Source organism: Acetobacter sp. A11-2 (genome assembly GCF_040208445.1).
GTDB classification, from domain to species: Bacteria; Pseudomonadota; Alphaproteobacteria; order Acetobacterales; family Acetobacteraceae; genus Acetobacter; species Acetobacter oryzoeni.
Genome location: NZ_CP157843.1, coordinates 591,890 through 707,232, shown reverse-complemented (window position 1 = coordinate 707,232; position 115,343 = coordinate 591,890). Strand labels below are relative to the sequence as shown.

The following is a 115,343-nucleotide window of genomic DNA, read 5'->3' as shown; positions in this document are numbered from 1 at the left end:
TACCAGTGGTAATCTGGCCCGCAATAACAATCTCGCCCGCATCTGGCGTATCCAGCAAACCAGCCAGATGCAGCAAGGTTGATTTACCTGTGCCTGATGGCGCAACCAGACCCACAATTTCACCGGCATGCAGAGAGAAATTGATATCCTGCAAAACAGGCAGAACCCCCTCATCCCCACTGCGATAAGCCTTGCGAACGTGCTTCAGGCTTAAAACTGGCTGATTATTCATGCCGCAAAGCCTCCACAGGGTCTGTTTTGGCCGCACGCCAAGAAGGATAAAGCGTTGCCAGCAAGGAAAGCCCCAGCGCCATGACAATAACTTCGACCACCTGCCCCCACACCAGCTTTGCAGGCAGGTGCTCCAGATAGTAAACTTCCGGGTTGAACAGGTTTGTGCCGGTCAGTTTTTGCAGAAGCTGACGGATACGCTCGATATTCATGCAGAACACAACGCCGAGTGCCGTGCCTGCCACAGTGCCCGTTACGCCTACAAAAGCACCGCACATTAGAAAAATGCGCATAATGGCGCCGCGGCTGGCCCCTATGGTGCGCAGCACGGCAATATCGGCTGTTTTATCCTTCACCATCATAATGAGAGAGGAAATAACATTAAAAGCCGCCACAAGAATAATCAGCGTGAGGATAAGGAACATCACATTCTGCTCCACCTGCACGGCGCCAAACAGAGCATTGTTGGCGTTCGTCCAATCCAACACGCGCAGGCCCGGATCCCCCACCGCATTTTCAATGGCAAGGGTAACAGGGCGCACGTGCTCTGCATCCTTGGTCATGACCTGGATCTGCGTGGCCTTGCTGGGCATCTGAAAGTAAATTTGCGCCGCGTGCATGGGCAAAAACACAACGCTGGAGTTGTAGTCGTTCACCCCAGCATCAAAAATAGCCACCACCCGATACCGGCGCACACGTGGCACGGTGCCAAACGCCGTGGCTGCTCCATCTGGTGAAACAAGGGTAAGGCCAGAGCCAATACCTAAGCCTGCCCGTTCCGCCATTGTAACACCCACAACGATGGAATCATCCGGGCCAAAATCATCTAGTGAACCAGCAATAATGGAAGAACTGACGGCTTTAAGGTCTTTCAGCCCTTGCGGTGTCAGACCATGCACCATGCCGCCAGAATTATAGGCCCCGGCGCTGAGAAGCACCTGCCCTTCCACCAAAGGTGTGGCGCTGACCACGCCCGGAACAGACCGAACCTTACGCGTGACATCTTCATACTGGGAGATTGTGCGGCCCTGACCATAAATGGTCAGATCCCCATTCAACCCCAGAATGCGCCCCATAAGGTCGGCCTGAAAGCCGTTCATCACAGCCATAACGATAATGAGCGTTGCCACACCAAGGGCAATGCCAACTAGCGAGAAAATGGCAATAACTGATACAAACCGTTCCCCTCGCCGCGCACGGAGGTAACGGCCCGCCACCGCCCGCTCAAAGGGTCCGAACATGCTGATCAGCCTGCCAGAACCAGAGCCAGCGCGTCATCCACGCTCATTTCATGGCGCTCACCGGTGGCACGGCGCTTCAGTTCCACCTTACCTCCCTTGGCACCACGTGGGCCTACAACAATCTGCCACGGGTGGCCCATAAGGTCTGCATCTGCAAACTTTACGCCAGCACGTTCTGCACGATCATCATACAGGAAGGCTTCTTCATTCGTGTTGTAGATGCGCTCGCAAATGGCATCGCACAGTTCATCACCGTTTTTCAGGTTCAGAATAACTGCACGGAAGGGTGCAACAGCATCCGGCCAGATAATGCCGTTATCATCGTGACAAGCTTCAATAATTGCACCGGCAAGGCGGGAAACCCCAATACCGTAAGACCCCATTTCTGGGTAAAGCTGGTTTCCGTCCGGGCCGCTTACGCTGACCTCCATGGAGCGAGTGTATTTATCGCCAAAATAGAAGATGTGGCCAACTTCTACGCCACGGCCTTCACGCCGGCGTTCTTCTGGCACGGCTTGCCATCCGGCCTCATCGTGCATTTCATCCGTTGCGGCGTAAGGCGTTGTCACACGGTTGAAGAAGGCTTCCAGCGCTACGGGGCTGTTGGTATCAACCGGTTCATCCAGCCAATCCAGCTCTTCCAGCGCGGCATCGTAAAACACGCCGCTTTCCCCCGTGGGGGCCAGAATCAGGAACTCATGGCTCAGTTCACCACCAATCGGCCCAGTATCGGCCCGCATGGGCACAGCCCGCACACCCAAACGCTGGAAGGTACGCAGGTAAGCCAGCAGCATGCGCCGATAGGTTGCAACAGCAGAGTCGTAGTCCAGATCAAAGCTGTAGGCATCTTTCATCAGAAACTCACGGCCTCGCATCACCCCAAAGCGGGGGCGCATTTCATCACGGAATTTCCACTGGATATGATACAGAACCTGCGGCAGATCCTTGTAGGATTTTACGGTCTGACCAAACAGATCCGTAATCATTTCCTCGTTGGTCGGCCCGTACAGCAGTTCGCGCTTGTGCCGATCCTGAATACGCAGCATTTCCGGGCCATAGGCATCATACCGGCCAGAACGCTTCCACAAATCGGCTGATTGCAAGGTGGGCATCAGCACTTCCTGCGCGCCTACCCGATCCTGCTCTTCCCGCACGATCTGGCTGATATTGCGCAACACTTTCAGCCCCGCTGGCAGCCACGCATAAATGCCAGATGCCGTCTGGCGGATAAGCCCCGCCCGCAACATAAGCCGGTGCGAGACAATCTGGGCTTCTGCCGGATTTTCCTTGAGAGTGGGAAGCAAGCTGCGCGAAAGACGCATGGTGCATTCAGCCTTGTAAAAAAAGCGACTTTTCCTGAACGAAAGCCGCTTTGGTGTAACCAATCACTATCTGCTGTAAAACAGCGGCGGGATAAAGAAAAGCCTGACACTCCGGCATTTTCTCTTACCCCGCCTTCTGTCAGGTATCAGACACGCAGTACGTGAACATCCACCAATGGGCGCTTTTGCAGCTTACGCCCCAATGCGCGACGCAGGGCCGTTTTGGCGGCCTCACGGAAGGAAACATCATCCCCACGCAGTTCATCTGGAATAATGTCCAGCGCGTTGGCGAATTCTTCACGCACACGCACGCTTTCCAGATCATCCGGATCAAGCAGGCCCGGTGCGCTCACCTTGGGCTCACCAATCACAAAGCCTTCTTCATCCACTGCAAAACTGCCGATGACTATGCCGTTGAACAGCATTTTGCGGCGCGCAGCCAGCACCCCTCCGTTCATGGGCAGCAGACGGTTACCATCCAGTGCCAGACGGCCTGTTGGGGCTGTATCCACCACTTCCAGCTTGCCCGGAGAAAGACGCAGGATATCACCATCTTCCAGCAGAACGGGGGCAATACCCATTTCCTGCGCCAATGCGGCTTGTGCTGTCAGATGGCGCCATTCACCATGTACCGGCACAACATGCTGCGGCTTGAGCAATTCGTACATTTTCTGCACATCGCCACCCGTTGCGTGGCCAGACACATGCACAAAATGCTCGCGGTCCGTAATCACCCGCACGCCACGGCGTGAAAGATTATCCTGCACCGCCATAATTGCGCGCTCATTACCCGGAATCATACGGCTGGAATAAATAACCGTATCCCCCTCACCCAAAGCGATGTTGGGGTGGGTATCCATGGCAATGCGAGACAGAGCGGAACGAGGCTCACCCTGACTACCTGTAATGATCAGCAGAATCTGATCATCTGGCACATCGTTTACGTCCTGCTCTGTCAGGAACGGCAGAACGCCAGACAGATAACCGCAATCCCGCGCAGCGGTATCGAGATTGCGCAAGGAACGCCCAACCAGAACCACCGTACGCCCAGCAGCCTGTGCTGCCATAGCAATGGTTTCAACACGCGCCACGTTGGAGGCAAAGCATGTTACGGCAATGCGGCCCTTAAGGCTTGCCACCAGTTCCGTCATGCTGCGGCGCACTTCGGATTCTGAACGAGACGGCCCCGGCTTCATCACATTGGTGCTGTCACACACCAGCGCCAGAACGCCTTCACGGCCAATTTCGGCCAGCCTGTTCAGGTCTGTTGCAGGCCCCACCAACGGGTCTGGGTCAAACTTCCAGTCCCCTGTATGCACCACAATGCCGGAGGGCGTGCGCAGAACCATGGACTGCGCCTCTGGCACAGAATGCGTTACCGGCACAAACTCAATATCAAACGGCCCTACATCAAACCGCGCACCGGGCTGGATGACATGAATAGGCACATCCATAATGCGGGCCTCAGCCAACTTGCGGCGCAGAACAGCTGCGGCAAAAGGCGTAACATATACAGGGCACTGCAACATGGGCCAGACATGAGCCACAGCGCCAATATGGTCTTCATGTGCATGGGTAATTACCAAGCCGGCCAGCTTATCCCGGCGCTCTACAATAAAGCTTGGATCTGGCACCAGAATTTCGGCTTCTGGCGTATCGTTGCCACTAAACCCAATGCCACAATCTATCGCCAGCCACGTGTCTCCCAACCGGTAAAGGTTGAGATTCATGCCAATCTCACCCGTTCCGCCCAAAGGCAGAAAGGCCAGATCGCCGTTCTGTTCTGTCATTTCCGTGTTTTACCCTTCTGCAACATAATCTCGGTCCACTGTAAGTTTTGGCAGGGGGTTTCGCCCCGCCAGCAAACGCAACCCATTTAGGGTGAGCATTGAATCCACATGTTCAAAAACAGACGTACCTTCTGAGAAGAGTGGAGCCAGACCACCGGTTGCCAGCACCTTCATGGGGCCAACCTCCTTTCTGATCCTCTCGACAATCCCCTCAATCAAACCAACATAACCCCAAAACACGCCAGACCGCATTGCGGTTACCGTGTTGCGCCCAATGGCGGAATCTCCTACTGGCCGCCCTATTCCTATACGGGGCAACCGTGCTGCTGCCTGATGTAACGCTTCAACCGACAAATTGATGCCAGGAGCAATAACACCACCGCAGTAGCTTCCATCCTTATCCACAACATCAAACGTTGTGGCCGTTCCAAAATCTATAACCGTAAGTGGTCCACCATACATATGGTGTGCAGCCAGACCATTCAACAGCCGATCTACCCCAACCTCATCAGGGTTATCCACCTTGATGGCAAATCCCCAATCCAGCCGGGCAGATGCAAGAAGCGGTTCAACAGCAAACCACTGCCTGCATAAAGTGCGTAAATGATACAAGGCAGCGGGCACAACAGTGCCAATAACCGCACCATCAATATCATCTGCCACAATACCTTGGGTGCGCAACAGCGCATTCAGCCAGACAGCATATTCATCAGATGTACGCTGGGGCTGCATGGTAATGCGCCACACACCACGCCATCTTTCACCATCATGCACCGCAAACACGACATTGGTGTTACCTGCATCAATAACAAGCAGCACCCTTTATACCCCTTCTTCCAGCAGGATATCTCCTGTCGTGATCGTTTTCATACCGGTTTCCGTGTCCACTAATAGGCGGCCATCTTCGGCCAAACCCGCAAATTTCCCCTGTTCATAAGTAGTTCGACTGCTAACGACAAGAGGCGTCCCTACAGGATGCGCCCGATCAAGCCATGCCTGCCGTAATGCGCCAAAGCCGTTTTGCTGCCAAACGGCACACCAATCTGTCAGACTGGAAAGAATATATTGGGCAACATCCTTTACAGGCGGAACCTCACCATACTGGCCCAAGCAAGCGGCAAAGCGACCTGTTTGCTGTTGAGATGGCGCCTGCGTGAGATTGGCGCCAAAACCTATAACAAGGCGTGCGCCTTCCCGCTCTATCAGGATACCACCAGCCTTCTGACCATCCAACAAAAGATCATTCGGCCATTTTATCATGAGATGCCCTGCTACAGCAGGCACGGCGCGCAGCAAGCCATCATAAAACGCCAAAGAGGCGGCAAACGGCCACCCCCCCAGCATATCCTGCCCCGCCTGTTGCGCATCTAGCAGAACAGATAAAGCGAGACTTTGCCCGGCATCCACCCATTGGCGGCCACGGCTGCCTCGGCCTTGAGTTTGCCTAAAGGCTAAAACCGCAAGGCCGGAAGCTGCCCCCTGCCGTGCCTGTTCCAGACAGAAATCAGAGGTGGAGCCCAGTTCTGCAAAGCATTCAAGCCGCCACGGGCTAGGCTGATCTTTCATCCGCCCAGAGCAAGTGCTGCCTGATGCGCCCATGCCATGAGAGGGCCCATTCCAGCAACAAACAAGGCAGTTGCCAAACCCATGCTACCAGAAACAAACAGCAGGCTGGGTGCAGGACGATCCAGCTCTTCTGCTGGGCTATCAAAATACATCACCTTCACAATCCGCAGATAATAATACGCACCAACTATGCTGGAGAGTGCGCCAATTACCACCAGTACGTAAAGGCCAGACTGCCAAGCTGCGGCAAAAACCAGAAATTTACCAAAGAAACCAGCCAGAGGTGGGGCTCCCACCATGCTGAACATAAACAGTGCCAGAACAGCAGCCATTGCCGGATCTGTACGCCCAAGACCCGCCAGGTCGGAAATACTGACAACTTCCCGCCCCTTCCGCCGCATTGCCGTAATGCAGGCAAACACACCTGCGTTCATGACAAAATACGCGGCCAGATAAATAAGCGTGGCCTGCACGCCTGCAAGCGATGCCGCTGCCAGCCCCATCATGGCATATCCCATATGACCAATGGAGGAATATGCCATCAGGCGTTTGATGTTGCCTTGAGGAATAGCTGCAAAAGCCCCGTACACCATGGACAGAACGGAAACAGTTTCAATCAGGATTTGCCAACGCGGCGCAACCGTACCAAACGGCCCGGCCATAACGCGCAAGAACAGCGCAAAAGCTGCAAATTTTGGCGCCCCTGCCATATAAGCTGTTACCGGGGTGGGCGCACCCTGATAGACATCTGGCGTCCACATATGAAACGGCACAGCGGAGAGTTTGAAGCACAGGCCAGTAACAATAAAAACAATACCAACAATCAGCCCCATTGGCAGATTGCCGGAAGCCCGAATGGCCGCCACCAGCCCTGTATATTCCATGGTACCTGCGTAACCATACACAAGCGAAATACCATAGAGCAGCAGACCAGAAGCCAAAGACCCAAGCACGAAATACTTCAGCCCTGCCTCGGATGACAGCACGCTATCCCGCTCCATCGCACACAAAATGTAAATGGACAGAGATGAGAGTTCCAACCCTACGAACAATGTCATCAAATTGGCGGAGGATGCCATAATCATCGCACCCAATGTTGAAAACAGCATCAGCACCGGGGTTTCAAACGGCAGAGTGGTTTTATCCCGCGTGCGGTAACTGAACGTTAGCACCACAGCGGTTAATGCACCTGCCAGTATCAGCATCTTCATAAAGCGGGCAAAGCCATCATTTACAAAGGTGCCTGCATAGCCTTCCCTCGTGGGAGACAGCAGAACCAGAAACCCGCATACGGCAAATGCTGCAATGCTCAACATGGCGGAAGAAAAAAATCCTTCCCCTTTCCGCTGCAACACACCGGCCACCAGAATAACAATACCAGACAACGCCAGAACAATTTCTGGCACCGCTATTGTCCAGTTAAAGCTGGTCATACTCATTGCACCATACCCCGCAGGTGGGAGGAGAAAGAAAAGGAAAAAACCGTTTCGCGCATCATGTTTGCTTCTTCCTCAGCCACACAGCGCCACGGTTAACAGCACAACTAGACCGGCCAGCACCGTAAACGCGTAAATAGCGATAGACCCTGTTTGCAGCTTTACGGCTTGGGCAGCACTTGTACGTGCAGCCTGCACCATGTCATGCGGCACGGCTTCCACCACACCTTCTTCTCCATCTTTCCAGAGAACACGTGCGATTGCGGCATAGGGGCGCACAAAAATGGCATCATACAATTCATCAAAATACCATTTGTTCAACAGAAAGCGATAAAGCGGCCCAAAAGCCCGCGCAATATTGGTTGGCAAAGCGGGGTTCAGCACATAACACAGCACAGCTACTGCAATACCAGCCAAACCTGCCAAAGAGGGCAAAATGGCAATCAGGCCCGGCACGTGCTCCAGATTTTCCATAATCGTATTATCTGGAGCGTTGAAAATGGCCCCTTCCCAGAAACCGATCTGGTGCGTTCCAATGTAAAATGGCGCCAAAAGAATACCTGCCACAACGGCACCAAAAGCCAATAGCACTAAAGGTACGCCCATAACGGCTGGACTTTCATGCGCGGCATCCCGTGCATGGGCATCTGCTGCCTGGCCATGAAACACCAGAAAAATAAGCCGCCAGCTATAAAAAGCTGTAAGAAAAGCAGTGATTGTGCCCAAGCTCCATGCATACATGCTGGCAGAAGAACCGGTGGACCACAGCGCATTGAGAATGGCATCCTTGGACCAATAGCCAGCAAACGGAAACACACCGGCAAGCGCTAAGCTGCCTATCCACATCACCGTGTAGGTCAGTGGCAGCTTTTTCCATAAGCCGCCCATCTTAAACATGTTCTGTTCATCATGCATTGCATGGATAACGGAACCAGCACCCAGAAACAGAAGCGCTTTGAAAAAGGCATGTGTTGTCAGATGAAAAACTGAAGCCTGATACGCACCCACACCCACAGCGGCAAACATGTAACCAAGCTGGGAACAGGTAGAATACGCGATGGTGCGCTTGATATCTGGCTGCACCATACCCACCGTTGCTGCAAAAAAGCAGGTGGTTGCACCAATAAGAATAATAAACGTGCGTGTTGCAGGCGCAAACTCTAGCAATGGAGACATACGCGCCATAAGAAACACACCGGCCGTAACCATTGTGGCTGCATGGATAAGGGCAGATACAGGTGTTGGGCCTTCCATGGCATCTGGCAACCATGTGTGCAGGAACAACTGGGCCGATTTACCCATAGCCCCAACAAACAGCAGCAGGCAGATAACCTCCAGCATACGGAAGGAAACACCAAACAGCGTGTATGGGGCGTTTAGAACCTGCGGAACCTGTGCAAAAATGGCATCATACTGCACAGTGTGGAACAGCACATAAATCAGCCCGATGCCGACAAGGAAAAACAAATCCGCCACGCGGTTGACCACAAAGGCCTTGATAGCTGCCGCTGTTGCGGATGGACGATCATACCAGTAGCCAATCAACAAATAACTGGCGAGCCCGACCCCTTCCCATCCGAAAAAAAGCTGGATCAGATCATTGGAAGAAACCAGCATGAGCATGGCAAAGGTAAACAGGGAAAGATAAGAAAAAAACCTGTATGTGGGCATAGAGTCATGGCTCATGTAGCCAAGGCTGTAACAATGCACCAGCAGCGAGACCACAAGCACCATTGCAACCATAGTGACAGATAGCGCATCAAACCTTAGCGTCCACGTGGCATCAAACCCACCCGCATGAACCCATTGTGCAAGATGCACTGTGGCATGGCCAAAACCTGCAAGCCACCCACCCCACAAAGCCCCAATGGCACAAAGCGTCGCAATGCCCATACACAAAAGGGTAACGGCTTTGGCCAAGGTATCACCCATGAGGCGACCACCAAGCCCAGCTACGGTAGCCCCTACAAGAGGTGTAAGAACAGCGGCGGAAAAGAGGTTAAGATCGGGCTGCATAGCCAATCATCCCTTCATCATCGTCACGTCTTCGACCTGGATGGATCCACGATTACGGAAATACACCGTAACAATAGCCAGACCGATGGCCGCTTCTGCTGCGGCAATTGTAAGCACAAACAGAACCATGACCTGCCCGGACAGATCTCCATGTGCGGAAGAAAACGCAACAAGATTGAGATTGGCCGAAAGCAGAATGAGTTCCATGGACATCAGCAGGATGATGACGTTCTTGCGGTTTAGAAAAATACCAAACACACCCAAAACCAGCAGTGCCGCGCTAACAAAAAGATAAGGCCCAATACCTATGGGAGCGATTGCGGATGTCATGGCCTGTTCTCCTCTGTTTCCGCTACAGCCTGATTTCCGGAACCATAGGAACCGGGAACTGCTGTTTCGTAATAGGAGCCTTTGGGCCGCAGGAAACCACCGCTTTCAAACACGTTTTCGCCAAGTGGCAGTTGTACAAGCTCCAGCGTTTCTTCAACTGTGCGTGCGTGTTGCTTATCTATGTTCTGGCGGCGGCCTGTAGCGCGTTCACGCAACGTCAACACAATGGCGCCTATCATGGCAACCAGCAGCACCAGCCCACACGCCTGAAACAGAAAAACGTAGTGTGTGTAAATAACGGTTCCCAAAGCTTCCGTATTGGTAAGCTGAGGCACAGGATTAAGAGGTGCCACAATATTGGCAGGCGCCATTTTCCAGTTACTGAACGCCATAAGCAGTTCAGCAAACAACACGCCCCCAACACATACGCCTAAAGGTGCGTGTTTCTGAAAACCTTCGCGTAGGCTGCTGAAATCTATATCCAGCATCATCACAACAAACAGGAACAGAACAGCCACTGCCCCCACGTAAACAATAACAAGCAGCATGGCCAAAAACTCGGCCCCAGCTACCAAGAACAAACCCGCTGCATTAAAAAATGCAAGGATAAGAAAAAGCACGGAATGCACCGGATTACGTGCGCTAATGACCATTACAGCCGAAAACAGCAGCACCGTTGCAAAAACGTAGAAAACAAGCTGTGCCATCATTGGCCAACCTCCTGCCATGTCATGGCCTGCATCTGCTCAGCGATACGGGGCATCTAATTCCAGACGCCGCGCAAGCAGCGCTTCCCACCTGTCTCCATTCGCTAAAAGCTTGTCTTTGTCGTACATAAGCTCCTCGCGCGTTTCGGTGGCGAATTCGTAGTTCGGGCCTTCAACAATCGCATCTACCGGGCAGGCTTCTTCACACAGACCGCAGTAAATGCACTTTGTCATATCAATGTCGTAGCGTGTGGTGCGGCGAGACCCATCATCGCGCTCTTCCGCCTCAATGGTAATGGCCTCTGCCGGGCATGTCGCTTCACAAAGCTTGCAGGCAATACAGCGTTCTTCCCCATTTGGGTAACGGCGCAATGCATGCTCCCCCCTAAACCTGGGGGATAGCGGCCCTTTTTCGTAAGGGTAGTTTAATGTCACTTTTGGGCGAAACATCATGCGGAAAGTGGATGACATGCCCCCCACCAGCTCTTTCAGCAGGAAAGAGCGCAGCGTGTTACCTAAAGCACCCATCAGTTCACACCTCCCATATGGGGCAGCAGACCTGTTGCCATAAGAAAACCTGCCGTTCCGATCATCCATAGAAGGGAAAGTGGCAGGAATACTTTCCAGCCCAGCCGCATAAGCTGATCGTACCGATACCGCGGGAACGTGGCACGCACCCAGATAAAGACGAACAGACAAAAAAGGATTTTGAAAATCAGCCACAAAGGCCCCGGCACCCAAGTCAGCGGTGCAATACCCAATGGTGGCAGCCAGCCCCCCAGAAACAGAATACTGACCATGGAGGACATAAGGATCATGTTTGCGTATTCGCCCAAAAAGAACAGACCAAACGCCAAGGATGAATATTCAACAAAAAAACCCGCCACCAGCTCACTTTCCCCTTCGGGAAGATCGAACGGTGCGCGGTTTGTTTCTGCCAATGCCGATATAAAAAACACAATAAACATCGGGAACATTGGCAAGCAGAACCAGACATGGCGCTGCGCCAGAACAATATCGTTCAGGTTCAGGCTACCCACAGCCAGCAACACGGAAACAATCACCAAGCCAATGGAAACTTCGTAAGAAACCATCTGCGCGGCAGAGCGTAAGCCACCAAGAAAAGCGTATTTGGAATTAGACGCCCAGCCAGCAATAAGAATGCCGTAAACACCTAATGACGAAATAGCCAGAAGGTAGAGAATACCCACATTGATATTGGCAACTGCCAAACCGTTACCTGTAGGAATAACCGCCCATGCCACCATGGCTAACGAAAAGGTAAGAAACGGTGCAAACAGAAACAAAGCACGGTTTGCGCCTGCCGGAATGATTGTTTCCTTTACAATCATCTTGATGGCATCTGCAAAAGCCTGAAGCAGCCCAAACGGGCCATTCACATTCGGCCCACGGCGGCGCTGCATGGCGGCCATCACTTTGCGTTCCATCAGCGTAAGATACGCAACCGCAATCAGCAGCGGCACCAAAACGGCCAGTGTTTCCAGCAGCATCAGAATAATCTGGCCAGCAAGGGTGTGGTAGAAGAACTGTCCCATTGGCCTTACTCCACTGCTATTGCGCGAGGCACGCTATAAACTTTTGAACATTCTGCCATAGTAGGGCTGGCACGGCTGATAGCATTGGTCTGGTAATAATCTGGGATGACAGACCTGAAAGGTGCGGACATAAAGCTTTTGTCCTCATCCTTTTTCTGTTGTGAGGCAATTGCCTGAGGGGCTGCAAATTTTGTGATATGCCCCACATGCGCAAACACAGGGTTTACATCCGCCATACGCGCACGCAATTCCTCCACCGTATTATACGGCAACGTGTGCCCACACACTTCTGAAAAAGCCCTGATAATACGCCAATCTTCTCGCGCATCTCCCGGGGCAAATACAGCCCGGAAGGCACGTTGTACACGCCCGGCAGTATTTACGTATGTACCTGATTTTTCCGTATAAGCGGCCCCGGGCAGAATAATATCTGCCCTCTTGGCCGCTGCATCACCATGATGCCCTTGATACACAACAAAGGTTTCTGGCGAGATACGATCAATGGGAAGTTCATCTGCGCCCATCAACCACAAAACTTCTACACCACCCCGCAGCATGCTGGCAGTGGCGCATCCGTGCGGGCCGGGCACAAACCCAATATCCAGTGCCCCCACGCGGGATGCCGCTGTGTGCAGAACATTCAGCCCGTTCCATCCATCCGCAACAACACCTGTTTTTGCCGCCAAATTCTTACATGCTGCATAAATAGCTGGGGCATCCTGACGGGTTAAGGCCCCATGCCCAAGAATGATCATGGGGCGTGATGCTTTTTGCAAAACCTCTGCAAAAGCATTTTCCCCTTTTAACAGGGCATCCAACGCATCTGGTCCATCAGCCAGAATATCAACCTGATATGTTGGGTCAGAAACAAACTGGCCAATGCTGGCTATGGGAAAGCCGCCTCGCCCTGCATCAAGATACCGCTTACGAATACGGGCATTTAAAACAGGGGCCTCATGCCGTGGTTCTACCCCTACCAGCAACAAGGCATCTGCCTCATCTATGCCGGCAATATCGCTATTAAACAGGTAATTTGCGCGTGCACTCAAATCATACCATGCGCCATCTTGTCGGCAGTCCAAGTTTGATGAACCGAGGTTATTCAAAAAATCCTTAAGGGCACATAGGCTTTCTACATCACACAGATCACCCGCAATGGCACCGATCTTTTCACCTGGCACGCCTTCTAGCCTACACGCCAAGGAAACAAATGCCTCCTGCCATGTGGCCGGATGCAGCTTACCGTGCACACGCACCCAAGGCTGATCAAGCCGCCGACGCTTAAGCCCATCAACCGAAAAACGTCCTTTGTCAGAAAGCCATTCTTCGTTCACTTCATCATTCACACGCGGCACAATGCGCATGACTTCACCACCGCGTGCCTGAACCTGGATATTCGTGCCCAGCGCATCCATCACATCAATGCTGTCTGTTTTTTTGTATTCCCATGAACGCGCATGAAAAGCCGATGGCTTGGCTGTAAGGGCACCTACAGGGCAAACATCTATCAGATTTCCTGAAAGTTCTGATGTCAGCGCTTTTTGCACGTATGTGGTGATTTCAGCATTTTCACCGCGTGAGACCATACCCAACTCAGGCGTGCCAGCAACTTCCGTGCTAAACCGAACACAACGTGTACACTGGATGCAGCGCGTCATAACCGTTTTAACCAACGGTCCAAGATCTTTGTCTGTTACAGCGCGTTTTTCTTCATGATAGCGCGAAATACCAGATCCATACCCATAAGCCTGGTCTTGCAGATCACATTCCCCACCCTGATCGCAAATAGGACAATCCAACGGGTGGTTAATCAGCAGAAATTCCATAACAGCACGGCGTGCACGGCGCACAACCTCTGTATCCGTAAAAATCTGCATTCCTTCAGAAATAGGAAAACCACAGGATGCAACAGGCTTGGGTGCACGCGCCACTTCTACCAGGCACATACGGCAGTTACCGGCAACGGAAAGCCGTTCATGATAGCAAAAACGCGGTATTTCCTTTCCGGCAGCCTCACACGCCTGCAAAGCACTAAAACCTGCGGGCACATCTACCGGTGTACCGTCAACAATGACCTTCACCATTATTCTTACTCCGCCGCCACTGGCACACCGCCCGCAGGCACCTGCACCAAGCCCGTGCCGCTATGCGCAGCCTTGTACTGCCGGATACGCGCTTCCATTTCTGGTCGGAAATGCCGGATCAACCCCTGAATAGGCCATGCAGCGGCATCACCCAGCGCGCAAATGGTGTGACCTTCCACCTGCTTGGTCACCTGCTCCAGCAGATCAATTTCTTCTATTTCAGCTTTACCCTGCACCATGCGGTTCATCATACGCATCATCCACCCGGTGCCTTCTCGGCATGGCGTGCACTGGCCGCAGCTTTCATGTTTAAAGAACTTTGAAAAACGCGCGATAGCTTCAATAATATCTGTGGATTTATCCATTACGATCATGCAAGCCGTACCCAAGCCGGAACGTTCTGCACGCAAACTATCGTAATCCATCAGCACAGTTTCACAGATAGATTTAGGCAACACAGGAACAGAGCAACCACCGGGAATAACGGCCAGCAAGTTATCCCAGCCACCGCGCACACCGCCGCCGTGTTTTTCAATAATTTCTTTAAGCGGAACACCCAGTTCTTCTTCAAACACACAAGGTGTATTTACATGGCCGGAAATGGCCATAAGTTTTGTGCCTGCATTATTGGGTCGGCCCAAGCCAGAAAACCAGGCTGCACCACGGCGCATAATGGTGGATGTAACGGCTATACTTTCCACATTATTCACTGTAGTTGGGCAACCATATAACCCCGCTCCTGCCGGAAATGGGGGCTTCATACGGGGCTGGCCTTTTTTGCCTTCCAGGCTTTCCAGCAGAGCTGTTTCTTCCCCACAAATATATGCGCCAGCACCACGGTGAATGCGGAAATCAAAATCCCATCCGCTACCAGCTGCATTTTTTCCGAGGAGTCCTGCCTCGTAAGCCTCATCTATGGCAGCCTGAAGGCGCTCGGCTTCTCTGCAAAACTCGCCACGGATGTAAATATAAGACGCATGTGCTCCCATAGCGAAAGAGGCTATCATTGCGCTCTCTATCAGCTTATGTGGCTCATGCCGCATAACTTCCCGGTCCTTACATGTGCCGGGTTCGGATTCATCGCCATTGATAACGAGATAATGTGGGCGACCATCAGACTTTTTGGGCATGAATGACCACTTTAGCCCGGTGGGAAAACCCGCTCCGCCGCGCCCACGCAGGCCAGAGGCTTTCATTTCTGCTACTACTGCATCACGCCCTTTTGCAATAATGGCTGCTGTATTATCCCAGTCTCCCCGTTTGCGGGCTGCGGGCAAACGCCAATCATCCTGGCCGTAAAGATTGGTGAAGATACGGTCTTTGTCTTGAAGCATAGCCGTTTCTCCTATTTCTGATCCGGGGATGATGCAGACGTTTCCAGAAGGGTTTTTCTGCCCCCTTCCGGTGCTGAGCACATACGGTTGATAGTCGGCCCAGCTTCTGGCTTCCGGCCTGCACGCAAATCCGCAATTAATGCTTCTGTGCGAGGCCCATCCATATCTTCGTAGTAATCATCATCAACTTGCAGAATAGGTGCGTTGGCGCATGCGCCCAGACACTCCACTTCTGTTAGAGTGAACAGACCATCTGCGCTGGTTTCACCAAAATGATGAATACCCGTTGCCTTACGGCAAGCCTCTGTTACCGCATCCGAACCACGTAGCCAGCATGGTGTGGTTGTGCAGACCTGAAGATGATAGCGACCAATCGGCTTTGTGTTGAACATGGTGTAAAAAGAGGCAACCTCATACACACGTATTGGTGCCATCTCTAATCTGCGGGCAATGTCATCCATTGCTGCAAGAGGTATCCAGGCGCTACCGGTTACACGGCCCATCTGGCGCTGTGCAACATACAAAAGCGGCATAACCGCACTGGCTTTGCGCTCTTCTGGATATTTTTTAAGAACATTTACAATTTCTGCTTCAGATTCATCATCAAAAGCAAAGCTATCCGGCTGTTCTGCCGGGGCCCAGGTGGTATTCATCGGTCAACCTCCCCGAACACAAGATCAAGCGATCCGATAATGGCCACCATGTCTGCCAGCATACCGCGGCGAGACAGTTCATCGATGGCCTGAAGATGAGCAAATCCTGTTGGGCGAATTTTGCAGCGATAAGGCCGGTTGCTTCCATCAGCAACCAGATACACCCCAAACTCTCCTTTAGGACTTTCAACCGCTGTATAGGTTGCGCCGGAGGGTACATGATACCCTTCGCTAAACAACTTGAAGTGATGAATGAGCGCTTCCATAGAACGCTTCATTTCTGCGCGTGGAGGCGGACTGAACTTAGGGTCCTGCACCTTTACGTCCCCTGGGCGTATCTGGGCCAGACATTGCTCAATAATCTTGACGCTTTCACGCATTTCCGCAACGCGCACCAAATAACGATCATAACAATCACCCTGCCGCGCTACCGGCACATTGAATTCAACCTTGTGGTAATTGTCATAGGGTTGATTACGCCGCAGATCCCACGGCACACCCGAGGCACGCAAACACGGCCCACTAAAGCCCCAAGCCAATGCCTGCTCTGTTGTAAAAACGCCAATACCAACCGTACGCTGTTTCCAGATACGGTTTTCAGTCAGAAGGCCTTCGAGTTCATCAATCCATTTTGGAAACTCTTTGGCCCATGCGCCTATTTTATCTTCCAAACCTGCCGGAACATCCCGCGCCACACCGCCCGGGCGGAAATAATTGGCATGAAACCGCGCGCCAGATGCGGCCTCGTAAAACTCCAGAAGTTTTTCGCGCTCTTCATATCCCCACAAAGCGGGGGTAACGGCCCCACAATCTAACCCCATCGCTGTAAGGTTGAGAATATGGTTTAGAACACGCGTTATTTCTGCAAACATAACACGCAGCCACTTGGCGCGTTCTGGAATATCAATGCCCAGAAGTTTTTCCGTTGCCAGAGCAAATGCCTGCTCCTCACACATCGGAGAAACATAATCCAGCCGATCAAAATACGGCAGAGCTTTCTGATAGGTTTTGTATTCTATCAGTTTTTCTGTGCCACGATGCAAAAGTCCAATATGGGGCACGGCACGCGCCACCACCTCACCTTCCATTTCCAGCACCAAGCGCAACACACCATGTGCAGATGGATGCTGGGGGCCAAAATTCAGCGCGTGAGAATCAATTTCCACAACCTTGCGTGGTTCTTCTTCCGCCACCTTTTCTGGCACAAGGCTTTCAGGAACATCTTGCCGCAGCACAGTATCTGCAGTTTCGATAAAGGTGTTTTTCAATTCAGTCATCAGCCGGACCTCTTCATGCCCTGTCTGACTTCATGCGCTTTTTCGTCTCCCGGCAAAGTCAGCATGCCCTCCCATGGGGAAACGAAATCGAAATCTCGAAAATCCTGTGTCAAGGAAACAGGTTCTTTTACAACCTGCCTGCGCTCCACATCGTAACGAACCTGTTCATAGCCCGTTAACGGGAAGTCTTTGCGCAGCGGATGCCCTTCAAACCCATTATCTGTAAGGATACGCCGCATATCTGGCTGCCCAGAAAAGACCACTCCAAACAGATCGTAACATTCACGCTCCCACCATGTGGCACAGGGCCATAAATGGTGTACTGAAGGCACGGGGGTTACTTCATCTGTCTGCACAACGACGCGAATACGGTGGTTATGTGTGACAGACAGCAGATTATAAACAACCTCAAAGCGTTGTGATCGTTCTGGATAATCTACCCCACACAAATCCATCAGCTGCTCAAAGCGATATGATGGATGATCCCTCAGCAACTCGAAAAAACGCAATAAGTGATCGCGCTCTATGCGGACAACCAACTCACCTTTTTCTATTGCCGCATAGGAAACTGAAGGCACAGTTGCCATAAAGGTAAAGGCCATGGCAGACAGCCGCCCCTCAAGGCGCCCCTGCCGAGGATTTACAGGAAGTTCAGCCACGGAGAATGGTCCCTGTCCGACGTATTTTTTTCTGAAGCAGCATGATGCCGTAGATCAAAGCCTCTGCCGTAGGCGGGCAGCCGGGCACATACACATCTACAGGCACAATGCGATCACACCCACGCACCACAGAATAAGAATAGTGGTAATACCCACCGCCATTGGCACAGGAGCCCATGGAAATAACCCAACGTGGCTCGGCCATTTGCTCGTACAACCGGCGCAGCACGGGGGCCATTTTGTTGGTAAGCGTGCCAGCCACAATCATGACATCTGACTGGCGCGGAGAACCACGCGGGATAATACCCATGCGGTCCAGATCATACCGCGGCATATAGGCGTGGATCATTTCCACTGCACAGCAAGCCAGCCCAAAGGACATAGGCCACAAGCTACCTGTACGCCCCCAGTTCACCAACTTATCCAGATTGGCAACAACAAAGCCTTTTTCGGCCAGAACCCCTGTAATGCCCCGCACAACAGCATCTTGCTCTGGGCCAGGCGGAAGCGCTTCGCGGTTCCATAAGACCGCATCCTGCTGGTTGGTTGTCATGGCTGTATCTCCCTCACCTCAATCCCAATCCAGCGCGCCCTTGCGCCATTCGTACAAAAAGCCAATGCCCAGCACGGCCAGAAACCCAAGCATGGAAAGAAAGCCAAACAGCCCGATGCGCCCTAGGCTGATCGCCCAGGGAAACAGGAATGCAACTTCCAGATCGAAAATGATGAACAGGATGGCAACCAGATAGAAACGCACATCAAACCGACGGCGTGCATCATCAAATGCTTCAAAACCGCATTCATAAGCTGTCAGTTTTTCAGAATACGGTTTCTGGTGGCCGCTTAGCAGCGCCATACCCAGCATGGCGGCGGCAATAATAACCGACATGCCCCCAAACACGAGAACTGGCGCATAATCACCAAGAACAGACTGCATGGTGTGGTTCCTGCACATGTTTCAAGCCGCAGTGGCTTTTGTTTCATGCAGCAACCCTAGCCCCAACATCCTGCGCACGGATATGCACGAACGCGTTGGGTATGGGGCACTTTCTTGTGAAGGCCGAATTTTAAGGGAGAAATTGAAAGGCCAGAGAATGCTCTGGCAAAAACCACACACAGGCAGCAATGGAACTAAGTCCATTGTGCGTGTGGGTTACCATTTGGGGAAAATGGTGGGCAATGACGGGATCGAACCGCCGACCATCTCGGTGTAAACGAGACGCTCTACCGCTGAGCTAATTGCCCGCACCCTATGTGCCATAAACAGAAAAGGCCGACAACCCCTTCACATGCTTCAAACCGCAATGGCTTTTATTTCATGCAGCAACTCTAACCCCAACATCCTGCGCACGGATATGCACGAACGCGTTGGGTATGGGGCACCTTCTTGCACAGGCCGAATTTTAAGGGAGAAATTGAAAGGCCAGAGAATGCTCTGGCAAAAACCACACACAGGCAGCAATGGAACCAAGTCCATTGTGCGTGTGGGTTAGCATTTGGGAAAAATGGTGGGCAATGACGGGATCGAACCGCCGACCATCTCGGTGTAAACGAGACGCTCTACCGCTGAGCTAATTGCCCGCGCCGTATGTGCCATAAACAGAAAAGGCCGACAACCCCTTTTTTGAGATTGTCGGCCTTTTTCAGAAAAAAATTTTCTGACGGAATTAACCGCTGACGGCATCCTTCAGCGCCTTGCCCGGCTTGAAGCGGACAGAGGTGGAAGCAGGGATATCGATTTCTTCACCCGTACGTGGGTTGCGGCCTTTAGCTGCCTTGCGGGTTGCGGTCACGAATGTGCCAAAACCAACCAGACGCACTTCCTGCTTTGTGGACAGGGCCTTTTCGATCGCACCGAATACGGCATCGACCACTTCACCGGCTTTTGCCTTGGGCAGGTCAACAGCTTCAGCCACTGCTGAAACGAGTTCCTGCTTGTTGAGCGGCTTCTCCATCCTTACGCCTTTCTATTTCTTATATCTGTTCGGAACGGCGGGCGGCCTATTTCGTCCGCCTGTCCGCTACCTGAACGCACTATGAAGCCGTTTTCCGCCACGTCAACCAAGCAAACGCAACTTCGTAGGCTCTTATCCCTTCTATTCAGTGTGGCAACACCGGAAGAGCGGATTCTCCACCAGCTGCTGGCAGTGGATCTGGCACATCTTCCCACTCAATTGGCTGAGGCTGACGCACTAGCGCACGCGCCAGAACTTCATCCACATGAGAGACAGGAACGATTTCCAGTTTCTTCTTCACGTTGTCAGGGATTTCCGTAAGGTCCTTCTCATTTTCCTTGGGAATGAACACTGTACGAATGCCCGCACGCAGGGCCGCAAGCAGCTTTTCTTTTAAGCCACCAATAGCCAGCACACGCCCACGCAAGGTGATTTCACCCGTCATGGCCACATCCCGACGGATAGGAATACCTGTCAGCACGCTTACCAAGGATGTGACCATCGCCACACCGGCAGAAGGTCCATCTTTGGGAGTCGCACCTTCTGGCACGTGCACATGGAAGCTGCGCTTATCAAACAAGGTGGGCACAATGCCAAAGCTGGTAGCCCGACTCCGAACAAAGGAGAATGCAGCAGAGATGCTCTCCTTCATTACGTCGCCCAGCTTACCGGTTTCAACAATACCGCCCTTGCCCGGCACCATAACGCTTTCAATGGTCAGGATTTCCCCGCCCACCTCAGTCCAGGCTAGACCAGTGACAACACCAACCATGTCTTCTGCTTCGGTTTCCCCGTAGCTGAAGCGACGCACACCTGCGTATTTGTCCAGATTCTTGGGAGTAACAGAAACTTTCTTGGCCTTGCCGGTAACAATTTCCTTCACGGCCTTACGGGCAAGCCCTGCAAGTTCACGTTCCAGATTACGCACACCGGCCTCACGCGTGTAATAGCGAATCAGATCCCGCACAGCGTCATCTGTAATCGACCATTCACCCGGCTTGAGATTATGCGCCTGCGTCTGCTTGGAAATAAGGTGGCGTTTGGCAATTTCCACCTTTTCATCTTCCGTGTAACCGGACAGACGAATGATCTCCATACGATCCAACAGAGGCTGCGGCATGTTCAGGCTATTAGCCGTTGTTACGAACATGACATCAGATAGATCGTAATCCACTTCCAGATAATGATCTGCAAATGTGCTGTTCTGCTCCGGATCCAACACTTCTAGCAGTGCAGATGCCGGATCTCCGCGCCAATCAGACCCTAGCTTGTCAATTTCATCCAGCAGGAACAGCGGATTCGAGACTTTCGCCTTCTTCATCCCCTGAATGATCTTACCAGGCATGGAGCCAATATATGTGCGCCGATGACCACGGATTTCAGCTTCATCACGCACGCCACCGAGTGACATACGCACATAATGCCGCCCCGTTGCCTTGGCGATGGAACGTGCCAGAGACGTTTTACCAACACCCGGAGGACCTACCAGGCACAGAATCGGACCTTTGAGCTTCTGGGACCGGCTTTGGACAGCCAGATATTCCAGAATCCGTTCTTTAACTTTTTCCAGCCCGTAGTGATCTGTATCCAGAATTTTTTCTGCTTCTGTCAGATCATGTTTGACCTTGGTCCGCTTTTTCCACGGAATACTCAGCAGCCAATCCAGATAATTCCGCACCACTGTAGATTCGGCAGACATCATGCTCATGCCGCGCAGCTTTTTCAGCTCCGCTACAGCTTTTTCGTGTGCTTCCTTGGAGAGCTTGGTTTTGGCAATACGTTCTTCCAGCTCGGATGTTTCATCCTTACCGTCTTCGCCTTCACCCAGCTCCTTCTGAATCGCCTTGAGCTGTTCGTTCAGATAGTACTCGCGCTGCGTTTTTTCCATTTGGCGTTTAACGCGGTTGCGAATTTTCTTCTCGACCTGAAGAACATCAATTTCCGCCTCAATATGCGCAAAAACCTTTTCCAGCTGCGCCATCACTGTTGGCGCCTCCAGAATTTCCTGCTTTTCCGCAATCTTGAGGTTCAGGTGGCTGGTTACGGTATCCGCCAGCTTTGCCAGATCACTAATCTGGTTCAAAGATACCAGCACCTCAGACGCAATCTTCTTGTTGAGCTTCATATACTGCTCAAACTGAGACACGATAGAACGCCCAAGCGCCTCGGCTTCTGGCCCTTCAGCCGCCTGCTCTGGCATATCCTCGATATCGGCTTCGAAGTGGCCTTCAACCTCGTGCAAGGTTTTTACGCGTACGCGCTTTACCCCTTCCACTAACACCTTCACGGTGCCGTCCGGCAGTTTTAGAAGCTGCAGAATGGTTGAAAGCGTGCCAACCCGATAAATATCATCGGCGGACGGATCATCCTGCGCTGCATCTTTTTGGGCGACCAGCAGAATATGACGGTCATCTTTTGTGACCGTTTCCAACGCTTTTACAGATTTTTCGCGCCCAACAAACAGGGGCACAATCATGTGCGGGAACACCACAATATCGCGCAATGGCAATACAGCCACATGAAGCGGAGCTTTAGCTTCCTGAACTTCCGGCTCTGCCGCAGCTTCTGCAACTGGTGCGGTTTTAGGCGTGGCTTCTGCTACCACTTCCGGTTTGGTTTTTGTTGCAGTCCGGCGTCTGCGTTTCACTGGTTTTTCGTTATCAGCCATGATGATGACCTCCTGACAAGGACGATCCGGACACGGCACCCGCCTGCGGCATGCCTTGTTCCGTGCAAGAGCCAACGCGATGAAAGCTCCTTAGTCTATCCTTATGTCGTTATTCACAGCGTTTTACACAATGGGACAGTGACAAAAACAGCGCTGGAGCATGTGCCGCCAGCGCTGTTTTGTGAACATTTCCCAACTTAGGCAGATTGTTCTGCCGGGATATCTTTCTTTTTCCCGTAGACATAGACCGGACTGGCCTTGCCTTCCGCAACATCCCGGTTAACCACCACTTCCTCTACATTTTCAAGGCCCGGCAGATCGAACATGGTGGACATCAGGATACTTTCCAGAATGGAGCGTAGCCCGCGCGCACCTGTCTTTCGCACAATAGCGCGATCTGCAATGGCCTTAAGTGCATCATCCGTGAAGTCCAGCTGCACATTTTCCATCTGGAACAAACGCTGATACTGCTTGACCAACGCATTTTTAGGTTCTGTCAGGATCTTGATAAGTGCAGCTTCATCCAGATCACCCAGCGTTGCAATAACTGGCAGACGCCCGATGAATTCTGGAATCAGACCAAACTTCATCAAGTCTTCCGGTTCCACATCGTGCAGGATTTCGCCTGTCTTGCGTTCATCTGGAGCACGCACATCAGCACCAAAGCCAATGTTGGTTCCCTTACCGCGGGCAGAAATAATCTTGTCCAGCCCGGCAAAGGCACCACCACAGATAAACAGCATGTTGGTGGTATCTACCTGCAGGAACTCCTGCTGCGGATGCTTGCGCCCACCTTGCGGAGGAACAGAAGCCACAGTGCCTTCCATCAGTTTCAACAGCGCCTGCTGCACACCTTCACCACTAACATCACGCGTGATGGAAGGATTGTCTGACTTTTTGGAAATCTTGTCGATTTCATCAATATAGACAATGCCACGCTGTGCGCGTTCCACATTGTAGTCAGACGCCTGCAGCAGTTTGAGAATGATATTTTCAACATCTTCCCCCACATACCCTGCTTCTGTCAGGGTTGTGGCATCAGCCATTGTAAAAGGCACATCCAGAATACGCGCCAGTGTCTGGGCCAGCAGGGTTTTACCTGAACCAGTGGGGCCAATAAGCAGAATGTTGGATTTTGCAATCTCAACATCACCAGCTTTAGCAACCTGTGTCAGGCGCTTGTAATGGTTATGCACAGCCACAGACAAAACCTTTTTGGCTTCAGCCTGCCCAATGACATAATCATCCAGAACCTTGCAGATTTCCCGCGGTGTAGGCACACCCTCGCGCGATTTAACAAGGGAAGTCTTATTCTCTTCACGGATAATATCCATGCAGAGTTCAACACATTCGTCACAAATGAACACCGTGGGGCCGGCAATCAGCTTGCGAACCTCATGTTGTGACTTTCCACAGAACGAGCAGTAAAGCGTGTTCTTGGAATCACCGGACTTCGTATTCATCAGCCCACTCCCTCGATCATCCCAGGCCCCATCGCACCGAGAGCCGAGTCCCAGAACGTGTGTGCCTGCCTTACGGCAGGCGTCTTCCCTATTGTAACAGGAAGATTACTGTACGCCAGATTAAGGATGACTTTTATCCTTCTTGCCTGTTTCTGTCGCCTTATGGTGGCTGATCACCTCATCCACAATCCCGAAGGACTGAGCTTCCTGAGCGGACATGTAGGTATCACGCTCCAACTTCTGCTCAATTTCCTCCAACGTGCGACCTGTATGTTCACGGTAGATTTCATTCAGCTTCTGGCGAATGATCAGAATTTCGCGCGCCTGAATTTCGATATCACTTGCCTGCCCCTGCGCACCGCCAGAAGGCTGATGCACCATAACGCGAGCATTAGGCAGCGCGAAACGACGCCCCTTTTCTCCCCCAGCCAACAGCAAGGACCCCATAGAGGCTGCCTGCCCGATGCACACCGTGCTTACGGGGCTGCGGATGTACTGCATGGTATCATAAATTGCCAAACCGGCAGAAACCACACCACCCGGGCTGTTGATGTAAAAGGAGATTTCCTTGTTAGGATTCACGCTTTCCAGATACAGAAGCTGCGCGGAAATCAAGGATGCAACCTGATCGTAAACGGGACCAGTCAGGAAGATGATCCGCTCTTGAAGCAGGCGGGAATAGATATCAAACGCCCGCTCACCGCGAGAGGTCTGTTCGACCACCATCGGCACCAGCGCATTGCTGAAAATCTCAACGGGATCACGATCCCTCATACCACTCATTCCCGTATAAAAAACTGAATTAGCCTTTCCTGCCTCCCTGCGCGAACACAAGAAAGCTCAGGCACTCTGGTTCAAGATAGAGATAAAGTGGAAAGATGCCACCCCGGAAAAGAAAAACATGCCCAAAAAGAATGTCCCGCCAGTTCACACTGGCGGGACACGGCCTTTTTCTTATTACGGCGTGTCGTCAGTTAAGCAGGATGATGATTGAGGCGAACTGCACGGCTGCGAGGAAGGTCGATTTCAGTTTATCGTAGCGGGTTGCGATAGCGCGAAACTGCTTGAGTTTATTGAAGAACCTCTCAACAAGGTTCCGTTCGCGATAGAGAGAAAAATCGGTTTTCCGTCGTGTCGTTCTGTTGCGTTTTGGCGGGATGACCGGGGTAATCCCGCGCTGTATCAGCCGATCGATCAACCTGTCCGCGTCATACGCCTTGTCAGCAAGGAAAGCATCCGGTTCGATGTTTTCCAGAAGTGGTTCTGCCTGGGTGATATCGGCATCCTGTCCCGGTGTGATGCCGAGTTCCACTGGATTGCCCAGAGCGTCGCAGATGGCATGGATCTTTGTAGTTAGCCCGCCTCGTGATCGTCCGATGGCCTGATCCGTGCCCCTTTTTTGAGAGCTCCGGCACTATGCTGATGCGCTCGGACAATTGTGCTGTCGATCATCATGTATTCGTTGTCGTAATCAGCGGCCAGATAACGAAATATCCGTTCGATGACGCCGCTTTCACACCAGCGGCGCAGACGCCGGTGCACGTTTTTCCAGTCACCGAAACGGGCAGGAAGGTCGCGCCATGGAATACCCGCGCGATAGCGATACAGCACCGCCTCCACGAACAGACGGTTGTTCACCGCAGTGCCGCCGACATAGCCTTCTCGACCAGGAAGAAGATCCTTTATCCGCTCCCACTGGTCATCGCGTAAACTATAGCGCCGCATCTGTCTGTCTCCCCAAAAAATGGGAAAACAGTCAGCACACGCAGACACAAAGTACAACCCTCACGTGCCACTCTCAGGGCTTAACTGACGACACGCCGTAGATATTCGCTGGTGGAATATCTGAAAGTTCCTCTGGTGTGACCTCTTTATCGGTCACTTTGGCCAGTTCAATCAGGTAATCGACCACCTTGTTTTCAAAGATCGGCCCCCGGAGAGATTCCGCTGCCTGCGGATTCTTCTGGAAGAATTCGAACACCTGCTTTTCCTGCCCAGGGTAGCGCATGGCTTCAGCCCGCACTGCACGGCCCAGTTCATCCGGCGTTACCGTAATGTTGTTCTTACGACCAATTTCAGCCAGAAGCAGACCCAGCTTTACGCGACGTTCCGCAATTTTGCGGTAATCAGCGCGCAGGGTTTCTTCATCTTTGTTCTTGTCTTCGTCATCAAGCTGACCGGACTTACGGTCTTCTTCAACGCGCGCCCAGATCTGGTTGAACTCTGCATCCACCATGCCTTCTGGCGCAGTGAAATCAGTTTTCTTTGCCAGTTCATCCAGCAGCTCGCGCTTGATGCGCAGGCGGGAAAGCTGATCATATTCGCCTTCGATCTGCTTGCGAATCAGATCTTTCAGCTGATCAAGGCTTTCAAAGCCCATCTTCTTGGCCAGTTCATCATCAATCGGCGCATCAACTGGCTTCTTGATCTGCTTGGCTTTGATATCGAAGGTTGCTTCCTTGCCTGCCAGCTCGGTTGCACCGTAATCTTCGGGGAAAGTTACCGTAATAACTTTTTCTTCACCCGGCTTCATGCCTTCGATCTGCTCAGCAAATCCGGGAATAAAGCCTTCGCCGCCGATTTCAACGTTCACATCTTCAGCGGAACCGCCTTCGAAAGGCACACCGTCGCGCTTACCAACAAAGTCGATAGCAACCACATCACCCTTAGCAACGGGGCGAACTTCTTCCACCACTTCAAAGGTACGACCGCGCTTGGCGATATCTTCCAGCACCTTGTTGATGGCTTCATCGCTCACATTTGCCTTCAGGCGTGTCAGCGCAAGGTCAGACAGATCCGGCACAGCAATTTCTGGCAGGATTTCTGCTTCAACCGTGAATTCCAGATCTTTTCCATCATCGGTCTGACCGAAAACCAGATCTACCTTAGGCTGACCAGCAGGACGAATACCGCGTTCATCAAAAACGTTACGCAGAGCGTCAGATACCGTCTGTTCCAGAACTTCTGCCCACACGCTTTCGCCGTAACGCTGCTTGGCCAGAGAAACAGGCACCTTACCCGGACGGAAGCCCGGCAGGTTCAGGTTTGCTGCAACTTCCTTCAGCCGCGCATCACGCTTGCTGGCAATTTCCGCCGCTGGAACTGTTACGGTAAAACCACGCTTCAGCCCTTCGGAAAGGGTCTCGGTAACCTGCATCGGTCAGGCCTTCCTTTCGGTACAAAACTCAAACACCCGCTACGCAAAGGCCGTCGCGGACCAGGACGGGAGCATGATCGTAAAATAATTGGTACGGGTGGAGGGACTTGAACCCCCACGACTTGCGTCACCAGAACCTAAATCTGGCGTGTCTACCAATTCCACCACACCCGCGCATTAACGTGCTCACCGTCACGAGTTGGGTGGACTTAACTCAAACATTCGCCGACGGCAAGATGCCGATGTGCGAGTTCACCCTCTGTTTCTGCATATGAGCTGCTTTTTCTCGCGCTGCACCCAGATGAAGGTCCAAATCTTCGGCCACAGGCCACGGTCCTGCCTGTCGCCCAGCTTCCCCGTGCAGCCATACACCTGCACATGCAGCCTCCCACGCAGGCATACCAGCAGCCAGTAGGGCTGAAATAACACCAGAAAGTGTATCGCCAGAGCCAGCCGTGCCTAATGCAGGGGTTGCATGATTATTGATGGCAAGCCGCCCATCTGGCGCTGCAATCATGGTCGAAGCCCCTTTCAGAACAACCACAGCATTAATTTGCTGAGCCGCCTGCCGGACATGCTCTGGCGGGTTACTGCCAATCGGCCCGAATACGCGGGTAAACTCGCCAATATGCGGCGTTATGACCGCAACACCCTTAAGTTTTTCAGGAGCACCAGCAGAGGCACTTAAAGCCCCAGCATCTGCCAGAATATCTTTTCCTGCAGCCAACAATACTGGCAGTGTGGCCTGCACTTCTGCTTCCGTTAGGCCAGGCCCACAAACCCACACACGGCGACGTTTATCTTCCAATAATGCCGTCAACGGCGCGTCATCTATAATAAGGCCGGGCGCACCCAATTTATAAGCTGCGGCACCTGCCCCAGCAGCCACGCGCACCAAACCAGCACCAGCAGCACGTGCGCCCCCCGCACACAAACGCGTTGCGCCCGGCATGGATTCGCCAGCACAGATACTCATCACGCCGCGCGTATATTTATGACTTTCAGGGCCGGGAATCGGCAAATGCCACAAGCCGGGCTCATTCTGCCATGTTGTTGGTGGCACCTGATCAAGCGCAGCTTGCGGGATTCCGATATCCGCCAGAATCAACTGCCCCAGATATTCCCGGCCGGGATACAGCAAATGCCCTGGCTTGAACCGGCAGAATGTTACTGTCATGACAGCATGTGGAGCATATCCACGCACCAATCCCGTCGCGCCATCCACGCCAGATGGCATATCAACAGCAACGATACGCCGCGCGGCTTGCAAAACTTCAACAGGCAAACCAGCAACATCTCTGCTCAGCCCCGCGCCAAATACGGCATCCACCACCAAATCTGCCCTTGCAGATTCCTGCGCAGAAAACGGCACACGAACACCACGGAATCGGGCCGAGGCTTCTGCTGCCGGGCCACCGGGCTTGGGCGCCACCATTTCCGCCACGGCCACAGGCCAGCCTGCATCGTAAAGATGCCGTGCAACTACGTAGCCATCTCCTCCGTTATTACCGGGGCCACACAGCACCAGCACACGGGCTGGCTTTCCATACCGAAGAATAGCGCGGGCCACGGCGCGGCCAGCATTTTCCATCAATACGGAAACAGGCACTGTTTGCGCCGAAATATGGTCAATTTTCCCCATTTCGTCAGGAGAATAAACGCTCAGAAGTGAAGGATATATTGCTGCCATATCGAGCCTCCGCACACAGAGTAGACGATGATCTGTGCAAATATAGCCCCTTGCGCAGCGTCCGTCCCCTTGGCAATCAGGCAGCAGACAAGCGTTGGACGATTACCCCTTCCCCGCCCCGCGCCTTTTTCCTGCATTAACGCCAAGCGGAGTTCAGCATGCCCCATTCCATTCTCTGGAGCCTTGTTCTCACCCTCCACCTTGTTAGCATCATCCTGTGGATCGGTGGTGGCGCTTATGCCGTTATGATTTTGCGCCCCAGCCTGCGCCTGCTGGATGCAACGCAACGCAATTCCGTGCACCTGCAGACACTTGCCCGCTTTTTTAAGGTTTTAACGCACGTTATTCCCACGGCGCTGATTACCGGCTGGCTGCTGATTATTCATGAAGGTGGATTTGCCAATGCCCCGTGGACAACAAACCTCATGCAGCTGTTGGGCATTATCATGGCTGTGCTGTTTGTCATGATGTACACAGGCCCTTACCAGAAAGCCCGGCGCTCCATCCGCCCACAGCCTTCTGTGTTCGACTCCATTCGCTCCCGCGTGCTGCTTATTGTGGCTTTGGGTGTGCTGGCTGTGCTTTCTGCCTGCCTTGGCCATCCTTTTGCCTAAGAAATGCAACACATTCTGGCAAAAACTTGATTTCAGGCCAAAACAGCTTTATCGGAACTAACGCCTGACCGGGTAGATACGTGAATCGGTGCCTCAGTCATTTTGTTGAGGCACCCCGATACGGGCAGGCTCTTCAGCCAGTGCTGACAACAGACAGACCTACGGTTCCGAGAGCAGATTGACAGCTAAAACGCCCGCCTCCCCCCGCAAGACAACAACACGTAGCCGCAAAAAAACGGCTACCCCTGCCCCTGTGAGCGCCGCAGACGCTACGGAAGATACAGGCGCAGCAACTGAAGCTCCTGCTGAAAACGCGGTTGTAGCTGAAGCAAAGCCTGCCCCAAAAAAACGTGTTGTAAGACGCCGGAAGCCTAAAGCTGAAAAGGTGGAAAAAACCGAAGAACCAGCCGCAGCTCCGCAAGAAGCAAAAGCAACGCCAGAAGCTGAAACGCCTGCTCCCGTAGCTGCCACAGATTCTGCTGTTGACGTTGTTGAGCAAGCTCCTGAAGTTGCGCCTGAGCCACCTCCTGAAAAACAGGCTGCCCCAAAGGCTAAAGCCGAAGAAACAGCTGCACCAGAGCCTGCACCTGTTGAAAAAACAGCCGAAATTACGGTTGAAGCAACAGAAGATACCAAGTCCGTCACATTTGCTGACCTCGAACTGTCCGAGCCAATTTTGCGTGCCATTTCGGACATGGGTTACACGCACCCCACCCCTATTCAGGAACAAGCCATTCCGGCCATTCTGATGGCGCGGGATGTTATGGGCGTTGCACAAACGGGAACAGGTAAAACTGCTTCCTTTACACTGCCCATGCTGGAGATTTTGTCCGATTCGCGGGCGCGGGCACGTATGCCGCGTTCTCTTATTCTGGAACCCACGCGTGAACTGGCGTTGCAGGTTGCAGAAAACTTTGTGAATTACGGCAAATACCTCAAACTCAACCATGCTCTGCTGATTGGCGGGGAAAGCATGGCGGATCAGAAAGAAGTGCTGAACCGTGGCGTGGATGTGCTGATTGCCACCCCCGGCCGCCTGCTTGATCTGTTTGAACGCGGCGGTTTGCTGCTGAACCACACCAGTATTCTGGTGATTGATGAAGCCGACCGTATGCTGGATATGGGCTTCATTCCTGATATTGAAAAAATTGTCGGGCTGTTGCCACCTAACCGGCAGACATTGCTGTTTTCTGCCACTATGGCACCTACCATCCGTAAACTGGCAGATGCGTTCCTGCATTCTCCCAAGGAAATTACGGTTGCACGGCAGTCTTCTGTCGCCACAACCATTACAACTGGCATTGTGGTGGTGGATGAATACAGCAAGCGGGAAACGCTCCGCCAGTTGCTGAAAGATCCGGCGCTGCAGAATGCCATCGTATTCTGCAATCGTAAGCGCGATGTGGATATTCTTACCAAATCACTAGTGAAACATGGCTTTTCTTCCGCTGCGTTGCATGGTGATCTGCCGCAGTCCGTCCGCTTTTCCACACTGGAAAAGTTCAAGAATGATGAACTAAAAGTGCTTGTGTGCTCCGATGTGGCTGCACGCGGCATTGATATTGGTGGCCTTTCCCACGTCTTCAATTTCGATCTGCCCTTCCATGCGGAAGACTACGTGCACCGAATCGGACGTACTGGCCGCGCAGGGCGTGAAGGCCACGCCTACAGCATTGCAACGCCGTATGATAAGGCGCTGGCAGAAGCCATTGAGAATCTGACAGGCAAAGAAATTCCGCGCATGGCGCTGGATGGTGTGAAGCAGCTTGAATGGTCTGATGAAAAACGGCCACCAGCAGGGCGCAGCCGTAAACCCCGCACACCTCAGCGGGAACGCGAGAACCCAGCACCTGTGGCGCGTGAACAGCAGCCTGAAGCCAAGCCCCAGCAGCAGGCAGCACGCCCAGAACGTCAGCCCACACGCAACACGCGCTACCAGCGGGATGAAATTCCTCCCGCACCCGGTGGTGACGTGCAAGGCTTTGGCGATATGGTGCCAGCATTCATGCTGCTGCCTCGGCGGAGTTCTGTAAGACCTGCCTCACCGGGAACAGATGCTGCGGCTGAACATGCTGTAGATACACAGTCCTGAACACGTCTGTGACTAAAACCTACGATACGGACGTTCTTTATCTGGCAACGCAGGGTGATGGGGCCGTGCGTACGCCAGATGGGCGTATGGCCTACATTCCAGAAACCCTTGCTGGTGAGCGTGTTCGTCTGACAAAAAGTTCAGATGGAAAATGGCAGCTTGTTGAGGTGCTCCAGCCTGCACCAGAACGGCAAACACCACCCTGCTCCTTGTTTGAACGTTGCGGTGGTTGCACGCTCCAGCATGTAAAGCCTGCTGCTATTTTGCAGTGGAAAGCGGCTACTGTTCAGCACGCTTTGCAAAAGGCCGGTTTTACCAATCTGCCAGTATTTTCTGCCAAGCAGGTACAGCCTCATTCACGCCGCAGAGCAGATCTGGCTGTAAGACGCCAGCCTGATGGCATTATTATTGGGCTTCATGCACGCAACAGCCACGCGGTTACAGATCTTACGAGCTGCGTTGTATTACACCCCGATATTCTGGCTGCCCTGCCCGCTTTTCGAGCCACGCTCCGCAGCTTAAATGCCATTCGGCGCGAAGCCAATTTGCATATCAATTTGCTAGATTCTGGGCTGGATGTTCTGTTGCAAACGGATGGACCTCTCACTGCACCAGATCGTGTCCGTTTAGCGCAATTAGCTACAGAGCAGCATATTCCGCGCATCAGTTGGCAGTTGATCAAAGATACAGGGTTGCCGGAAGTTGCGGTACAATCGGGCTCTGTTGTTCAGACAATCGCTTCTCACCAGATTACGCCGCCCGCCGGAACTTTTTTCCAGGCAACGCGTGAGAGCGAAATATATATTCAAGATGCCGTTGTAAAAAGCCTGCCGACCAAGCTGAACCGTCGGGATATTATTACCGAGCTTTATACTGGCTGCGGTACCCTTACCTTCCCGCTGGCAGAACGTGCCCGCGTAAACGCTTACGAAGGTTATGCTCCTGCCCTAGACGCTCTAAAAAAGGCGACTGGCGGCACGCGTATCAGCGCATTCTGTCGAGATCTGAACCATCAGCCTCTTCTGGCTAAGGAAATAGCAGTCTCTGCTGTGGTTGTACTGGATCCCCCACATGCAGGGGCAAAGCTGCAAATGCGCCAGATTGCGCAAGGGTTACCAAACCACATTGTTTACGTAAGCTGTAACCCGGCAGCCTTGGCGCAGGATGCAAGCCTGCTGGCCAAAGCCGGATATACGGTGGAAAATGTAACTGTAATTGACCAGTTTTTATGGTCTGCAGAAATTGAAGCTGTTTGCAGCTTTAAACGTGAAAGCTCTCGCCGCAGCCGCAACGGCCTTTCTCGTTAGGGTTGGCAAACACAAACCCTGCTTCCAGATCACCCTCCTGATAATCCATTTCAGAACCAATCAGGTAAAGCGTGGCTTTGCGATCCACCAGCAGGGTTACGCCGTGGTCTTTCACCACTTCGTCCCCTTCACCCGGCGCATCCACAAACTGCATGTCATATGCTTTGCCAGAGCAGCCTTTGGTGCTGACAGAAATGCGTAGCAACTGGCCTGCATGTGCTGTGGCATACAAATGCTGCAACCGATCTGCCGCAGCCTGAGACACCCGCATAAGAGGAGGAAGCTCCCGCTTTACGGGAGCCGCAGCCGTTTTCTGAGACATTTTATACCCTCACCTGAGTTTGCGGTTCAGAACATGTTCAGCGCAAGACGGGCTTCATCACTCATACGCGACATATCCCACGGCGGATCCCACACCACTTCTACTTCGGCAGATTTCACGCCCGGCACTTTTTCTACTGCTTCCTTCACCTGCACAGGTAGTTCCTGCGCACTGGGGCAGTTGGGGGCTGTTAGTGTCATTTCAATACGCACGCGGCCATCATCATACAGATCAATCGCGTAAATCAGGCCGAGTTCGTAAATGTTTACCGGAATTTCCGGGTCATGCACTGTGGCAATCGCCTCAATAACCGCATCTTCCGAAACAGCACCGGCAGCCGGAGGCTTGGCAGATTGTTCTGCCCCTTCATCCGGTGTCCAGCTTTCTACTTTTCCGGCTTCATCTCCGGCAGGCGCATGGTCAGCATGCAGCACATCGGCAGAAGCCTCTGCTGTTTTAGCTTCCTTTTCTACCTCTGGCAGAACGGGAGCATGCACGTCTTCAGACGTCGGCATGAGAAAGCGCCTCCTTTAACGCAATCCAAGGCAGTTCGGCACATCGTATCCGTGCCTTGTGAGACCGCAGAGGCTGGAAAACCTCTAACGGCCCTAATGAAGTATCCGCCGTTGCTGCAGGAGAAGCTTCCCCCACCAGCATGGCAGAAAACCGACCAGATAAGCTGACAGCTTGCGCAACATCCAAACCAGAAACCTGCTGCGCCATTAAATCAGCCGCTGCTGCGCAAATGGCGCACCCTCGTGTGGTATGGCGCACACTTTGGATATGGGTTGCATCTAGCGCGATATCCACCCGTGTTTTATCCCCACACATGGGGTTTTTGCCTTCACCCTGTACGGAAGGTGCTTCCAGCTTGCCTGCGTATTGTGGAGCGCGTGCACGCTCTACAATCACACGGTCATACAGGGCATCAGAATCCGGCACGGTTTGTGTCACACAAAAAATTCCCGGATACGCACCAACGTATCGGCAAGTGCATCTATTTCTTCCTGCATGGTATAAATACCAAAGCTGGCGCGTGCTGTAGCGGTTAAACCCAAGCGGCGCATAAGCGGTTCTGCACAATGGTGGCCAGCACGCACGGCAATACCGTTGCGGTCTAGCAAAGTGGCAATATCGTGCGGGTGCACATCTGCCATGGTGAAGGAAATAACGCCGCCACGCTCTTTGGGGTGCCCAACTACATTCAGCCCCGGCACAGTTGCCAGACGCTCCAGCGCATAGGTCGTCAAAGCCTGTTCATGCGCCGCAATGGCATCAAAACCAAACTTTTCCACCCATTCAATGGCTGCACCCAAGCCAATAGCTTCTACAATTGCAGGAGTGCCAGCTTCAAACTTATGCGGAACATTGGCCCACGTGGATTTTTCAAACGTCACGGTGGAGATCATATCTCCCCCGCCCATGAACGGCGGCATATCTTCCAGCAGTGCACGTCGCGCCCACAAAACGCCAATGCCGGTTGGGCCATACAGCTTGTGCCCGGTAAAGGTGTAAAAATCCGCCCCCAGAGCCTGCACATCGGTGCGATGATGCACGACGGCCTGGCTCCCATCAAACAGCACCAGCGCTCCGGCTGCATGCGCCATATCGGCAATTTGGCGCGCAGGCGTAATGGTGCCCAGCACGTTGGACATATGGGTGATGGCAACAAGTGCCACTTTGCCATCAGACAAAAGCTGGCCGAACGCTTCCATATCCAGATCACCGGCATCGGTAATCGGGGCTATGCGCAGCTCAATACCCATACGGTCACGCAGCATCTGCCACGGCACCAGATTGGCGTGGTGTTCCATTTCGGAAATAACCACAGCCTGCCCCGGCGTAAGCAGAGAGCCAAAGGAGTATGCAACCAGATTGATGGCTTCTGTGCTGTTACGGGTGAAAACAATTTCTTCCCGCGATGATGCATTCAAAAAGCCCGCAACCTGATCTCGTACAGCTTCGTAGGCCTCGGTCGCACGTTCACTCAGCCAATACAGGCCGCGGTGAATGTTGGCATACTGATGGTGCATGGTGTGCACCATGGCATTGATGACCGCATCCGGTTTTTGGGCCGAAGCAGCACTATCCAGAAACACCAGCGGGCGATCGTGCACTTTTTCCGACAGAATAGGAAACTGCTTACGAATAGCAACCAGATCCAGCCCGGATGTGTCTGTAATAGAAGGATGAGACATTACGCGGCCTTCCTTTCAGCAGAAAAACGGATTGCCAGCATGGCGCGGCAGTATTCCTGCGCCGTTTCATCTTCAATCAGAGAAAGAGCTTCATCCAGAAACGCTGCAATCAAGATATGGCGGGCCTGTGCCTCTGGCACACCACGGCTGCGCATATAAAACAGTTGATCATCATCCAGCGCACCCACGGTTGCCCCGTGGCTGCAGCGCACGTCATCCGCGTAGATTTCAAGCTCAGGCTTTGCATCAATTTCTGCGTTTTCTGAAAGCAGCAATGCCTGATTCATCTGGTAGCCATCGGTTTTCTGGGCAACCTGCTCAACCAGCACCTTACCTTGGAAAATACCCCGCGCATGACCATCCAGCACATTCCGCACAGTCTGGCGAGAAATGCAGTCCGAAGCAGCATGGGTGATGACGCTGGTAATATCCCCTACCTGATGTTCAGCAAGGTTTTGCGCACCATTCACATGCAACTGAGCATGTGGCGCATTCAACCGTGCATGCACTTCATGCCGAGACAACAGGCTACCCAAGCCAAGGGCAAAGCTATTGTAAACGCCATGCCCTGCAACCTGCACATAGGTTGTTGCCAGCGCTATGGCCTGCGGGCCTTCGGTCTGCAAAGTGGTATGGTAGAGTTTGGCACGTTCCCCCACAGTTACTTCCGTAACCGGATTATGGAAATATGGCCCAACGCCAGCGCTGAGTGACAGCAAGGAAAGATGCGCCCCTTCTTCCAGCACCACGCTATGGCGTGGATGGAAAGAAATTGCAGTATCCCCGGCAACACCCAAGGAGATCAGGAGCACACGCCCTGCATCCGCACCTTTGGCAACGTGCAATATCGCCCCATCATCCACCAGAGCCGTGTTCAGCGCGACAAGAGGATCTCTGTCCGGGCTGGCCTGCACATCTGATGTCAGGCTCTTTTGGTTGAAAAAGGAAACATCCACACCTTCAGGCAGAAGGCTAAGATCTTTTACAAACCGGCCATTTACAAACACAATGCGCGGCAGAGCCTGCACGGCATCATGCTGGCTAAGCAGGTTATCCAGCAGGCTTTTTGCCTGCGCTGCATCATATTGCGCTGGTGGGGCCTGAAACTCCTGTGCCGACAACGGGCGCAGGCTGGTATATTTCCATGCCTCTACATGCCTGTCTGGCAGGCCGGTTCTGAGCAGTGCGCCAATGGCTGCTTGCCGCTCTGCCCCCTCAACATCGTTCAGGCGTTGCGCGAACGAAGACAGAGTGCCGCTCATATCTTTGCTGATCGCGTTCACGCCGCCTCCGCCAGAAACTTGGTGTAGCCTTCCTGATCAATTCTCTTGGCCAGTTCTGGCCCACCAGACAAAATGATCCGCCCTTTGGCCATAACGTGAATGCGATCTGGCACCAGATAATCCAGCAGCTTCTGGTGATGCGTAATAACCAGAGCAGAGAACTCTGGTGAGCGTAGACGGTTCACCCCCTCCGCCACAATACGCAGGGCATCCACGTCCAGCCCACTATCGGTTTCATCCAGAATGGCAAAGGAGGGCTGAAGAAGTGTCATCTGCAACACTTCATTGCGCTTCTTTTCACCACCAGAGAAACCGACATTGACGTTACGCTTGAGCATATCCGGCGCCATGGAGAGAGACTTGGCTGCCTCACGCGCCATTTTCAGGAACGCAACAGCATCCAGTTCTTCCAGCCCACGGGCGCGACGCACGGCATTTACCGCCGTACGCAGGAAGTTGGCGTTATTTACACCCGGCAATTCAATAGGAGACTGGAAGGCCAGAAACAGGCCAGCCGCGGCGCGTTCTTCCGGCTCCATAGCCAGCAGATCCTGCCCCTTGAAGGTGACAGAACCAGCCGTGACTTCATAATCCTCACGCCCGGCCAGAACATAGGAAAGGGTGGATTTGCCGCACCCGTTTGGCCCCATAATGGCATGCACTTCACCCGGTGGGATGGTGAGATCCACACCACGGAGGATCTGCTTTTCCTGCCCATCGGCATCAATCCGGGCGCACAGACCGGAAATTTCCAAAAACTGGCTCATGTTCTGTACTCCCTTAACCCACGCTGCCTTCAAGGCTGATCTGCAACAGTTTCTGTGCTTCCACAGCAAATTCCATGGGCAGTTCCTTAAGAACATCCCGGCAGAAACCGTTTACAATCAGCCCAACCGCGTCTTCTTCAGACAGGCCGCGCTGGCGACAATAAAAAAGCTGATCTTCTGAAATCTTGGATGTTGTGGCTTCGTGCTCAATACGCGCTGCCATGTTCCGGCTTTCAATATACGGCACAGTATGCGCGCCGCATTCATCACCAATCAGCAAACTATCGCACTGGGTGAAGTTACGTGCGCCAGAAGCCTTGGGCTGCACGCGCACCAGACCGCGATATGTGCTGTCTGACCGCCCTGCACTGATTGTTTTGGCAATGATAGTAGAACGGGTATTACGCCCGATATGGATCATCTTCGTGCCTGTATCTGCCTGCTGGCAGTTGTTGGTAACAGCCACGGAATAGAATTCACCCACAGATCCATCACCCTGCAGAATGCAGGATGGATACTTCCATGTAATGGCAGAACCTGTTTCCACCTGTGTCCAGGAAATTTTGGAGCGTGCCCCACGGCATGCGCCACGCTTGGTCACAAAGTTGTAGATACCGCCGCGCCCTTCGGAATCACCGGGGTACCAGTTCTGCACCGTGGAGTATTTGATGGAGGCATCTTCCATCGCCACCAGTTCTACCACTGCGGCATGAAGCTGGTTTTCATCCCGCATGGGGGCTGTGCAGCCTTCCAGATAGGAAACCGAAGCCCCGTCTTCCACCACAATCAGGGTACGTTCAAACTGCCCTGTGTTGCGCGCATTGATACGGAAATACGTGGAAAGCTCCATTGGGCAACGCACCCCTTTGGGCACGTAAACAAAGGAACCATCTGTAAACACGGCAGAGTTCAGTGCAGCATAAAAGTTATCTGCCACCGGCACCACGCTGCCGAGATATTTCCGCACCAGCTCAGGGTGTTCCTGCACAGCTTCAGAAATCGGGCAGAAGATCACGCCCGCTTCTTCCAGCGTTTTGCGGAAGGTGGTGACAACAGAAACACTGTCAAACACCGCATCTACAGCAACTGGCGGCCGCGCTGTTTCACCTTCGGGCAATTCCACACCAGCCAGCAGAGCCTGCTCATGTAGGGGAATACCCAGCTTTTCGTAGGTTCTCAGAAGTTCTGGATCAACCTCATCCAGAGATTTCGGGCCTTCTTTCTTGCGCGGAGCGGCATAGTAATGCGCATCCTGATAATCAATCGGCGGGTAAGAAACCTTGGCCCACGTAGGTTCCTTCATGGACTGCCATTTGCGGAACGCCGTCAGCCGCCATTCCAAAAGCCATTCAGGTTCGTTCTTACGCGCAGAAATCAGGCGTACGATGTCCTCATTCAACCCTTTCGGGGCGAGGTCCATCTGAATATCTGTTTCAAAGCCCCACTTGTAGGTGGACTGGCCGAGCTTTTCGACGGCTTCGCGGGTTTCAGTAACTGCCGGCATGGTTCAGATCCCCTCACGTGGCATAGCAGCGCTGGGCTGCACATTGGATCGTGGCATGTTTGAAAAACACGATGCCTTGCTGCGCATGCTTTCCAAGGAAATACCCTCCAACGTGATTCGTATGGCCTGATTGATGGTATCCCAGCTGCCACACAGACCACACGACACGCCGGTATCACACTCTCCGCCATCTACACAGGCTGTGAGCGCAATCTTGCCATCTACGGCTGTAATAACACTGGCTACAGAAATATCTACCAACGGTCTGGCAAGGCGGTATCCGCCCTTTGCCCCACGCTGGGAAAGCACAAACCCATGCGCAGAGAGCACCTTGAGCACCTTGGCCACCGTTGGCTCTGGCACCCCTGTAATGGCTGCAAGTGTTGGAGACGTAACAACGCCTGCCTGTTCACCCAGTTTCACCAAGATGACGATTGCATAATCCGCCAGGCGGGAAAGTTTCAGCATTATCTGCCCTTGACCCAATTAAAGACCTGAGCGGTCCTGTTTCGGATACATGGCGACACACTGCTCTTGCGTCAACCCAAAACAAGCAGACAAAAGCATCCATCGCAAACGTGATCGGCCGCCCTACTGTGCGTTCAGCCCAAACAGAAGCCGCAATACGGCAAACAGCAATGCCCCCACCCCAAAGCCAACAAGGGTGCCATTAAACCGGATAAACTGCAGGTCCTTACCAACCCGAAGCTCCAGTTTTTCAGCTATTTCCACAGCATTCCAGCTTGAAACCACGCGCGCAATAAACTCTGCCATACGTTCCCGCATGAAGGGGAGCATCTTTAGAACCGTGCGGTTTACGCTATCCATAATCCGCTGTCGCATGTTCTGATCATAGCGCATCTGGGCAGCCATGCGTTCAAGTGCATCCTGCACCACAGATGCAATGCGCCCTTCCGGGTCTTCCACATCGGCTTCCACCATACGGCGGAAACGCTGCCAGATATCTCCCCACCAGCCCACAACACTTTCATGGGAGAGCACGCCCATGATGGTTTGAGAAAACTCTTTGCCCTTTTCCGGGTCTGTTTCTATGCGGTCAATCTGGCCACGCACCCAACTGGTAAAGCCTTCACGGATGCTGGAGTTCTGTGGGTCGATTCGCTCAAGCTCCTTGGCTGCTGCCAACAGAACCTTGGTAGCAATGGAACCACCTATGGCCCACCCGAGTAAACGCCCACCCTGCTCACGCACGCGCTCTTCAATCATCTGGCGCAATGCGCCTTCCTTGGATTGTAACGCATCTTTGATCTGCTCAAGCAGGAAGGAGAGCACTTCCTGATGCTTATCATCATCCACAAGGCTACGCAGGGCCCGTGCGATAATAGGCGCCAGATTACTGCCCCCCAATAGCTTGGGCATAACACGGGCAACGGCATTACTGGCGCGGCCATCTTCCAGCCTGTCCAGCATCTGCGGCAAGGAGCGTGTGATTGATTTTACCAAGGCATCCCGCGTGCCGGGGTCATCCAGCATATCCGCCAGAAAAGCTGGCAGATCCACCTGCCCCAATACACGCTCAACTTCCTTTTGGGTAAACACCTGCCCAGCAACAAACCGCCCCAGCGCCCGGCCAAGCCTATCCTTTTGCGCGGGCAGAATAGCAGTATGCGGGATAGGAAGCCCCATAGGCCTACGAAACAGCGCAACCACGGCAAACCAGTCTGCCAAGCCGCCTACAACACCGGCACGCGCTCCAGCCCGCAGCATTTCCAGCCAGAATCCATCCCTCACCCAGCCAGCAGCGGGCGCTGCGTAACCCAGCACCGTTACCCCAGCCATAAGGCCAACCAGCCCTGTAGCTGCATTCTTGTATCGCCGCAGTGTCTGGCGGGCAGCGAAATCCGCGTCCTGATGAGGATGAGATGTCATAACTCACTCAATAGCACTGTGCGCAAACACCCCCAAGAGTGCGTGAGCTGGTTGCATACAAAACATAGACGTGAAAAGTTGTTCATCACTCTTTTCAAGCTATTTCGTTGTTATTTCGATTCATTCCGGCTTTATAACTGTTCTATTACAGGAACCTTCAGGACGCCCTTATGACTATGGATAACACATCTTCTCTTTCCCGTTTGGACAGTATCCTTGCGTCCGCTACTGCACACCCAGATGCCGGCACTGCAGCTGAAGGCACAAATCCTGTAATGGGCATTGCGCTCCGGCTTGGAGAAGCTTTGGACCGCAAGGAAATCTCGCAAACAGATATTGTGAGCCTGGTGCAAAAGCTGCGTGATGAAGCCTTTTTGGCGCGCGCTCGTAAGCTGCATCGCTACGTAGGTGGCGCGACCCTTGAAGCCACTAAAGAGAAGCTCCGTAATGTCGCGCGTGCGATAGCCGAAGCATGCCCTACCGGTTCTTTTGCAGAGTATCAGGCACGCATCTCCGCTATTCAATTTGCTGCGGTTTTTACTGCGCACCCCACGTTTGCCCTGAGCAATCCTGTGTATGCGGCTTTGGCAGAAAGTGCTTCTCAAGCCATTCCCCCGCAGGAAGCACCATTTTTTGAAACGCACAGACGCGCAGCCCCACCCACACTGGAAGAAGAGTTTACACTGGCCGCGCAAGCCATCACCCGTGCGCGGGATGCCATGGATATGCTGGCCACGGCCCTGCTGGAAGAAGCCGCCACACGCTGGCCGCAAGAATGGACAAGCCTGAAGCCCTGTCCGGTTATTGCAACCAGTTGGGTGGGCTATGATACCGATGGCCGCACAGATATTGGCTGGTGGGATACCCTACGCCTGCGGCTGCGCATGAAGCTGTTCCAACTGATGCGGTTGGAAAGCCAGATCATGCATGAGGGCTTACTGGCGCCAGAGCTAACAGAAAAACTGCAACGGGCCATTGCCTGCGTAAAGGAACAGATCAGCGCCGTTCCTGCTGGCCCCAGTGATGCCCAAGCTGTGGCGCATTTTGCAAAACTTCTGGTTTCTCAGCGCAACACCGCGCTCACACATGCTGCGGAATTGGATGGCCTGCTTGAAACCGCTATCAAGAGCGCGCCGCCTTCTGCACGCATTCCACTGGCTGTTGCCCGGGCAGGCTTTCTGGCGCATGGGTTGGGATTGGCCCATACGCATGTGCGGCTCAATGCCTCCCAGATACACAACTTCGTTCGCCAAAAGCTGAACCTGCTGGATGACCCCAACAATCCGGCCCATCGCCGGGCATTGCTGAACCAGATTAACGAAGCGCTGGAAGCTGTAACGCCTGTTCCTGTGGACTTTGGCGCGCTGCTGAGCGATCCCTCCAGTGCCGGACGACTGATGATGACCATTGCACAAATGGTCAAATTTATCGATTCCGATACGCCTGTCCGCTTCCTGATTGCAGAAACAGAAACCGGTTACACGTTGCTCTCGGCCCTATGGGTGGCTTCCTGCTTTGGCGTGGCAGATAAAATTGAAATCTCGCCACTGTTTGAAACAGAAGATGCGCTCATGAACGGTGAGCACATTGTAGAAGAAGCCCTGCGCTCTCCTGCATGGCGTGCGTATATCCGCCGTATTGGCCGCATCTGCTTCCAGTTCGGATATTCCGATTCTGGCCGATATGTTGGCCAGTTGGCCGCAACGTACCTGATAGAGCGCCTGCGCCTGCGTATTCATGATCTGCTGGTGCGGTGGGACATGCAGGATATCACCGTGGTGTTTTTTGATACGCATGGTGAAAGCATCGGCCGCGGTGCGCATCCCTTCCGTATGGCAGATCGGCTGGATTACCTTTCTCCATCGCATGTGCGTGCACGGTTTAAAACCACAGGCATTGCCTGCCGTGAGGAAACGGCTTTTCAAGGTGGTGATGGTTATCTGCTGTTTGGCACGCCAGAACTGGCAGGCGCTACGCTGGCCACCATTGCAGAAAACCTGTTTCTGCCCTTACAGCAGGAAGAAGACCCGATTTATGATCAGCCCGATTTTTCGGCCGATTTCTTCTCCAGCATTAGTGAGGGCATGAAAAAACTGGTGGAAGACCCCGGTTATGCCGCGCTGTTGGGAGCTTTCGGCCCATCGCTTATTGATAGAACCGGTTCTCGCCCCCCTGCACGCCAAAGTGCAGAAAGTGCAACCCACAAGCGTATTACTCACCCAAGCCAGTTACGCGCCATCCCCAACAACGCCATTCTTCAGCAGTTAGGATGGTGCGCCAACACCTTGCAGGGCTTAGGGGCTGCCGTACGCCGCCACCCAGAAACCTTTGAAACATTCCGCACATCCAGCCCGCGCTTTCATCGTGCTCTGGATTTTGCCCAGCATGGCCTTACCTGCTCGGATGATAAGGTTTTGAAAAGTGTTGTCTGTTTGCTGGACCCCTGCTTCTGGCTCGACCGCGCCACAGAGGAAAAAACACCCGCACGCCGAAAGGCTTTTCTCTCCCTGATGCAGGATCTGGAAAAGCTTGATCTGTCTGCCGAGTTGCTGACCATGTTCCGCCGTATTCAGGCCGACCATCTTGCGTTGAGAGAAGCGTGGGAACATGCACCCCGCACGGAACCACAGATCCGCCTTCTACATGCCATTCGTATCATGCTTATTGAGCAGATATGGCTGCTGGCATGCCGCGTGCCCTTCTTTATGCCGCGTGGTGGCTTTAACCATGACGTCATGATGCAACACATACTGTGCCTGGATATTCCGGCAGTGTTGGAAGAACTTGAGCATATCTTCCCCACCAGCACAGGCCCAACCAACCTTGATTTTCATGAACCACGTGGCCCGCGCGAAGAAGGTATTTACGAGCGCGAACACAGAGACATCTTTGTGCCAATGCAACAGATGTTCGAGCTTATTCGTGAAATCAGCGTCGCCATCATGCACAACATTGGTGCATTTGGCTAAGGCACTTTTGCAAAAAAGGGGCTGCCTTACCGGCAGCCCCATATAGTTTACCGTCCGCCCAAAAAGCTTTCTACCGCCAACGTAAATAGTTGCGGATTCTGCAAAAAGGCAAAGTGGCTGGTATTGGGCAACACCAAAAGCCCAGCCCCTTCTACCGTAGCGGCCATATGCTCGGCCTGCACACGCCCCACAACACCATCATGATCTGCGGCAGCCACCCATAGTGGTGCTGTCACTCTCATAAGATCTGCATCTGTCCAGTTGGGTTGCCTGCTGCGCATGGCCTGCACTGCGGCTTCCATATCTCCAAACCGATGGGGCATAGAAGAAATCTGCCTGTATTCCTGCCGCGTTCTTTCCATAAAGGATTTGTAAGCAGGAATATCCTCTGCGCGAGAGAGGAGACCATCTGGAGTGCTCCACGGTGCAAAAGCAAATATCCGGCTGACGCTGCTGGGGTGCCGCATACCAACATCTAGCGCCTGCACGGCACCATCTCCCCACCCAACCAAGGCCACGCGCCGCAGGTGCAGAAACGCCATAACCGTTAGCACATCATCTGCCAGCAAATCATACCCCAAGGGCAAGGCACCCATTGTGCTGCGCCCATGCCCTCGCATATCCATAACAATCACACGGCATCTGGCACGCAACAGTGCACGGGCAAGGTCTCCCATATAATTGGAGTTTGCCAAACCATCATGCAGCAGCATGACCGGCACACCCTCCCCCGCCGATGCATAATATAATTGCGCCTTACCCTGCGCTGGCACCATGCCCGTATCAACAGGCAGGCCTCCACTTTCGGCCTCAAGCGCCAACGGTGTGGGTGGCAATGCACGCCAATCATACACCCCGTTGATAGGCGGCATTTTATCTACGGAAGAAGACGCAAAAGCTAATGAAGGCGCCTGAGCAAAAGCTTTATGCGCAGCAAAGCCAGATGCCAGCCCCCCTAACGTAAGCTGCATAAGCGCACGCCTGTTTACCCGTGTTTTCTGCGCGATCTCATCGGGGGCACATTCAAACAGCTTTGGCATCTTGTTCGTCTTTCCGTTTCTTTTCTGCGCCATCACAAACACTCAAAGCATCACAGGTTCATGCCATAGCATGCCGCTTTGTATGAAGCGCACGCAACGTAATCTGGTTTTACACAATAAAAAAGCCGCCCCCTTTGCAGGGAGCGGCCTTTATATTCCGAAACCGAAAAACGGCTGAAATTACTTGGACTGAGCCATGATTTCTTCAGCAACGTTGCGCGGCACCGGATCGTAGTGATGGAACTGCATGGTGAAGGAAGCACGGCCCTTCGTCATGGAACGCAGATGAGAAATGTAACCGAACATTTCTTTCAGCGGCACGTAAGCGCGCACCATAACGGTGGAACCGGAGGTTTCCTGGCTCTGGATCATGCCACGACGACGGTTCAGGTCACCCACCACGTCACCAACGTGATCGTTCGGGGTGGTGATTTCTACGTCCATGATCGGTTCCAGAATAACCGGACCAGCTTTTTTCATACCTTCACGGAAGCAAGCCTTTGCCGCGATTTCGAACGCCAGAGCGGACGAGTCAACGTCATGGTACTTACCGTCAAGCAGCGTGAACTTGAAGTCCACAGTCGGGAAGCCTGCCAGCACACCTGTGGAAGACTGAACGCGAATACCCTTTTCAACTGCCGGGATGTATTCTCTAGGAACAGCACCACCAACAACCTTGTTTTCGAACAGGATACCTTCGTTACGTTCAACCGGCTGGAACTCAACCTTCACTTCAGCGAACTGACCGGAACCACCAGACTGCTTTTTATGGGTGTAGGTTTCCGTATGCGGCTGCGTGATGGTTTCACGGTATGCCACCTGCGGTGCACCTACGTTTGCATCCACACCATATTCACGACGCAGACGGTCGATAATGATGTCCAGATGCAGCTCGCCCATGCCGGAGAGAATGGTCTGGCCAGTTTCCTGATCGGTCTTGAGCTGCAGGGAGGGATCTTCACCAGCCAGCTTCTGCAGGGCCAGTGTCATCTTTTCCACTGCGTCCTTGGTTTTCGGTTCGACGGAGATGTCGATAACCGGAACCGGGAAGGACATACGTTCCAGAACAACCGGATCAGCCGGGTCTGCCAGCGTATCACCTGTCTGGGAGTCTTTCAGGCCCACAAACGCAGCAATGTCACCAGCGTGCACTTCTGTCAGTTCTTCACGCTTATCAGCATGCATCTGATAGATACGGCCGATACGTTCCTTGTGGCCCTTGGTGGTGTTCAGAACCGTATCACCGGTTTTGAGCACGCCACGATAAACGCGCACAAAGGTCAGCGTGCCGTACTTATCGTTAATGATCTTAAAGGCCAGACCAGCGAACTTACCATTCGGATCAACCGGAATGATGGGCTGGTTCTTTTCGTCTTCTTCACCTTCCGGCGGAGCGCAACGAATACCTTCAACGTCATTCGGGGCCGGCAGGTAGTCGATGATGGCATCCAGCAGAGGCTGCACGCCTTTGTTCTTAAACGCAGTGCCGCACAGAACCGGACGGAATTCACCAGAAATAGCGCCCTTCTTGATGCAGCGCTTCAGGGTTTCGATAGAAACTTCACCCTTTTCGAAGTATTCTTCCATGGCTGCGTCATCAACAGCCAAAGCCGTATCCAGCAGGTTCTGGCGTGCTTCTGCAGCCTTTTCCTTCAGATCAGCCGGAATTTCTTCATCGTGGAACTTCGCGCCAAGTTCACCGCCTTCCCAGACGATGGCCTTCATTTCCACCAGGTCAACAACACCAACAAACTTGTCTTCTGCGCCAATTGGCAGCTGCAGCGGGATAGCAACGATATCCAGCTTTTCTTTCAGCGTATCAAATGCGCGGTAGAAGTCTGCGCCGGTACGGTCCAGCTTGTTGATGAAGATGATCCGAGGCACCTTGTAGCGGTCTGCAAGACGCCAGTTGGTTTCGGACTGCGGCTGCACACCAGCCACACCTTCAATGATGAACACGGCACCATCAAGCACGCGGAGGGAGCGGTTCACTTCGATGTTGAAGTCGATATGTCCGGGCGTATCAATAATGTTGATACGGTGGCTTTCCCATTCACAGGTTACGGCGGCGGACGTAATGGTAATACCACGTTCACGTTCCTGAGCCATGTAGTCAGTCGTGGTGTTACCTTCGTGCACTTCACCAATCTTATGGGAAACGCCGGTGTAGTACAGAATGCGTTCGGTCGTGGTCGTCTTACCAGCGTCAATATGCGCGGTAATACCGATATTACGAATCTTGGACAGATCGGATGTGGCGGACACGAAAACCTCCAGAAAACAGGTCAGGCGCGAATGGGAATCCCTTCGCGCCTGTGGCCGCCGCGCACCGTATTGGCACCTGTGATGTTAACATCTTCAGGAAACCCGGCTGCCGGAAACCGGCCGATAGACGACGATGTCTGACACCTTGCCAGACATCTACACCGCAGAAACCGGCCCTACTCTGTTAAGTGAGCAGACCCGGCTCCACTGAATAAGGTAAACCCCTGAATCAGGCGCCTGCGGCTGCCTGCTTTTTGGCCTGAGCGCGCAGAACGCGGCGCTTGATGACCTGTGCTTCTTCAGGAAGCTTGCGGTTAGGCGTGCTCAGCAGGAATGCATCCAGACCGCCATTGTGTTCAATGGTACGCAGGCCGCGGGTGCTTACGCGCATACGCACGGCAGAACCCAGAATTTCGGAAACCAAGGAAGCATCCTGCAGGTTAGGCAGGAAGCGACGACGGGATTTGTTGTTAGCGTGGCTGACGTTGTTTCCGGTCAGCACACCTTTGCCGGTAATCTGGCAACGACGGGACATTGTCTCATCCTTGTCTTATACAAAATAGGAACAGAGGGCCGAGACAAGCGCCCGGCGACCACATTCAGGATTGGCGCGGCTTATGGCTTAGCCACGGCTTTCAGTCAAGGGTTCTGCTCAGGCTTTCTCGTTTTCCTGCCCGGTCTGTGCCCGAACAGACGCATGTACTTCGCCTGATCGAACGCTCTGAGCAGCTGAGTCGAGAATGCGCAAAACGGTATCTTTATCCATAATCTGGGCAAGAATACCCACAGAATTACCCAGAAGCGCGGATGCTACTGCCAGTGGAGGATATTTTTCATTCCGCAAATGCTCAATGGCATGCTGAATGACCATATCGCACCGCGCCAGATCTTCAGGCACTTCCATGTTCGGGCCTGCTTCGGGAGTCTGCCCTGCTGTTTCGGTCATCTCTTTTGATCCTTCATTTTTCTGCGACCCGCATCATCTGCGGGCGCGCGATTCGTCAGACACAGCCAAGCCTTACCAGCAGGCCTACACCTTTTATCACGTCTCCTGCCCGCTTTCTCCCCCCTGAGCCGCCCACATGGATGCATACACCGCATTCTGGGCCAGCAGGGCTGCATGCGTGCCGCGCTCAACAATGTGCCCCTTGGCCATAACCAAAATTTCGTCTGCATCCACAATGGTGGACAAACGATGGGCGATAACAAGCGTTGTGCGGCGTGCTGAAACCGTTTTAAGCGCTGCCTGTATTTCTTTTTCAGTATGTGTGTCTAACGCACTCGTGGCCTCGTCAAGCACAAGAACGCGTGGGTCTTTCAAAATCGTGCGGGCAATGGCCACACGCTGCTTTTCTCCACCAGAAAGTTTTAGCCCGCGCTCACCCACCTGCGTTTCATAGCCTTCGGGCAAGGACATGATAAAATCATGTATCTGTGCCAACTGGGCTGCGTGCTGCACCTCTGCTGGCGTAGCCCCTAAGCGCCCATAGGCAATGTTGTAGCCAATGCTCTCGTTAAACAGCACGGTATCCTGCGGCACCACACCAATGGCCGCGCGCAAGTCTGCCTGCCGGTAATCGCGCACATCATGCCCATCCACCAGCACAGCCCCCGACCAGACATCATAAAATCTAAAGAGTAGCCGGCTGATAGTGGACTTCCCTGCCCCTGTGGTGCCTACAATGGCAACCTTACGGCCTGGCTCTACCTCAAAGCTGATACCGTGCAGAATTTCACGCTCGGCCCGGTATCCAAAATGCACATCTCTGAATGCCACCCGCGCTGGCGCAGAAACCTGCAAGCGTGTGGCAATGGGCAGCGGATGTGCAGGATCTGCCACTTCCACTTCCTCTTCCGTCAACCCCAGCATGTGCTCAAGATCAACCAAGGCGGTACGAATGGCGGAATATACGGAACCCAGAAAATTGAGCGGTCCATAAAGTTGCAGCAGGTACGTGTTGACCATAACGAACTCGCCAACCGTAATTCGTCCCGCCTCAATATCATGCCCACCTAACAACATGATGGCTGTAAGAGACAGGGCGATAATAGCCGCCTGCCCGAAGTTGAGAAAACCTAGGGAATACTGCGTTTTTTTGGCAGCCTGTTCGTAACGCGCCTGTGCGCTGTCATACCTTTGGGCTTCGTGCTTCTCGTTCCCAAAATATTTTACGGTTTCGTAGTTTAGCAGACTGTCTAAGGCTTTGCCTGTGGCCTCGCTGTTGGTTTCATTCATCTCGCGCCGGATTCCCAACCGCCAAGATGTAAATCTCACGGTAAACAGAATGTAGGCCGTAATCATCAGCGCCATCAGCGCCACATACTGCCAATTAAAAACACGCCAGATCACCACCATCACCAATGCTGCCTGCAAGATGGTGGGAGAAATGGACATAATCATCCGCAGCAGTGTTTCCACTGCCTCTGTGCCACGTTCAATGGCCCGTGTGACCCCTCCGGTGCGGCGATCAAGGTGGAACCGCAAGGAAAGTGCATGCATATGCTCAAAACTGCGGTAAGCCGCCTGCCTTGCCACCCGAAACCGGACTGGTGCGAACAAGGCATCACGCAAATTGGTAAGAGCTGCAGAAGCAAGGCGTACCAATCCGTAACAAAGAATCAAAGCCGCAGGCGCCATAGCCAGCGAATGAGGGTGCGTAAACCGATCCACCACACGGCTATAAACAAGCGGAATACCCAATGTGGCCAGTTCGCCCCCAAGCATGACCACAAGAACCAGCACAACGCGCCAACGCAGGGCACGATTTTCCTGTGGCCACAAATATGGCAGCAAACGCGAAAGGGTTATGGAAACCGGCTTTTTGAGCGGCCCGGCAGCCGCGCGACGTGGTGGCATAACCCGCATGTGCCATGCTGGGCGCATTTTGCAACCCCGCCACACCTTGCCACCGCCTTTGCCACACCCGATAACAACTTCAGACACGCTAGGCACAGTTCAACAGGATCTTGTTTCCATGTCTTCTGACATCACGCCTTTTCTTCGGCATCTCAGGCAGTGCAACACTGCTATCATTCCTGGCAAACGTGCCCCTTTTTCTCTGGCGGGTACGGCTGCCGGGTGGATTACGCCAGAACTGTTTGACAGGCTGGAAAAAGAAGGTCTGGGCAACCGTGCAACCGGCTTTAACCTGCCAGACCCAAGCAAACTGGAAGCGTTGGGCGAAGCCTTGGCACAGGAAGGTTTTTACCGCTCCCACCACGAACTATTTGATGTGCGAACAGATGTAGGTGAACCTGCCATTGCCCGCATTGACCGCGGCGCCTTGCCTCTTTTTGGGTTGGTTGCCACAGGCGTGCACATGAACGGGCTGGTACGCAAAGCAGATGGCCTTTACCTATGGACAGGCCGTCGTGCCGCAAACAAGCGGCTGGACCCATCCAAGCTGGACCATCTGGTTGCAGGTGGCGTACCCGCTGGCCACACACCGCGTGAAGCCCTGATCAAGGAAGCAGCAGAAGAAGCCAGCATCCCGCATGATCTTGTGGCTCAGGCGCAGGAAACAGGGCATCTGGTTTATGCCATGGAGCGGCCTGAAGGGCTCAGGCGGGATATTTTAGTCTGCTATGATCTCTATCTACCTGAAGCCTTCAAACCAGAAGCAGCGGACGGCGAGGTAGAATCTTTCGCGCTGCTGCCTTTGACTAAAGTGTTTCAGATTGTGCGTGATACGGATGAATTTAAGTTCAACGTTAATCTGGTGTTGATTGACCTGTTCCTGCGCCACGGTCTGATAGACGCCAACACACCCGAAGGCCAGCAGCTACGGGCGGGGCTTAACCACGGCCTTTCCGCGGCTAGCCCCGGGCACCATCCTGTTTCAGCCTGATATTTCAGGCTGAATAGCGCGCATCTGCACAAGCGCTGGCCTCGGCTTCTGCTTCCTTTAGCCCGGCCAGCAAGCGCTCGCGGATTTCCTCCAAACGTTTTTTATCTGTGATTTTCAGACCAAACAGGTCCTTCACATAAAAAACGTCCACGGCTCGCACGCCGTAGGTGGTGATGTGGGCAGAGGCAATTTGCAGGTTTTCACGGCTCATGGCGGCCGTTACATCATGCAGCAGGCCGGGACGATCGCGCCCGTTGATTTCGATAACGGTGTAGGTGTTGGAAATTCCGTTATCTATCACCACGCGCGGCGGCACATGAATGGCGCGCATACGCATGGGCATGTGCCCAAAGCCGGCTCGGGCAATTTCTTCACTAATATCAATATGGCCGCTTAACCCCTGTTCGATCAGAGATGCCAGACGGGCAAGCTTGTGCGTTTCTTCATACGCTTGGCCGGAGGTATCCTGAATCCAAAATGTATCCAACGCCATACCGTGTGTCATGGTATGGATGCGTGCATCCACAATGGAAGCCTCAGCCAACGCCAAGGCCCCTGCTATTTTGGAAAACAGGCCCGGCACGTCCACCGTGTAAATGGTAACTTCCGTAACCCCACGCGCAGGCAGAGGCAGCACTTCTACTGTAAGCGGTGCATCCTTGGCATCTGCCGCACGGATAAGCCGTGCGTGGCGGCGATGTGTCTCATAATCGAAGGAAAGCCAGTAACCGGCGTATCCCAGCCCCAAAAAGCGTTCGATATCTTTTTGCGGAACGCCTTCTTCTGCCAGAATATCGGCTGTAATTTCCTTGGCATGGCGCACACGCACATCTCGTTCCGTCGTGGCTAGGCCACCGGCCAGAACTTCTGCCACACGCACATACAACTCACGCAGCAGCGTGGCTTTCCATGCGTTCCACACGCGGGAACTTACGGCACGCATATCAACAATGGTTAGCAGAAGCAGCAGACGCAGCCGTTCTGGAGACTGCACAATATCTGCCACATCCAGAATAGTTTTGGGGTCATCAATATCGCGCTGGAACGCCGTATGGCTCAGCAACAGATGATGCAGCACCAACCAAGAAACTGTTTCTGTTTCTTCACCGGACATCCCGAGGCGCGGGCAGAGTTCAGCGGCAATTTCCGCCCCGATTTCGGAGTGATCTCCACCCCGCCCTTTGGCAACATCGTGCAGCAGAACGGACATATACAACGCCCGTTTAGAATGCAGCCCCTTTACCAATTCGTACGCAATGGGGATTTCATCCGCCATGCGGCCAGAGGCCACTTCATCCAAAATACGCACGGCTTCTATGGTGTGCTCATCCACAGTAAACACGTGGTACGTATCAAACTGCATCTGCCCGACAATGCGCGCCCAATCTGGAATCAGGCGGCCAAAAATGCCGGTTTCGTTCAGAATATGCAGCCAGTGTGCATGCCCTGCGGGTGGATATTCCCCATAAGCCGCGGAATAAGGCAGACCACTTTCTTCCACCACAGACGGTACAGAAGCCGTTGCTGGGCGACGACGTGGCTTTTGCTCCACCGTAGATTCATCACCACACAGCAGATCAAGAAAAATGCGTGAAGCTTCCGGGTTGTCCCGCAGGCTGGTGGCTCTACGCTCCCACCGGATAAGCTGATGCCGCGCCAATGGATGCAGCGGACGGCGACGCACACGCGCCCAATCCAGAATCTGCATCATTTTAATGGGTTCTTGATCGAAACTTACGCCACGATCAGGCAAAATCTGCCCGTCCAGCAGGGTAAACCCGGCTTGCCGCATAGCCTCGTCTGGCTTGGCTGCGTTAGCCACCGGCCCCTGAGCTTGCCGCAGCACTGCGGGTTCCAGAACATGGGTTAAACGCATAACTTCCCGAGCTGTCAGGAAGTAGTGGCGCATAAAGCGCTCCACCCCATTTTGCCGCCCATGCCGGGTATACCCCATGCGTGCGCCAATAACGGGCTGCATATCAAAAGTCAGCCGTTCTTCCGCCCGCCCTGCCACGTAGTGCAGATGCAAACGTACCGTCCACAAAAAGTCCCAAGAGCGGCGGGCACGTGCGGCTTCCTGCTCCGTTAGCAGGCCCATCCAGATAAATTCTGGAGCCAGCAGATCTTTAACGTGACGGGTGCCAAAAGTGTTGCGGCACATCCAGTACAGGGGTTGCAGATCACGCAGTCCCCCGCGCCCTTCCTTTATGTTGGGCTCTACCAGATATGAGCTATCACCAAAGCGCCGATGACGCTCCAGACGTTCACGGCGCTTGTCATGAATAAAACCAGCGGCACCTGCATCCACACAAGCCAGAATGTAGCGGGCCTCAAACGTGGCAAAAAGGGCTGAATCCCCGGCCAGCAAACGTGCATCCAGCAGCGCGGTACGCACTGTGGTGTCTTTTTTAGCTTCCTCAATACACTCATTGATGGTGCGGGTGGCATGCCCCACCTTCACACCCAGATCCCACAGAAAATACAGCACGTATTCAATAAGCGGATGTGCGCGCTCTGCACTTTCTTCTGCTACCAGAAATAGCAGATCAATATCGCTAAAAGGTGCCAGCAGCCCACGCCCGTAACCACCCGTGGCGGCAATAGCGAAGCTGGGCAATACGCCGCTTTCTACAGTGCCCGCCCCAATGGTGGCGCGTACGGCCAGATCAACAATGGCGCGCACCATCACGTCTGTAAAAACAGCTATCTTTTTGGCTGCCCCTGCGCCTTTAAGCTCATGCCGCTCAAACCGGTTGCGTATATCTGCCTGATACCGCCCCAGATGACGGCGGAAAATGGCAACAGCATCATCCCGCTCAGGAATAGCCGCATCTTCCGGTGTTGCGTCTCTTAATTCCCGCGTCAGACACGCAGAAAGCATTTCTGGCGTTAGGGTAGCCAGCATGGTCATGTCGGACTGCTGCGCGGCGGCAGGCTCTACGGAAGGGGTGGGCATGAGAGGCGAGTTCTGCTCCTGAATGGGGTCTGGCGTCATAGTATCTAGCCTGCTGCCTGTGCGTGGTCTTCCTGCGCGGCTTCCTTGCGCAATTCATACAGAAGATCCAGCGCGGCACGGGGTGTCAGGCTATCCGGGTCAATGTCCATCAAACGCTTACTTAACGTATTTTGGGGCTCAGGGGGTAATGTCTTCTGCGTGTCAAACAGCGGAAGCGGTTCGGGTATTGTATTTTCAGCACGTTCCAGCTCCCGCAGCAGGCGCTCTGCCCGGTCCACCACCGCGTGTGGTACACCGGCCAACCGCGCAACGTGTACACCCCAGCTTTTTTTGGCTGATCCTGCAAGCACTTCATGCAAAAACACAATTTGTCCCCGCCATTCCCGCACCGCCATAGTATGCAGGGAAAGCCGCGGGAGTGTATCCACCAAGCGCGAAAGTTCATGAAAATGCGTTGCAAAGATTGCACGGCAGCGCACGCTTGAATGCAAAGCCTCCAACACAGCCCATGCAATTGCCAAACCATCCAACGTGGCCGTGCCACGCCCGATCTCATCCACCACAACCAAAGAACGCGGGCCAGCCTGGTTAAGAATGGCGGCTGTTTCCGTCATTTCCACCATAAAGGTGGAACGCCCGCGCGCCAGATCATCCGAAGCACCCACGCGGGAAAAAAGCTGATCCACCACCCCGATTCGTACCCGATCAGCCGGAACGGGAAAACCGCCTTGCGCCAGAATAACCGCCAGTGCTGTCTGGCGCAGATAGGTGGATTTACCGGCCATATTTGGCCCGGTTAGCAGCATAACGCGCTGCTGTGGCGCCAGATCACACGTGTTGGGCGTAAAACGCGTGCCGGCTGGCAGGGCGGCTTCCACCACTGGGTGGCGGCATCCTTCCAGCGCAAAAGCAAAATCCTCAGTCACCTCTGGCCGGCACCACGTTCCATTCCCCGCCAGATCTGCACAGGATTGCAAAACATCCAGCACGGCCAAAGCCTGCGCCAAAATCGGCATGCTGCGTTCTGCCAAAACCTGCTCAACCAGCGCGCCGAACAATTCTTTTTCACGCTGGGATGCTTTTTCTGCGGCCTCGGTTATGCGGGCATCCAGCGTTGAGAGTTCTTCTGTAGCAAAACGCGCATTGCTGGCTGTGCCTTGCCGCAAGATAAGCTCTGGCTTGTCCTTAAGCTTGGCGCTGGCTGCCACGGGCACTTCCATCACATAGCCAAGCTGGGCGTGATGGCGAATTTTAAGGCTGTTCAGCCCATAATGTGCCGCATATTTGGCCTGTAAGCCCGCTATCAGGCGGCGTGAATCATCTCGCAATCCACGGTATTCATCCAGCTTGGCATCATAGCCTTGCGCAATAACACCGCCATCATCCAACCGAGCCGGAAGGTTTTCCGCCAGCGCACGTGCCAGTTCGGCCTCCAGCGCCTGCCCTCCGCCCAACCGTGTAACCGCCTGATGTAACGCCGTAGGCAATACGGCATCAGCAGCCGTGAGAATACGCGCAGCTTCCCGCGCCACCATAAGGCCATCGCGCATGGCGGCCAGATCTCGCGGTTGCCCACGCCCAAGGGATAAACGGCCGAGTGCGCGTGCAATATCTGGTGCTTTTTTAAGCGTCCCGCGCAACGCCTCACGTCGCACCGCATCTTCCTTCAGCCACCACCAGCCTTCCTGCCGGGTGGCTATCTGGCCTGCATGTGTAAGCGGGGCAGCCAGCCATTCTGCCAACATACGTGCCCCGGCTGCACTGACCGTGCGGTTTACGGCAGAAAATAGTGTGTGCTCATCCCCTCCGTCCCGCGCACGTAAAATATCCAAACTGGCGCGTGTGGCCGGATCTATGCCTAGAATGCCACTTTCATTTTGCGGAACAGGATGTGCCAGACGCGGCAACTTGCCTGCCTGACTGCGCTGAACGTATTCCACCGCCATGGCAGCGGCCACGCTTTCTTCATCCGTAAAGGTGCCAAAGGCTTCTATGCTGGCCACATCAAAAGCACTGGCCAGACGCTGGCGTGCCGTATCTGCGCCCGATGCCACGGTTTCTGGCGCACGGCGGGCCTCGTAATCCGCCAGATTAAGAATGGCAGGCGCAAGAATTTCCGCAGGGTCCAGACGGCCTAAAAGCGCAGGAAGCCCTTTGCCTGTCAGGCTTTCAGTTTCAAACAACCCGGTTGAAACATCAATCCACGCAGCACCAATAACTGTATCGGCAAAGGATGCCTCTGCTTTTTTGCCTTTTCCCTTTGTTTGCGGCGCGGTGAGTGCCAATGCGAGCAAAAGGTTAGAACGCCCAGGCTCCAACAGTTCATCTTCTGTAAGCGTGCCGGGGGTAATGACTCTTACAACGCCACGCGCCAAAGGCCCCTTGCTTGCTGGCCTGCCTTTACGGGGTGTTTCTGTCTGTTCTGCCACTGCCACCCGGAAGCCGCGCCGGATCAAACGCGCAAGATAGGCCGGAGCTGCCGCGACAGGCACCCCACACATGGGAATCGGTTCCCCCGCATGTGTGCCACGTGCTGTTAGGGCAATATCCAGCGCAGCCGCTGCGGCCGTGGCATCATCAAAAAACAGTTCGTAAAAATCACCCATGCGAAAAAACAGCAGGGCTTCAGGATTTTCGGCCTTAAGGGTGAACCACTGCGCCATTGCTGGCGTAGCACCTTTGGAGGAAATGCGTGTCATGCCGCTATCATAAAGTGCTCTCACACAGCGGCAACAGCCTTTAGGGCACCATATCCGTGCGTTTTTCAGTCATCTTCTGCAAAATCTGCACAACGGTTGCGATGCAGGGCTGCCACGGGGCATCACCCTCGCCCGCCTGTGGCTGACGAATAACCCTAACGGAAGGATACCACAGGCTGCGCACCTCTCCATCTGACTGAGTAATGGTAGAACCCGCAGCCCAGCGCCAGTCGCCACCAAAACGGTCAAGCAGCAACACGGGCAAACCTAGCAGGCCACCCAGATGCGCTATCATGGTGTCTACAGTTATCACCGCATCCAGCCCCGCCATAACACGGGCTGTTTCCAGCACATCACCTTGCGGTAATTGTGCCATTGGGAATGGAGGCGGCTGCCCTTCCTCATTTTTTTGAAGCGACTGAAATTCAACATGATCCAACTGCCCCAACGCTGCGAGGACCTGCAGGTTCATCGAGCGCCTGCGGTCAAACTGATACGTTGAATTACCCGCCCAACACAGCCCGATACGCAAAGCAGCTTTCTTGCTGGGGGCTAGTTTATGAATGCCTGCAATATCGGGCCGCCATGCAAACGGCACTTCCATACCAAGCACATCAGGCAGGCTCATCAGGCCGCAAGCTGCTACGGCTTTTGGCGCATGCTGGCTTGTGCAAACCGTGACATGCGGCTGGCGAGCTAAATCCATCTGCTGCACAAAGCAACGTATGCTTTGCGGCACATACAGCAAAACCGGAACACGCTGAGCCGCCGGAGCAACGTAGCGCAGAAACTGTAACACATCGCCCACCCCCTGCTCTGCATAAAGCAGCACAGGCTTTTCCTGCGGAGTGCCATCCCACCGAGGCAACCCGGCTGCACAAGCCGGAGGGGCAATAAGGTTCTGGCGTGCTTCAAACAGCTTCCAACCTTCAGCAAAGCGGCCTTGGGCCAGATACAGCACGCCGCGGTTCATACGTGCTCGGGCGGCATCCGTGCTGTTACCCGCCTGTTTTTCCACCTTGCAAAACAAGGCCTCCGCCTGCTTGTTTTCACCCAGATCAGCAAGAACCGTGGCGTAATTGAGCATCAGGCGCGTATCATTCTGCTGCAATGTGCATGCGGCTTGCAGTTCCTGCGCGGCTTCTTGCAAGCGGCCCAGCGCCATCTGCACCAGCCCCAGATTACTGCGTGTTTCTGCTGCTTTGGGGGCCAGTTGCGCAGATTTCACTAAAACATCCCGGGCCTTCTCATAACTGCGTGCTGCAAACAACGCCGCCCCATGATTGGCCAGAGCAGGTGCGGATGTTGGAAGTTCAGCGGCTACAGTTCCAAAATAAGGTTCGGCCTCTGCCGCTTTGCCAGCGCCATGCAGGATCATGCCATGCAGATTTTGTGCAAACAGGTTTTGTGTATCCAACCGCACGGCCTTGCTGGAAACCTCTATTGCTTTTTCCAACTGCCCATGGCGTGACAAAAAAGCAGCCAGAGCCAGATGCCGCTCCTGCTCCAATGGCCGTAACTTTATAGCTGTGCGCAAAGCACGTTCAGCCTCTGCAATGCGCTGCTGTGCTTCCAGAACAGAGGCCATGGCATCATGCGCACGCGGATCTTTGGGAGATGCAAGCACAGCTACATGAATGGCTGCCCGTGCCGCCTCCGCCTGCCCTTCTGCCAGCAAGGCCAAACCCAGTGTAATATGAAAATGCGGTTCTGCCTGTAACTGCACAGCCTTAGCCGCAAAAGCCACCGCGGCACGGTTATCCCCGCCCGCACGCGCTACACAGGCCATGCCATGCAGTGCGCCAGCGTGGTGCGGGTTCTGCCGCAAACAGTTTTGCAGAAGACGTAATGCCTGCTCCGCATTGCCCTGCGCCAACAATACCAGTGCAGATTCTACCTGCGTATCCATCTGCATGGGTATAACTGGCTCCTTTTTGTCATCTGATATGCCTCACAAAGTGCATTCCGTGCGCGGCGTGTATGCTTTACCATATGCATCATGAATAAAGCCTATCTTTCCCTTGAACGCCACTTTGCCCGCCTTTCCTCCCTCAATGATGCCATTGGCATACTCTGCTGGGATAAGGAGGTGATCATGCCCTCCGGCGCAGCAGAACGTCGGGCAGAAAATCTAGCCATGCTGGAAGGCATGCGCCACGAAATTCTAACAGCCCCAGTTATTGCAGAACTGCTGGAACAGGCAGAACCGGGCGATGATGTCTGGCGCCGCGCCAATCTGGAAGAAATGCGCCGCCTACATGCCCACGCTACGGCGCTACCCGGAGAACTGGTAGAAGCCAGCACGCAGGCCACGGCCCGATGCGAAATGGTATGGCGCACCGCACGCGAGAATGGTGATTTTGCAGCCATTCTGCCCACACTCTCCGAAGTGCTGCGCCTTACGCGTGAAATTGCGGTTGCCACAGGGGAAAAACTGGGCCTTTCCCCCTACGATGCGCTGCTGGACACGTTTGACCCCGGCACCCGCCAAACAGACATAGACCCGGTTTTTACACAGCTTGCCGCCGGCCTGCCTGAACTGATTGGCACCGTGCTGGAAAAACAGAACAGCCTGCCTGCCGCCACCCCTCTGCCCGGACCATTTTCCGTGCCGCGGCAGGAAGCGCTGGGTCGCCAGCTTATGCAGCAGCTTGGGTTTGACGTCACTCGCGGGCGGTTGGATGTGAGTACGCACCCGTTCTGCGGTGGAGCAACGCATGATGTACGGCTGACCACCCGTTATGATGAAAATGATTTCATTCCCGCCATGATGGGCGTGCTGCATGAAACAGGCCACGCCTTGTATGATATGGGCCTACCAGAAACGTGGCTCTCTCAACCTGTTGGGCAGGCTGGCGGCATGACGCTGCATGAAAGCCAATCCCTGCTAATGGAAATGCAGGTGTGCCGCTCCAATGCTTTTGCAGGTTGGCTGGCCCCCAAACTTCAGGCAGCTTTTGATGTGCCCGCAGGCACGACTGGCTGGGATGCACACAATATTCATCGGCTGCTCACCCACGTACAGCCCGGTTTTATCCGAGTAGATGCGGATGAAGTAACATACCCCGCCCACATTCTGGTGCGTTATGAGCTGGAAAAAGCGCTGATTTCCGGGGATTTACCTCTAACTGATCTGCCCGCCGCATTTAATGAGCGCATTCACGCGCTTCTGGGCCTGCATGTGCCAGATGATGGCCGGGGCTGCTTGCAGGATATTCATTGGCCGGAGGGGCTATTCGGTTATTTCCCCTGCTACACCCTAGGTGCCTTAACAGCCGCACAACTGCGAGAAGCCGCCTGCAAGCAGGTGCCACACATTATGCCTGCCATTGCAAAAGGTGATTTTACGCCGCTATTGGGCTGGCTGCGTGAAAACGTGCATGGCCGTGCACGCAGTGCCTCCATGCCGCAGATTGTGCAGGACGCTACAGGACGCAAGCTGGATGCCTCGGCCTATATGGCCCATATCCACCGCCGTTATGTGGAACGTGCGGAAGACGCATAATCGCAAAAGCCCCTCTTGCCTCACACCTGAATGTGGCAGAGGGGCAGCCGCCCCGCACAGAACGCGTTTGCACAAACACCGTGCAGGCCCGAAACTGCTGCATTCATTTTTCACCTGTTTGCAAGATTTCTGACCGGACGCCCCTGATGAAGCATTCTTTCCTGCGTTCTGTTCTGCCGCGCCGCACGGTTTGCCGTGCCATGCTGGCGGCTGCACTGTTTTCTCCATTTATGGGCCACCCTGCATGGGCTGTGCATATGCCCAAAGTGCCGGAACTTCCTGCTTCTGCACTGGTGCCTTTCATGCAGTCCAACCAGCAGATATGGGATGCTGTCTTGCCTCTGCCCGATGGCCGAATGCTGCTGGAAGCCCCGGCATGGGTTGGCAATACAGGCCCGCAGCTATGGGTTCGGCAGACCGATGGCAGCCTTGCTCCATACCCAAATGCAGACTGGAACAACCGCGAGGCCACAAACGATACCCATTTTGTAGCCCTTGCAGGCATGACGCGCACAGCAGATGGCAGCATCTGGGTGCTGGATAGCGGCGTGCCAAACCGTGAAAAACCACCTGTTGCAGCCCCACGCCTGATCCAGATTGACCCAACCACCAACACAGTAACCCATACTGTGCCAATAGAAGCCAATCTGCTGCATCAGGGCAGTATTCTTTCTGGCATTGCCGTGCATGGCTCTACAGCTTATGTGCCAGATTCTGGCGTGGCAGGGCTATTACTTATCGATATTCCATCTGTATCAGGGCGGCGTTTTCTGGACCACCACCCAGCCCTTACCGCCACCAAACCGATCCAGACCCCTACAGGCCCGCTGCTGAATGCAAATGGCCAAGCCATTGCCGTAGATACCAGCATGATTGCGGTAAGCCCGGATGGCACATGGATTGTTATGCAGCCGCCCGCAGGTTTTCTGTATCGTGTGTCCACCTCCTTGTTCACGGACCCGGACGTAACGCCCGCAGCGTTTGAAGAAGGTGTGACACAGTGGTATAAAACCCCCGCATTGGGCGGTTTGACCATTGATAATGATGGCACGCTTTATTGGTCTGACATCACCACAGGCAGTATCCTCAGCTACACCGTTGGGCGCATTCCGCGTCGGCTGGTTACGGATGAACGCCTGAAATGGCCCACCACACCCGGTTTGGATGGACATGGGCATTTGTATGTAGCGGCCAGTCAGCTTGATCACAGCGTGGGCTTTGGGGCGGCAACGCCTTCTATTTCATGGCCTATCACGGTGTATCAGCTTACGTTGCCCACAACGCCTCCACCCCAATAAAGGCTATAGGCTTTCCCCCTAAAAAGGACACTTCGCGGCGTTCGCCATTCAGGATATAAGTTTCTCCATGCGCTATATTTCCACTCGCGGGAATGCTCCCGTCCTTTCCTTTGCCGATGTTCTGCTTACCGGTCTTGCCGAGGATGGCGGCCTGTATCTGCCCGAAACATGGCCCGAATTCTCGCTATCTGACTGGGAAAGCCTGCGTGGCCTGCCCTATCCAGAACTGGCGGCCCGTGTTCTGGCCCCGTTTGCAGCACCGGATATTGATCTGGAAACACTGCGCAGCCTGTGCGCCAAGGCTTATGCCAACTTTGACCACCCAGCCATTGTGCCACTGACACAGGTGGAAGATGGCCTGTTTGTGCAAGAACTGTTCCACGGCCCCACGCTGGCGTTCAAGGACATGGCCATGCAGGTGCTGGGCCAGCTTTTTGAACATGTGTTGACCCAGCGGAATGACCACGTGACCATTGTTGGTGCGACCTCTGGCGATACAGGTTCTGCCGCCATTGAAGCCTGCCGTGGGCGGGACCGTCTGTCTGTTATCATCCTGCACCCCAAAGGCCGCACATCCGAAGTGCAGCGCCGCCAGATGACAACCGTGCTGGATTCCAACGTGACCAATCTGGCCGTTGAAGGCACGTTTGATGATTGTCAGGATCTGGTAAAGGCTCTGTTTGCTGATCTGCCTTTCCGCCGGGAAATGCATCTTTCTGCCGTCAATTCCATCAACTGGGCGCGTATTGCGGCTCAGATTCCTTACTATGTTTATGCGGCCCTGAACTTTGGCGCCCCAGAGCGTGAAGTTTCCTTTGCTGTGCCAACGGGTAACTTTGGCAACATTCTTGCTGCTTGGGCTGCACGCAAAATGGGGCTGCCTATCAAACATCTGTGCGTTGGCTCCAACCGGAACGATATTCTCACCCGGTTCCTGAATGCCAATGACATGACAATCAAAGGTGTGGTGCCCAGCCTTTCACCTTCCATGGACATTCAGGTTTCTTCCAACTTTGAACGCCTGCTGTTTGAACTTCTGGGGCGTGATTCCGCTGCCTGCGCACGTATCATGACGGGCTTCCGCGCCACCGGGCATATGGATGTACCTGAAGGAGTATGGGAAAATGCCCGCACCGTCTTCTCCGGCCTTGCGCTGGATGATGAACAGACGGAAGCAGAAATTCGTAACCTGCACCAGAAATCCAATTATCTGGCAGACCCCCACAGCGCCATTGGCATTGCTGCGGGCCGCAAGTTCCGGCAGCCGGGCGTGCCCATGATTGCAGAAGCCACAGCACATCCGGCCAAGTTCCCGGATGCCATGGTGGCGGCTACGGGTATTCATCCAGCATTGCCTGTGCATCTGGAAGATCTGTTTGAGCGGGAAGAACGTTATCGCACCGTTCCGGCAACCGAAGGCGCAATTAAAGATGCCGTGCGCGCTGCGGTACTGGCAAACGCTCCCTAACACCCCACATCTTACTTTCCCGTGTCAGGCCGCCTTGCCCGGCGGCCTTTCTTTTTCAGGACAAGAATGACAGACCCCATCAACATTACCCGCCTGCCCTCCGGCCTGACTGTTGTGACAGAACGCATGGAACGGGTGGAAACTGTTTCTTTCGGGGCCTATGTGGCCACAGGCACACGCCACGAAACGGCAGAAGAAAACGGTGTTTCTCACTTTCTGGAACACATGGCCTTTAAAGGCACAACCAGCCGCTCCGCCCTGCGCATTGCCGAGGAAATCGAAAATGTTGGCGGGCATATCAATGCCTACACCGCGCGGGAGCAGACTGTTTATTACGTCAAGCTTCTGAAGGAAAACTTAGGGCTGGGCGTTGATATCATCGGTGATATCCTCACCAACTCTACGTTTGATCCGGCCGAAATGGAGCGCGAACGCGGGGTTATTCTGCAAGAAATCGGACAGGCGAATGATACGCCTGACGATGTGGTTTTTGATCATTTTCAGGAAACAGCTTTTCCTAACCAACCCATGGGCCGCCCCACATTGGGCACGGAAAACCTGATCCGGGAAATGAGCCGTGAAACCCTGATGCGTTACATGAAAGCGCATTACACCACAGACAACATGATTGTGGCTGCCGCAGGCAACTTGCACCATGAAGACGTGGTGCAGCGCGTGCAGCAGCATTTTGCCAATCTGTCTTCATCTTCTGCGCCGGCCACTCTCTCTGCCCGTTATGGTGGCGGTGAATTCCGGCAAATGAAGGAACTGGATCAGGCGCATGTGGTGCTGGGCTTCCCCTCCTTTGGGTATGGAGACCCGGACTACTTCCCCGCTCTTCTGCTTTCCACCGTGTTGGGTGGTGGCATGTCTTCCCGCCTGTTTCAGGAAATTCGGGAAAAGCGCGGGCTTGTCTATTCTGTCTATTCCTTCAACGCACCGTTTACCGATGGCGGCATCTTTGGCATTTACGCTGGCACAGGCGCCAAGGAATGTGCGGAACTGGTGCCCGTAACGCTGGAAGAGCTGAACAAGATTCAGCGCTATGTGACGGAAGAAGAGCTGGTGCGCGCACGGGCACAGCTTAAAGCCTCGCTTCTGATGTCCCTGGAAAGCACTGGCAGCCGGTGCGAACAGATTGCCCGACAGTTGCAGATTTTCGGCCGGATTATTCCCACAGCCGAAACCGTCAGCAAAATTGAAGCCGTAAAAGCTGGGGACATTTGCCGTGCGGCATCGCGCATCTTTACAGGCGCACCCACGCTTGCAGCCCTCGGCCCGATTGAGCACATTCCTTCCTTGCAGATCATTACGGAGAAACTGGCAGCATGACAGAACAAACCCTAGACCGTATTTCTGATCTGGTTGCCCGTGCATGCAAGGCTGGGGCAGATGCAGCAGATGCTGTGTTTGTCCGCAGCGTGGCGGCTGGCGCCGGTGTCCGCAATGGTGTGACAGAAGAACTGGAACGATCTGAAACCACGGATCTGGGGCTTCGTGTTTTTGCTGGCAAAAAAAGTGCCATTCTTTCTACCACCTCGCCGGAGCCTTCGCGCTTTGATGCGCTGATAGAACAGGCCATGGCCATGGCCCGTGTGCTGCCAGAAGATCAATATGCCGGGCTAAACCCACTGGCCCAGCAAGGCGGCTTTACCCAGAATGATCTGGAACTGGCAGATTCGGCAGAGCCTACAACCGAAGAACTTCTGGCTCGCGCACGCGCTGGAGAAGAAGCCGCGCTGGCCATAAAAGGCGTTACCAACAGCGCTGGCAGCAGTGCCTCTTGCGGGCGCACAGAAGTGTTTTTGGTGACATCCGCTGGTTTTGCCGGAAGTTATACCCGCACACACCATTCCAACTCTGTTTGCGTGCTGGCAGGTTCTGGCGATGGCATGCAGCGTGATTACGATTACCACGGCACAGTCTGGCTGCGTGATCTGAAAGATGCGGCAGAGCTTGGCAAAAGTGCTGGGGAAAAAGCCATTGCACGCCTTAACCCCATTAAACCCCGCACTGGCCGTTACCCTGTGGTGTTTCACCCTCGGGTAGCTGGTAGCTTTCTGGGCCACTTTGCCGGGGCCATTACGGGCACAGCCATTGCACGTGGCACATCCTTTCTGAAGGATAAACTCGGTCAGTCCATCTTTGCCAAAGATATTACCATTACGGATGATCCCACCCGTAAAAAAGGCCTGCGCTCCCGCCCGTTTGATGGTGAAGGCATGCAGGTTGCGCCGTTGCATCTGGTGGAAAATGGCGCTTTGCAGAGCTGGATTCTGGATAGCCGAAGTGCTCGCCAGCTTGGGCTGCAAAGCAATGCTCACGCTGCACGCGGAACATCTGGGCCGCCCGGCCCTTCTGCCACCAATCTGTTTTTTGAGCCCGGCACACTCTCTCCCACAGAGCTGATGGCAGATATCAAGGAAGGCCTCTACATTACCGAGATGATGGGATCCTCCATCAATGGCCTGACCGGTGATTACAGCCGTGGTGCTTCCGGGTTTATGATTCGCGATGGCAAGATTGTGGAATCCGCTGCCGAGTTCACCTTGGCGGGCAACCTTCTGGATATTTTTGCGTCCATTACGTTAGCTAATGATCTGGACTTCCGTTTTGGCACGGACGCCCCCACATTACGTACAGATGCCCTTAGCATTGCCGGGGCATAACCTCTTAGCCGGAGACTATTCTTTCTGTGAAACCCCGCATTCTTGCACCTGTTCTCACCGCCTTCCTGAGCATCGGCCTTATTGCGGGGCCTTTGGCCCTGCATGCTGATGCCCGACCCGGCCAAGGTGGCTCTATGGGCAGCCGTGGCAGCAGAACATGGAGCGCGCCTCCGCCCACACGTACGGCACCTTACAGTGCGGCCCCGATGGAGCGCTCCATTACGCCGCGCACGGCGCCTTCCCCTAACTATGGGCCGCAAACAGCACCGTTTGCACGCCCGGCAGCCCCCTTTGCACAATCCGGCGTTCGGCATCCATTCCTGACCGGGTTTGCTGGTGGGTTTTTGGGGGCTGGCTTGTTCGGTCTGCTGAGCGGGCACGGCCTTTTTGGTGGCATGCATAGCTTTTTCAGCCTGATCGGGTTGATGATCCAAGTGGCCTTTGTTGTCATGATCATCATGTGGCTGGTGCGTCGCTTTACTGGCAATAAAAGCTCTAGTGGCAGCGGTTTTTCCCTGGGTGCTGGCGGTGTGGCCGATTCACCGGGAGTAACACCGGGGGCTATGCCTTCTGCCGGTGGAAATGCCTCCTTGCAGATTAACACTGCAGATTATCAGGCATTCCAGCAAACGCTGATGGATATTCAGACAGCGTGGAACCAGCAGAATATTGCGGCCATGCAGCAAATGGCCACGCCTGAAATGGTGTCCTACTTTAACGAGCAGCTTTCTGCCCTTGCCAGCCAAGGGGCACGCAACGTTGTTTCGGATGTGCATTTCATTCAGGGCGATCTGGCCGAGGCATGGCGTGAAAACGGCATGGACTTTGCCACCGTTGCCATGCGGTACAGCCTGATTGACCTCACCACCAATGCCATGGGGCAGGTTATTCAGGGGAGTTCTACCGAACCGGTGAACATTACCGAGTTGTGGACCTTTACCCGGCCCTCTCGCGGGGGGCGCTGGCTTCTTTCGGCCATACAGCAAACCCGTCAGTAAGCACTGACATTTTATAGCCCCGCCCTTTAACCTCAAAGGGCGGGGCTTTTTATTGCCTGACTGACATTAACGGGAGATAGGCTGTTATGCTGCTGCTTGAAATTGTAACTGCATGCAGTGTTACGTTAGCAATCTGCTTTGGGGTGTTTTTTCTATTCTGGCAGAAACGTAAACTGGCAGAGCTGGAATCTGATCTCACCCGTTTGCGCACACAAGGCATAGATATCAGCAAAGAGACGCTTCTAAACGCACAAAGCCCTGCACAGAAGCAAGGCTAAGCGTTTACCTCACCACGCAGCTACATAGGCTGTGGTGAGCAAGTATTATCTGGCTCTAACAGCTAAAGCCTACGGGTGAACCAAAGTTAGCCCGAACATGATGGTTGCCAGCACCATCATAAACCCCAGCATGGTGCGCACACGTTCTTTTTGCCGTTTGTGCTTTTCTGTCTGCTCAAGCAGACCATCCTGCTGTGCATTCATGCCACTTACACCCATGCCTGAAGGAAGTGGTCTGCCAGCAGACCACAGAAAAGGAAGAACAGATAAGCCAGAGAAAAACGGAAGGAAATACGGGCCGCTTTATCCCCTTTCAGGCTTACGCCCTGCGCATCCTGCGGTTCTAGCAAAACACGCACAGCACATGCTACAAACCCCAAGCCAAGCACCAAAGCTGTGGTCGTATAAAGCCAACCGCACAGGTGCATGAAAGATGGCACCAGAGAAACAGCCAGCAGCACCAGCGTGTAAATAAAGATCTGCCAACGTGTGTGCCGCGCGCCACGCACAACCGGCAGCATGGGAATACCCGCACGCCCGTAATCCTTACAGGCATACAAAGAAAGCGACCAAAAGTGCGGTGGCGTCCAGAAAAAGACAATCCCAAACATCACTACTGGCAGAACGGCCATATGGCCCGTTACCGCTGCCCAGCCGATCATGGGTGGGAAAGCCCCTGCTGCACCACCAATCACAATATTCTGCGGCGTGGAGCGCTTAAGCCACATTGTGTAGATAACGGCGTAAAAGAAAATGGAAAATGCCAGAATGCCAGCAGCCAGTGTGTTGGTTGCCATCCACATTAAACATACAGAAAGGCAGGAAAGCCCTACCCCGTAAGCCAATGCTTCATTTTCTGGAATACGCCCACCCGGAATAGGGCGGGTAATGGTACGCTGCATGACGGCATCAATATCGCGGTCATACCACATATTGATAGCACCAGCTGCACCCGAGGCCATGCAGATGCAAAAGATGATCACCAATGCCACAAAGAAATTCATGTGGCCCGGTGCGACAATCATGCCTGCTGCACCTGTAAAAACAACCAGCGAGATTACGCGTGGCTTTAACAGCTGAATCCAATCCCGCGCACGGGTGCCAACCTGATCGGCCTTAAACCGTGGGCGCCGTTCTGCTGCCGCCTCTAGGGAAGCTGTTGCCACGCTATCACTCATGCCCGGTATCCCTTGGAATCCTGAACAGAAATTGCGGCCCAATGTGCAGTTGTCTGCTGGTTACGCTTAAAGCTCATCACTGCAGCACCAACAAAGCACAGAGCTGCCAAGCCAAAAAATGCACCACTGAGCATTTGTGCGCCCGGTACAAACACCAATGCCGTAGCAACAGCAGTGCAGGCAAAATGCAGATACGCCATAAGTTGCGGATACCAATATCCACATTCCTCACCGCGCCACAGATAGAAACCACCGCACACAACATACAGCGCGCCAAGCTGAAGTGCAGAATGCAGGCCGCTCCCCTGCACGAGTTGCACAAGCCAGCCACCGGAAACCACGCTCATAAAACCCAAGCCCCAGAGCAACGGCACACGCAGCGAGGCACGGGCATTCCATGCACCAGCCAACCACAGCACTGCCAGACAGGTGGCCGCAAAGGAGCACAGAGCCAGCATGGCGCTGCCAACCTGCATAGCGCCTGCACTTTCAGTGCCCTGCATAAAAACGCTTTTGGTCCACGCCACAACGCCAGAAGCCGCGGCAGCAGCCATAATGAATGCAACGGGTTTTTCAGAGAACTTGCCAACGCGGGCGCTCATTTCAAACACCACACCAAAACCGGCAAGCAGCACCACTAGCCCTACGGGGCCAGCAAAGCTTTCTACATTTACTGCTGCGGCATCACGCCAGTGTTTTACAATCTGCCCGGCCATAACCGGCACGGTAAGCAGCATAACAGCGGCTGCCAGCATTTCCCCCCATACAAAAGGAGAAAACGGCTTACGCTCTTCCATATCGGCACGGCTATCAAACACGGTTACCAGCAGGGCCATGCTTGTCATCAATGTGCCAACACACCACAGCAAGGTGGCTGTTTTAAGCTCGGCCCCTGTAACCGTTAGTGCAGCCCCAGCAAACACACACAGAAAGCCGGCATCGTTCATCCGAGGGAGCAACACGCCGGACCGCTGCACTGCACGCGGAAGCCACAAGGAGCCAAAACCACCCAATAACGCCGGAACAACAACATATAAAAGCATAAGAACAGGATGAGCCTGCACAACCGCATGCCATCCGGCCGTAGCAGGCATAATGCCCATTTCAGAAAGTGTAGAAGCACCTCCGCCAGCTAATGCTGCCAGAGCGGCCAGCACCACGTAAGCGGCACCTGTACCATTCCCTTTTCTGGTAACACGCATGCCATTTCCAGATGTCTCATTCTGTTGGCTCTGGTTATGGGCGACCATCATGCTCCAATTTCCAATTTCTTACTGGCATCATGCAACCCTACGCCCTTGGCGCGTGGCACGGCATAAAACTGTTCCATCATATTCATGTTACATACGCGCAAATGCCATTTTCTGCCACGCAGAAGAAACGCCCCTGCCTTGGCAGGAGCGCACAGGTTATGCAGGCAGATTTTCCAGCGTGACCAAAGTAAACAGCCCTAATGGCGGAACAGGCTGAATATAGGCGCGGCGTATATCCTCATCTGGCAGCAATGATTGCATTGCAAAATCAGGATGCCACCCTAGAGAATGAGATGCCCGGCCTAGCGCATGTTCTACAGCGCCGCGCACACCACCTGGTGCCAAAAAGTGGTTTACAAACAGAATATAACCGCCGGGGCGCACAACGCGTTTAAGTTCACGCAACAACTGCCGTGGATGCGGCACCACAGAAGCCACGAACATGGCCACGGCGATATCGAAGGAAGCATCTTCAAACTTCGTATCTTCGGCATCCATTTCAAGCAGGCCGTTAACGTTTGTCAACTTACCGCGCTGCACACGCTCACGCGCCTTGGCCAGCATATCGGCTGAAAGATCAATGCCGGTAATCTGCTTTTCTGGCCGGTAATGGGGCAGTGCCAAGCCGGTGCCCACCCCCACTTCCAGCACATCCGTGCCGGGAAGACCGTTTACGGCTTCTACAGCACGCAAACGCCCAAACCGGGAGATGCCGCCAAAAACAACATCATATACATTTGCCCACCGGCGATAGGCTGTTTTGACAGCCTCCGCATCCAGTGCCGAGCGGGAAGGAGGAGGCGCGGGATTATCCCCCCCGCCGGAAGGATAATTTTGGAGAACGTCACTCATGTCCTCTCTCTGCCTGCTGGTGGACATTTCTTCAAGAGCCACAAAAGGTCTTCCTCTTCTGCACAAGGCACTCGTCACAAAAGCGCCCTTGTGTAAGGGCATATACTCCTTTTACGCTGCAACTGTGCAATAGATAGTGTTAATATAGAGCTATGTTTCAAATTCTTCTCGCCATCATCGCTATTGCCATATGGGCAAGCATCTTCATCTACTACTTCCGAGACCCAATATATCAGTGGCTGGACAACAAGTTTGGGAAGGACACGCCACTGGCTGATCTGGAAGCAGCCGACAAAAAGGATGACACCCATAAGCAAAACAAGGGCTAGAAATCACGCGGCATTCAGCTTGCGCTCTATGCAGTTCCAGATTGCGCCAGCGCCATTGATACCATCAAAGCGTTCCAGCTCCTGAAGGCCAGTGGGAGATGTTACGTTAATTTCTGTCAAATACTGGCCAATCACATCTATACCCACAAAAATCAGGCCGTGTTCTTTTAGAAATGGGCCAATAGCCGTGCAAATTTCGCGGTCACGATCACTCAGCCCAATCTGTTTGGCCACGCCGCCCACATGCATGTTTGACCGGTGATCTTCCCCCGATGGCACGCGGTTGATGGCGCCTATGGGTTCTCCATCCACCAGAATAATACGTTTATCTCCGGCCGTTACGGCAGGTTCGTAGCGCTGAATCATCAATGGCTCGCGCGAGCGCGCAAAATGCATTTCAAGCAAAGCATTCAGATTCTGGTCATCTGCACGGATACGGAAAACCCCGCTCCCGCCATTCCCGAAAAGTGGCTTCACGATAATATCGTGCCACTTGGCCCGGAAGGCCCGAATCTGTTCGACATCCCACGTCACCAAGGTGGGGGGCATTAAATCTGGAAAATGAGTGACCAACAGTTTTTCCGGGCTATCACGCACCCAACGCGGGTCATTCACTACCAACGCTTTGCCCGGACCAACACCATGCACGTGGTCCAGCATGTGTGTGGCTGTAATATATGCCATGTCAAAAGGCGGGTCCTGACGCATCAGCACCACATCCATATCCCCCAATGACTGGCGTGTTGGCACACCAAACGTGGCGTGGTTTCCTTCTTCCCGCCGGACTGTTACAGGGCGCATCAAAGCTGTTACCCGGGTTTTGGAAGACTGCTCCGGTTCCACCGCCCCTTCGCCCAATGCCAGCGAATTCACCTCATAGACATACAAGGTATGCCCACGTTTCTGAGCTTCCAGCATAAGCGCAAAGGTTGAATCCCCATGGATATTAACGTGCTCCAGAGGGTCCATCTGAACCGCAACCTGTAAGGATGATGCCATTGAGGTATGTTTCCTGTTATTCTTGGCTATCTAAACTGTAGCCAGCGTATCCTGCCTTGCCTGCCTGCTGCAAACAACACCAAGCAGGAAGCCACGCACCTAACGCCTATTGGCAGGCAATATTGCCGTATCTTCCCGCACCGCATCGCTCCCCAAGCAGCGCAATCTTACGCGATAAACTGCATAACTATCGGCCACAGCACCACGGCGGCTGCGTGAAATATCTGGATATTGCGCGAGAACATCAAAAAGCGCGGCATCAGGCTGATCATGCCGCCTGCGGCTACGCAGCAAATAGCCCTCCACCCCGCATGTAGAATGCGGAAACGCAAAAAACTGCCATCTCGGTTCAACCACTAGCACTTCGCGATTCTGCGCATAAAAAGACAATTCACCCGCAAGCCCATATTCATCTGCGATCAGCAGAGCATCAGGTGAAATCTGGTTTTCTACGGTCTGCACAAATTCAGGCCAGCCGCCCATTTGCCGTAACGTCATGTCAAAATGAGGCGAAAGATGTGCGGGGGCCCACAAAGCCTGCCCGACCACCACAACAAACATGGCAACGCCAAGCGCGCAGGCGGCCTTCCACCACCGATACGGTACGCACACTACAGACAAGGCAAGAGCGGGATACAGCACAACAGGCCAGTTTGCCTGCACGCGCGCGCCTATGGCGTGCTGCACAAAAACAACCACGGGCAGCAAGATCATACACAGCAAGAGCTGGGCGAACTGATCCCGCAGCCTAAGCAAATATTTTACGGCCACCACGAACAGTACAAAGATAAGCGGAGATGCCAAACCAACCTGGCCGCCCAGCAATTCCCCCATAAAGGTGAATATACGGGCGGGCTGCCAATCCCCTGCCCGGCCGCCCTGCTTGAGAAAGCTGACCCAGTGATGTGTGGCATTCCACTCTACCACAGGGGCCATACATATCACCGCCACCATAGCACCCAGCCAAGGCCATGGCGTGCGCAGCCATTGCCTTCCCGCATGCGTTGCCAGCAACCACATGCCCAAACCGGCTACAGGTAAAAGCGCCGTATATTTGCTATCAAACCCCAGTCCGGCAGAAAGCCCCACCAGCAACCAGAATGCGGGATGCTTACCAGAAAGCAGGTTGCTCACGCTCCACAGCAGCAAGGCCATAAAAAACACCAGCGGTGTATCTGGCGTCATGATGAGCGTGCCCAGCCCCACGGCCAATGTGCTGTTCAGCACAATACCGGGCTTAACAGCCGTTACGAACCTGCTGGAACTTTCCGCCAATACTTTCTGAGATTGAAGCCATTGCTGTGCAGCCTGCACCAACAGAATCGTGCCAATCGCGGCAGAAACAGGCCCCATAAAACGCAGGCCTTCTGCGGTATCACCCGCAAAAAACATGCCAATGCGCATCCACAGCGCCACCATGGGCGGATGATCAAGATACCCCGCAGCCGGAGCCAAAGCCCAGAGACGGTAATAAGCTTCATCGGGAGAAAGTGGGATCCATGCGGCCAGAATCAGCCGGAGCAATGTAAGCAGCCCCAGCGCTATCAGGCACATCCATGCACCACGCGTGTGGCTTGCTGTTTTTACGATCACGAGCGCCAGACAACGGTTGAAGACATGGCGTAATTCCACACCACAGCAAGAATGGCACCCGCCAGACTGGCCTCATTAAGCATATGATTCTGACCGTAAATCATGCGGGCAATGCCCACATCCGCCAACGCGCCAACCGAACACACCAACATAAAGAGAACAAGCCCACGCATACACGCCCAGCCACGCAAGCGCCTGTCACGATACGTAAAATTGTTATCCAGAAAGAAATTCAGAATCATGGCGGCAACAGTGCCAATGGCCTGCGCCACGGAAAAATGTGCCCCTACCAAGCGGGCGCACTGCATAACCACCAAATTTGTGCCAACGCCTGCCAGCCCGACCATACAAAAGGCGACAAACCGCAAAGGTACCCAGCCTTTGGCAAACTTATCCAAAAGAAGTGCGGCAAACTGGAGCATAACCAACGCATCCAGCTTGCTTTCCCCCGCCACACGTGGGCGAAACCCGCAAGGCACCTCCTGCACACGCAGGAGTTTGGGGGCAGAAAGCAGTAAATCGAGTAAGATTTTAAAACCTGTGCCAGACAAACGCGGGGCAATTGCGGCGAATGTTTCTTGCCTTAATGCAAAAAAGCCGCTCATCGGATCTGTCAGCTTTACCGGCAAGACCCGTTGTGCAAGCCAGATACCGCCATCAGACAACGCATGCCGCCACGCATTGGCCAAACCAGCATTATTGCCACCCTCAACATGCCGACTCCCAACAACAACATCACATGTGTTGTTCAGAACAGCATCTATCAGCTCGCCAAGGCGTGATTCGTCATGCTGGAGATCTCCATCCATCACCGCCACAACCTGCGCGGATGAAGAGAGCGCACCCTCTATAACAGCAGATGAAAGCCCCCGGCGCCCTATGCGGCAAATGCCGCGCACGCGTGCATCATTCCGGGCCAGATCGCGCACACGCTGGCTGGTATGATCGGGCGAGTTATCATCTACAAAAATAACTTCCCACCGCCTGCCCGCTAGCGCCCGCTCCAAAGCTTTAACAAGAGGCACCACATTTGCCGATTCGTTGTAGCATGGCACAACCACGCTAATATCCGGCCCCTTTACAACGGCTTCAGTTGAAACCGTTTGATGGTCTGTCACGGGGCCTGCCCTTCCTCCTCAACCTGTACTGGCACACCCCAACGCTCCAGACTTGTCCGAATGGTTTGCAAGGTTTGCACACGTATTACGTGCTGTGCTTCTGTCAATTGTTTGGTCAGCAGGTTTTCATGCGCGGCATCACGCGCAATCAAACGGACAAGAAAGTCTCCCCCACCGCGGATCATGTGGCATTCGCGCACTTCTGGCCATTGGGCCAGCTGCTGCTCAAAACTGCACAGAATGGCCTCTTTCTGGCTTTCCAGACCAATCAACGCAAAAAAGGTAATGGGCCACCCCAAAGCTGCAGCATTGGGTTCTGCATGATAGCCACGGATAATGCGTTCTTCTTCCAAACGCCGGACACGACGCAGGCATGGAGGTGCGGAAATACCGACACGGCGGGCCAGCTCCACATTGGTCATGCGGCCATCATTCTGAAGCTCTGCCACAATGCGAAGATCAACTGCGTCCAGATCTGTCACGTTTCCTGATCCATCCTGCACAAGAGGCATGCACCCCAATTCAACTCGCGCGAGTATATGCCATGCAGCACATCCGGCGGCAAACACCTAAAGATACACGCCCTTGCCCAAAACCCATGTGGCAGCCATATGCTTCCAACAGTTACATGCAGGCTGTCCCCATTACAGCGGCCTGTATGCTGGATTTCCATATGCGGGAGCGCTGCCAATATGGCTGAAACCATTACAACTGATCTGCTCGTTATTGGCGCAGGGCCGGCCGGGTATACTGCTGCCATCTATGCAGCACGTGCCAACCTTTCTCCTGTTCTGGTTGCCGGGCTGCAACCGGGTGGCCAGCTCACCATTACAACAGAAGTTGAAAACTACCCCGGTTTTGCCACAGCCATACAAGGCCCTTGGCTAATGGAACAAATGGCTGAGCAGGCGCAGAATGTTGGCACACGTATTGAATACGACATTATTACATCTGTTGATTTCAAAGCGGGTTCACCATTCCTTCTGACAGGTGATTCGGGCACCATTTACAAAGCGCGCGCAGTTGTTGTTGCCACAGGTGCTCAGGCTCGCTGGCTGGGCCTGCCAAGTGAAAAGCACCTTCAGGGCGCTGGTGTTTCTGCTTGCGCCACATGTGATGGTTTTTTCTACCGCGGGAAAAATGTGGTGGTTGTAGGCGGTGGCAATACTGCTGTTGAAGAAGCCCTGTACCTTACCCACCATGCTGCGCACGTCACCTTGGTACACCGGCGCGATAGCTTGCGGGCAGAAAAGATTCTGCAAGACAGGCTTTTTGCCAACCCCAAGGTTTCCGTTATCTGGAACAGTGTTGTGGAAGATATTCTAGCCGATGGCACGCCAGAAACAGTGTGCGGCGTACGGCTGAAGAACTCGCAAGATGGCAGCGAACAGACAATCCCGACAGATGGTGTGTTCATTGCAATCGGCCATGCCCCCAACACCGCCATCTTCCGCGATCAACTTACACTGGATGCTGAAGGGTATATTGAAACCGCACCCGGCACCACGCGTACTTCTGTGCCCGGAGTCTTTGCCGCGGGGGATGTACAGGACAAAACATATCGCCAAGCCGTAACAGCCGCAGGAACTGGCTGCATGGCAGCGCTGGATGCGGAACGTTATCTTGCAGGCTTAAGCTGATAACTTAACAGAAAACGGCTTCATCCCTTGACCAAGGGGGCCAATTCCTGCACGTAATACACCGCATAAAACACGGCTGTGTTTTTGTAACTTCATTCAATTTGCAGGAGGCATGCGTGGACTGGGACAAACTCCGGGTTTTCCATGCAGTGGCAGAAGCCGGTTCCTTTACCCACGCGGGGGATGTGCTCAACCTTAGCCAATCTGCCGTATCACGGCAGATTTCCGCGCTGGAAGACGTCCTTCAGGTTCCTCTCTTTCATCGGCACGCCCGCGGCCTGATCCTGACGGAACAGGGTGAAACACTTCATAAAACCGTGCGCGAAGTTTTTTCCAAACTGGAAATGACGCAAACACTGCTGACCGAAAGTAAGGAAAAGGCAGCCGGGCGGCTGCGCGTAACCACAACCACCGGCTTTGGTAACTGTTGGCTTATGCCGCGGCTTCATCGCTTTATGGCAGATAACCCCGAAATAGATATCTGCCTGATTTTGGAAGATAATGATCTTGATTTAGGCATGCGGGAGGCTGACGTGGCGGTGCGTATGCATGCACCCATACAGCCAGACCTGATCCAGCGCCATCTGGCCGATTTTAGCCTGCCAATTTTTGCTGCCCCTCTCTATATCGAGAAATACGGCATGCCGAAATCTCTGGAGGAAATCAAAGAACACCAGCTGGTGCTGTTTGGTGAACACCATCCTCCGGTTGCACATGTTAACTGGCTGACTCAGGCCTGCCGCACCGATGGCAGCACACAGACTGCTCGGCTAGAAGTTAACAGCATGGCTGCCATGGCCTCTGCTATTGCCGCTGGTTTGGGCATTGGGTCTATCCCAACTTACGCCGCAAAAGAATTTCCTGATCTGGTTCAGATCCTGCCGGAAATTACCACTCCAACTGTAGATGCTTATTTTGTTTATCCGGAAGAGCTGCGTAGTTCCAAACGCGTTGCTGTTTTCCGTGATTTTCTTATGAGTGAATTAGGTATTCGGTAAATATCATCGCCTTACCAAATATCATACACTAAAAAAGCCTGCCCTTATTCTCAGGGGTAGGCTTTTTTATTTTCATATTCTATCGCCTTCACTCACCAAAGCACTCGAACTACTTTTATGCTTAATTTTCTCTGATAGATATATGCAATATTTATCCTATTTATCCGTTATTATAATATTTTACTTGGATATTATGTAAAAACCAAACATTCCAGAAAATCATAGCAGCACATATTTATTGGAACCGGAGATGATATTTCTGCGTTTACATAAAACGAGCGCACACCGCCAAGCAGAACAATAAACCCGAACGGACGATTACAGACCCACCAAATATTACCGTTTGTTTATTATTTGAAACACGCCAAATTTCAGGCATTGCTTTGAATAATGTTCTTTTATGGCCAATTATGCGCCGAAATTGTGAGTTCACCATTCACAAACTACAGTTAAAGGAGTATGGAGTGCAGATATTCACACCAAATTCCTATTGGATTTATCATGAGTGAGAACCAGGACTACTCTCCCCTTCTTGATCTGGTATCAGAGATCGTTTCTGCACACGTCTCCAACAACCAGACAGACCCCGCACTTATCCCGGGCATGATCCGTGATATTTATCAGGCACTGAAAACAGCTGAACATCCGCAGAATGAACCGGAAAAACTGCAGCCAGCAGTTCCGGTAAAGCGCTCGGTATTTCCAGATTACATCATCTGTCTGGAAGATGGGAAAAAGCTGAAAATGCTGAAGCGCCACCTGCAGAGCGCTTATGGCATGACACCTGAACAGTACCGTGAACGTTGGGGCCTGCCAGCAGACTACCCGATGGTTGCGCCTAACTATGCAGAACGTCGTTCCACCCTTGCGCGTGAAATTGGCCTCGGTCGTAAAATTCATGCCGCTGGGGATGAAGAAGAACAGAATGGCCGTGGCCGCCGCAGCAAGAAGTCTCCTGCAGCATAAAATCTGCAAAAACTGATTGCCAAAAAGGTCTGGCGGTATTTCTCTGGTTCATACCGTCAGACTTTTCTATCTTGACGTCTTCTTCATCATTACGGAATGTTCTGAGTATCATTATTGTACACACAACAGCCGGGTGGGAGAACTTAAGATGACCAGATCCGAGCTGATTACAGCCCTGATGCAGAAAAATCCGCATCTTCAGCTGAAAGAAGCAACACGACTTGTAAATATTGTATTTGGCACCATTACCAGCAGCCTTGCAGAAGGTAGCCGTGTAGAATTACGCGGGTTTGGTGCATTTTCTGTAAAAGAGCGAGACCCACGCATTGGCCGCAACCCCAAAACAGGGGTGCAAGTGCAGGTTGGCAAGAAGCTCGTTCCCTTCTTTAAAACAGGTAAAGAGCTACATCAGCGCCTGAACAAGCCTGCTGCCAGCAATAAGCGCTCACGGTCATCAGTCTGACTGCTGCGTTATAAAACTATGTGCCAAGCGTAAGTCTTCTATAAAGCGTGCGTATTCACGTGCTTTGGCTTCTTCATTCGGCAGGCGCAGCAGATAAGATGGGTGCACTGTTACCAGTCCCGAACACTGCTCATCTAACTGGAATACGCGCGAACGCTCACGCGAGATGGTAACAGGCCGCTTGAGAAGACTCTGTGCTGCCGTAACACCTAACATAACAATCAGCTTGGGATGTACCAGCCTACGCTCTGCATCCAACCAGATTCGGCAGGCATCGACAGACTCCTGATCTGGCTTTTGATGAAGGCGCCTGTTGTTTCTCCATGTGAAGCGGAAGTGCTTTACTGCGTTTGTCACATAAACGTGATCTCGCAAAATGCCAGCCTCTTCCAACGCCCTATCAAACACCTGCCCAGCAGGCCCCACAAATGGGCGGCCTGCCAGATCTTCCTGATCTCCTGGCTGTTCACCAACAAACATCAGAGGCGTATTTTCTGCACCCTCGCCAAAAACCGTGCGGTTAGCTGGTTGCCATAAGGAGCAGGCTCTACAATCCATAGCCTCTGCTGACAGAGACGCGAGAGAAGGTGCCTGTGCAACATCTTCTAGCGTCGGCATCAGCACAGTATTGGGGTAACCCTGCCAGATACCCTGCCCGTCTTTCTGCCACATCTCAGCAGATACGTGCGCGGCCTCTGCTTCACCCTGCGCGAAATGGAGTTGGGTTCCATCCCACCACATACGCCGATAAGGTGTAATCACCTCCCACGGTTGGGCATTGCGCTCTACACAGAAGAAGTGTCCGTTTGCTTCCACAATATAATTCTGCGGCGTGTAGTGTAGGCTTTTACCTTGGCGTTGCGCACTGAATGCCGAGAAAGCCAGACGAAATTGCTCCGTTTCTTGCTTAACATTTTGCACAAGCTCTCGAAGCCGCTGAATATCTGGATCTTCCCGCAGATCCTCCATATCCAGCAAGCCATGCGCAAAACGATAAACAACACGATATAAAAGCGCGAAACGTTCAGGGTAATGCGCCTGCAATGCCTCCAGAACGGCTGTTACCAACTTGCGTGGAAGGTTAAGAGGAGCATCATTATCTGCGGACTCTGGGGCTTCCAGCTTCCAAGGCGCTTCCCCTTTGCCCGCAACACGCCAGCTTATACTTTCAGGAAGCACCTGCTTTTGCACATAATGGCGCGCAGCAGCCCGCCATGTTGCCAGATCAACCTGATGTGCCAGAACAATCTCAACCATCCCCGGCTCCTCTTATTCCTTACATCCGTCAGGCGCGTTTACGGTTTAAACGCCTGCGCAGGCCTGCCAGCACATCTGCCAAGTCCATAACCCCCAGCACATGCAACATACCCGCATAAAATATGCCCCCAAGCCCGACCATAACTGTCAGCCACATCAGGCGCATGAGGAAATATGCTGGTAGCGGCAACAAGGTTTCCAACCCCACTAGAAGTACCGCCATAACAGCAGCACCCAGCCCCACCCGGCCAATACCGCCCAATGTTTCCGGCGCAAGAAGCAGGGCATTTTTTTGCCGCAGTAAAAATGCCAACACAGCCACATTGATAAAAGCAGCCAAACTGCTTGCCAAAGGTGGCCCCATGTGAACGAGCGGCTTCATGAACAATAGATTGAGCACAAAATTAAGCAGTAGAACGCCAATACCAATGTAAACCGGTGTGCGCGTATCGCCTCGTGCAAAAAATGCCGGAGAGAGCACCTTCACCATTACAAAAGCGGGCAAGCCAATAGCGTAAGCCCGCAAGGATTGTGCCGAAAGCAGCGCATCATGCTCTGTGAAAGATCCGTGGCCGAACAGTACAATCATGATAGGCCCAGCCAGCACTAACAAACCGGCCACAGCTGGAAGTGTCAGCAACAACACATATTCAATGGACCGATTTTGTGCAGCATGGGCTGCATCTGTTTCTCCTGCCGCTAAATGGCGTGTCAGGATAGGCAACAGCGTGGTACCGGCAGCGGCTCCCAAAACCCCTAACGGCAACTGGTTAATCCGATCTGCAAAATACATGAGGGAAACACTGCCTGCGGGCAGCAGCGTGCCAATAATGGTATCAATGGTAAGGTTAATCTGCCCAACGCCGCTGCCTATCAGCCCCGGCACCATACGGCGCAGCAACAGGCGTATACGGGGCGTAAGAGCCGGCCACAAAGGCGTAAGACCAAAATGCGCCCGCTCACACGCCCAGAACAACAAACCTAGCTGTGCAACACCAGATGCCGTTACCCCCCATGCCGCAGCGTAAGCAACATTTGGCAAAAAGGGCGAAGCCAGCAGAATGGCTGCAATCCCCACCACATTGAAAGCCAAGTATGCCGCCGAGGCCACACCAAACCGATGCAAGCCGTTAAGAACGCCAGCCAATAAAGCCGCAGCACAAATCAGCACCAGATAAGGAAAAGTAATACGACTTAAACTGACAGCTAGGGCGTATCTATCTCCACTTTGCAAAAAACCGGGGGCGATAACCTTAAGAACCTGCGGCATAAAAATTTCGCCCAGCACGCATAAAAACAGCAGCCAGACCAGCATGACACCTAATGCTCTGCGCGCGAAAAGCTGCGCTTCTTCCTTACCTTCCCGCGTCAGCACAGAAGAAAACAAAGGTACAAATGCTGCGTTAAATGCGCCTTCACCAAACAGACGCCGGAACATATTGGGCAGACGAAACGCAACCTGATAGGCATCCTGCAATGCCCCCGCCCCCATAAAGGCAGCCAGAAGCTGATCACGAACAAGACCAAGAATACGGCTGAGCATTGTCCAGCCGCCAACGGTAAGGAAATTTTTAAGCATGACAGGATCAGTTCTTACTACGCCGCAGGAAACTGCGCGACACTAACGAAAGTGTCAGAAAAAGATACGGGAATATGATCCTTATGCGGCATATCGGGTTATGGCATAGGCACGACCGCCATAGCGCGATATGGTCTGATAACTAAACTTATGCTCACCACAGCATACAAGGTATGCTGAAGATAGAATGTTATTGCGGAACCCCTCGGAGAACACACCGGAATATGCCCGATTCATTGCCATCACAATTTCTTCCGGATTCACCTCGGTGCTCTCTTATCAAACCAAGCCAGCGCTCTCGCCGGGGGCAGGAAATGGCGCGTACGGTTCTGGCGCTGTTTATTGTAGGGGTAGCCGTTTACACAATTCAGGGTTTTCTGCCTGCATTGGCGTGGGGGAGCGTTTTTGCCATTGCCACATGGCCGCTTTATACGCGCGCCTGCAATAAATGGCCCCATGCGGCATCTGGCACGCTTTTGCCCCTGTTATTTACAGCGGCCATGGCATTGCTATTTGTTATACCGCTTACGCTCGTCACGCTGGAAGCTGTGGGCGAAGCCCAGAGCGCGCTGGAATGGGTATCTCACGCACGTGAGTATGGCGTGCCTGTGCCCGATGCCATTCATCGCCTGCCTTTCGGCAGCGCCGCCATAAGCAAATGGTGGCAGGCCCATCTTTCAGACCCGCGTGATCTTTCTGGCATGCTGGGTAATCTGGATAGCAAAGGCGTGGCTGTTACGCGTGCCGTGGGTTCGCAAGTTGCGCATCGTGCTACATTGTTCTGCTTTTCCATCCTCACCCTGTTTTTTCTTTATAAGGATGGGCTTTCCGTTATTCGCCAGTGCCGTGTGGTTTCATGCCGGGCTTTTGGCAAACGCGGAGAAAGCATTGGACGGCAGATTGTTGCGTCCATTCACGGCTCTGTTCAGGGGCTGGTGCTGGTAGGTATTGGAGAAGGCCTGCTGCTTGGCATTATTTACGTATTTGCCCATGCACCGCATCCCGCTTTATTGGGCGTGATTACTGCCGTAGCTGCCATGATCCCTTTTTGCGCCATGATAGCTGTTGGCTTGGTTTCCCTGCTTATTCTGGTGCAGGGTAGCTCTGTTGCCGCCATTACAACCTTTTGTGTTGGCGCTGTGATTATTTTTACAGCTGACCATTTTATCCGCCCTGCCCTTATTGGCGGCAGCACCAAGCTACCTTTCCTTTGGGTGCTTTTGGGTATTCTGGGTGGCGCAGAAACCTGGGGCTTGATTGGCCTGTTTATTGGGCCAGCCGTTATGGCCGCGCTTAATCTGCTGTGGTGCCGGTGGGCATACGGAAACAACCCAAAAGCCGGTTAGGCTTTTGGGTTGTTCTGCAACACTGATTTTTCAGAGAAAATATCGGGCAGGCGGGATTCGAACCCACGACCCCCAGTCCCCCAGACTGATGCGCTACCAGACTGCGCTACTGCCCGTTAAGTGTGGAGTGGTGTTTAGCAGGAGGTTTTCTGCAACACAACCCACCCCAAGCACAATTTTTTAAGAAACCAGCTTTTTACGGAACTCTTCTAGCTCCACCAGCACATCTGCCAGATCCTGACGTAGCTGACGGTTCTGTTCCACCAGTTCCGTCATATGCGGATGCGGCTCAACAGATGCAAATGTCACCACCGCGTCTTCCATTTCTGGTGACAAACCTGTGGCATCCTCAGCAACTGCTGTTGGCTCTGGCTCTGGCTCTGGCTCTGGCTCTGGCTCTGGCTCTGGCTCTGGCTCTGGCTCTGGCTCTGGCTCTGGCTCTGGCTCTGGCTCTGGCTCTGGCTCTGGCTCTGGCTCTGGCTCTGGCTCTGGCTCTGGCTCTGGCTCTGGCTCTGGCTCTGGCTCTGGCTCTGGCTCTGGCTCTGGCTCTGGCTGGATTGTGGATGCGTTATCATCCACAGCAACCACTTTTTCAGAAGAATCTTCTACATTTTCAGAGTCTTCTGGAACAACTTCAGATGTTTCAACTGCTTCTACGGCAGTTTCTGACTGTTTTTCAGCCTCATCTTGGTAGAGTGTTTCAGGCGCAGACGTTTCGGCAGCAGGTACGCCACCGTTTTGCAAAACTCGCTGCACACCTTTGATGGTGTAACCCTGCGTATAAAGCAAATCTGCAATATGCCGTAAAAGCTCTATATCGGCAGGCCGGTAATACCGGCGGCCACCGCCACGTTTTAACGGCCGAACCTGATGAAACTGGGTTTCCCATAACCGAAGCGTATGCTGCGGCACATGAAGCTCATCTGCCACTTCGCTGATGGTGCGAAACGCAAAAGGCCCTTTTTCTGAAGGCGCTGAATTCGTGCTTACATTTTCCGGTGTGGGGGAAGAAGATTCTGCCCCTGTTTCAGAAAAAGTATGCGCCTCATCAGTCATGATCATGCTCCGCTTCTGCATCTAGCGTTTCGTGGTTTACTTCAGCGCGCAGAAGCTGACTCGGACGAAAGACCAAGACCGAACGCGGCAAAATCGGAACTTCCTCACCCGTTTTCGGGTTTCGGCCACTCCGTTGGCCTTTTTTCCTCACGGAAAAAGTGCCAAATCCGCTGATTTTAACACTTTCGCCGCGTTCAAGAGCGTCCATCACCGTCTCCAGAACATCTTCCAGAAGAACGGAGGATTCTTTACGAGACAGGCCAACCTGCTGATAGATCTGCTCTATCAAGGATGCACGTGTGACAGTTTCCATAAAAATTAAAGTAACACGCTTACACGCCGCGTCAATTCATTCACGCAGTTGTGCTTACAATATGTTCTGAAATTATAGCCTTACCAAAGCAGAACCCCATGTCAGGCCACCACCCAAGGCTTCCATCAAAACCAGGTCACCTTTCTGGATGCGCCCATCACGCACAGCCTCATCCAATGCCAAAGGCACAGATGCGGCTGATGTATTGGCATGCCGATCAACCGTAACCACTACCCGTTCAGCAGGCAGATTCAGCTTTTTGGCAACACCTTCAATAATGCGGATATTGGCCTGATGCGGCACTAGCCAATCTACATCTGCGTAAGAAAGACCTTCAGCTTCCAGCGCTTCATCTACAGAGGATGAAAGCTTGCCAACGGCATGGCGGAACACATCACGCCCGCTCATTTTCAGATGCCCGCTTTTATCTGGCCGCCCTACAGCGCCATCCACATACAGCAGATCTCCTGCTGTACCATCGGAATGCAAATGCGTGGAAAGAATGCCGCGGTCACCCGGCTCATCCGAAGCAGAGAGCACAACGGCCCCGGCACCATCCCCAAACAGCACGCAGGTTGTGCGGTCTTCCCAATCCATAATGCGGGAATACACTTCAGACCCAATAACCAGCGCATTCCGAATCTGGCCGGAGCGGATAAACGCATCTGCTGTGGAAAGTGCAAAAATAAAGCCTGAGCACGCAGCAGCAATATCAAAGCCAAAGCCCCGCTTCATGCCCAATGCGGCCTGAACACGTACTGCTGTTGCTGGAAAAGCTTGATCTGGCGTGGCTGTTGCCACAAAAACCGCATCAATATCTTCAGCCGTCAGCCCTGCATAATCCAGAGCACGCCGTGCGGCCTCTGCCCCCATACTGGCTGCCGTATCATTCGGCCCAACAAGATGGCGGCGGGTAATACCTGTGCGGGTTCTGATCCATTCATCTGATGTTTCAAGACGTTCTGCCAGCTCTGCATTGCTGACAACCCGATCTGGCAGGAAACCGCCAAACCCTACCAGAAGCGAACGTTTCGCCATAAACCGTTCTTTCATTATCAGCCAACAGCATGCGGTAGCGACCCAACATGCCGCTACTGATCAGACAGTCTTGCACCAATCAGGAAACGGGAACCGCTGACTCGCGCTCCTCCGCATTTTGCTGGGGAGAGAGAAGTGCACTCATATGGGAGAGACGATCACGAATACTGTCATTAAATCCGTGCGTCACCATATCCATTGCCACATCAACTGCTGCAGCAAATCCTTCTGCATCCGTGCCGCCGTGAGACTTAACAACCACACCGTTCAGGCCCACAAAAACGGCCCCATTGTACCGGCGTGGATCAAGCCACTCCTTCATGCGTTCCAAGCCCGGACGCACAAGCAGATATCCAATTTTGGAAACAATACCACGCTTAAATACGCGCCGCAGGAGAGTGGTTGCCATTTTAAGCACCCCTTCCCCGGTTTTAAGCGCGACATTTCCGGTAAAGCCATCAGTCACAACCACATCGGTTGTGCCTGCGGTAATATCATGCCCTTCCACAAATCCGTGGAACTGCGAAGCCAATGGGCTTTCTCGCAGGGCTTCTGCTGCAACGCGCAGCTTTTCATCACCCTTCAGTTCTTCCGAACCGATATTGAGCAACCCGATAGAGGGCGCAGGCAGCCCCAACACAGCCTTGGCAAAAGCTTCACCCATTACGGCAAACTCTACAAGGTTGCGCCAGTCACACGCCACATTCGCACCCAGATCCAGCATGACCACATCACCCTTGATGGTAGGGCTGATGGCCGCCATGGCCGGACGGGAAATACCCGGAAGGGTTTTAACAACAATCTTGGCCAAAGCCAGCATGGCGCCGCTGTTGCCAGCAGAAACCACACCACGGGCGCGGCCACTTGCCACGGCATCCATGGCAAGGCGCATGGACGATTGCCGCATCCGCAAAGCAGATGTTGGCTTCATATCCATTGGGATAGACTGATCCGTATGCCAGATGGTGCATATGGATGCAGCCTTGGGGTACTTTGCCAGCAAAGGCCGCAACTGGGCTTCATCCCCCAGCAGCAGCACCTTGATGCCTCGGTGCCGTTCAGCGGCGGCGGCGAGCCCGGCCACAACAACTTCCGGAGCCCCATCACCTCCCATTCCATCCACGGCAAGGCTGAACACCTCGTCCTGTTCAGAAAGGGAATTATCTGGAATCTCGGTCTTGTTCATGCCTGCTTCTCTGCCATACCGCAGATGCCTTGCTCCCACAGAACGCGCATCACGCTGTAATGCGCGTTTTACCGCAAACCCACGCTATTAAGCGCGGACAGCAACCTTAAGTGCCTTACCGGAAGCAACCACTTCACGACCATCGTAATGGCCACAATGGCTGCACACATGGTGCGGGCGCTTCAGTTCGCCACAGTTAGAGCATTCAGCAAAAGCTTCCACGTTCAGAGCTTCATGGCTGCGACGCATGCCACGACGTGAAGGCGAGGTTTTCTTCTTGGGTACAGCCATGAGCCCGAGCCCCCTCTTGAAAAACGGTTTAAAAACGCCTGGCAGCGTGTTTTTTCACCCCACCAGACAACAACACAGGTTTATCACCAGACTGAGCCGGGGCCTCTAGCAGACGACAAGCTTTTTCGCAAGCAATCCAGAAAGAAAACCCGTACCGCGCCCAGATCAGGCCTTGCCCGGTTTGAGCCGAGACAGGGCCGCAAAGGGGTTCTGCTTTTCATCCTGCTCCCCTTCTTCCAGAAGCTTCTCTGCCTCTTCCTCGCTCAGGACAAGGCCTTCTGGCAGATCAATTTCTGGCGCATGTGGGTATGGGTCCAGATCAAGGGCAAACTGCTCTACAGCGGCTTCACCCAGATCTATATCCTGACCTTCATACGGAATTTCATCAATTGCATCCAGATCAGGCTCATCCGGTTCTACAAACCGTTCAGAAGGCACAAACCGAACACTGAATGCTCCTGCCAGAACATCCTCAAAGTTTTCAAGGCTAACAACGCAGGTCTGCATATAATGAACAGCCAGCGCCCCTTCTGCCTCCACCACACTGTGCCTGTCTGCCTTTAGCAGATACCGACAGCGGAAAAGCGTAATTTTTGGCAAACCAAGGCGGCGGGCAATTGCTGCGCATTCCTGTTCTGTTGCTTCCACCGTCACTGCTGTTTCCTGCCCCCCGATTCGGCGCAATGCCATTGGGCGGGAAAATTCTGGTTTTTCAGACATAGCAGCCTCCTGAGCTGGCAGAGGAAGATCGTTTACAGAGGCGCATACACTTACGGGCACCCACCCTTCTGCAACGCTTTTTCTAATTGGGGCTTTTTGAAGGAAAGCTAAAGGGGGTAAAGTGCAAAAACAGATGGAAAAAACCATTCTGTAATTGACGCTTCGTATCAGTTTGAGGCATCCGACTGTTACATGGCCGCGATGCGCGGATGCCTTAAATGTTATGCTTAGGGAAGCCCCAACCGAATGAAGCAGCCACGCCAGCATAAAATATCACGCCTGCGTAACACCTGTGGCGCACTGGCAGCAGTGATAGCGCTTTCTGGCTGTGCCGTGTTTGGGCCAACGCCAACGCCTCGTGGCTCTTTGGTGGAAGCGGATGATTACAACCAGCTTATCCCCGGTGCCAGCACACGGGCCGATGCGTTGGATCTGTTAGGCTCCCCCACCACCAAGGGGGCGTTTGATGACAATACATGGATCTACATTTCCATGAGCACATATCTGATTCCCATGGATTTTCCGGGAATCGGCAAGCAGCAGGTTGTGGTGCTGAAGTTTGATGATGCCGGGAACCTGCAAAGCCTGCGCACACTGAACAAAAAAGATTCCCGCTCTGTGGCTATGATCAACAGCATCACCCCCACACCGGGCACAAAAATCAACATCCTCCAGCAAATTCTGGGGAATGTGGGCCGCTACAACCCCATGCAGAACATGATGGGCGCTGGTTCGGCTGGTGCTGGCGGCATGGGCATGAACAATCAGGGGCCAGGCCACTTTGGTTCGGGCAACTCTCTGTAATCGCCCATGGGTCTAGCGCGGTAGGAATAGCCTGACGCGCAAACCACCCATTGGGGAATCCAGCAATTCCATCTCGCCACCATGTGCGCGCACGATGTCGCGCGAGATTGTGAGCCCCAGCCCGGTTCCACCCCCACGCCCGCTCTCAAAGGCCCGTAGAACGCTGTCTCGGCGTTCTGGGGGGATGCCCGGCCCATCATCATCTACCATCATCACAACGCCATCTGATCGGCCCTGAGCGCTTAAATTAATATGCTTTGCATAACGGCGCGCATTATCCACCAAATTGATTAATGCGCGCCGCATGGCATCTGGGCGCATATGCACCCGCAACCCCAGCGCCACACGCACCGAGAAAACATGCGCACCAGCGCGCCGGGCTGCAGCAGCCACATCTTCCAAAAAGGGTTCTATTTCGGTGTCCGCAACATTTTCAGTCCCTTCCCCGCGTGCAAAGGCCAAATAACTGGCAATCATGTGCTCCATTTCCGCCACGTCACCAATCATGTCCTCTACATCGGGCTGAATGTCTTCCGCTCGCACCATGCCGGTACGGGGCATCATATCCAGAGAAAGCCGTAGGCGGGTAAGTGGCGTGCGCAAATCATGTGATACGCCAGCCAGAACGCCCGTGCGTTGCGAGACAAAACGGTAAATCCGGTCTTGCATGCGGTTAAAGGCCACAGCTGCCTTGCGCACTTCCTGCGCCCCTGCCGGACGAATAGGGCCAATATCACGCCCAAGCCCAAACTGCTCTGCCGCGTGGGCCAGCCGCCGAATAGCCCGCACCTGATTACGCATGAACAGGCTGGCAATCACAAACAGGAGCAAAGAACTGCCAACCGCCCATGCCACAAACAGCCATATCTGCCCCATATCCAGCCGTTTACGCGGGGCTTCCACATCCAGCACACCATCTGGCAACTGGATGGAGATTTTAACTGTGTGGGGATCTTCTCGCCAATTTACGAAAAACGGGTAGCTGATAGAGGCACGTAGCGCACGAGCCAGATCTTCATCCATAGGCCCCAACACGTGGGTGGAACCAAATCGCCTAAGCCGTGCATTGGAATGCCACGATTCTACCAACTGCAAATGCTGTTGGGCCTGCTCTACAAACCACTGCCTGTCTGCCGGTTTTTTTAAACGCTCCAAGGCATTTAATGAGAGCACAATTTCTGATGTGACCGAATCTGAAAGACGGCGCGAGGCAACCTGTAGAAAATTGCCGTAAAACACTTCCAGCGCGATGCCCTGCGTGATCAGCAAGGGGATCAATACAATCAGCAAAGACCGCGCCAGAAGCGAACGTGGAAGCACGCGCCGCATGGATTTTTCCACCCTGCGTGACTTCCAGAATGAGGATGGAAAAAGCTTTAGCCCGCTGCGCCGCATGATTTATGTCTTACAGCCCCGGTTTGAGCACATATCCACGCCCACGGATGGTATGCAGGTATCGTGGCTCCTTGGGGTCAGGCTCAATACGTCGCCTCAGGCGCGTTACCTGCACATCTACGGCGCGCTCTCCAATTTCCGCCATATCCAGCGCCTTGGCAATTTCCTCGCGCGAGAACACATCATTGGGCCTACGTGCCAATACGGAAAGCAGAGCGGCCTCACCTCCCGTAAGATGAATGGTGCCATTGGGCCCGCTTAAAATAAGCCGAACGGGATCAAACTCTTTATCCCCCAACCGCACGATACGCAGATTATCCGTTGCCGGAGCAGGTTGATGCCGCCGTAAATGGGCTTTCAGGCGCAACAGCAATTCACGTGGCTCAAAAGGCTTACCGAGATAATCATCAGCACCGGCTTCCAGCCCTGTAATGCGGTCTGCCGGTTCTCCGCGTGCTGTAAGCAGCAGAATGGGGAGTTCCTGCCCTTCATCACGCAGGGCGCGTGTCAGTTCCAAGCCGTTTTCACCCGGCATGGTCACATCCAGCACCATGGCATCTGGCTGAATGCCTTCCAGTGTCTGCCGTGCCTCTGCTGCGCTAGCCGCTACACTTACCCGAAAGCCGTGCTCAAACAGGTAGCGCTGCAACAGCCGCCGTAACCGCGGGTCATCATCCACCACAATAACATGCGGGGCGACATCTTCTTCCACACTCTCGCGCTCATGCTCCATGCCGCCCTCCTTTTTTACCGGCTGCATCTTCATTCAATACAGACCGACTCTGTTCGGATAACATTCCACGCATCACACGCCGAAACCCTTCCACGGCTGCGCCTCCTGCCTCTCGATACGCAGCTACAAGGCGATGGCGCACAACAGCAAACAATCTGGCTTCTGCCGCTTTGCCTTCTGGGCTTAAAAAAAGCAGACGTTGCCGCCTGTCCTGACGCCCGGGTTGGCTTTCCAGATACTGTCTTGCTTCCAGTTCATGCATGGTGCGGCCAAGGCTTTGTTTTGTCACCCTCAACACGGCCTGAAGGCGACTAACCGGAATACCGGGGCTAAACGCCAGCACCTGCAACACCCGATAATGCGCGTGGCCCAACCCATCTGCTTCCAAAACAGGCTCAATAGCCTGCGCCATATCGCGCGATGCCAGAAACATAAGGGTTTGCGCCAGCCGCAACTGTTCTTCCCGCAGAAAGAGCAGATCTGCTCCTGCTGTTTCATGAGGTAAGGACATAGGTGTTTAGGCCTCCCGCAAAAGGCTCTTAGGCCCGCGCCATAAAGGGAAAACCACCCATACGGGCTTTAATGCGCCCAATGCGCAGAACATCTGCCAGACGCCTATCAACAAAAGCTGCCAAAGCGGCTTCATTATCACCGCGCGCCAGCCAGTACAGCAGCACAGAGGCATAGACACCGCCCAAGCTGAGGCGTTTGGTTACGTAAGTTAGCCCCGAGGAGTCATCCTGTGCAGCCTGCCAGATGGCATTGATAGTGCGCATCATGCTCCGGCGCAGTGCTTTTGCCTCACACGGGGCCAGCAGAACGGAGAGGCCTTTACGTGTAGCTGAACGAACGGCCTCATCCACCGGAAGCCGATACAGTAGCGCCTGGCGCACACGCTGGCTTAAGCGAGGTGCCTCTTCCGTATCCCACATGGCTTCCAGCATATCTCTGTCACATAGGTCGAACCATGCTTCCACAAGCTCGGCACTGCCACCGGGAAACAGCAGATCCGCATCTGGACCTGCCACTTGCAGCAGCACATCCATGCCCCATCCACGCTCTCCGGCTACGGCAGCCATCTTGCGCAGGATCTCATCCCGCGCTGGATCACGCTCCAAAGGCGCAGGCATAATGCCAGCAGCCAAAGTTGCCACTGCCAATGAGATAGCCTGACTTATCTTACCTGCACCCGTGCTCATGCCCTACGCCCCATACCGTGTGATTTCTTTTGCAAACCCAAATTTGCTCATATCCGTCATCCGCATGGGATAGAGGATTCCATCCAGATGATCCATTTCATGCTGCATGACATGCGCCCGAAACCCTGTGGCCATGCCTTCCACCTTTTGTCCGTGCTGATCAAACCCGGCATACCATATCCGCTTGTAGCGCGGCACTTCCCCCCGCAGGTCGGGCAAGGAAAGGCAACCTTCAGCCCGTAGTATTTTTTCATCATCAACCGGTTTTAAAACCGGGTTGATCAAAGCCTGCACAGGCAAAGGTGGATCATCCTCCCCTTCACTGCGCGCGAGTGGCACGCTGTAAATAAAAAGCCTTTGGGAAACAAACACCTGCGGGGCAGCCAACCCTACCCCACCGCTTTCTTCCAGAGTTTCACGCATATCCGCTATCAGGCGCGCAATATCTGGCGCTGTGGGGTCTGGCACCTCCTGCGCGGGCTGCCTTAAAACCGGGTGCCCCATGCGGGCTATTGCAAGAACTGCCATTTTTCACCCCATTTCTGTGGAGGTTGCACAATAAAAGCACACAGAAGTGCATTTTAAACACGAAAGAACAAATTGTATCTTGTCTAAAGGCCGTGTTATAGAGGCCGCCAACAAAGGAATCGGCGCCCCGCAAGGCTGCGACGGTTCCGGTTCCGTGATAATCTACAAAAAGCCGGGTTGCCCGGATTTTTCTGAAACAGGGGTTAGAGACCAAGTGCACGTTCTCGTCCGTGACAACAATGTCGATCAGGCTCTTAAAGCGCTCAAGAAGAAAATGCAGCGTGAAGGCATCTTCCGTGAAATGAAGCTGCGTCGGCACTACGAAAAGCCGTCTGAGCGCAAGGCCCGTGAAGCGGCAGAAGCCGTGCGCCGTGCTCGTAAGATGGAACGCAAGCGTCTGGAACGCGAAGGCTTCTAAGCCTTTCCATCCTTCTATCCAAAAAAGGCCGGCATCCTATGGATGTTCCGGCCTTTTTTGTGTCTGCTATGTTTCCATAGCTTGCCGCCCATAAAAAAAAGCCGCCCCACCTAAAAGTGGGACGGCCTTTTAACTTGCTGCTTATTAAGAGCGTTACTTCTGGAGCTTATCCAGCTCCCGCACAATGGCTTCACCCATCACGGATGTGCCAACGCGCGCCATGCCTTCGCTCATGATATCTGCCGTGCGCAAACCGCTTTCCAGCACGTTGGAAACCGCCTGCTCAATCATGTTGGCTTCTTCCTGCTTGTTCAGAGAGTAACGGAGCAACATGGCAAAAGACAGAATCTGCGCAATGGGGTTTGCAATGCCCTGCCCGGCAATATCCGGCGCACTGCCATGAATGGGCTCATACAGCGCAGGGAATTTGCCATTTTCGCGCACAGCACCCAGCGTTGCAGAAGGCAGCATACCCAAGCTGCCTGTCAGCATAGATGCAAGATCAGACAGCAGATCACCAAACAGGTTGCCGGTCACAATCACATCAAACTGGCGCGGGTTACGCACCATCTGCATGGCGCAGTTATCGGCCAGCATGTGAGAGAGTTCTACATCCGGGAATTCTTTGGCATGCACATCTGTCACCACTTCCTTCCACAGAAGGCCACTTTCCATGACATTGCATTTTTCAACAGAACACACACGATTAGACCGCTTGCGTGCCAGATCAAACGCCACACGCGCTACACGCTCAATTTCAGACGTAGTGTAAACTTCTGTGTTGATGCCCCGCTTGCTGCCATCTGGCAGGGTTTCAATGCCACGTGGGTTACCAAAATAGATACCCCCCACCGTTTCACGCACGATCATGATATCCAGCCCACGCCCCACATCCGGCTTAAGCGTGCTGGCATCTACCAGTGCATCAAACACTTTGGCCGGGCGCAGGTTGGCAAACAGCCCCAGTTCCTGCCGCAGCTTGAGAATGGCCACTTCCGGGCGCTTTTCAAACCCGACATGCGCCCACTTTGGATCACCAACCGAGCCAAACAGCACTGCATCCGCAGCCCATGCCTTCTCGATCACTTCATCACGGATAGGCTCGCCGTATTCTGCCAGAGAAGCACCACCAACCACATCTTCCGTAATATCGAAGGACAGGCCACGACGGCTTTCCAGCCAGTCAATAACACGCCGGACTTCCCGCATGATTTCGGGGCCAATACCGTCACCCGGCAGAACAAGAAGTTTTATGGCTGTGTTCTGTGCAGTCATCATGCAGCTCCAGAATAATCAATCAATATGAATGGAAGGCATCCAGGGTTTTTCCCGGTTTTCCCGGTTTTCATACCCTTCGATATTTGTTTCGTGCTGAAGCGTCTGGCCAATATCATCCAGCCCTTCCAGCAGCAGATGCTTGCGGAACGGGTCGATTTCAAAAGGCACTTCCTGCCCATCTGGCCGCACAATAACCTGCCGGGGCAGATCAACCGTAAGGCGGGCATTGCTGCCCATGCTGGCATCTGCCATCAGCTGATCGCAAATTTCACGCGGCAGGCGGATCGGCAAAATGCCGTTTTTGAAGCAGTTATTGAAGAAGATATCTGCAAAGGAAGGTGCAATCACGCACCGAATACCAAAATCCAGCAGTGCCCAAGGCGCATGCTCACGCGAAGAACCGCAACCCAGATTGTCATAGGTAATCAGGATTTCAGCTTTACGCCACGGTTCCTTGTTCAGCACAAAATCCGGGTTTTCTTTACCATCTGGCAGATAACGCATGGCATCAAAGGCATTTTTACCCAACCCGGTGCGCTGCGTGGTTTTCAAAAACCGAGCCGGAATAATTTTGTCTGTATCAATGTTGGCTTCTGGCAGAGCTGCCGCAATGGCCGACAGAGTTGTAAACTTTTCCATTATGCCAGCTCCCTTACATCAGTCAGGCACCCCGTCACAGCAGCAGCCGCGGCCATGGCAGGAGACAGCAGATGTGTGCGACCGCCCGGCCCCTGACGTCCTTCAAAATTACGGTTGGATGTAGAAGCGCAACGCTGGCCCGGTGTTAGCCGATCTGGGTTCATACCAAGGCACATAGAGCACCCGGCCTCACGCCATTCAAAACCTGCATCCAGAAAAATCTGGTCCAGCCCTTCTTCTTCTGCCTGCCGCTTTACATTGCCCGAACCCGGCACAATCATGGCGCGCACGCCTTCAGCCACCTTGCGGCCAGCGGCTATCTGCGCTGCGGCACGCAAATCTTCAATACGGCTGTTGGTGCAAGAGCCAATGAAAACCACATCAACTGGTGTGCCAGCAATTTTCTGCCCGGCTTCCAGCCCCATGTAGTCCAGCATACGCTGCATCTGGGTGCGCTTGGCTTCATCAGCTTCATCAGCAGGGTTAGGTACGGTGGCCGTAATGGGCAGCACTGTTTCCGGGCTTGTGCCCCATGTCAGGCTGGGGCTGATATCTTCTGCCCGCAGCGTCACTTCCTTATCGAAATGCGCACCTTCATCAGAAGCCAGCGTTTTCCAATAGGCAACAGCCTTGTCAAACTCTTCACCCTTGGGGGCAAACGGACGGCCACGCACATATTCAAACGTGGTTTCATCTGGCGCAACCATACCTGCGCGCGCACCGGCTTCAATGGCCATGTTGCACAGCGTCATACGCCCTGCCATGTCCAGCCCACGAATGGCGGAACCTGCAAATTCGATTACATGCCCTGTGCCACCAGCCGTGCCGATATGCCCGATAATAGCCAGCATGATATCTTTGGCAGAAACGCCAGCACCAAGCGTGCCATCAACTGTAACGCGCATGTTTTTAGCCGGACGCTGCAGAATAGTCTGCGTGGCCATCACATGCTCGACTTCCGACGTACCAATACCAAAAGCCAGCGAACCCAGCGCACCATGCGTAGAGGTATGGGAATCCCCACACACAATGGTCATACCTGGCAGAGAAATCCCCTGCTCTGGCCCGACAACGTGCACAATGCCCTGATTGGCAGAAAGCAGCGGGAAATACGGAACCCCGAATTCCTTAACGTTGCGTTCCAGCGTTTCAATCTGGTTGCGGCTATCGGCTTCTTCAATCGGCTGAGTGCGGTCAGACGTTGGCACGTTGTGGTCAACCACAGCCACAGTCTTTTCCGGGTGGCGCAGTTTACGCCCTGCCAGACGCAAGCCTTCAAAAGCCTGCGGGCTGGTGACTTCGTGCACAAGGTGCCGGTCGATATAAAGAATAGAGGTGCCGTCCGGCAGAGTTTCAACGACGTGATCATCCCAGATCTTGTCGAACAACGTACGCGGGCCCATGCCCTCCTCCTTTATATTTCTTACGCTACGTGCATCAGCTCACCTATTGGGCCAATGCTGTTGCGGTATGCCTAATATATCAAAAAGACCCGACTGACATAGGCCAGCCGGGTTTTAAAAACCATATCAGACCGATGTGAACGGTTATATGGTTTTAGCTGGCTGCCGGAGCAACCACTTCACGCGGGCGTTCTGCAATACGAGCAGACTTACCGCTACGGCCGCGCAGGTAGTACAGCTTTGCACGACGCACTTTACCACGACGCACAACCTTGATTTCTGCAACCGTAGGTGCGTACAGCGGGAACACACGTTCCACACCTTCACCATTGGAAATCTTGCGCACGGTGAAGTTGCTGTTCAGGCCCTTGTTGGAACGGGCAATCACAACGCCTTCAAAAGCCTGCAGACGGGTACGTTCACCTTCCTGCACCTTAACGGAAACGCGCACCGTATCACCGGCTTCGAATTCCGGAACTGCGCGCTCTGCTGTCAGACGCTTAATTTCTGCAGCTTCATACTGCTGAATGATGTTCATGTCGGTATCCTTCCTCAAACCCCAAAATGGTCTGTCTGTGCGGCCCCGCCCACAGCTTCAGCCATGTTTCTTTCCTTGCGAGCCAGCCAGGCAGACCACAGATCCGGCCTTCTTTCCCGCGTTATTTCTTCTGCCTGCTTCTGCCTCCAGGCCGCGATGGCGGCATGATTGCCCGAAAGCAGGATTTCCGGCACAGCGCGCCCTTCCCACTCGGCAGGACGGGTATAATGCGGGTATTCAAGCAGCCCTTCGGAAAAACTTTCCTCTACGCCACTTTCCTCACACCCCATCACGCCGGGTAGCAGGCGCACACACGCATCCAGCAACACCAGTGCGGCAGTTTCCCCACCCGAGAGAATGTAATCTCCGATGGATACCTGCTCAACGTCATGCGCTTGCAGCACACGTTCGTCCACACCTTCAAACCGACCACACAGCAACAACACCCCAGAACCAGCCGCATAACGCCGCACATCCTGCTGCGTTAATGGCCGCCCACGTGGTGTAAGATACACACGCGGCACATCTGCTGGCGCCTGAGAGGCAGCAAAGGCGGCATCCACCACATCCGGGCGGATAACCATACCTGCACCACCACCAAATGGTGTATCATCTACTGCACGATGCCGACCCAGACCATGCTGCCGCAGATCTTCCGTCCGACATGTCCACAAGCCTTTTTCCAGTGCTCGCCCTGCAAGGGAAAGCCCCAGTGGGCCCGGAAACATTTCAGGAAACAGCGTGAGCACAGTGGCCTGCCAGTTCATGGCTGCACCTCTGTTTTCTGCCGTTTACCAACGCCGCGTCCTTCTTCGCCCGAAACTTCTTCGGGGCGCACCACAGTGATTGTCCGTTGTTTCAGATGCACCTCAGGCACACAGGCCTGAGTAAACGGAACAAGGGAACCATCACTCAGTTCCAGACTGGCGCCAGCTCCATAATCATGCACCATCACAACACGACCAAGAGAAAGACCGTTTTCGAAAGCTTCCATGCCAATTAAATCAGCATGGTAGAATTCTTCTTCCTCAGGTTCCGGCAAAGCTGCGCGCGGCACATACAGGCGGATATTCACCAACGCCTGCGCGGCATCACGGTCAGCCAGCGGAGCGCCATTGGCATCCCGCAATTCGGCTACGCTATCCGCCCCACGCCAACTCAGGAACCATTTACGGCCCTGATCGTCCTGCAATGCCCCACACTGCTCCAGCGTTTGCGGGTTTTCCGCATAAGCACGCACACGCACAAGGCCGCGCACACCATGCGGTTTACCAACAACGCCCATCAGAATGAGGTTTGAGCACATGATGGTTTCAGGCTTTAGACAGCAGCAGCTTTAGCAGCTTCAGCAGCGCGTTCCTGCGCCTTCTTTTTCGGAGCAGACTTTTTAGGCTGTTCACGATAAGCGGGCTTAGATGCCAGACCTGCGTTACCAAGGAAGCGAGCCACGCGATCTGTCGGCTGAGCGCCTTCAGACAGCCAATGCTTGATGCGTTCTTCTGTCAGACGCACGCGTTCAGCGTGATCAGACGGCAGCATTGGGTTGTAGGCGCCAACCTTTTCAATGAAACGGCCATCACGCGGGCTGCGGCTATCTGCCACAACGATGTGGTAGTACGGACGCTTCTTGGCACCTGCGCGGGCAAGACGAATTTTAAGACTCATTCGGAGTTACTCCAGACCCAAAAATAAAAAACCCGAAAAACTGCTTCTAGAAATAGACCGCCTTAGCGGAAAGGATTGCCACCAGGTCCACCCGGCGGCCCTCCCCCTCCCATTCCTTTCGGCATGAGCGCGGACATTCCCTGGCGCATGAGACCTTTCAAGCCCAGTTTGTTGAAGCGCTTCATCATGGAGGACATCATATCAAACTGCTTGAGCAGCTTGTTAACATCCTGAACTGTAGATCCAGACCCGGCAGCAATACGCTTTTTGCGCGATGCCTTGATAATGGCAGGGTTTTTACGCTCTGCCTTGGTCATGGAAGAAATAATGGCAAGGTGCTTTTTCAGGATAGAGGTATCAAGATCCTTATCCCCCAAAGCTTCCTTAACTTTACCCATACCCGGAAGCATGCCCAGAATACCGGAAATGGAGCCCAACTTGTTGATCTGGCGGATCTGGGATGCGTAGTCATCCAGATCGAACTTGCCCGCCATCATCTTCTGGGCGAGGCGTTCACCTTCTTCCTGATCAAGCGTATCGGCGGCTTTTTCAACAAGCCCGGCAATATCACCCAAGCCAAGAATACGGCCGGCCACACGTTCTGGATAAAATTCATCCAGCCCGTCCAGCTTTTCAGCCGTACCAATCAGCTTGATGGGAGCACCGGTAATGGCGCGCATGGAAAGCGCTGCACCACCGCGGGAATCACCGTCCATCCGGGTCATGACAACACCGGTCACACCTACAGCCTCATTAAAGGCCTTGGCGGTATTTACGGCGTCCTGCCCGGTCATGGCATCTACAATCAGCAGGGTTTCTGCCGGATGTGTGACATCACGAATCTGCCGCACCTCGTCCATCAACGCTTCGTCTATAGAAAGACGACCGGCGGTATCGAGGATAACGACATCATAACCTTCGCGCCGCCCTGTATCGAGGGCACGCTTGGCAATTTCTACAGGCGTCTGCCCAGCCACAATCGGCAGGGATGTAACGCCAACCTGCTCTGCCAACTGCGCGAGCTGCAACTGAGCTGCAGGGCGCTGCGTATCCAGAGAAGCGAGCAGAACCTTTTTACGTTCACGCGTTTTAAGGCGCAGGGCCAGCTTACCAGAGGTGGTGGTTTTACCAGACCCCTGCAAACCAACCATCAGAACAGGAACAGGTGGGGTGGAATTTAGATTAAGGGGAACAGCACCGGCACCGCCAAGAGCATCAATAAGAGCATCATTGACGATTTTAGCGACAGCCTGACCGGGAGAAATGCTTTCCAGCACTTCATGCCCAACGGCTCGTTCCTTAACTTTATTAACGAAGTCTTTAACAACAGGCAGCGCAACGTCAGCATCCAGCATGGCCAGACGGACTTCCCGCATTGCCTCCAGAACATCGGCTTCAGACAGCGCCCCCTGTTTAGCGAGGCCATCAAAAACGCCGGAAAGCTTGCCTGAAAGAGCTTCGAACAAAAGTATCACACCCCATAACAAGACGCGCCACTGCGCGAACACTCGCGGAGTGGCGGGCCTGATTTGTTGCAGGGGTTACGGGATACCCCTGCGAGAGTCAAGAACCTTCTGGCGGTTTACTTGCCAGATTTATCTGCATCGGCTGCCGGAGCAGGATGTTCAACAGCATGAAGCTGGTCCAGCAGATCATGAATCTTAACCTGACGTGCATGAATCTGAGCCAACTGATCAGCCGTCAGCACATCATGGATGCGGGAAGCCGTTTCCAGATGCTGGGATTCACGCTGGGCGCGCAGGGTAGCCATTTCCTGCTGCAGTGTTGCAACCTTGTCTTTGTCCACCGGGCCGGGGGATGTCAGCGCGTCTTCAATCTGGCGGTGGATTTTGTCGAAATCACCACGGAGATCCTGCGTCTGATCCTGACGGTGGGCTTCCTGCAGAATGGTCTGAATCTGCTTGCGCTGCTTTTTGGTAAGATCAATGCCGTCCAGAGCATTCAGCCCTGCACCCGGAATGCCGGGGCCAAAACCGTTTCCATTAAATCCATTACCGGGTTCTGCATGTGCGCTAACGCCTGCAACAGAAACACCTGCAGCCACAATTGCTGCCAGAAGGGTCTTTTTGATTTTCATAATGTCTATGCTCCTTAAAGCTTGAGCTGCTTCATACTTGGGGAAGATTCCAAACTTGCCAAGAGTAACGCCGCATATAAATGCTTGGGGATGCGGGTTGACATCAAACCGCAGGCGTGCACGCCAATTGCAGAAAACGAGCTGCATCGGCCACTTCCCGCTGAATACCGGCAATACGGTCCGTTATTTCCGTATCCTCACCCCACACAGCCATTTGCATACGTTCATCCAGCGTTGCGCTGGCCACCAGTTCATCTACAGAACCAGCGCCGTTTACCAGCGCCAAACCCAGCACAAGGCTTCCCAATGCTGGCACGGAAACGGCAAGCACAGCCAATTCCGCCGCATTCAGCTTTTCCATGGCATCATATAGCTTTTGCAAAGACTCTTCGGGCTGCACAATTGGCATCACACCAGATGATGTGTGCAGGGTAACCCCATACTGCTTCCGCAGCCATTCCAGCCACGGGTCCCATTCCTTGCGTTGGGCCTGCGCCAGCTTACCTTCCCCCGGCTCCCGGTAACACAGCAGATCACTGCCCGCATAAGCCAAGAGGCTGCGCAACACCCCTTCCCGCTCTGCAGGAATACGCTCGATCATAGAGCCCGCGATACCTGTAAGGGGCAGATCAGCAGGTGAAAAAAGACCATCTGCATTTTGCCCGGCAGCCTGCCATTCTGCCGCCAGCGCATCTGCCAATGCGCGAGACGTGACGCATAGCGGAGTCTTGCGTGGCAGACGGATGCTGCGCCCATCAAGCTGCACAACAAAACCCTGCCCTTCTGGCACAACGTCTGCCTGTTTCCAGAACCGTTTGCGGCCAACCGGCGCATTGCCAGAAACATTATGTTCGGTAGATGCCATTTTCATTGGAACAGCCCCAAGCCACGCAACATGTTCATGACCTTTCCTTCCTTGCCCGCTTTTTTCTGCGGTGCATCTGGCCCAGCCACACCCTCACGCGCAGCAGAAAGCATGGAGGGGCAGTTATCTCCCTCCCCATCATTTCCGCCAATGCTTATGCCATACCGGCCTTCATAAGCCGGATCCATACGCGGTTTGGGGTCTGACAATGTACCTGTAACCGCAACATCGGAAGAAGCCGAAGCCCCACCCAGCAACACGCGCGGAGACAGGTGCATATCCAGCACCTGAGAGCCCAGCCCCACCGTGCCGTGCCCATGTAGAACCAGAAACGGCGTTTCCAGCCCCAGCATATCAATATTGGCATTGCCCTGCGCAAACTGCATATGGCTGCCAAAGCACCTTACGGGCATTTTGCCTTTAACCGGCACCTGTGGGCCCAGAAGCGTGCGAATAGCGGCACCACTTATGCTACCATCCACAACCGAAACCCCAAGGTGCCCGTCCAGATTATTGCGCCGATCTTCCGGCGTTTCCCCTTGCGTGGAAACTGCGCCCACAAGTTGCACAGTGCCGGAAAGCGAGGAAGAAAGGCCAAGCCAGCGCTCAACAACAGGCAGGGGTAAAAACACAGGGTGCGCCGCCAATTCAATCTGGGGCAAAGCACCGGCCACGTCATACACCAAACGGCCAGCTTGCTGGAAACCATTGCCTTCAGCCTGCACGGGCTCAAGTGTCAGTCTGCTATTTTGCAGCGTGGCATGCGTGCTGACATGCGCCCATGTTACGCCCTGCCAGTTTACGCTCTGCGCTTGCACATCCATAGCACCTCGTGCGCCACGCAGCACATCTGATACGGCATGGTGCCGCACCACAGATGCCGTATCAGCAACATCTATGTGCCCATCTACTTTAAGATCATTGGCGGCTGGCAGGTCACCCCCCGGCACCACGTGCGCGAGCTGGCCATGCACATCCAGCGCAGAAGCACCAGCACTTAGAGTGCCTGTGCCGTGGATGCTGGATTCACCCTGCGTGAGCGTTAAATCCACCGGCACAATCTGCTGTGCAACGTGTTCGGGCGCAGCAGCCAACTGCTGCATTGTTCCCACCGTGCCACGCAGGCTCAACACCTGCGCACCCACCTGACCATCAATCTGAGCCGTTACCGGATCTGTGGGGCCTGCCGTATCTATTACCACCCGAGTTAATGCGGCCTGTGGCAACCATGCGCCTACATCCACATTTTCAGCACGCACATGCAGGCTTTGGGGTGCAGGCTGCGCGCCCTGCCCGCCAACAGCCATATCTACAGAAACATTCCGACCTTCTGGGAGATTTGCATGTGGGAAAAAGACATTCAGATCACGCAGCTGCGCAACAGAACCACCAATCTGCAACGCATAGACTTTTTGGCCCTGCGGATCTGTAATGGACCCATCTATATGCGCCAGCCCGGCAGGATGGCCATTCACAGTCAGGGAGATTCTCAGCTGCATTGGCAACTGGGCGGACATTGGCAACAAAGGCCCTGTTTGCCCTGTAAGCGCTAACTGCCCAGCTCCTTTACGCAGCTTTACATCAAAATCAGGCGCGTTCCCCGAAAGCCCTTTCACCTTGCCTTCGGCAATCTGAAAAGCACCAGAACGATGATGCACCGCATCATCCCAATCGACCTGCGCCTGTGTGAGCAAAAGATCTGAAACCGTCAGATTCCAGTGCATCTTGCCAGAACTGGAAGAGGAAGAGCCCCCGTTGCTGCTCTGGCGTTCTTGCGGTGTGAAATGCCAATCTGCCCGCCCATCTGCCAAACGGCGCAACCGCACCTGTGGGCTGATGAGGCTGACATCTTCAAACGCAATGCGATGAGAAAACAGCGGCAACAATGCCAGCCGGGCACGCACCTGCCCGATATCCAGCATGTTCACACCATCTTCCGCCACGCTGGAAAGTTTTACGTTCTTTGCTTCCACCCACGGAAAAGGCAGAATCCACACATGCAACTGGCCAATGGTCAGGTGGCGGCCGGTGCTGCTTTCCACTGCATCGGCCAGCCGTGTTTTCAGCCAGTCTGCATCCTGCGTGGCAGATATAATTGTGCCACCGCCCAGCGCCAGAACAGCGGCCCCCGCCAGCAGGCCGATTTTCCATTTCAGACGCATGTGCGTTTCTCCTGTTTCAACTTGAACCGTCCTTATCCTTGGCCGCCACGGCGTGAAGGTGGCGGTGTGGTGCCCGACACAAACCCAAGAGTTCGGAAGGTTTCACGCATATGAGGCGGTAATTCGGCACTTACAGTTAAGCGCCCACCTGCCGGATGTGGCATATCCAGCATACGGGCATGCAGATGCAGCCTGTCTGTAAAGCCAGAAGGATGGGCTGCCGCTCCACCGTATTTCGGATCTCCCAAAATAGGTGTGCCTAAAGATTCGCAATGCACACGAAGCTGATGCGTGCGGCCAGTAAGCGGTGAAAGTTCCAGCCAAGAAAACTTGCGTGCAGCCGAATCCAGCACTTCGTAAACAGACCGTGCTGATTGTGCATCAGCATCCTTACGGTCAGCTGCCACGGTGATGGAACCGGGGCCAGCACCCAAACGGGCCAATGGCTGATCTATCTCGCCCGAAAGCGGATCAGGCCGCCCAACCACAACAGCCCAGTAGATCTTTTTTACGTCCCGACCACGGAAAGATGCCGCCAGCTTGGCCGCTACGCCGGGAGTACGCGCCAGCAGCAGAAGGCCGGAGGTATCTTTATCAATCCGGTGCACCAGCCGTGGGCGCGGATCATCTTCTTCCCGCAGGCCATCCAGCATCATGTCAACGTGCTTGGTAATGCCGGGGCCACCCTGCACGGCAAGCCCTGCGGGCTTGTTAAGGACAATGACGTGCTTGTCCTGATACACCACCATCTTGCGGATTTCACGCGCCAGTTTTTCATCCAGTGGGCGCGGCACATCGCGCGCAGGCTTGGCGGCCATGGGTATGGGGGGCACGCGCACCGTTTGCCCCGGCTCTAACCGGGTGGAGGCTTCTACCCTTTTGCCCTCAACACGAATCTGACCCGTGCGGCACAGTTTTTGAAGCGCCCCCTGCGTAAGATGCGGGTAATGGCGGCGAAAATAGCGATCCAGACGAATACCGGCTTCGTCTTCGCTTACGGTACGATTGACAACACTCATGCGCCGATATTCACGACTAACGCCGATCCCGCAAGCGGGACCACGTTTCTAGCCTGTGACGAACCTCCCGTTCATAGCCCCTACCCGTTGGATTATAGAAGTTCTGGCGCTTCATGCCGTCGGGAAAATAGTTTTGGCCAGAAAAGCCTTCTTCCGCATCGTGGTCATACTGATAGCCCTTACCGTAGCCGATATCCTGCATCAGTTTGGTGGGGGCATTTAGAATGTGTGCCGGTGGCATCAGGCTGCCTGTAGCCTTGGCTGCACGGCGGGCCGCGCCATAGGCTTTATAAACTGCGTTGGATTTGGGCGCAGTGGCCAGATGCACCACAAGCTGCGCCAAGGCCAGTTCCCCCTCCGGCGAACCCAAACGCTCATACGTTTCCCACGCAGCCACGGCCAATGGCAGGGCGTGTGGGTCTGCCATGCCCACGTCTTCCGCAGCAAAGCGTGTCATACGGCGGGCCAGATAACGCGGGTCTTCCCCACCTTCCAACATACGGGCAAACCAGTAGAGAGCTGCATCCGGGTCTGATCCGCGCATGGATTTATGCAGAGCGGAAATCAGATTGTAATGCTCTTCCCTATCTCGATCATACAAAATGGCGCGTTTTGCCAACAGGCGGGAAAGGGCCTGCGCATCCAGCGGTTTTTCTGTTTTCAGGCTTAAAAGCTGCTCCACCATGTTGAGCAGGTAACGGCCATCACCATCTGCCATAGCGCGGAGGGTGACACGCCCATCTTCCGTAAGCGGCAAGGGCCTGCCTGTTTCTTCCTCCGCCCGCACCAGCAGGGCTTCACAAGCCGGATCATCCAGCCGGTTAAGCACCATAACCTGACAGCGTGACAGCAAAGCGGAATTGAGCGCAAAGGATGGATTCTCGGTTGTGGCACCAACCAGCACAACGGTGCCATCTTCTACCACCGGCAAAAAGCCATCCTGCTGCGCGCGGTTAAAGCGGTGGATTTCATCTACAAACAGCAGCGTACCGCCACCCACTTCTGCCTGCCTGCGTGCGTTCTCGAATGCTTTTTTCAGATCCGCCACGCCAGAAAACACAGCCGAAAGCTGCACAAACTTTAACCCAGCAGCCTGTGCCAGAAGGCGGGCAATAGTGGTTTTGCCAACACCCGGCCCACCCCACAGAATCAAACTGGCAAGTGAGCCACGTTCCAACATACGTGTGAGCGCACCCTCTGGCCCCAGCAGATGCGCCTGCCCTACCACATCCTCCAACCGTTGCGGGCGCAGACGGTCCGCCAATGGCTGCGTGGGCGCTGGCTTTTTGCGTGCGTCCGCATTTCTTCCCTGAGATGGCTCGGGAGCAAGCCCAAAAAGATCATCACCCATTACCGGGGGTTCACGCTCTGCGGCCATAGCCTGCGTGCCTCACTTCAATCTGTCTCAATCTGTGTGAATATATCGGCCTGCACGGCAGCTTTTTCCAGAAGAAGCACGGAAAAAGCTGCTGGCAACACAGTTTAGTTGTCCTCGGCAGGCAGAACAAAAGTGCTTGCCGGAATATCTGCACCCGCATGCACATCAAACAAGGTTACGCGGGTTTCGCGCCCTTGCGCGTCCAGCACACTCCATGACCGCAGAGCAACTGGCGTTTCATAAAAAACCAGTGTCAGGCTGCCATCACCGGGGGAGGATGTGCGCACAAGCGTAACCTGCACCAGCCCGTTATCATGCTGAAAGCCCGTTACCGTGACATCATCTGTCAGGCTGACATGAGGGCGCAGCAGAAGGCCCAGAGGTGTACGCTCAATGGGAATAACCGTGGTTTGGTCCAACTGGTTATCTCGGAACACAACCTTGCCCCCGTTGGCTACCAGCAGCAGCGGTGAAGGCGGATCATACGCCAAGCGCATCTGGCCGGGGCGCTTCATCCACACGGTGCCGGTTGTGCGTTTTCCTTCTGCATCAAGCTGCTGAATGCGGGCCTGAAAGGTTTTGGACTGGTTGAGCGCCTGCTCAATCCGCTTCAACCATGCTTTATCGGATGCAGAAAGCGCCACAGCAGCCGGCGCGGAAGAAGATGCTACGGGAATAGCCGTTTCACCGGTATCGTCCTGTGCATAAGCCTGGCTGCCAGCCAGAACCAACCCCATAGCCGCTGGCAGAACAGCCCGGAAAATGGATTTCATGAACGTGGTTTCTTTCATCTGAAGCATGCAGGCTTATACAGCTATCAACCCGGCAACCAGCGCCAGCGCTACGGCCAAGCCAATTTCTCGATTAGCCCTAAACTGGGCCAGACACAAAGCGGGGCTTGTTGGGTCTACCTTACGGGCCTGTTGCCACAACAATATGGCAGGCAACACCAAAGCCACCCAAAAAAGTGGGCCAGACCCCGCCAAAACAGCGGCCACAGCCAGCAAAACAAGCATTAGCCCGTAACAGGTGCCAATAAACCCACGCGCCCGGCCGACCATAAGGCGAGATGTGGATTTCACACCAATGCGGGCATCGTCTTCCATATCCTGAAAGCCATAAATGGTATCAAACCCCAGTTGCCACACAATGGTTGCCGCATACAAAGCTGCCTGTGCCCAAGATAAATGCCCGGCCGCAGCCGCGTATCCCATGGGTGCGCCAAAGCCGAAGGTAAACCCCATGACAAGCTGAGGCCACCACGTAAACCGCTTGGCCAATGGGTAAAGCGCCACCAGCAGCAGGGATGACACACCCAAAATCCATGAAAGGCTGTTCAACTGCACCAGCACAGCCAAGCCTGCCAGCAAAAGCAGCACCAAAAATAGTGTGGCCTGCTTCATGCTCAACGCGCCAGATGCCAGTGGCCGCCCAGCTGTGCGCGCCACCTGCCGGTCTATATCCCTGTCCCACATATCATTCACAACGCAGCCCGCGGCCCGCATTACAAGGCTGCCGATGCCAAACAGCACAATCAGCCGAATGCGTTCGGAAGTGGCAACACCCTGAGGCAGCAGAATGCCCCACATGCCCGGCAGCCATAAAAGCCACGTGCCTATTGGCCTATCCAACCGCGCAAGCAAAGCATAGGCCTGCAACGCCGGAGGCAGATGGGCAATCCACCCTGTAATGCGGATATCTGTATGGCTGGAAGAAACTGACACGGCTGTTCACGTATCCTGTTCAGAAAGGCATATGGTGTTAAGGGCTGGTGTTCTATGCCACAAAGCGGAAACCACTTACACCTTTCAGCTCAGACAGACCCGGTAACCATGGTTGTAACAGATGCCACCGCGCACCTTCCGCGCCTTTATAATGCCCCAGAAATACTGGGAGATGCCCACACGGGCCTAACGCTGCAAATTGCGCCAGATCAGGCCCGCTATCTGGGCACAGTACTGCGCAAAAAAGCCGGAGACTACGTGCGCATCTTCAATGCAAACAGTGGGGAATGGCTGGCACGCATTACGGAAATCCGGAAGGACAAAGGCTTTTTTGAGCTGGAACGTCAACTTCGCGCCCCCACGCAGCAGCCTGCCTTGGTTCTGGCTTTTGCCTTGCTCAAGCGCGATGCCACAGATTTGGTCTTGCGTATGGGCACGGAGTTGGGTGTTACACACTTTGTGCCTCTTATCACCGAACGCACCAATACACACCGCATCAACCCCGACCGCCTGCATGCCATTGCCACCGAAGCCACAGAACAATGTGAGCGCTTTGATGTGCCACACATAGAGTCTCCGCGAGCATTCACAGATTTTCTGGCAAGCTGGCCACAGGAGCACCGGCTGTTTGCCGCCATAGAACGCGGAGAGGACCGGGCTATTCATACCCCCTCCCTGCTGCCCGATACACATGCCGGGGATGGTTTTTTGGTTGGCCCTGAAGGGGGCCTAAGTGATAGGGAATGCCAGATGATGCTAAAAAATTCTTGCATCACGCCAATATCCCTAGGCCCATTGGTGTTACGGGCTGATACGGCCGTGGCTGCCGGGCTGGCACTTATAGGCTGCGGCTTGCGTTCGGCTGCTGTTTTGTCACAATAACGCTTCATATCTCCGCTTTGCTGGCGCAGAGTGCGATTTCTCTGTTTTTCAAGGATCTGTGATACCCCATGTCCAACCCCGGCGCATCAGATGAAACCCCTGCCCGCACCGTTGCACAGCTGGCCGAAGTGCTTGCGCAGGGATGCAAGCCGCGTGACGCATGGCGGATTGGCACGGAACACGAAAAATTCGGCTTTCTGCGCCCAGAAGCCGTAAAGGAAGGACAGAAAGCCTATTCTGCTCCACCTTATGCCCCCAATGGCATTGAAGCCCTGCTTAAGGGCCTGCAGAAGTTTGAGCCGGATGATTGGACATCTGTGCTCGATAATAACAACATCATCGGCCTGAAAGGGCGGGGAGATGCCGCTGGTGCTGCGATATCCCTTGAGCCTGCTGGGCAGTTTGAGCTTTCTGGCGCGCCCTTGCGCACCCTGCACGAAACAGCAGAAGAACTGACAGCCCATTTTGATGCCGTACGCCCCATTGCGCGTGAACTGGGGCTAGGCTTTGCGCCCTTGGGCTTTCACCCCACTGCCACACGAGCAGAACTGCCGTGGATGCCCAAATCCCGCTACGCCATTATGCGCGAATACATGCCCAAAGTTGGCTCAATGGGTTTGGACATGATGCAGCGTACCTGCACCGTGCAAGTGAATCTGGATTTTGGGTCTGAGCAGGACATGGTGCGCAAAATGCGTGTTTCCATGGCGCTGCAACCGGTAGCCACGGCCCTGTTTGCCAATTCTCCTTTTGTAGAAGGCAAGCCCAACAACATTCTTTCCAACCGCGCACAGGTCTGGACAGATACGGACAACGCCCGCTCCGGCATGCCAGCATGCGTGTTTGAAGATGACTTCAGCTTTGAACGCTATGTGGAATGGGTGCTGGATGTGCCCATGTATTTCATTATGCGTGATGGTAAAATGCGCAACGTGGCTGGCCGCTCCTTCCGCGCATGGATGAATGGTGAACGGCAGGACGGGCTGGAAGATGTAACCCCCACCATTGGGGATTTTGAAGACCACATTACAACAGCCTTCCCCGATGTGCGGCTCAAGCAGTTCCTGGAAATGCGTGGTGCTGATGCGGGGTCACCAGAAATGATGCTGGCTCTTTCCACTTTGTGGACGGGTGTTTTATATGACGATGCGGCGCTGGAATCTGCTTGGGAACTCGTAAAATCTCACCCGTGGGAAGACTATGTAAAGCTGCGCGAGATTGTGCCACTTATGGGGCTGGATACGCCTTGGGGTGAAGGCACAGTGCGTGATCTGGCTGCACAGATGATTGCCATTGCCATGGACGGCCTACAGGGCCGGGATATGACGGATGAAAGCGGACAGACCGAATGGGTCTATCTTGCGCCCCTTACCTCTTTGGTAGCTGGTGCACCCACACAGGCTGAACGTTGGCTGGAACGTTATTATGGCGCGTGGATGGGGGATGTCAGCCGTATCTTCCTTGAAGCTGAAGTCTGAACAGCCTGACATAATGCAACCAATAAAAAAGCAGCCTCAGGCTGCTTTTTTTGTATTCAGAAACAAACGGCTGGCGCTTAGCGTGGCGGCAAACAGCGCCACACATCCGGCCATAAGCAAGCACTTTTGTGTGGCCCCTTGTGCAAACCATGTAAAAAAGGCCGCAACCCCCATAGCCCCCAAGGTCTGCCCCGCTTGGCGTGCAACCTGCACCATACCACTGGCACCACCAGCCCGTGTATGAGGTGCGGCCACCATCATGGCTCGGTTATTGGGTGGCTGAAAAAAACCAAATCCCCAGCCTGCCACGCCGGTGCGCCATGCAATATCCCACACAGAAGGATGGGCCGGCAAAAGCCACAGCAAAAAGAAACCCAGTGCCGTTGTGCTCAAACCAATGGAAGACAACACACCCGCAGAAACCTTATCTGCCACGCGCCGGATCAGTGGTGCTGCGCACATAATGCCCAACGGCCAAGGCGTAATGAGCAAACCCGTGGCGGCTGAGCTGAGGCCAAGAGTGTTGTGCAACGTAAACGGCATGGAAACAATGTAGAAATTAGAGGCCACAAAGCCACAGAACCCGGTGATAAAGGCCACTGCGAATTCTGGATTCTTCAGCAAATCAACAGGCAAAATGGGTTGTGGAGCTTCTGCCTCACGCCGCACCAGCAGCACTCCGGCTGCAAGCCCTGCCAGCAGTAATGCACAGGAAATGGCTGTATTTTGGGAATGTGCCAGCCCATCTCCCCCCATTACGGAGGCCCCAAAAGCCAGCATGCACAATATGCTGCCTGTAACATCCAACGCGCCAGAAGTGCGTGGTACTTTAGGCAGCGCATAAAAGGCCATGCCCAAGGCCAAAGCCCCAAATGGCAGGTTAATCCAGAACAGCCATGGCCAAGACCCTATGGTGAGAATGGCAGCAGCGGCCGTAGGCCCCAAGGCCACACCAAGCGCCACCACCACGCCATTAAGAGCAATACCGCGCCCAATTTCTGCATGAGGGTAAATAAACCGCACTAGCGCGATATTCACACTCATAATGCATGCACCACCAATGCCCTGCAACACACGCGCACCCGCCAAAATAGGCAAGCTGGTGGCCGTGGCACAGAATAGAGATGACACCATGAAAATGATGATCCCTACCTGACAAAGCCTGGCAAACCCCACCCGGCTACCCAACGCAGCCAGCGGCAGAAGGGAAACCAGACTGGCCATCTGATAGGCATTTACAACCCAGATGGACGAAGATGAGGAAGCGTTTAAATCCCGCGCAATATCGGGCAGTGCAACGTTTGCAATGGCGTAATCCAGCAATGCCAGAAAAACAGAAAGCGCCACAGCCAGCATGGCCATATTGCGGGCTGCTCCATGAAGCCCATCTGCAACCGGTGCTGACTGAGAATTGGGGATTTGTGTCATGGAGCAAAGCTTTCTTTTGCCTGCAAGGAGTGACCTACCTGCCTTTTCTGGAAATCCAGAACGCACGTGGGCGTGGTGCTCCCACCTCATGTTGTGCAGCTAATATATTGAGTGACAGCCCTGCACGCGGCCTCGGGCACCTGAGACCAACAATTATAAGCACCGCCAGACGGTGTGCTCCGTGCCCTCATATTCTCTCGTCAGAACACCATTGTAGTGGCTTACTGCCAAATGCAACGAATGGTGTTCTGACAAAAAGAAGTGTCTGCGCCTATTAAGTCAGGAATCTGCGTAAGGGTTTTTGGTGCCACGCGTTTGCAAGCGAATAGGCACACCCGGCAGATCAAACGTTTCACGCAGGCCGTTTACAAGGTAGCGCTTGTAATCATCCGGCAGTTGTTCAGCCCGCGTGCCGAATATAACAAACGTTGGCGGACGAGATTTCACCTGCGTGATATAGCGCAGTTTCAACCTGCGCCCCTGCACCAATGGTGGCTGATGGCGTTCCAGCATTTCCTCAAACCAGCGGTTGAGGGCACCTGTGGGCACGCGTGCGTTCCAGACTGTCCATGCATCACGCACCGCTGGCAGCAGTTTGTGAATAGAAGCACCGGTAAGTGCAGAAAAAGTAACAACTGGCACGCCACGCATCTGAGCCAGAGAAATGCTCAAACGGTCCAGAATAGCATTACGCGTGGCTGTGCGATCCTGCACGGCATCCCATTTATTCAGGGCCAATACGCAGGCACGGCCTTCACGCTCAATCAGGCGAGCAATTTGCAAATCCTGCTCATGCACACCCAATGTCGCATCCAACACCAGCACGGCCACCTCTGCCATTTTCAGCGCTTCGATGGCAGCTGAAACGGACATTTTTTCCAGAGATTCATCAATGCGCGCTTTTTTGCGCAAACCAGCCGTATCTACAATTTCAAACGTATCATCGCCATCTTTCAACGTGACGGCAATGGAATCACGCGTAAGCCCTGCTTCTGGCCCGGTAATCATACGTTCTTCACCCAAAAGGGCGTTCATGAGCGTAGATTTACCTGCATTGGGGCGGCCCACAATAGCCACACGCAATGGGCCAGTCGGGCGCGGAGGTTCTTCCCCTTCTTCCACAGCAAAATCATCTGCTGCTTCAATTTCAGGTTCTGCCTCATGCTCCGGCTCTGCGGGCAGCCTATCGGCAATTTCCCACATCAGGTCCGTCACACCTTCACCGTGTTCAGCAGAAAGCGCCAAAGGCTCGCCCAAGCCCAGAGCATAGGCTTCCATTGCGGAAGCTGCGCCAAGCCGACCTTCGGATTTATTGGCAATCAGCAATACAGGGCGGTTCTGACGCCGGATCCACTGTGCAAAATGCTCATCTGCTGGCGTAATACCTGCGCGCGCATCTACGCAAAACAGCACCAAGTCTGCTTCACGCACAGCACTTTCAGAAGAAAAACGCATCCGCCCGAACAGGCTTTCGGGGGCTGCTTCTTCCAGCCCTGCGGTATCAATCAACCGCACGTAGCGCCCACGAATAAGGGCCACACCTTCCTTGCGGTCTCGGGTCACACCGGGGGTATCCGCCACAAGGGCCTGCCTGCGCCCTACAAGGCGGTTAAACAGTGTGGATTTACCAACGTTTGGCCGACCTGCAATAACAACAACAGGCATATCCCCCGTAGGAAGCGGCGGAGGTGGGCGCATGGATTTGCGGCGATCAGCCATAAGAGCAAAGGTTCCCGTCGTTTGTCACGATCAGCATCTGGTTATCTACGATAATTGGCGGCACGAAAGAAACGGTATCCATGCTGTCTACTGATATAATTGCACCTGTTGCCGGGTTAATCCGCACCATGCCATTTTCTGGCAGAGAGCTCAGACAAACCAGTTCGCCGCCCACCAGCATGGGGCCAAACCAGGTTACGATATCTTTGTGCACATCCACACGCCGAAAGCGGCGCAGCTGTGTAATCCACCGCACATGGCCAGAAAGGCGATCAATACATGCGATCTGCTGATCTAGCGAGACCACAAAAAGCCAATCCCCCACGCATAGCAGGCTGTTCTGGCTGGCAACTGAGCGTTCCCACACACGGCGACCTGTGCGGATATCAATGGCAGCCAACACCTGTGCCATGCTTACGGCATACACAATGCTATCAACAATAACAGGCAGCCCACGCACACAGGACAGATCCAGCGTGCTGGCCTGACTGTTGACGTTACCCATCATGTCACTCCAGACAACCTCACCACTTTCCACTCGGAAAGCAACAAGATCGCCCCCACCAAACCCGGCCACCACAATGCCGTTATCTACAGCGGGGGCAGGCTGGCCAAACACTGTGGTTTCCACAGATGTGGCTGTATATGTCCACAACTGGCGGCCTGTGGCGGAATCCAGCGCGAAAAACCGCTCATCAATCGTGCCGAAGAAAACACGTCCACCAGCAACTGTTGGGGCAGACCGCCCCGGTGCGCCGTTGGTGGTTTTCCACTTCACCTTGCCGGTTGCCGCATCCACCGCCATGGTTTGGGAAATGCCGTCTACAATGTAAACAACGCCGCCATCTACGGCCAAACCGCCGCCCATATTGGCAGAATAAGATTTTCTGGGGCGCGGATTATACGTCCAGATATGGCGCATGCCGGGCCAAGAAAAAGCGCGCACAACACCTTGGGCATCCATAACAAACAGGCGACCATCCTGCACAACAGGTGGTGCAGGAATAAGCCCGCGGCCCAAAGTGCCAAGTGCTGCCCATGCCATGAAATCTGGCTGGGAAATACCGGCCCCGATATCCTTGCTCCACCTTTTATGCAGCCCTCCCCAAGCATAATTGCTGCCGGTATGGGCCGAAACACGCCCACAAATAGGCCATTCCGAAACGCTAATGGTAGGAGGGATTGTAATGGGCGTATGATCGTCCGGGTCAACCATCAACCCAGATCCGGAAGACAGAATATCCGTGCGGTGCCCGGCCAGAATGGGCTTTCTGTCACTCTCAAACATGGTGCACCCGGCCAGCGCAGGAGCCAGAGCGGCGCCTCCTAGCAGGGCACGGCGTGAAAGTCCGGAACGTCTGGTTGCGCTGGATTTCTTGTTGCTGCTCATTCTATTAGCCTGCTGTCGGATCAAGGGCCTGCATCATATCCTGCGCCCGGTTGCGTACGCCCTGAGGAACATCCTGCGCAGCCTGTAGCGCTGCAAATTTCTGCCGGGCTTCTGCCACATGCCCTTCGCGCACATCCAGAACAGCCAGGGCTTCCATGGCCAGACCATTCCACGGCTTGCCTTTACCTGTAAGCAGCGCAAGGCGAGAACGTAGTGTAGCAGGTTCTCCGGTATCCAACTGTTTTTGGCACCACAGCAAGGTTGCCAGATCACGCAGTGCGGAATCTGCGTTCGGGTCTTTCTGCACGGCATCCCACGCAGCCAGTGCACCTTTCACATCACCCCGCGCCGCCTGCACGCCCCCTTCCTGCAAACGGGCCAGAACAGCCACGCCTTTTGCATCGGAAGACGCTAATTTCTGCAACGAGGCCAAACCCGCCTGCGCGGTAGTGGTGAGATCTACCGTGCCTGATGAAGGAGTTGAGGGCAGATGGTCTGTCTGCCGTAAGGCCGTAAGATACGTTCCTGTAGCTTCCAACGCCTGAGATTTCTGGCTGGAAACATGCCAAGACCACGCACCAATGCCCGCAAGCACGGCCACAATCAGCCCAATACCCGCACCGGCATAGCGCTTTGCGGCCATACGCAGGCGCTCGGCCTGCATTTCCTCATCAACTTCCTTGAAAAGATCCTCTGCCACGGTCTGGCCTGTTCCTGTCTGCTGGCGTTCTGCCTGACGGCTTTGTGTTACCGTCTATCTGCCTCAGCCGGGGGTATCATACAAGTCATGCAGGCAATCAGCCTGATGGCGGCTCTTTTACTGTTGTACCAGAAAACAGCCGCCCTGCCGAAAATTTTAGTGCTCTGCCTTCTGTAATTTGGCCCCTCCGGCCTTAAGGGCCGTGGTCAATTTGGTGAAATTACCGGCAATACGCTTTTGCACGGTGCTGCTGCCTTCATGAATATGGGCAATTTTTTCACGCGCTTCATTGCTGATAGCCGTTTCTTCCTTAACGGCTGCCTTGGCCACACAGCTGTTATAGGTGCGTGCTGCTTTTTCATAGGCACTGACCTTATCAACACTGGCGTTATATTTATCAACGGAAGACACTTCTACAGAAGGCGCCACAGGTTCTGCGCCGCATGCGCTTGCTGTCCACATCTTGTCTGCAGCCTGTGCAGGCATGGTAACACTGCTGCACAACTGGGCGGCTGTAAGCCCGGCGATAAGATAAAAACCTTTCCTAATCATTCCTGTATCCCCGATTCAGAGCAGAGATGTTTTTCTGCCCAATTTATAACTTTACCATCAGCAAACGC

General features: G+C 54.0%; 105 protein-coding genes and 4 tRNA genes (1 of these 109 cut by a window edge). 21 read left to right on the top strand and 88 right to left on the bottom strand.

Annotation, left to right across the window (positions count from 1 at the left end; all coding sequences use genetic code 11):
• The 29 genes from ABNV41_RS03405 to ABNV41_RS03265 form a co-directional block, all read right to left on the bottom strand.
• Positions 1–232: the beginning of an ABC transporter ATP-binding protein gene (locus ABNV41_RS03405; RefSeq protein WP_349934989.1), read on the bottom strand. 491 nt of this gene lie to the left of the window's left edge; the window shows 232 of its 723 coding nt (coding positions 1–232); its start codon is at positions 230–232; the stop codon falls past the left edge of the window.
• On the bottom strand, positions 225–1,472 hold the full coding sequence (locus ABNV41_RS03400; RefSeq protein ID WP_050820054.1) for a lipoprotein-releasing ABC transporter permease subunit: 1,248 nt from the start codon (positions 1,470–1,472) through the stop codon (positions 225–227). Before ABNV41_RS03400 ends, ABNV41_RS03405 begins: the two co-directional genes overlap by 8 nt.
• A gap of 5 nt (positions 1,473–1,477) precedes the next feature.
• Entirely contained in the window at positions 1,478–2,794 is a 1,317-nt protein-coding gene (gene proS / locus ABNV41_RS03395; RefSeq protein WP_349934988.1) for a proline--tRNA ligase, read from the bottom strand.
• Between the two features lie 146 nt (positions 2,795–2,940).
• A complete protein-coding gene (locus tag ABNV41_RS03390; RefSeq protein WP_050820056.1) occupies positions 2,941–4,584 on the bottom strand; it encodes a ribonuclease J in 1,644 nt (547 codons plus the stop codon).
• Positions 4,585–4,593: 9 nt separating this feature from the next.
• The gene (locus ABNV41_RS03385) at positions 4,594–5,403 is read right to left on the bottom strand and encodes a type III pantothenate kinase (protein WP_050820057.1); all 810 of its coding nucleotides are present in this window, start codon (positions 5,401–5,403) and stop codon (positions 4,594–4,596) included.
• A 3-nt stretch (positions 5,404–5,406) separates the two neighbouring features.
• Complete coding sequence (locus ABNV41_RS03380) at positions 5,407–6,150, bottom strand: biotin--[acetyl-CoA-carboxylase] ligase (protein WP_050820058.1); 744 nt, start codon at positions 6,148–6,150, stop codon at positions 5,407–5,409.
• Positions 6,147–7,589 (bottom strand): NADH-quinone oxidoreductase subunit NuoN, encoded by a 1,443-nt coding sequence (nuoN, locus tag ABNV41_RS03375; RefSeq protein WP_050820059.1) that lies wholly within the window; start codon positions 7,587–7,589, stop codon positions 6,147–6,149. The genes ABNV41_RS03380 and nuoN overlap by 4 nt, the downstream gene beginning before the upstream one ends.
• A gap of 72 nt (positions 7,590–7,661) precedes the next feature.
• A complete protein-coding gene (gene nuoL, locus ABNV41_RS03370) occupies positions 7,662–9,602 on the bottom strand; it encodes an NADH-quinone oxidoreductase subunit L (RefSeq protein ID WP_349934987.1) in 1,941 nt (646 codons plus the stop codon).
• A gap of 6 nt (positions 9,603–9,608) precedes the next feature.
• Entirely contained in the window at positions 9,609–9,932 is a 324-nt protein-coding gene (gene nuoK / locus ABNV41_RS03365) for an NADH-quinone oxidoreductase subunit NuoK (RefSeq protein ID WP_006116568.1), read from the bottom strand.
• The gene (locus ABNV41_RS03360; protein WP_080986821.1) at positions 9,929–10,660 is read right to left on the bottom strand and encodes an NADH-quinone oxidoreductase subunit J; all 732 of its coding nucleotides are present in this window, start codon (positions 10,658–10,660) and stop codon (positions 9,929–9,931) included. The genes nuoK and ABNV41_RS03360 overlap by 4 nt, the downstream gene beginning before the upstream one ends.
• 18 nt (positions 10,661–10,678) lie before the next feature.
• Entirely contained in the window at positions 10,679–11,167 is a 489-nt protein-coding gene (gene nuoI / locus ABNV41_RS03355) for an NADH-quinone oxidoreductase subunit NuoI (RefSeq protein WP_019088402.1), read from the bottom strand.
• Positions 11,167–12,195: an NADH-quinone oxidoreductase subunit NuoH gene (nuoH, locus tag ABNV41_RS03350; protein WP_006116565.1), complete on the bottom strand. Its 1,029-nt coding sequence runs from the start codon at positions 12,193–12,195 to the stop codon at positions 11,167–11,169. The genes nuoI and nuoH overlap by 1 nt, the downstream gene beginning before the upstream one ends.
• Before the next feature lie 5 nt (positions 12,196–12,200).
• Entirely contained in the window at positions 12,201–14,279 is a 2,079-nt protein-coding gene (gene nuoG / locus ABNV41_RS03345) for an NADH-quinone oxidoreductase subunit NuoG (RefSeq protein ID WP_050820062.1), read from the bottom strand.
• Positions 14,280–14,284: 5 nt separating this feature from the next.
• Positions 14,285–15,613, bottom strand: a complete 1,329-nt coding sequence (nuoF, locus tag ABNV41_RS03340; RefSeq protein WP_050820063.1) for an NADH-quinone oxidoreductase subunit NuoF — start codon at positions 15,611–15,613, stop codon at positions 14,285–14,287.
• An 11-nt stretch (positions 15,614–15,624) separates the two neighbouring features.
• Positions 15,625–16,266, bottom strand: coding sequence for an NAD(P)H-dependent oxidoreductase subunit E (locus ABNV41_RS03335; protein WP_087651964.1), 642 nt, complete (start codon positions 16,264–16,266; stop codon positions 15,625–15,627).
• Entirely contained in the window at positions 16,263–17,543 is a 1,281-nt protein-coding gene (locus tag ABNV41_RS03330) for an NADH-quinone oxidoreductase subunit D (protein WP_050820065.1), read from the bottom strand. The genes ABNV41_RS03335 and ABNV41_RS03330 overlap by 4 nt, the downstream gene beginning before the upstream one ends.
• Entirely contained in the window at positions 17,543–18,202 is a 660-nt protein-coding gene (locus ABNV41_RS03325) for an NADH-quinone oxidoreductase subunit C (protein ID WP_050820066.1), read from the bottom strand. Before ABNV41_RS03325 ends, ABNV41_RS03330 begins: the two co-directional genes overlap by 1 nt.
• Positions 18,195–18,755 carry an NADH-quinone oxidoreductase subunit B family protein gene (locus ABNV41_RS03320; RefSeq protein WP_003625270.1) on the bottom strand — a complete coding sequence of 187 codons (561 nt, stop codon included), beginning with the start codon at positions 18,753–18,755 and terminating at the stop codon, positions 18,195–18,197. Before ABNV41_RS03320 ends, ABNV41_RS03325 begins: the two co-directional genes overlap by 8 nt.
• 18 nt (positions 18,756–18,773) lie before the next feature.
• Positions 18,774–19,139, bottom strand: a complete 366-nt coding sequence (gene ndhC / locus ABNV41_RS03315; RefSeq protein WP_003630526.1) for an NADH-quinone oxidoreductase subunit A — start codon at positions 19,137–19,139, stop codon at positions 18,774–18,776.
• A gap of 233 nt (positions 19,140–19,372) precedes the next feature.
• Positions 19,373–19,447 (bottom strand) — tRNA-Val (locus ABNV41_RS03310).
• Between the two features lie 261 nt (positions 19,448–19,708).
• A tRNA-Val gene (locus ABNV41_RS03305) sits at positions 19,709–19,783 on the bottom strand.
• 86 nt (positions 19,784–19,869) lie between these two features.
• Positions 19,870–20,157: an HU family DNA-binding protein gene (locus tag ABNV41_RS03300; protein WP_003624117.1), complete on the bottom strand. Its 288-nt coding sequence runs from the start codon at positions 20,155–20,157 to the stop codon at positions 19,870–19,872.
• A 145-nt stretch (positions 20,158–20,302) separates the two neighbouring features.
• Positions 20,303–22,825, bottom strand: a complete 2,523-nt coding sequence (lon, locus tag ABNV41_RS03295; RefSeq protein WP_050820068.1) for an endopeptidase La — start codon at positions 22,823–22,825, stop codon at positions 20,303–20,305.
• A gap of 197 nt (positions 22,826–23,022) precedes the next feature.
• On the bottom strand, positions 23,023–24,288 hold the full coding sequence (gene clpX / locus ABNV41_RS03290; RefSeq protein WP_050820069.1) for an ATP-dependent Clp protease ATP-binding subunit ClpX: 1,266 nt from the start codon (positions 24,286–24,288) through the stop codon (positions 23,023–23,025).
• A 120-nt stretch (positions 24,289–24,408) separates the two neighbouring features.
• Positions 24,409–25,071 (bottom strand): ATP-dependent Clp protease proteolytic subunit, encoded by a 663-nt coding sequence (locus tag ABNV41_RS03285; protein WP_014456951.1) that lies wholly within the window; start codon positions 25,069–25,071, stop codon positions 24,409–24,411.
• Positions 25,072–25,258: 187 nt separating this feature from the next.
• Positions 25,259–26,013 (bottom strand): IS5 family transposase gene (locus tag ABNV41_RS03280; protein WP_087651418.1). Its coding sequence is split into 2 segments (ribosomal slippage): positions 25,259–25,674 and positions 25,674–26,013, totalling 756 coding nucleotides; the frame shifts between segments, so codons are not numbered across the junction.
• A gap of 73 nt (positions 26,014–26,086) precedes the next feature.
• Positions 26,087–27,445, bottom strand: coding sequence for a trigger factor (tig, locus tag ABNV41_RS03275; protein WP_349934986.1), 1,359 nt, complete (start codon positions 27,443–27,445; stop codon positions 26,087–26,089).
• A gap of 89 nt (positions 27,446–27,534) precedes the next feature.
• Positions 27,535–27,619, bottom strand: a tRNA-Leu gene (locus tag ABNV41_RS03270).
• A 40-nt stretch (positions 27,620–27,659) separates the two neighbouring features.
• Positions 27,660–29,135, bottom strand: a complete 1,476-nt coding sequence (locus ABNV41_RS03265; RefSeq protein WP_050820071.1) for a bifunctional ADP-dependent NAD(P)H-hydrate dehydratase/NAD(P)H-hydrate epimerase — start codon at positions 29,133–29,135, stop codon at positions 27,660–27,662.
• A 158-nt stretch (positions 29,136–29,293) separates the two neighbouring features.
• Between ABNV41_RS03265 and ABNV41_RS03260 the strand changes: the two genes are divergently transcribed.
• The 3 genes from ABNV41_RS03260 (at position 29,294) to ABNV41_RS03250 (ending at position 33,148) form a co-directional block, all read left to right on the top strand.
• The gene (locus tag ABNV41_RS03260; protein ID WP_050820072.1) at positions 29,294–29,749 is read left to right on the top strand and encodes a hypothetical protein; all 456 of its coding nucleotides are present in this window, start codon (positions 29,294–29,296) and stop codon (positions 29,747–29,749) included.
• Between the two features lie 178 nt (positions 29,750–29,927).
• Positions 29,928–31,841: a DEAD/DEAH box helicase gene (locus ABNV41_RS03255; RefSeq protein ID WP_349934985.1), complete on the top strand. Its 1,914-nt coding sequence runs from the start codon at positions 29,928–29,930 to the stop codon at positions 31,839–31,841.
• Between the two features lie 8 nt (positions 31,842–31,849).
• Positions 31,850–33,148 carry a class I SAM-dependent RNA methyltransferase gene (locus ABNV41_RS03250; RefSeq protein ID WP_050820074.1) on the top strand — a complete coding sequence of 433 codons (1,299 nt, stop codon included), beginning with the start codon at positions 31,850–31,852 and terminating at the stop codon, positions 33,146–33,148.
• Here the strand turns inward: ABNV41_RS03250 and ABNV41_RS03245 are convergent.
• The 9 genes from ABNV41_RS03245 to ABNV41_RS03205 form a co-directional block, all read right to left on the bottom strand.
• Positions 33,102–33,470: an iron-sulfur cluster assembly accessory protein gene (locus ABNV41_RS03245; protein ID WP_050820075.1), complete on the bottom strand. Its 369-nt coding sequence runs from the start codon at positions 33,468–33,470 to the stop codon at positions 33,102–33,104. The two genes, ABNV41_RS03250 and ABNV41_RS03245, sit on opposite strands and share 47 nt — an antisense overlap.
• Positions 33,471–33,496: 26 nt before the next feature.
• Positions 33,497–33,985 (bottom strand): SUF system Fe-S cluster assembly protein, encoded by a 489-nt coding sequence (locus ABNV41_RS03240; RefSeq protein ID WP_003624097.1) that lies wholly within the window; start codon positions 33,983–33,985, stop codon positions 33,497–33,499.
• Positions 33,972–34,424: a Fe-S cluster assembly sulfur transfer protein SufU gene (sufU, locus tag ABNV41_RS03235; RefSeq protein WP_050820076.1), complete on the bottom strand. Its 453-nt coding sequence runs from the start codon at positions 34,422–34,424 to the stop codon at positions 33,972–33,974. The genes ABNV41_RS03240 and sufU overlap by 14 nt, the downstream gene beginning before the upstream one ends.
• Positions 34,421–35,668 carry an aminotransferase class V-fold PLP-dependent enzyme gene (locus tag ABNV41_RS03230; RefSeq protein ID WP_087651958.1) on the bottom strand — a complete coding sequence of 416 codons (1,248 nt, stop codon included), beginning with the start codon at positions 35,666–35,668 and terminating at the stop codon, positions 34,421–34,423. The genes sufU and ABNV41_RS03230 overlap by 4 nt, the downstream gene beginning before the upstream one ends.
• Positions 35,668–36,930 (bottom strand): Fe-S cluster assembly protein SufD, encoded by a 1,263-nt coding sequence (gene sufD / locus ABNV41_RS03225; protein WP_349935088.1) that lies wholly within the window; start codon positions 36,928–36,930, stop codon positions 35,668–35,670. The genes ABNV41_RS03230 and sufD overlap by 1 nt, the downstream gene beginning before the upstream one ends.
• Positions 36,931–36,947: 17 nt before the next feature.
• The gene (gene sufC, locus ABNV41_RS03220; RefSeq protein WP_050820079.1) at positions 36,948–37,718 is read right to left on the bottom strand and encodes a Fe-S cluster assembly ATPase SufC; all 771 of its coding nucleotides are present in this window, start codon (positions 37,716–37,718) and stop codon (positions 36,948–36,950) included.
• Positions 37,719–37,731: 13 nt separating this feature from the next.
• Positions 37,732–39,222, bottom strand: coding sequence for a Fe-S cluster assembly protein SufB (gene sufB / locus ABNV41_RS03215; protein ID WP_019088378.1), 1,491 nt, complete (start codon positions 39,220–39,222; stop codon positions 37,732–37,734).
• A 3-nt stretch (positions 39,223–39,225) separates the two neighbouring features.
• On the bottom strand, positions 39,226–39,690 hold the full coding sequence (locus ABNV41_RS03210; protein WP_050820080.1) for an SUF system Fe-S cluster assembly regulator: 465 nt from the start codon (positions 39,688–39,690) through the stop codon (positions 39,226–39,228).
• 123 nt (positions 39,691–39,813) lie between these two features.
• The gene (locus ABNV41_RS03205) at positions 39,814–41,112 is read right to left on the bottom strand and encodes a DUF445 domain-containing protein (protein WP_050820081.1); all 1,299 of its coding nucleotides are present in this window, start codon (positions 41,110–41,112) and stop codon (positions 39,814–39,816) included.
• 170 nt (positions 41,113–41,282) lie between these two features.
• On the opposite strand from ABNV41_RS03205, the gene ABNV41_RS03200 reads away from it, so the two are divergent.
• Positions 41,283–44,081: a phosphoenolpyruvate carboxylase gene (locus ABNV41_RS03200; protein ID WP_349934984.1), complete on the top strand. Its 2,799-nt coding sequence runs from the start codon at positions 41,283–41,285 to the stop codon at positions 44,079–44,081.
• 47 nt (positions 44,082–44,128) lie between these two features.
• On the opposite strand, the gene ABNV41_RS03195 is transcribed toward ABNV41_RS03200, so the two are convergent.
• The 5 genes from ABNV41_RS03195 to ABNV41_RS03175 form a co-directional block, all read right to left on the bottom strand.
• Positions 44,129–45,154 carry an alpha/beta fold hydrolase gene (locus ABNV41_RS03195; RefSeq protein ID WP_050820427.1) on the bottom strand — a complete coding sequence of 342 codons (1,026 nt, stop codon included), beginning with the start codon at positions 45,152–45,154 and terminating at the stop codon, positions 44,129–44,131.
• A gap of 147 nt (positions 45,155–45,301) precedes the next feature.
• A complete protein-coding gene (fusA, locus tag ABNV41_RS03190) occupies positions 45,302–47,386 on the bottom strand; it encodes an elongation factor G (RefSeq protein WP_349934983.1) in 2,085 nt (694 codons plus the stop codon).
• A gap of 229 nt (positions 47,387–47,615) precedes the next feature.
• Positions 47,616–47,921: a 50S ribosomal protein L28 gene (rpmB, locus tag ABNV41_RS03185; protein ID WP_050820084.1), complete on the bottom strand. Its 306-nt coding sequence runs from the start codon at positions 47,919–47,921 to the stop codon at positions 47,616–47,618.
• 117 nt (positions 47,922–48,038) lie between these two features.
• Positions 48,039–48,332 (bottom strand): hypothetical protein, encoded by a 294-nt coding sequence (locus ABNV41_RS03180; RefSeq protein WP_050820085.1) that lies wholly within the window; start codon positions 48,330–48,332, stop codon positions 48,039–48,041.
• A 96-nt stretch (positions 48,333–48,428) separates the two neighbouring features.
• On the bottom strand, positions 48,429–50,180 hold the full coding sequence (locus tag ABNV41_RS03175) for an ABC transporter ATP-binding protein/permease (protein WP_196332641.1): 1,752 nt from the start codon (positions 50,178–50,180) through the stop codon (positions 48,429–48,431).
• Positions 50,181–50,361: 181 nt separating this feature from the next.
• Here ABNV41_RS03175 and ABNV41_RS03170 point away from each other — a divergent pair, with 181 nt between their 5' ends.
• Positions 50,362–51,234, top strand: a complete 873-nt coding sequence (locus ABNV41_RS03170; protein ID WP_050820087.1) for an NUDIX hydrolase family protein — start codon at positions 50,362–50,364, stop codon at positions 51,232–51,234.
• A gap of 4 nt (positions 51,235–51,238) precedes the next feature.
• On the opposite strand, the gene ABNV41_RS03165 is transcribed toward ABNV41_RS03170, so the two are convergent.
• Genes ABNV41_RS03165 through ABNV41_RS03155 form a run of 3 tightly spaced genes read right to left on the bottom strand, consistent with a single transcriptional unit; the run spans position 51,239 to position 58,804 of the window.
• A complete protein-coding gene (locus tag ABNV41_RS03165; protein ID WP_349934982.1) occupies positions 51,239–54,229 on the bottom strand; it encodes a [protein-PII] uridylyltransferase in 2,991 nt (996 codons plus the stop codon).
• A gap of 5 nt (positions 54,230–54,234) precedes the next feature.
• On the bottom strand, positions 54,235–56,889 hold the full coding sequence (mutS, locus tag ABNV41_RS03160; RefSeq protein ID WP_349934981.1) for a DNA mismatch repair protein MutS: 2,655 nt from the start codon (positions 56,887–56,889) through the stop codon (positions 54,235–54,237).
• Positions 56,890–56,929: 40 nt separating this feature from the next.
• Positions 56,930–58,804 carry a tetratricopeptide repeat protein gene (locus ABNV41_RS03155; protein WP_050820090.1) on the bottom strand — a complete coding sequence of 625 codons (1,875 nt, stop codon included), beginning with the start codon at positions 58,802–58,804 and terminating at the stop codon, positions 56,930–56,932.
• An 84-nt stretch (positions 58,805–58,888) separates the two neighbouring features.
• On the opposite strand from ABNV41_RS03155, the gene ABNV41_RS03150 reads away from it, so the two are divergent.
• The 6 genes from ABNV41_RS03150 to ABNV41_RS03125 all read left to right on the top strand — a co-directional run bounded on the left by ABNV41_RS03150 (position 58,889) and on the right by ABNV41_RS03125 (position 66,827).
• On the top strand, positions 58,889–60,394 hold the full coding sequence (locus ABNV41_RS03150) for a carboxypeptidase M32 (RefSeq protein WP_050820091.1): 1,506 nt from the start codon (positions 58,889–58,891) through the stop codon (positions 60,392–60,394).
• A gap of 146 nt (positions 60,395–60,540) precedes the next feature.
• Positions 60,541–61,692 (top strand): L-dopachrome tautomerase-related protein, encoded by a 1,152-nt coding sequence (locus tag ABNV41_RS03145; RefSeq protein ID WP_050820428.1) that lies wholly within the window; start codon positions 60,541–60,543, stop codon positions 61,690–61,692.
• A gap of 67 nt (positions 61,693–61,759) precedes the next feature.
• A complete protein-coding gene (thrC, locus tag ABNV41_RS03140) occupies positions 61,760–63,160 on the top strand; it encodes a threonine synthase (protein ID WP_050820092.1) in 1,401 nt (466 codons plus the stop codon).
• A gap of 66 nt (positions 63,161–63,226) precedes the next feature.
• Positions 63,227–64,492 (top strand): pitrilysin family protein, encoded by a 1,266-nt coding sequence (locus ABNV41_RS03135; RefSeq protein ID WP_050820093.1) that lies wholly within the window; start codon positions 63,227–63,229, stop codon positions 64,490–64,492.
• The gene (locus tag ABNV41_RS03130; protein ID WP_087651952.1) at positions 64,489–65,829 is read left to right on the top strand and encodes a TldD/PmbA family protein; all 1,341 of its coding nucleotides are present in this window, start codon (positions 64,489–64,491) and stop codon (positions 65,827–65,829) included. Before ABNV41_RS03135 ends, ABNV41_RS03130 begins: the two co-directional genes overlap by 4 nt.
• Positions 65,830–65,855: 26 nt before the next feature.
• Positions 65,856–66,827: a TIM44-like domain-containing protein gene (locus ABNV41_RS03125; protein ID WP_349934980.1), complete on the top strand. Its 972-nt coding sequence runs from the start codon at positions 65,856–65,858 to the stop codon at positions 66,825–66,827.
• A 347-nt stretch (positions 66,828–67,174) separates the two neighbouring features.
• On the opposite strand, the gene ABNV41_RS03120 is transcribed toward ABNV41_RS03125, so the two are convergent.
• The 4 genes from ABNV41_RS03120 to ABNV41_RS03105 form a co-directional block, all read right to left on the bottom strand.
• Positions 67,175–67,309, bottom strand: coding sequence for a hypothetical protein (locus ABNV41_RS03120; protein ID WP_259286332.1), 135 nt, complete (start codon positions 67,307–67,309; stop codon positions 67,175–67,177).
• Positions 67,310–67,314: 5 nt separating this feature from the next.
• Complete coding sequence (locus ABNV41_RS03115) at positions 67,315–68,283, bottom strand: heme o synthase (RefSeq protein WP_050820097.1); 969 nt, start codon at positions 68,281–68,283, stop codon at positions 67,315–67,317.
• On the bottom strand, positions 68,280–69,536 hold the full coding sequence (locus ABNV41_RS03110; protein ID WP_087651951.1) for a cbb3-type cytochrome c oxidase subunit I: 1,257 nt from the start codon (positions 69,534–69,536) through the stop codon (positions 68,280–68,282). Before ABNV41_RS03110 ends, ABNV41_RS03115 begins: the two co-directional genes overlap by 4 nt.
• Positions 69,537–69,692: 156 nt before the next feature.
• Positions 69,693–70,490, bottom strand: coding sequence for a class I SAM-dependent methyltransferase (locus ABNV41_RS03105; RefSeq protein WP_349934979.1), 798 nt, complete (start codon positions 70,488–70,490; stop codon positions 69,693–69,695).
• Positions 70,491–70,540: 50 nt separating this feature from the next.
• Here ABNV41_RS03105 and ABNV41_RS03100 point away from each other — a divergent pair, with 50 nt between their 5' ends.
• Positions 70,541–70,717: a hypothetical protein gene (locus tag ABNV41_RS03100; protein WP_167506861.1), complete on the top strand. Its 177-nt coding sequence runs from the start codon at positions 70,541–70,543 to the stop codon at positions 70,715–70,717.
• A 3-nt stretch (positions 70,718–70,720) separates the two neighbouring features.
• On the opposite strand, the gene gshB is transcribed toward ABNV41_RS03100, so the two are convergent.
• The 4 genes from gshB to ABNV41_RS03080 form a co-directional block, all read right to left on the bottom strand.
• Positions 70,721–71,716 carry a glutathione synthase gene (gene gshB, locus ABNV41_RS03095; protein ID WP_050820100.1) on the bottom strand — a complete coding sequence of 332 codons (996 nt, stop codon included), beginning with the start codon at positions 71,714–71,716 and terminating at the stop codon, positions 70,721–70,723.
• A 99-nt stretch (positions 71,717–71,815) separates the two neighbouring features.
• Positions 71,816–73,309, bottom strand: coding sequence for a glycosyltransferase family 39 protein (locus ABNV41_RS03090; RefSeq protein ID WP_050820101.1), 1,494 nt, complete (start codon positions 73,307–73,309; stop codon positions 71,816–71,818).
• A complete protein-coding gene (locus tag ABNV41_RS03085) occupies positions 73,306–74,427 on the bottom strand; it encodes a glycosyltransferase family 2 protein (protein WP_050820102.1) in 1,122 nt (373 codons plus the stop codon). Before ABNV41_RS03085 ends, ABNV41_RS03090 begins: the two co-directional genes overlap by 4 nt.
• Complete coding sequence (locus ABNV41_RS03080) at positions 74,424–74,939, bottom strand: Lrp/AsnC family transcriptional regulator (protein WP_050820429.1); 516 nt, start codon at positions 74,937–74,939, stop codon at positions 74,424–74,426. The genes ABNV41_RS03085 and ABNV41_RS03080 overlap by 4 nt, the downstream gene beginning before the upstream one ends.
• 180 nt (positions 74,940–75,119) lie before the next feature.
• On the opposite strand from ABNV41_RS03080, the gene trxB reads away from it, so the two are divergent.
• The 4 genes from trxB to ABNV41_RS03060 all read left to right on the top strand — a co-directional run bounded on the left by trxB (position 75,120) and on the right by ABNV41_RS03060 (position 78,494).
• Entirely contained in the window at positions 75,120–76,067 is a 948-nt protein-coding gene (trxB, locus tag ABNV41_RS03075) for a thioredoxin-disulfide reductase (protein ID WP_050820103.1), read from the top strand.
• Between the two features lie 116 nt (positions 76,068–76,183).
• Positions 76,184–77,065 carry a LysR family transcriptional regulator gene (locus ABNV41_RS03070; protein WP_050820104.1) on the top strand — a complete coding sequence of 294 codons (882 nt, stop codon included), beginning with the start codon at positions 76,184–76,186 and terminating at the stop codon, positions 77,063–77,065.
• A gap of 459 nt (positions 77,066–77,524) precedes the next feature.
• Positions 77,525–78,031: a MucR family transcriptional regulator gene (locus tag ABNV41_RS03065; RefSeq protein ID WP_280114338.1), complete on the top strand. Its 507-nt coding sequence runs from the start codon at positions 77,525–77,527 to the stop codon at positions 78,029–78,031.
• Positions 78,032–78,179: 148 nt separating this feature from the next.
• Positions 78,180–78,494, top strand: a complete 315-nt coding sequence (locus tag ABNV41_RS03060) for an integration host factor subunit beta (protein ID WP_050820106.1) — start codon at positions 78,180–78,182, stop codon at positions 78,492–78,494.
• On the opposite strand, the gene ABNV41_RS03055 is transcribed toward ABNV41_RS03060, so the two are convergent.
• Both ABNV41_RS03055 and murJ read right to left on the bottom strand, forming a co-directional pair.
• Positions 78,486–79,751: a UdgX family uracil-DNA binding protein gene (locus tag ABNV41_RS03055; RefSeq protein ID WP_349934978.1), complete on the bottom strand. Its 1,266-nt coding sequence runs from the start codon at positions 79,749–79,751 to the stop codon at positions 78,486–78,488. The genes ABNV41_RS03060 and ABNV41_RS03055 overlap by 9 nt on opposite strands.
• 28 nt (positions 79,752–79,779) lie before the next feature.
• Positions 79,780–81,330 (bottom strand): murein biosynthesis integral membrane protein MurJ, encoded by a 1,551-nt coding sequence (gene murJ / locus ABNV41_RS03050; protein WP_087651949.1) that lies wholly within the window; start codon positions 81,328–81,330, stop codon positions 79,780–79,782.
• 173 nt (positions 81,331–81,503) lie between these two features.
• Between murJ and ABNV41_RS03045 the strand changes: the two genes are divergently transcribed.
• A complete protein-coding gene (locus tag ABNV41_RS03045; RefSeq protein WP_349934977.1) occupies positions 81,504–82,676 on the top strand; it encodes an AI-2E family transporter in 1,173 nt (390 codons plus the stop codon).
• 42 nt (positions 82,677–82,718) lie between these two features.
• Here the strand turns inward: ABNV41_RS03045 and ABNV41_RS03040 are convergent.
• From ABNV41_RS03040 to ABNV41_RS03010, 7 genes are all read right to left on the bottom strand, one after another.
• Positions 82,719–82,792: transfer RNA gene (locus ABNV41_RS03040), tRNA-Pro, on the bottom strand.
• A 64-nt stretch (positions 82,793–82,856) separates the two neighbouring features.
• Entirely contained in the window at positions 82,857–83,732 is an 876-nt protein-coding gene (locus ABNV41_RS03035) for a MerR family transcriptional regulator (protein ID WP_349935087.1), read from the bottom strand.
• Positions 83,725–84,045: an integration host factor subunit alpha gene (locus ABNV41_RS03030; protein WP_003623929.1), complete on the bottom strand. Its 321-nt coding sequence runs from the start codon at positions 84,043–84,045 to the stop codon at positions 83,725–83,727. The genes ABNV41_RS03035 and ABNV41_RS03030 overlap by 8 nt, the downstream gene beginning before the upstream one ends.
• A gap of 72 nt (positions 84,046–84,117) precedes the next feature.
• Positions 84,118–85,098 carry a beta-ketoacyl-ACP synthase III gene (locus ABNV41_RS03025; RefSeq protein WP_087651947.1) on the bottom strand — a complete coding sequence of 327 codons (981 nt, stop codon included), beginning with the start codon at positions 85,096–85,098 and terminating at the stop codon, positions 84,118–84,120.
• A 64-nt stretch (positions 85,099–85,162) separates the two neighbouring features.
• The gene (plsX, locus tag ABNV41_RS03020; RefSeq protein ID WP_349934976.1) at positions 85,163–86,269 is read right to left on the bottom strand and encodes a phosphate acyltransferase PlsX; all 1,107 of its coding nucleotides are present in this window, start codon (positions 86,267–86,269) and stop codon (positions 85,163–85,165) included.
• Between the two features lie 87 nt (positions 86,270–86,356).
• Positions 86,357–86,560, bottom strand: a complete 204-nt coding sequence (gene rpmF / locus ABNV41_RS03015) for a 50S ribosomal protein L32 (protein WP_006116507.1) — start codon at positions 86,558–86,560, stop codon at positions 86,357–86,359.
• Between the two features lie 165 nt (positions 86,561–86,725).
• Complete coding sequence (locus ABNV41_RS03010; RefSeq protein WP_197687333.1) at positions 86,726–87,280, bottom strand: DUF177 domain-containing protein; 555 nt, start codon at positions 87,278–87,280, stop codon at positions 86,726–86,728.
• A gap of 246 nt (positions 87,281–87,526) precedes the next feature.
• Here ABNV41_RS03010 and ABNV41_RS03005 point away from each other — a divergent pair, with 246 nt between their 5' ends.
• Entirely contained in the window at positions 87,527–88,084 is a 558-nt protein-coding gene (locus ABNV41_RS03005) for an outer membrane protein assembly factor BamE (protein ID WP_087651945.1), read from the top strand.
• 12 nt (positions 88,085–88,096) lie between these two features.
• Here the strand turns inward: ABNV41_RS03005 and ABNV41_RS03000 are convergent, their stop codons facing one another.
• From ABNV41_RS03000 to def, 5 genes are read right to left on the bottom strand one after another with little or no spacing between them, the layout of a single operon-like run.
• On the bottom strand, positions 88,097–89,479 hold the full coding sequence (locus ABNV41_RS03000) for an ATP-binding protein (RefSeq protein ID WP_050820113.1): 1,383 nt from the start codon (positions 89,477–89,479) through the stop codon (positions 88,097–88,099).
• Between the two features lie 10 nt (positions 89,480–89,489).
• Positions 89,490–90,212: a response regulator gene (locus ABNV41_RS02995; protein WP_003623943.1), complete on the bottom strand. Its 723-nt coding sequence runs from the start codon at positions 90,210–90,212 to the stop codon at positions 89,490–89,492.
• Positions 90,202–90,723 carry a MarR family transcriptional regulator gene (locus tag ABNV41_RS02990; RefSeq protein WP_349934975.1) on the bottom strand — a complete coding sequence of 174 codons (522 nt, stop codon included), beginning with the start codon at positions 90,721–90,723 and terminating at the stop codon, positions 90,202–90,204. The genes ABNV41_RS02995 and ABNV41_RS02990 overlap by 11 nt, the downstream gene beginning before the upstream one ends.
• Before the next feature lie 28 nt (positions 90,724–90,751).
• Entirely contained in the window at positions 90,752–91,411 is a 660-nt protein-coding gene (locus ABNV41_RS02985) for a rpsU-divergently transcribed protein (RefSeq protein WP_087651944.1), read from the bottom strand.
• Between the two features lie 3 nt (positions 91,412–91,414).
• On the bottom strand, positions 91,415–91,939 hold the full coding sequence (def, locus tag ABNV41_RS02980) for a peptide deformylase (protein WP_087651943.1): 525 nt from the start codon (positions 91,937–91,939) through the stop codon (positions 91,415–91,417).
• A 214-nt stretch (positions 91,940–92,153) separates the two neighbouring features.
• Here def and rpsU point away from each other — a divergent pair, with 214 nt between their 5' ends.
• Positions 92,154–92,357 carry a 30S ribosomal protein S21 gene (gene rpsU, locus ABNV41_RS02975; protein ID WP_019088333.1) on the top strand — a complete coding sequence of 68 codons (204 nt, stop codon included), beginning with the start codon at positions 92,154–92,156 and terminating at the stop codon, positions 92,355–92,357.
• Between the two features lie 153 nt (positions 92,358–92,510).
• Here the strand turns inward: rpsU and leuB are convergent, their stop codons facing one another.
• From leuB to ubiA, 15 genes are all read right to left on the bottom strand, one after another.
• Positions 92,511–93,635: a 3-isopropylmalate dehydrogenase gene (gene leuB / locus ABNV41_RS02970; RefSeq protein ID WP_349934974.1), complete on the bottom strand. Its 1,125-nt coding sequence runs from the start codon at positions 93,633–93,635 to the stop codon at positions 92,511–92,513.
• 15 nt (positions 93,636–93,650) lie between these two features.
• Positions 93,651–94,274: a 3-isopropylmalate dehydratase small subunit gene (gene leuD, locus ABNV41_RS02965; RefSeq protein ID WP_050820118.1), complete on the bottom strand. Its 624-nt coding sequence runs from the start codon at positions 94,272–94,274 to the stop codon at positions 93,651–93,653.
• The gene (leuC, locus tag ABNV41_RS02960) at positions 94,274–95,677 is read right to left on the bottom strand and encodes a 3-isopropylmalate dehydratase large subunit (protein ID WP_050820119.1); all 1,404 of its coding nucleotides are present in this window, start codon (positions 95,675–95,677) and stop codon (positions 94,274–94,276) included. The genes leuD and leuC overlap by 1 nt, the downstream gene beginning before the upstream one ends.
• 154 nt (positions 95,678–95,831) lie before the next feature.
• Positions 95,832–96,215 carry a 50S ribosomal protein L19 gene (gene rplS / locus ABNV41_RS02955; protein ID WP_003623953.1) on the bottom strand — a complete coding sequence of 128 codons (384 nt, stop codon included), beginning with the start codon at positions 96,213–96,215 and terminating at the stop codon, positions 95,832–95,834.
• A gap of 14 nt (positions 96,216–96,229) precedes the next feature.
• Positions 96,230–96,982, bottom strand: coding sequence for a tRNA (guanosine(37)-N1)-methyltransferase TrmD (gene trmD / locus ABNV41_RS02950; RefSeq protein WP_003623954.1), 753 nt, complete (start codon positions 96,980–96,982; stop codon positions 96,230–96,232).
• Complete coding sequence (rimM, locus tag ABNV41_RS02945) at positions 96,979–97,521, bottom strand: ribosome maturation factor RimM (RefSeq protein WP_050820120.1); 543 nt, start codon at positions 97,519–97,521, stop codon at positions 96,979–96,981. Before rimM ends, trmD begins: the two co-directional genes overlap by 4 nt.
• Positions 97,522–97,535: 14 nt before the next feature.
• Positions 97,536–97,880 (bottom strand): 30S ribosomal protein S16, encoded by a 345-nt coding sequence (rpsP, locus tag ABNV41_RS02940; protein ID WP_349934973.1) that lies wholly within the window; start codon positions 97,878–97,880, stop codon positions 97,536–97,538.
• A 62-nt stretch (positions 97,881–97,942) separates the two neighbouring features.
• Complete coding sequence (gene ffh, locus ABNV41_RS02935; RefSeq protein WP_050820431.1) at positions 97,943–99,346, bottom strand: signal recognition particle protein; 1,404 nt, start codon at positions 99,344–99,346, stop codon at positions 97,943–97,945.
• Between the two features lie 116 nt (positions 99,347–99,462).
• Positions 99,463–99,978 carry a Spy/CpxP family protein refolding chaperone gene (locus ABNV41_RS02930; protein ID WP_050820122.1) on the bottom strand — a complete coding sequence of 172 codons (516 nt, stop codon included), beginning with the start codon at positions 99,976–99,978 and terminating at the stop codon, positions 99,463–99,465.
• Between the two features lie 103 nt (positions 99,979–100,081).
• The gene (locus ABNV41_RS02925; RefSeq protein ID WP_050820123.1) at positions 100,082–100,849 is read right to left on the bottom strand and encodes an ATP12 family chaperone protein; all 768 of its coding nucleotides are present in this window, start codon (positions 100,847–100,849) and stop codon (positions 100,082–100,084) included.
• Positions 100,846–103,005 carry an AsmA family protein gene (locus tag ABNV41_RS02920; protein WP_050820124.1) on the bottom strand — a complete coding sequence of 720 codons (2,160 nt, stop codon included), beginning with the start codon at positions 103,003–103,005 and terminating at the stop codon, positions 100,846–100,848. Before ABNV41_RS02920 ends, ABNV41_RS02925 begins: the two co-directional genes overlap by 4 nt.
• Before the next feature lie 32 nt (positions 103,006–103,037).
• Positions 103,038–104,024: an RluA family pseudouridine synthase gene (locus tag ABNV41_RS02915; RefSeq protein WP_349934972.1), complete on the bottom strand. Its 987-nt coding sequence runs from the start codon at positions 104,022–104,024 to the stop codon at positions 103,038–103,040.
• A 16-nt stretch (positions 104,025–104,040) separates the two neighbouring features.
• Positions 104,041–105,402, bottom strand: a complete 1,362-nt coding sequence (locus tag ABNV41_RS02910) for a replication-associated recombination protein A (protein ID WP_050820126.1) — start codon at positions 105,400–105,402, stop codon at positions 104,041–104,043.
• Between the two features lie 104 nt (positions 105,403–105,506).
• Positions 105,507–106,202, bottom strand: coding sequence for an outer membrane lipoprotein carrier protein LolA (locus tag ABNV41_RS02905; RefSeq protein WP_003629618.1), 696 nt, complete (start codon positions 106,200–106,202; stop codon positions 105,507–105,509).
• 6 nt (positions 106,203–106,208) lie between these two features.
• Positions 106,209–107,126: a 4-hydroxybenzoate octaprenyltransferase gene (gene ubiA, locus ABNV41_RS02900; RefSeq protein ID WP_050820127.1), complete on the bottom strand. Its 918-nt coding sequence runs from the start codon at positions 107,124–107,126 to the stop codon at positions 106,209–106,211.
• Positions 107,127–107,180: 54 nt separating this feature from the next.
• Here ubiA and ABNV41_RS02895 point away from each other — a divergent pair, with 54 nt between their 5' ends.
• Positions 107,181–108,008, top strand: coding sequence for a 16S rRNA (uracil(1498)-N(3))-methyltransferase (locus ABNV41_RS02895; protein WP_050820128.1), 828 nt, complete (start codon positions 107,181–107,183; stop codon positions 108,006–108,008).
• A 68-nt stretch (positions 108,009–108,076) separates the two neighbouring features.
• Entirely contained in the window at positions 108,077–109,486 is a 1,410-nt protein-coding gene (locus ABNV41_RS02890) for a glutamate--cysteine ligase (RefSeq protein ID WP_003629613.1), read from the top strand.
• Positions 109,487–109,522: 36 nt separating this feature from the next.
• Here the strand turns inward: ABNV41_RS02890 and ABNV41_RS02885 are convergent, their stop codons facing one another.
• The 5 genes from ABNV41_RS02885 to ABNV41_RS02865 form a co-directional block, all read right to left on the bottom strand.
• Entirely contained in the window at positions 109,523–110,914 is a 1,392-nt protein-coding gene (locus ABNV41_RS02885; RefSeq protein WP_050820129.1) for an MFS transporter, read from the bottom strand.
• A 279-nt stretch (positions 110,915–111,193) separates the two neighbouring features.
• Positions 111,194–112,612: a ribosome biogenesis GTPase Der gene (gene der / locus ABNV41_RS02880; RefSeq protein WP_035362253.1), complete on the bottom strand. Its 1,419-nt coding sequence runs from the start codon at positions 112,610–112,612 to the stop codon at positions 111,194–111,196.
• A gap of 13 nt (positions 112,613–112,625) precedes the next feature.
• A complete protein-coding gene (locus tag ABNV41_RS02875) occupies positions 112,626–114,023 on the bottom strand; it encodes a PQQ-binding-like beta-propeller repeat protein (RefSeq protein ID WP_128105620.1) in 1,398 nt (465 codons plus the stop codon).
• 4 nt (positions 114,024–114,027) lie between these two features.
• A complete protein-coding gene (locus ABNV41_RS02870; protein WP_003623976.1) occupies positions 114,028–114,723 on the bottom strand; it encodes a tetratricopeptide repeat protein in 696 nt (231 codons plus the stop codon).
• Positions 114,724–114,879: 156 nt separating this feature from the next.
• Positions 114,880–115,275 (bottom strand): hypothetical protein, encoded by a 396-nt coding sequence (locus tag ABNV41_RS02865; RefSeq protein WP_050820132.1) that lies wholly within the window; start codon positions 115,273–115,275, stop codon positions 114,880–114,882.
• Positions 115,276–115,343 lie beyond the last annotated feature (68 nt).

Coding starts and splice junctions, on each gene's coding strand:
- ABNV41_RS03400 (WP_050820054.1), bottom strand. CDS start 1,472: ATGTTCGGACCCTTTGAGCGGGCGGTGGCGGGCCGTTACCTCCGTGCG.
- proS (WP_349934988.1), bottom strand. CDS start 2,794: ATGCGTCTTTCGCGCAGCTTGCTTCCCACTCTCAAGGAAAATCCGGCA.
- ABNV41_RS03390 (WP_050820056.1), bottom strand. CDS start 4,584: ATGACAGAACAGAACGGCGATCTGGCCTTTCTGCCTTTGGGCGGAACG.
- ABNV41_RS03380 (WP_050820058.1), bottom strand. CDS start 6,150: ATGAAAGATCAGCCTAGCCCGTGGCGGCTTGAATGCTTTGCAGAACTG.
- nuoN (WP_050820059.1), bottom strand. CDS start 7,589: ATGAGTATGACCAGCTTTAACTGGACAATAGCGGTGCCAGAAATTGTT.
- nuoL (WP_349934987.1), bottom strand. CDS start 9,602: ATGCAGCCCGATCTTAACCTCTTTTCCGCCGCTGTTCTTACACCTCTT.
- nuoK (WP_006116568.1), bottom strand. CDS start 9,932: ATGACATCCGCAATCGCTCCCATAGGTATTGGGCCTTATCTTTTTGTT.
- ABNV41_RS03360 (WP_080986821.1), bottom strand. CDS start 10,660: ATGGCAGGAGGTTGGCCAATGATGGCACAGCTTGTTTTCTACGTTTTT.
- nuoI (WP_019088402.1), bottom strand. CDS start 11,167: ATGGGTGCTTTAGGTAACACGCTGCGCTCTTTCCTGCTGAAAGAGCTG.
- nuoH (WP_006116565.1), bottom strand. CDS start 12,195: ATGGGACAGTTCTTCTACCACACCCTTGCTGGCCAGATTATTCTGATG.
- nuoG (WP_050820062.1), bottom strand. CDS start 14,279: ATGGTGAAGGTCATTGTTGACGGTACACCGGTAGATGTGCCCGCAGGT.
- nuoF (WP_050820063.1), bottom strand. CDS start 15,613: ATGCTTCAAGACAAAGACCGTATCTTCACCAATCTTTACGGCCAGGAT.
- ABNV41_RS03335 (WP_087651964.1), bottom strand. CDS start 16,266: ATGAATACCACCTGGGCCCCGGCAGAACAGCCGGATAGCTTTGCTTTT.
- ABNV41_RS03330 (WP_050820065.1), bottom strand. CDS start 17,543: ATGACTGAATTGAAAAACACCTTTATCGAAACTGCAGATACTGTGCTG.
- ABNV41_RS03320 (WP_003625270.1), bottom strand. CDS start 18,755: ATGACAACCAACCAGCAGGATGCGGTCTTATGGAACCGCGAAGCGCTT.
- ndhC (WP_003630526.1), bottom strand. CDS start 19,139: ATGCAGTCTGTTCTTGGTGATTATGCGCCAGTTCTCGTGTTTGGGGGC.
- ABNV41_RS03300 (WP_003624117.1), bottom strand. CDS start 20,157: ATGGAGAAGCCGCTCAACAAGCAGGAACTCGTTTCAGCAGTGGCTGAA.
- lon (WP_050820068.1), bottom strand. CDS start 22,825: ATGGCTGATAACGAAAAACCAGTGAAACGCAGACGCCGGACTGCAACA.
- clpX (WP_050820069.1), bottom strand. CDS start 24,288: ATGAATACGAAGTCCGGTGATTCCAAGAACACGCTTTACTGCTCGTTC.
- ABNV41_RS03285 (WP_014456951.1), bottom strand. CDS start 25,071: ATGAGTGGTATGAGGGATCGTGATCCCGTTGAGATTTTCAGCAATGCG.
- tig (WP_349934986.1), bottom strand. CDS start 27,445: ATGCAGGTTACCGAGACCCTTTCCGAAGGGCTGAAGCGTGGTTTTACC.
- ABNV41_RS03265 (WP_050820071.1), bottom strand. CDS start 29,135: ATGGCAGCAATATATCCTTCACTTCTGAGCGTTTATTCTCCTGACGAA.
- ABNV41_RS03260 (WP_050820072.1), top strand. CDS start 29,294: ATGCCCCATTCCATTCTCTGGAGCCTTGTTCTCACCCTCCACCTTGTT.
- ABNV41_RS03245 (WP_050820075.1), bottom strand. CDS start 33,470: ATGTCTCAGAAAACGGCTGCGGCTCCCGTAAAGCGGGAGCTTCCTCCT.
- ABNV41_RS03240 (WP_003624097.1), bottom strand. CDS start 33,985: ATGCCGACGTCTGAAGACGTGCATGCTCCCGTTCTGCCAGAGGTAGAA.
- ABNV41_RS03230 (WP_087651958.1), bottom strand. CDS start 35,668: ATGTCTCATCCTTCTATTACAGACACATCCGGGCTGGATCTGGTTGCT.
- sufD (WP_349935088.1), bottom strand. CDS start 36,930: ATGAGCGGCACTCTGTCTTCGTTCGCGCAACGCCTGAACGATGTTGAG.
- sufC (WP_050820079.1), bottom strand. CDS start 37,718: ATGAGCCAGTTTTTGGAAATTTCCGGTCTGTGCGCCCGGATTGATGCC.
- sufB (WP_019088378.1), bottom strand. CDS start 39,222: ATGCCGGCAGTTACTGAAACCCGCGAAGCCGTCGAAAAGCTCGGCCAG.
- ABNV41_RS03210 (WP_050820080.1), bottom strand. CDS start 39,690: ATGCTGAAACTTTCCCGCCTGGCGGATTATGCAATCGTCATCTTGGTG.
- ABNV41_RS03205 (WP_050820081.1), bottom strand. CDS start 41,112: ATGACATCTCATCCTCATCAGGACGCGGATTTCGCTGCCCGCCAGACA.
- ABNV41_RS03200 (WP_349934984.1), top strand. CDS start 41,283: ATGACTATGGATAACACATCTTCTCTTTCCCGTTTGGACAGTATCCTT.
- ABNV41_RS03195 (WP_050820427.1), bottom strand. CDS start 45,154: ATGGCGCAGAAAAGAAACGGAAAGACGAACAAGATGCCAAAGCTGTTT.
- rpmB (WP_050820084.1), bottom strand. CDS start 47,921: ATGTCCCGTCGTTGCCAGATTACCGGCAAAGGTGTGCTGACCGGAAAC.
- ABNV41_RS03180 (WP_050820085.1), bottom strand. CDS start 48,332: ATGACCGAAACAGCAGGGCAGACTCCCGAAGCAGGCCCGAACATGGAA.
- ABNV41_RS03170 (WP_050820087.1), top strand. CDS start 50,362: ATGTCTTCTGACATCACGCCTTTTCTTCGGCATCTCAGGCAGTGCAAC.
- ABNV41_RS03165 (WP_349934982.1), bottom strand. CDS start 54,229: ATGACGCCAGACCCCATTCAGGAGCAGAACTCGCCTCTCATGCCCACC.
- mutS (WP_349934981.1), bottom strand. CDS start 56,889: ATGACACGCATTTCCTCCAAAGGTGCTACGCCAGCAATGGCGCAGTGG.
- ABNV41_RS03155 (WP_050820090.1), bottom strand. CDS start 58,804: ATGCAGATGGATACGCAGGTAGAATCTGCACTGGTATTGTTGGCGCAG.
- ABNV41_RS03150 (WP_050820091.1), top strand. CDS start 58,889: ATGAATAAAGCCTATCTTTCCCTTGAACGCCACTTTGCCCGCCTTTCC.
- ABNV41_RS03145 (WP_050820428.1), top strand. CDS start 60,541: ATGAAGCATTCTTTCCTGCGTTCTGTTCTGCCGCGCCGCACGGTTTGC.
- thrC (WP_050820092.1), top strand. CDS start 61,760: ATGCGCTATATTTCCACTCGCGGGAATGCTCCCGTCCTTTCCTTTGCC.
- ABNV41_RS03135 (WP_050820093.1), top strand. CDS start 63,227: ATGACAGACCCCATCAACATTACCCGCCTGCCCTCCGGCCTGACTGTT.
- ABNV41_RS03130 (WP_087651952.1), top strand. CDS start 64,489: ATGACAGAACAAACCCTAGACCGTATTTCTGATCTGGTTGCCCGTGCA.
- ABNV41_RS03120 (WP_259286332.1), bottom strand. CDS start 67,309: ATGAATGCACAGCAGGATGGTCTGCTTGAGCAGACAGAAAAGCACAAA.
- ABNV41_RS03115 (WP_050820097.1), bottom strand. CDS start 68,283: ATGAGTGATAGCGTGGCAACAGCTTCCCTAGAGGCGGCAGCAGAACGG.
- ABNV41_RS03110 (WP_087651951.1), bottom strand. CDS start 69,536: ATGATGGTCGCCCATAACCAGAGCCAACAGAATGAGACATCTGGAAAT.
- ABNV41_RS03105 (WP_349934979.1), bottom strand. CDS start 70,490: ATGCCCTTACACAAGGGCGCTTTTGTGACGAGTGCCTTGTGCAGAAGA.
- ABNV41_RS03100 (WP_167506861.1), top strand. CDS start 70,541: ATGTTTCAAATTCTTCTCGCCATCATCGCTATTGCCATATGGGCAAGC.
- gshB (WP_050820100.1), bottom strand. CDS start 71,716: ATGGCATCATCCTTACAGGTTGCGGTTCAGATGGACCCTCTGGAGCAC.
- ABNV41_RS03080 (WP_050820429.1), bottom strand. CDS start 74,939: ATGCCTCTTGTGCAGGATGGATCAGGAAACGTGACAGATCTGGACGCA.
- trxB (WP_050820103.1), top strand. CDS start 75,120: ATGGCTGAAACCATTACAACTGATCTGCTCGTTATTGGCGCAGGGCCG.
- ABNV41_RS03065 (WP_280114338.1), top strand. CDS start 77,525: ATGGAGTGCAGATATTCACACCAAATTCCTATTGGATTTATCATGAGT.
- ABNV41_RS03060 (WP_050820106.1), top strand. CDS start 78,180: ATGACCAGATCCGAGCTGATTACAGCCCTGATGCAGAAAAATCCGCAT.
- ABNV41_RS03055 (WP_349934978.1), bottom strand. CDS start 79,751: ATGGTTGAGATTGTTCTGGCACATCAGGTTGATCTGGCAACATGGCGG.
- murJ (WP_087651949.1), bottom strand. CDS start 81,330: ATGCTTAAAAATTTCCTTACCGTTGGCGGCTGGACAATGCTCAGCCGT.
- ABNV41_RS03045 (WP_349934977.1), top strand. CDS start 81,504: ATGCTGAAGATAGAATGTTATTGCGGAACCCCTCGGAGAACACACCGG.
- ABNV41_RS03035 (WP_349935087.1), bottom strand. CDS start 83,732: ATGACTGATGAGGCGCATACTTTTTCTGAAACAGGGGCAGAATCTTCT.
- ABNV41_RS03030 (WP_003623929.1), bottom strand. CDS start 84,045: ATGGAAACTGTCACACGTGCATCCTTGATAGAGCAGATCTATCAGCAG.
- ABNV41_RS03025 (WP_087651947.1), bottom strand. CDS start 85,098: ATGAAAGAACGGTTTATGGCGAAACGTTCGCTTCTGGTAGGGTTTGGC.
- plsX (WP_349934976.1), bottom strand. CDS start 86,269: ATGAACAAGACCGAGATTCCAGATAATTCCCTTTCTGAACAGGACGAG.
- rpmF (WP_006116507.1), bottom strand. CDS start 86,560: ATGGCTGTACCCAAGAAGAAAACCTCGCCTTCACGTCGTGGCATGCGT.
- ABNV41_RS03010 (WP_197687333.1), bottom strand. CDS start 87,280: ATGTCTGAAAAACCAGAATTTTCCCGCCCAATGGCATTGCGCCGAATC.
- ABNV41_RS03005 (WP_087651945.1), top strand. CDS start 87,527: ATGAAGCAGCCACGCCAGCATAAAATATCACGCCTGCGTAACACCTGT.
- ABNV41_RS03000 (WP_050820113.1), bottom strand. CDS start 89,479: ATGCGGCGCAGCGGGCTAAAGCTTTTTCCATCCTCATTCTGGAAGTCA.
- ABNV41_RS02995 (WP_003623943.1), bottom strand. CDS start 90,212: ATGGAGCATGAGCGCGAGAGTGTGGAAGAAGATGTCGCCCCGCATGTT.
- ABNV41_RS02990 (WP_349934975.1), bottom strand. CDS start 90,723: ATGTCCTTACCTCATGAAACAGCAGGAGCAGATCTGCTCTTTCTGCGG.
- ABNV41_RS02985 (WP_087651944.1), bottom strand. CDS start 91,411: ATGAGCACGGGTGCAGGTAAGATAAGTCAGGCTATCTCATTGGCAGTG.
- def (WP_087651943.1), bottom strand. CDS start 91,939: ATGGCAGTTCTTGCAATAGCCCGCATGGGGCACCCGGTTTTAAGGCAG.
- leuB (WP_349934974.1), bottom strand. CDS start 93,635: ATGATGACTGCACAGAACACAGCCATAAAACTTCTTGTTCTGCCGGGT.
- leuD (WP_050820118.1), bottom strand. CDS start 94,274: ATGGAAAAGTTTACAACTCTGTCGGCCATTGCGGCAGCTCTGCCAGAA.
- leuC (WP_050820119.1), bottom strand. CDS start 95,677: ATGGGCCCGCGTACGTTGTTCGACAAGATCTGGGATGATCACGTCGTT.
- rplS (WP_003623953.1), bottom strand. CDS start 96,215: ATGAACATCATTCAGCAGTATGAAGCTGCAGAAATTAAGCGTCTGACA.
- trmD (WP_003623954.1), bottom strand. CDS start 96,982: ATGAACTGGCAGGCCACTGTGCTCACGCTGTTTCCTGAAATGTTTCCG.
- rimM (WP_050820120.1), bottom strand. CDS start 97,521: ATGTGCTCAAACCTCATTCTGATGGGCGTTGTTGGTAAACCGCATGGT.
- rpsP (WP_349934973.1), bottom strand. CDS start 97,880: ATGAGTCTTAAAATTCGTCTTGCCCGCGCAGGTGCCAAGAAGCGTCCG.
- ABNV41_RS02930 (WP_050820122.1), bottom strand. CDS start 99,978: ATGAAAATCAAAAAGACCCTTCTGGCAGCAATTGTGGCTGCAGGTGTT.
- ABNV41_RS02925 (WP_050820123.1), bottom strand. CDS start 100,849: ATGAAAATGGCATCTACCGAACATAATGTTTCTGGCAATGCGCCGGTT.
- ABNV41_RS02920 (WP_050820124.1), bottom strand. CDS start 103,005: ATGCGTCTGAAATGGAAAATCGGCCTGCTGGCGGGGGCCGCTGTTCTG.
- ABNV41_RS02915 (WP_349934972.1), bottom strand. CDS start 104,024: ATGAGTGTTGTCAATCGTACCGTAAGCGAAGACGAAGCCGGTATTCGT.
- ABNV41_RS02910 (WP_050820126.1), bottom strand. CDS start 105,402: ATGGCCGCAGAGCGTGAACCCCCGGTAATGGGTGATGATCTTTTTGGG.
- ABNV41_RS02905 (WP_003629618.1), bottom strand. CDS start 106,202: ATGCTTCAGATGAAAGAAACCACGTTCATGAAATCCATTTTCCGGGCT.
- ABNV41_RS02895 (WP_050820128.1), top strand. CDS start 107,181: ATGCCACAAAGCGGAAACCACTTACACCTTTCAGCTCAGACAGACCCG.
- ABNV41_RS02890 (WP_003629613.1), top strand. CDS start 108,077: ATGTCCAACCCCGGCGCATCAGATGAAACCCCTGCCCGCACCGTTGCA.
- ABNV41_RS02885 (WP_050820129.1), bottom strand. CDS start 110,914: ATGACACAAATCCCCAATTCTCAGTCAGCACCGGTTGCAGATGGGCTT.
- der (WP_035362253.1), bottom strand. CDS start 112,612: ATGCGCCCACCTCCGCCGCTTCCTACGGGGGATATGCCTGTTGTTGTT.
- ABNV41_RS02875 (WP_128105620.1), bottom strand. CDS start 114,023: ATGAGCAGCAACAAGAAATCCAGCGCAACCAGACGTTCCGGACTTTCA.
- ABNV41_RS02865 (WP_050820132.1), bottom strand. CDS start 115,275: ATGATTAGGAAAGGTTTTTATCTTATCGCCGGGCTTACAGCCGCCCAG.